Origin of the sequence: Chryseobacterium proteolyticum (genome assembly GCF_046591535.1) — a bacterium.
GTDB classification, from domain to species: Bacteria; Bacteroidota; Bacteroidia; order Flavobacteriales; family Weeksellaceae; genus Chryseobacterium; species Chryseobacterium proteolyticum.
Map to the genome: position 1 here is coordinate 460,212 of NZ_JBJLWK010000001.1, position 115,343 is coordinate 575,554.

Sequence of the window (115,343 nt, forward strand, 5' to 3'; positions counted from 1 at the left end):
TTTTATTAGATTATATTAAAGAGTTTTATACATTAAATGATACCCGCCCCTTTATTATACCTTATACCAGACAGCAATTGGCATCGTTGACGGGGTTAACTATTGAATCGGTCATAAGGACAGTTAAAAGGATGGAGAGCCGTAATCTGCTTTCAATCGTAAATGGGAAGATTTTCTATTAAATCTTTTTCAAGCCATAAAAAAAGAGTCTTTCTTTTTTGAAAGACTCCACAGATTATTTTTTTCTATCATTAGGTATTTTACCCGTTAATAATGGATTTTTCCTCTTTCTATTTTCAGGATATTTTCCGTTTCCATTTTTTTTATGGTTCTTATCACCGTTTCTACCGTCAGACCGGTAAGGTTTGCAATCTGTTGACGGGTAAACGGAACCTGGACAGTATCAGATACCTCTCTTAAATTATAATCTTTAATATAATCCAGAACTGTTTTAATCTTTGTAGCAGGCTCAATGCCTGATAAATTAAAAAGCATTAAATATTTGTAATACAACCTTTCAGACAAACATTGTAATAAATTCTGCATTACGTTAGCATCCTGGCTTACAAGATTATTAAAATCATTTTTGCCAAGACATAACAGAATGCAATTTGTCTTTGTAATTGCGTTCATTGGATAAGGTCTGTCTGTAAATAACAGGGATTCACCAATACTTTGTCCGTCATTTAAAATGTTCTGAATAAATTCTTTTCCGTTTGAGTGGTAATTAAATAACTCCACTGTACCAGTACATATCTGATAATAATATTTAGGTTGACTGCCTTCTTCAAATATTATTTCATCTGGTTGAAATTCCTTGTAAACCGCACCATGTGCCAGCAATAAATCTTCACGTATTATCATAATTGTAAGCTTTTAGGTTATAAGAATAATTTTTATAAAGATTGATGAAAAATTCTCAGCAAATTCCAAACCAGTTTTTACCTCCGTGTGGTATGTAGACGTCATTTTCTATGTTTTTTCAATAAAAAAAAGCTTCCCATATCGGGAAGCTCAACGACTGTAAAAACGATGAAAAATTATAAGTATAAATTTAAGTGTACTCTTATAATACATTTATGATTGCAGTCATAAAGACTGCGGATGATAGAAAAAAGTTAAAAATAGACCTTGGAAAAAATGAATTGTAATCCTGGTACAGCTATTTATTCCCGATCTTATTAAATTTTGTATTTATTATTCAGTTCATTACAGAAGTTTATAAATAAAATTTTAGAAAATATTTGTATATGCGCTATAAATACTTACTTTTGTACCGCTTCAGAAAATGAAGTTCACAAAAATGGGGAATTAGCTCATCTGGCTAGAGCGTTAGACTGGCAGTCTAAAGGTGACGGGTTCGATCCCCGTATTCTCCACAAACAATGAGCAATCCTTTTATATAAAGGGATTTTTTATTTCAATAATAAGCCTGATACACAAAAGCAAAATTATTTTTTATAAACTCATAAATAGCTCATTGCTTAAGTTTTTACGTATACATTGAGTATGTTTTCCATTAAATTATTTTACCGTTTTAGCAAATAGATTATTTATTGTAACTGATAATAAAGTCATCATAAAGAAATTGTTAAAAGCACGGATAAAGTTTTACAATTGTTATTTTATATTTAAAATTAGCTTTATTTTATTTATTTGTGTTGTATATTTCTTTATTTTTATTATATTCACAATTCATAAAATAAAACTACTATGAAAAATCTAAAAAAAAGTTTCAAGAGCGAAACTAAAGCAAGTTAACGGAGGGGGCCCTGATAAACCAGATACCGGAATCGGAACAGATCCAACAGGTCCAGCATGCGGAGGATCACATTGTCCAACTGCAGAATATCAATGTTGTTATCACCCAACTGGTAATTATTGTGTTACTACCCACTGTGACGATTAAGAAATACTTCCCTCAAATGAGGGATTTTTTGTTTCCTTTTTTACTGTTGCTGAATATATTTCAATAGCTTTTTAGGTTGCTGCTTTTGTCACATCCTGACGTGATGTATACTTAATATATAAATAAACCCCTTTACGTAAAGGGGAGCTAGAAAAAATAAATAAAGGAATGGTTTACATTACACAAACCCCATATTTAAAATCTCACCTTTTCTTTTCAAAACCATAAAATAGAGGAGAAGATCATCGTCAGAAAAATGCTTTTCAAACCTGATCATTTCCATGTCAGGTTTCAAAGCCTCGGTTTGTTCAAACTTTTCAATCGAATACGAGTCAGTATCTACCTTTAAAGTAACAATGGTAACTTCATCAGCTTCACTTTTTTTATGAATGTGAAGATTGTTCTCCCAAAGGTCAAATGAGACAGAAATATGGTCTGAAATAACCGGGATCTGTCCAAACTGAAAATCCTTGAGCAGTTTTTTTTCCCTCTTCCAAAGGCAATCCATGTTTCACATTACGGTTTCCTCTTACTGAAATCTGATCAAGATCCTTAATTCTCGTCATTGTTTTCGCGAAACTTTGATAGAGTAGCGGGTCTCCAGCAGCTTTAACGTAATGGTCCAGGGCCTGGCGTATTATTTTCCCCACTTTGGAGCAATGTCCGAATTCGGAACTGTTTTGTCTTACTTTTTCGTAGGAAGCGCTTTTTTTGAAAGCACTTTTATTAAACCCACTTTTCTTCCGGACGACATTTTTTCCGTTCAAAGTGTAAAAAACAAGGTCACCAACTGATCCTGTTATTTTAATTATGCTTTCATATGTGGCCATTTTCTCAAAATTAAACCCAAATATAATGATAATTAAATAAATACAAAATTTTAACATATATTTATAATATAGTTGTAGTATAGATTTTATATAATTAAAATATAAAATGTATATTTGTAGATAATTACGTACCTCGGTAAAAATCAAGCAGATATGACAACAGGATTATTTATTGGAAAAATGAGAATAAAGCAGATTGCTGCTTTGCTGATTGTAACCTCTACTGTGATTTCATGCGGAAGCAGTAAAAGTGTTTCTTCAAAAAAGAGTAACACAAAAACAGTGGCAAGATCTGAAAACCTCAGACGTCTGGATTCAAATTTCAATGGGAAAGTGTCTGGCTCAATCAATAGTATTCTGAAAGATGCTGAAAAGTACATTGGAACTCCGTATAAATTTGGAGGCAGTACTTCTTCAGGATTCGATTGTTCCGGTTTTACGGTAAAAGTATTTGAAGAAAACGACCAGAAATTACCTCGAAGATCTTCTGATCAGGCAGATACGGGAAAGAAAATTGACATCAGTGAAGTGAAACCCGGGGATTTGCTGTTTTTTGCAACTGCAGGTGGAAGCAGAGTATCGCATGTTGGCATTGTTCATGATATCGGAAACGATGGCGAAATCCGATTTATCCATGCTTCAACCTCAAAAGGGGTGATGATTTCTTCTTTAAATGAAAAGTATTGGAATAAAGCGTATCTGCATGCCCGAAGGGTTTTGTAATGAGTAGATATTCTGTATTATCTTTCTGTTATCATTTCAGTTTTTATACGATGGCAGATTGATTTAAATCATTTTGCATTCACTAAGTTTCAAAAGGTTTTGCTGAACTTTTTTGTATCTTTGGCCGGTATAATTATTCAAATTAATTTAAATTAGAAACATGTCGTTACAACAAACTATTGAGAACATCTGGGATAATAGGGACTTATTACAAAATGAAGATAGCCAGAAGGCGATAAGAGAAGTTATTTCTTTATTGGATTCCGGGGAACTTCGTGTTGCTGAACCTACGGAAAACGGGTGGCAGGTAAATGAATGGGTGAAGAAAGCTGTAGTAATGTATTTCCCGATTCAGAAAATGGAAACCATTGAAGTGGGACCATTTGAATTCCATGACAAAATTCCTTTGAAGAGAAATTATGCTGAAAAAGGAGTACGTGTTGTACCTCATGCTATTGCAAGAGAAGGAGCTTTTGTTGCTTCAGGAGTAATTATGATGCCTTCTTATGTAAATATCGGGGCTTATGTAGATTCAGGAACGATGGTGGATACCTGGGCAACTGTTGGAAGCTGTGCACAGATCGGTAAAAATGTTCACCTTAGCGGTGGTGTTGGCATCGGTGGTGTTTTAGAGCCATTACAGGCTGCACCTGTAATTATTGAAGACGATTGTTTCATTGGTTCAAGATGTATCGTGGTGGAAGGAGTACATGTGGAAAAAGAAGCGGTATTGGGAGCGAATGTAGTATTAACTGCTTCAACAAAGATCATCGACGTTACAGGAGATCAACCGATTGAGATCAAAGGAAGAGTACCTGCCCGTTCAGTGGTAATTCCTGGAAGCTACACCAAACAATATCCGGCAGGGGAATATCAGGTTCCTTGTGCTTTGATTATTGGTACAAGAAAAGAATCTACAGACAAGAAGACTTCTCTTAATGATGCATTAAGGGAAAATAATGTAGCTGTATAAGCGCTTATCCATCTAATACTGCACAATTTTGAAAGATAAAGTTTTAAAATTTATACTAAACCCTAAATATATATTTGGGGTTTATCTTATTATATCGGTAGTTACTGCAATTTCCAAATATCTGAGAGGAGATTATGCTATCAACAACTATCTGATTTTTAAAAATGTATTTTTTAATACCATTCATCAGAAAAATTTATTTATCCATTATCCTGACCTCTATTTTGATTTGAATCATTATGGAGTTTTTTTTTAGCTTACTGATTGCTCCGTTTGCCGTTATGCCGGATTGGCTGGGAATTTCACTCTGGAATCTGATTAATACTTTTGTATTTGTATTTGCCATTTATAAGCTTCCGTTTTCGGATTCCAAAAAGGCGATATTCGGATTGCTGTGCCTCCAGGAGTATATTACCGCTGCATTAAGTCTGCAGTTTAATGTAGCTCTTACAGGGCTTTTGATATTATCTGCAGTATACATCTATGAAAGAAAAGAAGTACGTTCGGCTACAGCGATTCTCATTGGTGTTTTTGTGAAAATATATGGTATTGTAGGATTGAGCCAGTTTTTCTTCATCAAAAATAAGATGAAGTTTATTATTTCGGGGATTGTAATTGCCGCATTGTTTTTTGTCATTCCTATGATCTATTCTACTCCTCAGTTTGTCATACAGAGCTATGCAGATTGGTTTCATTCTATTATAGAGAAGAATAATGAAAACCAGGTATTGGGAAATATGCAGGATATTTCATTAATGGGTTTTGTAAGAAGAGTTCTTGGGGATGCCTCCATTTCCAATCTTATATTTTTAGCTTTTGGCTTACCATTATTTGCTTTGCCATATGTGCGAATAAAACAATATAAAAATTATGCTTTTCAGCTAATGATTCTGGCTTCTACATTATTGTTTTTGGTGCTATTCAGCTCAAGTTCAGAATCACCTACGTATATCATTGCTGTTGTAGGAGTGATGATCTGGTTTTTTCTTCAGAAAGAAAGAACACCATTTATCATTGGATTGTTGATTTTTGTGATCATTTTTACTTGTTTTTCAACTTCAGATCTTTTTCCTAAATCAGTCAAAAATGATTATATCATCAAATATTCATTAAAAGCGGTACCTTGCATTGTTGTTTGGCTAAGAGTTGTATATGAACTTTTAACCAAAGATTTTGAAAAAAATTATAGCCTGAACTGATCCGATGAAAAAAATTTCTATTGTAATACCTGCCTATAACGAAGAAGGAAACGTAGCTATGATCCATCAGAAGATCAAAGAGGTTTTTTCCGGGTTAAAGGCTTATGATTTCGAAATTATATTTGTAAATGACGGAAGCAGGGATAATACACAGCAAAAACTTGAGGAACTGTCCGAGCTGTATGATGAAGTGAAATTTATTGAATTCTCAAGGAATTTCGGGCATCAGCCGGCAGTAAAAGCAGGGATGGATCAGGCTTACGGAAATGCTGTGATTTCTATGGACGGAGATCTTCAACACCCTCCGGAGCTGATTCCTGATATGATCAGAAAATGGGAAGAAGGCTATGATGTTGTATTAACGGTAAGGACCTATCCGAAAGAAATTTCTTTCTTTAAAAGGAAAACCTCCGATTTTTTCTATAAGCTGTTATCTAATCTTTCTGATGTAAACCTTACTAAAGGGGGAGGATCTGATTTCAGACTTTTGGATGCCAGTGCTGTGGAAGTAATGAGGCAATTCAATGAAGATGATTTATTTTTAAGAGGACTGACAAGCTGGATGGGCTTTAAACAAACAGCCCTTAATTTCACGGCTAATGAGAGGTTGGCTGGTAAAAGTAGTTATAATCTCAAGAAGATGATAACTTTTGCTTTCACGGGAATAACGGCTTTCAGCGTAAAACCTCTTTATATTGCGGCTTATTTGGGATTCCTGTTTTCTGCAATATCAGTGATCGGCTATGGAATCTATGTGATTCATTCTTTTGTGTCTCATACAGAAATTTCAGGTTGGGCATCTTTGATTATGACGATCGTATTTTTTGGTGGCTTACAGCTTATCATCCTTGGAATTATCGGGATGTATCTGGGCAAAATTTTTAAACAGGTTAAAGAAAGGCCTAATTACATTATTAAAAATAAAAAATTATAAATGGTTTTATTAAGTTTTGACATCGAGGAATTTGATATGCCATTAGAGTATAAAGGAGAAATTCCTTTTGATAGGCAGATCTCTATTTCTCAGAAAGGATTGGAAAGAATACTTGACCTTTTGAAAAAACATCAGGTAAAAGCGACTTTTTTTTCAACTGTTGTCTTTGCAGAAAACAGTAAACATTTAATCGAAAGATTGTTAAGCGAAGGACATGAACTGGCTTCCCATACATGGTTTCATTCTGAATTTGAGGAAAAGCATTTAAAAGAATCCCGGGAGAAACTTGAAGAGTTATTTTCAGCAAAAGTTACCGGCCTGCGGATGCCAAGGATGATGCCTGTTAATGAAATGGCAGTGGAAAAAGCGGGTTATTCTTATAATTCTTCGATTAATCCAACCTTTTTACCGGGAAGATATAATAACCTGAAAGTATCCAGGACTTACTTCAAAGAGGGAAATGTTACCCAGATTCCGGCTTCTGTTTCTCCAAATTTCAGAATTCCTTTATTCTGGCTGAGTTTCCATAATTTCCCCCTTTCCATCTATAAAAAAATAGCTTCAGATAGCCTGAAGAAAGATAAGTACCTTAATATATACTTTCACCCATGGGAGTTTGCTGAAATTAAGGATGTAGCCTTTAAACTTCCCGGCTTTACGGTGAAAAATTCCGGAATTGATATGGTCGAAAGGTTTGATGAATTCATAGGATGGCTGAAAAATAAGAAGTATAGCTTTGGAACATTTCAGGAATTTCAAAAAAAGATAGAATCATGAAGATTGCTTTTGACGCTAAACGTTTTTTCCATAATACTTCCGGGCTGGGTAATTATTCCAGGGATCTTGTAAGAATTCTTTCAGAATATTTTCCTGATAATCAGTACCTGTTACTCAATAAAAATAAATCAGACAGGGGGGCAGATATACTTCAAAACCCTAATGTTCAGTTTGTTGAAACCTCCAAAGGAAGTATGTCCCGTCAGTTCAAAATGGGAAAGGATACCCAGAAAAGCGGAGCCGATATTTTTCATGGTCTATCCGGGGAATTGCCTTTAAAATGGGACAAAAAACCAATAAAGAAGGTTGTAACGATTCATGATCTTATTTTCGTAAGATATCCTCAGTATTACTCATTTTTTGACCGCAAGATTCATTTATGGAAATTTAAAAAGGCGGCGCAAAGTGCAGACAAAATTATTGCTATTTCAGAACAGACCAAAAACGATATTATCCAATATCTGAAGGTACCTGAAAATAAAATTAAAGTTATTTATCAGGGTTGTCACAAGGCTTTTAAAGAACAGCAGCCCGAAGATTTGATTAAAGCTACAAAAGAAAAATTTAAACTTCCGGAAAGATTTATTTTAAATGTAGGGACTATTGAGGAGCGTAAAAATCTTTTAAATGTTTTAAAGGCTATCAATGGAACCGGAATTCCTTTGGTTGTTATAGGACGGAAAACCGGATATTATAAGAAACTGGAAACCTTCATCAGGAAGAATAAATTAGAAAATCAGGTTCACTTTTTAGAAGGAGTTTCTATGGATGAACTGGCCGTTATCTATAAGTTTGCTGATATTTTTATTTATCCCAGTTTATTTGAAGGATTTGGAATCCCTGTTATCGAAGCGCTTTTTTCAAAAACCGTTGCCATAACAAGTAATATAAGCAGTCTGCCGGAAGCGGGAGGAAAGAACTCCGTTTATATTAATCCGGAAAATCATTTGGATATTCAATCCAAAATACAATTTTTATGGGATAATCAGGCGGAAAGAAAACGTCGTGCTGATCTGGGTTTTGAGTTTGTTCAGAAGTTTAATGACGAACCTATTGCACAGGAACTGATGAATTTATATCATGAAATTTTGTAAAAAAATTTTGTTATTTAAAAATAAGTCCTACATTTGTACCACAATTTTCAAACATGAAACCGAATTTTTTAACACTACATCATTATCATCATCATCTCTGCTAAGACGGAATTGATTGATAGTAGCCTGTATTAAAATCAAAAAATAATTAAAAACCGTCTGAGTAACAGACGGTTTTTTTGTTTTAAATTCTTCCCGGAAACTTTTCAAAAATACTTTTCATTTACTCAGACCCAATATGTGCAACAATGAGTAAATTAAAAATTGCCATCCAGAAGAGCGGCAGACTTTATGAAGATTCTTTACAGCTTTTAAAAGATTGTGGAATTTTCGTTAACAACGGAAAAGACCAGCTAAAGGTTTCTGTAGACAATTTTCCATTTGAAATCATGTATCTCAGAAACTCTGATATCCCTCAATACCTTGAAGATGGTGTGGTGGATATCGCTATTGTAGGCGAAAACCTGCTGGTAGAAAAAGAAAAGCAAATTGAAATTGTTCAGAAGCTCGGATTTTCAAAATGCAGGGTTTCTCTAGCAGTTCCCAAAGATGTAGAAACCGATGAACTGAATTATTTTCAGGGAAAGAAAATTGCTACATCATATCCTAACACCCTTAAAAAATTTCTGGCAGAAAATGCTGTATCAGCAGATATTCACGTTATTTCAGGCTCTGTTGAAATTGCTCCCAATATAGGATTGGCAGACGGGATCTGTGATATTGTAAGTTCGGGAAGCACTTTATTTAAAAACGGATTAAGGGAGACCATCACCTTATTGAAATCTGAAGCAGTACTTGCTAAAAACCTTCAGTTGAATGAGGAAAAAGAAAACATTCTGAATCGGTTTTTATTCAGGGTCAAGGCTGTGCTCAAAGCAAAAAATTCCAAATATATTCTTATGAATGTACCTGATGATAAGATCAAAGATATTTCCAGAGTACTTCCGGTTCTTAAAAGTCCTACCGTACTTCCCCTGGCTGAAAAAGGGTGGAGCAGTATTCACTCCGTTATTGACGAAGAAAGGTTCTGGGACGTCATTGATGAACTCAAGGACAACGGAGCACAAGATATTCTTATAATCCCAATCGATAAAATGGTAATTTAATTATGTTTATACACAGATATCCTAAAAAAGAAACATGGAAGGAGCTGGTTAAGCGTCCGGCCCGGAAAAAAGAAGAAATCTCAGAAATTATTTCAGAAGTATTCACGAAGATAGAAGAGGAAGGTGATAAAGCATTGCTTGAATTTACGAAGAAATATGATTCTGCTGATATTGAAGAAATAGAAGTTTCCCAAGTCGAGATTGAACAGGCGGAATCTTTGGTCAGCCCAGCGTTAAAAAAGGCAATTCAGGAGGCGAGCGAAAACATTACAAAATTTCATGCTCTGCAACAACCGGAAACGAAAAAAATAGAGACTACAAAAGGAGTGATTTGCTGGCGGGAAAATCGTGCGGTTGATAAAGTAGGGATCTATATTCCCGGAGGAACTGCACCTTTATTTTCAACAGTTCTGATGCTGGCTATTCCTGCCCGTTTAGCAGGATGTAAAGAAATTATTCTGTGCACGCCTCCGGATAAAAATGGAAATATTAATCCTGCCATTCTTTATAGCGCAATGATTTGTGGTGTGACCAGAATATTTAAAGCAGGAGGAGCACAGGCTATTGCGGCAATGGCTATCGGAACGGAAAGCATACCTAACGTATATAAAATATTCGGGCCCGGAAATCAGTTTGTGGTGGCAGCAAAAGAATATGCACAAAACTATGGGGTAGCCATTGATATGCCTGCAGGGCCAAGTGAAGTTCTGGTTATTGCAGATCAGCAGGCAGTGCCTGCTTTCTGTGCGGCTGATCTTCTTTCCCAGGCAGAACACGGAAGTGACAGTCAGGTTGTTTTTATTTCTACAGATTTTGGAATATTTACTGAAACGATCAAAGAAATAGATAACCAGATCAAAAAACTTCCCAGGAATCAATTTGCAGAAGAGTCTTTAAACAACAGTTATTTTATTTTACTGAATACGGTAGAAGAAGCAATAGAATTCAGCAATTTATATGGTCCGGAACACCTTATTCTGGCAATAGAAAATTTTGAGGGATCTATTTCTTCAATTCAAAATGCCGGGTCCGTGTTTTTAGGAAACTATTCCTGTGAAAGCGCCGGAGATTATGCCAGTGGAACCAATCACACACTTCCTACCAACGGATTTGCACGCAATTACAGCGGTGTTTCATTGGACAGTTTTGTGAAGAAAATCACTTTTCAGGAGCTTTCAGCAAAAGGCTTGCAGAATTTGGGAAAAACAATAGAAATAATGGCAGAGGCAGAAGGATTATTTGCCCACAAGAATGCCGTTTCAATACGATTAAAAAATAAAAAATAGATGAAACAATTAACGGTCAGTCAGTTTGTACGGAAGAATATTTTAGAGCTACAACCTTATATCAGTTTCAGGGATCATAATGAATTTGAATCACCGGTTCTAATGGATGCCAATGAAAGTCCTTTTGGAGAGTTTAACCGGTATCCGGATTCTACCCAGAAGAAGCTTAAAAATAAAATTGCAGATCTCAAGGAACTATCTCCAGAGCAGATCGCAATCGGAAACGGAAGTGATGAGCTTATAGACCTGATCATAAGGATTTTCTGTGAGCCCAAAAAAGACGCTATCATGATGATGAATCCATCTTTTGCGATGTATGCATTTTATGCTACGATCAACGAAAACAAGGTGATCAAAATGGATCTTGACGAAAACTTCGAGATTATCAAGGAAAACTTTCTCAAGATATCCATGGAAAACCGGCCTAAGATATTTTTCCTTTGTTCGCCTAATAATCCTACGGGGAACAGTGTCGATGATATTGAATTCTACTTACAGAATTTTGATGGAATTGTAGTAGTCGATGAAGCCTACATTGAATTTTCAGATAAAAAATCCAGCCTGGAATTGCTGATGAAATATCCAAACCTTATCGTTCTTCAGACTTTTTCAAAGGCCTGGGGAAAAGCGGGAGCAAGAGTTGGGATCGGCTATGCTTCTAAAGAAATCATTAATCTCATCAACACAGTTAAGGCTCCTTATAACGTTAATTCTTTAAGCCAGGATTTGATTTTAAAAAGCATCGATCAGATAGATTTGTTTCAGCAGAATGTTGAAAATATATTAATTGAAAGAGCCTGGTTAGACAATGAGCTCAAAAAGCTTCAATGCGTGACCAAAATTTTCCCTACTGATGCCAATTTTTTCCTGGTTGAATTTACCAATGCAGACCAGGTTCATCAAAAGTTACTGGCCAATGAAATACTTACCAATAAAAGGGCTCCGGCCATTCCCGATTGCGTACGCATCAATATCGGAACAAGAGAAGAAAATATGAAATTAATTGCTGTTTTAAATAGAGTGTAATTATGAAAAAAGTACTGTTTATAGACCGTGACGGGACACTCATTATTGAGCCACCTACAGATTTTCAGGTTGATTCTTTGGAGAAACTGGAGTTTTATCCGGGTGTTTTTCAAAACCTTTCCAAAATAGCCAGGGAACTGGATTATGAATTGGTAATAGTAACCAATCAGGATGGATTGGGAACTGAAAGCTTCCCTTACGAAAACTTTATTAAGCCTCAGGAAAAAATGTTGAATGCTTTTAAAAATGAAGGAATAATTTTCAATGATATATTAATTGATAAAAGTTTTGAACGTGAAAATCTTCCTACCCGAAAGCCAGGAATCGGGATGCTTGGTCAATACATCTATGGAAATTATGATCTTGAAAACTCATACGTTATCGGAGATCGATTGACAGATATTCAGTTGGCCAAAAATTTAGGATCAAAAGCAATTTTTATCAGTGAAACGGCTGATGATAATGCTGCTTTGACAACCAAAGACTGGTCGGAAATTTATCAGTTTTTAAAAGATATGCCAAGAAAAGCAAAAGTTGCAAGGAAGACTAATGAAACAGAAATAGAAATTGAAGTTAACCTCGATGGGAAAGGCAATTCCAGTATTTCAACAGGACTGCACTTTTTTGATCATATGCTTGAGCAAATTTCAAAGCATGGAAATTTAGATCTAAGTATTCAGGTGAAGGGAGATCTGCAGGTAGATGAACACCATACGATAGAAGATACGGCCATCGTTCTGGGGCAGGCTGTTCTCAAAGCATTAGGGACTAAGAAAGGGATTGAAAGATATGGCTTTCTACTTCCGATGGACGACTGTCTGGCCCAGGTGGCTCTGGATTTTGGAGGGAGACCATGGCTGGTTTGGGATGCTGATTTTAGAAGAGAAAAAATAGGAGATGTTCCTACTGAATTGTTTTTCCACTTTTTTAAATCATTTTCCGATGCATCTCAATCCAACCTGAATATTAAAGCGGAAGGAAGCAATGAACACCACAAGATCGAGTCTGTTTTTAAGGCTTTTGCCAAAGCTTTAAAGATGGCTGTAAATCAGACCGATCAGAATTTTAATTTACCTTCAACTAAAGGAAGCTTATAAGATGATTGCAATTATTAAATATAATGGCGGAAATGTACAATCAGTTCAGAATGCCTTGGGTAGGTTAAACGTGGAATCAGTGGTCAGTGATGATTTTACTATTATTCAACAGGCTGATAAAGTGATTTTCCCTGGCGTAGGAGAAGCATCTTCAACAATGGAACTTTTAAAGGAAAAAGGACTTGATACGTTCATCCCCGGGTTAAAACAGCCGGTATTGGGAATATGTTTGGGAATGCAGCTGATGTGTAAGGATAATGAAGAAGGAAATACTACAGGAATGGGAATTTTTGATATCAATGTCAAAAAATTTCCGGCGAATGATATCGTTCCTCACATGGGATGGAATACGGTAAACGATTTGGAGAGTCCTCTTTTTTCAGGTATTGAAAAAACAAATGACCTGTACTTCGTGCACAGCTACTATTGTGAGCTTTCTGAGTATACGACTTCTGTTTGTGATTATATACTTCCATTCAGTGCGTCATTACAAAAAGACAATTTCTTTGCTACCCAGTTTCACCCTGAAAAGTCCGGGAAAGTGGGGGCAAGATTACTTCAAAACTTTTTAAATCTGTAATTATGAAGATCATTCCTGCTATTGATATTATTGACGGAAAATGTGTACGTCTTTCTAAAGGAGATTACAACACAAAGAAAATATATAACGAAAGCCCCCTTGAGGTGGCAAAAGAGTTTGAAGATTCCGGTATTCAGTATCTCCACCTGGTAGATCTGGACGGAGCTAAATCCAGGCATATTGTAAATCAGAAAATATTGGAATCAATTGCTCGCGAGACTTCCTTGCAAATTGATTTTGGAGGAGGATTAAAAACACCGGAAGATATTGAGATGGCTCTTAATGCTGGTGCAAGTCAGGTGACTATCGGGAGCATTGCAGTTCAGGATCCGAAACTCTGTTACGCTTTGGTCAGCAAATACGGTCCTGGAAAAATTATTCTTGGAGCTGATTGTGAAAACAGAAAAATAAAAACTTCTGGATGGCTTGAAGAAAGTCAAATTGATGTACTCTCTTTTATCCTTCAATATAAAGAAAAAGGAATTAGGCAGGTAATCTGCACGGATATTTCTAAAGACGGAATGCTGGAGGGACCGTCAATCGATCTGTATCAGGATATTTTAGGGAATGTTCCTGTTAATCTGATTGCCAGTGGAGGAATTTCAGGTATCGAGGATGTATATAGGATGAAAGAAATAGGCTGTTCCGGAACGATCATCGGAAAAGCTATTTACGAGGGGAAAATTGAATTAAAAGAACTTCAGAACTTTATTGAAAATGCTTAAAAAAAGAATTATTCCATGTCTTGATATTAAAGATGGGACAACCGTGAAAGGAATTAATTTTGAAGGACTCCGAAATGCAGGAGATCCAATCAGCCTGGCTAAAAAATATGAAATTGACGGTGCGGACGAACTGGTCTTTCTCGATATCACAGCTACTATTGAAGAAAGAAAAACCTTTGTAGAACTTGTCCGGGATATCGCAAAAGAATTAAGCATTCCTTTTACAGTTGGCGGAGGAATCAATTCTATTGAAGATGTAAGAAAACTTCTTGAAGCGGGAGCAGATAAGATCAGTATCAATTCTTCTGCTGTCAAGAAACCACAGCTTATCACAGATCTAGCCAATGAATTCGGAAGTCAGTGTATTGTGGTTGCCATTGACACAAAATTGGTGAATAATGAAGATTGGGTACACATTAAAGGAGGAAGAGAAGCAACAGAGCTGAAAACTCTGGATTGGGCTAAAAAAGCTGAAGTTTTAGGTGCCGGTGAAATTCTTCTGACATCAATGGATGGTGACGGAACTAAAAGGGGATTTGATATCAGGATAACCAAAGCGGTGTCTGAAATTGTCAATATCCCCGTAATTGCTTCAGGAGGGGCAGGAACAATAGGAGATTTTACAGAAGTATTTCAGGAAACGAAAGCTACCGGTGGTTTGGCTGCGAGCATTTTCCATTTTGGAGAAATTCATATTCAGGATGTAAAAAAAGAATTATTATATAAAAAAATACAGGTAAGAAATGATCAACTTTAATAAAACAAACGGGCTGGTTCCGGTTATTATACAAGATGCACGGACTTTACAGGTTTTAATGCTCGGCTATATGAATGAAGAAGCATGGAACAAAACCAGGGCGGAAGGAATTGTTACCTTTTTCAGCCGGTCAAAAAACAGATTATGGACAAAAGGAGAGGAGTCAGGGAATTTTTTAATGGTAAAAAGTATCGATATTGATTGCGATCAGGATACTGTTTTGATAAAAGCTACTCCTAAAAATGTGGTTTGTCATACCGGAAGCTTTAGCTGTTTTGGTGAAAAAGATTCCAAGGGATTTTTATATGAGCTGGAGGAAAAAATAGGACAAAGAATTGATGATAAAACAGAGGGATCTTATACCTACTCACTATATCAGAGAGGTATCAACAAGATTGCCCAGAAAGTAGGTGAGGAGGCCATAGAGCTGGTAATCGAAGCAAAGGACGATAATGAAAAATTGTTTAAGGATGAAGCTGCGGACCTGATGTATCACTTTTTAATTCTGTTGAAAGCCAAAAACTTTTCCCTGAAAGACATTGAACGCGTTTTGTTGGAAAGGAATGGAAAATGAAAACATTTGGCACATTATATTAGATCTGTGTTAGCTAGTAAACATGACATTTATCTTTTAATGTGTAAAAAATAAAATTACTTAATTGAATTTTTGGATTTTTTACATTAAAATAAGTTTTTATAGGTCAATCGTTTTTCATTTTATCTGACTGGGTTGAATCTGTCTAATTTAGTAAAATATTAAAAGCATTACTTTTGCCTTTTAATTATTCTAAATAAGAACACGTAGATGAAAAAAAATATTTTTTGTTTGGGAAGCATAATCGCAGCTTCCTTAATACATGCACAAAAAAAAGATTCACTTGATCAAAGGAGACTTGAAGAAGTTATTATCACAGCATCAAGGTCCCCCGAAATTGTAAAAAAGACGGCTTCTACAGTACATATTATCCATAAAAAAGAAATTGAAGAGCAGTCTCTGATATCTCCAGATCTCAGTAATATATTAGCATATAAAGTTCCGGGACTTGCTTTTGGTAATAATCTCGTAGGAAATAGAGGTCAAACCCTAAGGGGTAGAAATGTACTGATCATGATCGATGGTATTCCTCAATCAAGTCCGTTACGAAATAATGACAGGGAAATCAGAAGTATTGATCCGTCAGTACTTGAACGTATTGAAGTTGTTAAAGGAGCAACATCCATTTATGGAAATGGTGCAGAGGGCGGTATCATCAATTATATCACTCAGAAAAATACTAAGAGCAAACCATTTTCAGGAAAAACAGTTTTGGGCTTTACCAGTCATGATTTATTCAATAGTAATATGTTCAAATCGGACGGTGGCGCTGGCTACAGGGTTTCCCAGAGTTTTTTTGGAAACTTAGGAAAGTGGGATTACCTGATTAATGGTACAATTACTCAGAATGGAGTGAAAATAGACGGTGATGATTTGGTTCAAAATCCAAGATATGGATTAGGAGAAACCAGTGTAGGAAACATATTCGGAAAAGCAGGATATAATATAGATGATGATAATAGAGTGGAGTTAATGTATAATTATTATTCCAGTTTACAGGATTCTAAATATATTCTTGATATCGGAAAGTATGGAGAAAGACCTTCTACAGGAAAATTAGGAAACAGAGAAGGGGTGAAAGAGGGAACAAGATATAATCATAACGGATATTTAAAATATATCAATAAAAATATTTTCCATCAGACTTCCCTCAATACAACGATTTATTTTCAGGACTTTTATACAATCTATGATTATCGTAACCCACCAAGATGGAAAACAGGGGGACAATCGGCTATTTTGGAAAAGAAATATGGATTCAGAGTAGATTTTAATACTGAATTTAAAAAAGGAAATGAGCTGATGGGTTCTTTAACCTATGGTCTTGATTTACTCAATGAGAAAACAAGCCAGCCTTTGGTAGATGGACGAATATGGGTTCCTGAAATGAATATGCTGGCGGCTGCTCCTTTTGTACAAGGTAAATTGTTTATCACCAAAGACTTAACTGTTAAAGCTGGATTGCGATGGGATAAGATGTCTGTAAAAGTTCCGGATTATACTACATTGCCTTCTGGAAATGCCTCTGAATTTAATGTGCAGGGAGGCCGGTTAAATTATTCCAATATATCATATAATGTAGGAGTAAGTTATGTTGCAATTGACTTTTTCCAGCCTTTTACCTCTTACTCAAGAGGATTTAATATTTATGATTTAGGACGAGTGCTGAGAGATGCTAAAACTAATGTTTTAAATGAAATCAATACGGATCCTGTTGTTATTGATAATTACGAGATTGGATTTAACAGTAAAATTGGCCGGGCTGTTGATTTCTCAGCGAGTTATTTTTATAATTATTCAAAATTGGGGGCAGACTTGGTCTCTGTAAACGGATTTTGGACTCCTTTGAGGGCGCCACAATACATTAGTGGAGTAGAGCTGGCAATGAACGTATATCCGACCAGAGGATTAAGTATAGGAGCTAATTATACTTACCAGGAAGGAAAAGTAGACGTGAAAAATGATAATAGCTATGATAAATATTTGAGCGGATTGAGGATCGCTCCAGCCAGACTTAATTCTTATATCAAATGGAATAATAAATCCCAGAAGCTTCAATTGGGAGTTTATCATATGTACTCCTTTAAAAGAGAACAATTTGAACCGGTATCCGGAAAATATCAGGAAGGAGAAGGTCCTGTAAAGGAATTTAACCTTTTTAATTTTCAAGGGAGTTACCAATTTAATAATGTAATTACGGTAGGATTAGGAGTAGAAAATGTCTTGAATAAAACCTACTATACTCCAACTTCAATGTACACTGCACGAGATGCAGAGTATGTAAGAGGAAACGGAAGGTATTATACCTTGTCTCTGAATTTTAATTACTAGACTAATTTTAGCTATATGAATAATGAAATCCTATCTGCTTTTAGATAGGGTTTTGTGTTTTAAAGAATAATCCTCTTTGTCCTATGTAATCTTTTGCATTCTGAGCGCCATAGCAGTATTAGGCATAAAAAAACTTAAAAAGCAGATGATATTTTCAAAACATTTTTCATAATTTACATTTTATTTTCAAAACAACCTTAAAGAGTATGTCATAAACAGAATTTGTACAAATACCCAGTAATATTTATGAAAAAAAATGATTTTATTATTTTCATCTTATTCTGTCTGATACTTTTGCCTACAGGGGTTTCAGCTCAAAAACAATTAATACTCACTTCTCCTAATAATAAACTGAAAACCTTCATCAACATAGGTAAAACAGTAGAGTATTCCGTATTACACAATGGAGATGTAATGCTCGACAAATCTGCTATCTCCATGACACTTGATGATGGATCTTTCTATGGGAAAAATGGAAAACTTTTAAGATCGTCGGAAAAAAAAAGTTAATCAGGCTTTCAATGTGCGGATATATAAACGCCAGCAAATTAAAGACTATTATAATGAATTGATAATAGAGTTTAAAGATTATCATATTATTTTTAGAGCTTATGATGAAGGGATTGCTTACAGATTTGTGTCTTTAGCTAAAAAGCCATTTAAAATAATGGCCGAACAAGCTGAATTTAATTTCCCTGCAGATCAAAAAGCTTTTATCAACTATACCAATAAACCGGAAACAGCTCCTTTGGAAAAACAATTTTTCAACTCGTTTGAACAACCTTATTTTCATTATCCTTTATCCGGATGGAATAAGAAAAGACTCGCTATCAATCCTTTACTTGTAGAAGGGGTAAAGGGTAAAAAGCTTTGTATTGCCGAATCTGACCTGATCAATTACCCGGGAATGTTCTTATATCCGGGAGATAAATCCAATAGTTTAAAAGGCGTATTTGCACCTTACCCGAAAGAAGTTCAGCAAGGGGGACATAATAATTTGCAGATGCTTATAAAATCTCGTGAAAACTTTGTTGCCCAATTCGATAAAGGGACAGACTTTCCTTGGCGAATCATTATTATTTCCGAGAAAGACTCAGATTTGACAGATAGTGATATCGTCTATAAATTGGCAACTCCTTCTCAGGGAGATTATTCATGGGTGAAACCAGGAAAAGTAGCCTGGGATTGGTGGAATGATTGGAATTTGTACAATGTAAATTTTAAGACCGGGGTTAATAATGAAACCTACCAATATTATATCGATTTTGCTGCTCAATATGGAATAGAATATGTGATTCTTGATGAAGGCTGGGCAGTGAATAAGAAAGCAGACCTCTTTCAGGTAGTCCCTGAAATCAATCTGCCGGAATTGATTGCTTATGCAAATTCCAAAAAAGTAGGGCTTATTCTTTGGGCAGGGTATTATGCTTTTGATCGTGATATGGAAGCTGTTTGCAAACATTATAGTGAAATGGGAATCAAAGGTTTTAAAGTAGACTTTATGGATCGGGATGATCAGATCATTGTTGACTTTCACCGGCGAGGGGCAGCAATGGCTTCAAAATATAAGTTGTTGATAGATTATCATGGGACATATAAACCTACAGGGCTACAACGAACCTATCCTAATGTTATTAATTTTGAAGGGGTAAACGGATTGGAGCAAATGAAATGGGCAGATCATCTTGACCAGGTGACCTATGATGTAACCATTCCATTTATCCGACAGATAGCAGGTCCAATGGATTATACTCAGGGAGCAATGCGTAATGCAACCAAAGATAATTTCAAAAGTGTTGATAGTGAAGCTATGAGCCAGGGAACACGATGCCGTCAGCTGGCAGAATATATAGTCTTTGAGTCTCCGTTAAATATGCTTTGTGATAGCCCGTCAAATTATATGGCAGAAACGGAATGTACAGAATTTATTGCTAAGGTTCCTACCATTTGGGATCAAACCATAGCTTTAGATGGTGAGGTCGCAAAATATGTAGCAATAGCCCGTAAAAAAGGAGATGATTGGTATGTGGGTGCTTTAACCAACTGGGATGCACGTACTGTAGAATTAGATTTATCATTCCTAGGAAAAGGCAATTTCAAAGGTGAAGTATTTAAAGATGGAATCAACGCGAATCGTGTTGCTAAAGATTACAAAAAGGAAGTCATTGACATTCCAGCCAATAGAAAATTGACCGTATCAATGGCGTCAGGAGGAGGTTACGTAATAAAGATCACAAAAAAATAAAGAATTATAAAAACCAAAAGCTTTCTATTTTTAGAAAGCTTTTGTATTAAGATATATAGTATAAGTGATTATTCAATCATAATTTTTCTAACTACTGTATGCTCATCGGCTTTAAGATTTCCTAAATAAACCCCTTTTGGCAAATTAGAAACATTAATTCTTGTCTGGTTTTCTTGCTTAAGTAAAGACCGACCTAGCAGATCGGTGATTTCAAAACTGAAGTTGCTAACGGAAGATGGTAATTCCAGACTCAGAATATCTTTTGCCGGATTGGGATAAATTTTAACGGATTCAAGCTTATCTGCGGCGGTTTCTTTGGTATTCAAAACTAAAGATGCCGTAGTGGATGCTACTGCAAAATGCTGAAGTGCCCCCACCGTTGCTTTTCCTACATTGAAAATATATACAGGGTCTGTATTCGCAAAGGTATCATTCACAGTATGCGGATAACTGCTTCTTTTATACTCAAAGTATCCTGTAATTACTTCTCCTTTCTGTTCAAAAGGGATATAGTCCGTATCTTCTGCCGGATCAATCCCTGTAAGTAGTGGAGAATATAGAGTAGTACAGGTCACCAGCTGTTGTGTAACCGCACTTGATGCCACATTATTGCTGCTTACTCCTCCCTGATCCTCATCACAGTATATTCTGTTATTTACATTCCCCATTTTTCCACCTACCTGGTCAAGATTGAATACCAGTTTTATATCCAGCTTTCGAACACCGTTTTGATAAGCTACATTGTTTACATAATGGGAACTTCCTCTTAATCCCTGTTCTTCTCCGGAAAAATGAATAAACTTGATAGAATATTCTGTCGGAACATTTCTAAGGATCCTGGCAGCTTCCAGTATAATTGAAGTACCACTACCGTTATCATTGGTTCCCGGACCTACGATGCTATCAAAGTGCCCACAAATAATAACATATTTATTAGGATATACTGTTCCTGTTTTGGTGATGATCAGGTTTTTAGAGCTTGTGCTTCCAAAGGTAAAAGGATCCTCAACAATCTGGCTTGCTGTGTAGCCATACGATAAATATTTGTTTTTGATCCACGTAAGCGCATTGGCATTATTGGTAGAACCTGTTGTTTTTACACCAAGATTTTGGAACTGCTGCAGATTGGTTGTAATATTGGTTTGTGTAACCTGGTTTGCCCTGTCCTGATAAACTTGAATGAAGCTTTGAGATTGTAATTGCTGGCCTAATAAAGCGCAAAAAAGAAGAGTAATTATATTTTTCATTGTTAGGTGATTTTTGTAAAAGTAATCATAAAATCACAATGAAAGAATAAAAATATTATGTAATAAATAAAAAATGCTCTTATTGTTGATAATAAAAGCATTTTTGTAATTGAGAGATATTTGATGATTTATTTTTCTATAACAATTTTTCTTGTTGTAGTCTGACCTTTGGCTTTTATAATGACTAGATAAGCTCCTTCCTGCAAACCGGAAATATCGATTTTTCTTTGATTTTCTTTTTTGATCAGAATATGTCCTAAAAGATCTGTCAGCTCAAAGTTGAATTCTTTAATGGTATCAGGTAAGTCAATAGTTATAATATCTTTTGCCGGGTTAGGATATATCTTTACTGATTCTATTGATGCCTGAGCTTTTGTTTCTTCTGTGTTTAGAACCATTGCTGCGGTTGTAGATGCAACGGCAAAATGTTGGAGCGCACCAACAGCAGCTTTACCTACATTGAATACATATACAGGATCTATATTGGCAAAGGTATCATTTACCGTATGCTCATTATTGCTCCTGATATTCTCATAAAAACCTGTGATAATATCTCCGTTTTCTTCAAAAGGAATATAGTCTGAAGCATATGCGGTAGCCATCACTGTCTGAAGAGGAGAGTACAGACTTGTACAGGTTGCCAACTGCTGGGTGAAAGAGCTCGATGTTGCATTATTGGCGGAGCTTCCGTTAACTCCCTTTTCACATTTTATCTTATTGTTGTTATTTCCTAATTTACCTCCCACCTGATCAATATTGAAGACCAGTCTTATATTAAGTTTGCGAACTCCGTTTTGAAAAACTACATTGTCTGCATAGTGGTAGCTCCCGTAAAGTCCCTGTTCCTCTCCTGAAAAATGAATGAATTTTATTGAATACTGGGTAGGGACATCTTTTAAAATTCTTGCGGCCTCTAATAAAATTGAAGTTCCGCTTCCGTTATCACTTACGCCGGGTCCCGTTACCGTATCATAATGCGCGCAAATAATTACATACGTATTGGGATATGTTGTCCCTGTTTTCGTAATGATCAGATTCTTTGAACTCGTACTTCCAAATGTAAAAGGATCTTCAACGATTTGACTGGCTGTATAGCCATAAGAGAGGTACTTATTTTTTATCCACGTGAGAGTATTCGCATTGTTCGTAGAACCTGTAGTTTTGACACCAAGGTTTTCAAATTGCTGTAAATTCGTTGTAATATTGGTTTGAGTAACCTGATTGGCCCTGTTCTGATAGGCCTGAATAAATGTTTGAGATGATAGTTGCTGACTTAGCAGGCAAAAAATTAGAAAAGTAATTATATTTTTCATTAGTTGGTGATTTTTGCAAAAGTAATAATAAAATCACAATGAAAGAATATTAATTTTGTAGTATAAATAAAAAATGCTTTTATAACGTGTAATAAAAGCATTTTTAAATTATTTTTTTAGCGGCGAGCTATTTGCTGATTACTACTTTCCGTACAGCAGTATGATCTGCAGTTTTTATTATAGCTAAATAGGCACCGTTTGTCAGAGAAGAAACCTGGATCGTTTTCTTGTTATTCTGTTTAATTAAAGTGTGGCCCAGCAGATCTGTTAATTCGAAAATAAAATCATTAATCGTATTTGGCAGATCAATTGTCAGTACATCTTTTGCCGGGTTAGGATAGATCTTTACAGATTCTAATGATTTCTGTCCTTCTGTTTCGCTTGTTCCCAAATTCAGAGTTGTTGCTACAGCAAAATGTTGAAGAGCACCAACCGCTGCCATACCTACGTTGTAGACATACACAGGATCTATATTGGCAAAGGTATCATTTACCGTATGTTCATTATTGCTTTTGATATTCTCATAAAAACCTGTAATGATATCTCCGTTTTGTTCAAAAGGAATATAGTCTGAGGAATATGCGTTAGTAATTACAGTCTGAAGAGGGGAGTAAAGACTTGTACAAGTGGCCAGCTGTTGGGTAAACGCACTTGAAGTTGCATTATTGGCAGAGCTTCCGTTAACGCCTTTCTCACACTTTATCGTATTATTGTTATTGCCAAGTTTACCACCTACCTGATCTATATTAAATACCAGTCTTATATTCATCTGACGGATATTATTCTGAAAAACCACATTGTCTGCATAATGATAGCTTCCTTCCAGTCCCTGTTCTTCTCCTGAAAAATGAATGAATTTAATAGAATATTCTGTTGGAATATCTTTTAAGATTCTTGCAGCTTCCAATATAATAGACGTTCCGCTTCCATTGTCGCTAACTCCGGAACCGGTTATGGTATCATAATGTCCGCAGATAATTACATAGGTATCAGGATAAACAGTTCCTGTTTTGGTAATAATTAAATTCTTAGAACTGGTACTTCCAAAGGTAAAAGGATCCTCAACCATCTGACTTGCACTATATCCGTAAGACGTATATTTATTTTTGATCCAGTTTAAAGTATTGGTATTATTTACAGAACCTGTTGTTTTTACACCCAGGTTTTCAAACTCGTGTAAATTAGCTGTAATATTGGTTTGTGAAACCTGAGTTGCTCTGCTTTGGTAGGCCTGAATAAAGCTTTGTGCCTTTGCGCTATAAATAGCAATGGAAAAAAGAAGTAGAGTAGTTATTTTTTTCACTTGATAAAAGAATTACAGAATTATTATATTTTTAATGAAACAAATGTATATAATAAAAAAATCCTGAGCAAAAAACTCAGGATTTAATATTGATAACAAAAAATTTTACATTATTTTACTTGATCTACAACTGCTTTGAAAGCTTCAGGGTGATTCATTGCTAAATCTGCTAAAACTTTTCTGTTAAGCTCAATGTTGTTCTTTTTAAGAGCTCCCATAAATTGAGAGTAAGACATTCCGTGCTCTCTTGTTCCAGCGTTGATACGCGTGATCCAAAGTGATCTGAAATTTCTCTTTTTCTCTTTTCTTCCACGGTAAGCATATTGCATTGCTTTTTCTACCGCGTTTTTAGCTACAGTCCAAACGTTCTTTCTTCTACCGAAAAAACCTTTAGCTTGTTTCATGATTTTTTTTTCTGCGAGCTCTTGAAGCTACTGCATTTACTGATCTTGGCATAATTTAAATTGTTTTTTTTGAAAAGGGCGGTAAACTTTTTCATTACACTTATCTGCTCCGTTTCAGGGTTAAAAATTCTGAATTGTTTTAATTCCTATAAACCGAATATAGATTTATAAAAACTACTTAATTGCTAATTGACGTTGAACGCTTTTCTCATCCACTTTAGCTACGTAAGAAGTAGTAGTAAGATTTCTCTTCTGCTTAGTTTCTTTTTTAGTTAAGATGTGGCTTTTGTAAGCATTTTTTCTTTTGATCTTACCAGTTCCGGTAAGAGCAAAACGTTTCTTAGCACCTGATTTCGTTTTTAATTTTGGCATTGTCTTGCTTTTTTATTATTTTGTTATCAATATCTGATTTACTTTCTTCCCAAAGACACTTAGGAATAATAGTGTGCAAAGATACAAAAAATATCAATTCGAATTTTCAAAATTGTGATTTTATAGTATTTTCAAAAAACCACTTCTATAAAAAGTGGTTACAAATCATTAAATTACTCACTAGATATCCTTATGAGTTATTTCTCTTCTTTCCTGATTATTTCCACCCAGAATAACTTTAACTCTAAAACCACTACCGATTAAATATCCGGTTCTTGAATAAAGCTGAAGCTTAATATGTGGGTTGGAAACGTTCCCTGCAACTGCGCTGTCTGAATTCCAAAGAGGAGTATCGTTATTGTAAATAACAAGATTCCCATCATTTTGTGCAATAAGTTTTGGGGTACCTCCGCTTCTTACCGTATTAGATGCCCATAGTACTCTGTAGCTGCTAGGTGTTTCAGCATATAGGACAAGATTACTATCTCCTTGCATTACCAGACGGTAAGTAACACCCTGATTTTCTAAACTAATTGATTCGCCGGCATTTAATACCTGAGGATGATTGGTTGTTTCCGAAATAAATGTTAATGTGGTAAGACCACCACCAGGAATAGATTTATTTGCATTCGCAGTTGTTTGTACCTTTCCATTTTCTACAATTACATTGTCAAGAGTATCGTCCTGACCACAAGATGCTAAAAGCATTGAAAGACTTACAAAAGTCAATAATTTTATCTTCATATATTATTTTTTTTGAGCCGCAAAAATAATAAAAAATTAAATTAACTCACAATGATAAGACTTAATATATTTTAATTTTCTCTTTACTAATCGTATTTTCAGGAAGATAAATTTATAACAAAAAAAAGACCGATTGGTGAATCAGTCCTTTTAGTTTTTATTTCAATTAAGGTTTTATGATTGGAAAAAAGCAAGAAGATCTCTGTTAATAGTTTCAGCTTCAGTCGTTGGCATACCGTGAGGGAATCCCGGATAAGTGATCAACTTTCCATTTTTAACTAATTTTGCGGCTACCACATCTGTAGTTTCATAAGGTACAATCTGATCATCTTCCCCATGAAGCACCAATACCGGAACATCTGTACTTTTAAGATCTTCTGTAAAATCAGTTTCCGAAAAAGCTTTGATACAGTCATAATGTGCTTTAATTGATCCCATCATTCCCTGTCTCCACCAGTTTCTCTGGATACCTTCGGAAATGTTAGCTCCTTCTCTGTTATAGCCGTAAAAAGGGAAGGTAATATCGATATAGAATTGCTGTCTGTGGTGTGCCGTATTGTTACGGATATCATCAAAAACAGAAATCGGGACACCGTTCGGGTTATTTTCATTTTGAACCATAATCGGGGTAACAGCGCTTATTAAAACAGCTTTGGCAACCCTTCCTTTTCCATACTGTGCTACATATCTGATCACTTCACCGCCTCCTGTGGAATGTCCTACGTGGATCACATCTTTCAGGTCTAGTGCCGTTACAATCTCATCAACATCTGATGCATACGTGTCCATATCATGTCCCTCCGCAGTCTGGGCGGATCTTCCATGCCCTCTTCTGTCGTGAGCAATGACTCTGTATCCTTTTTCCAAAAAGAAAAGCATTTGAGCATCCCAGTCGTCACTTGATAATGGCCATCCGTGATGAAAAAATACAGGTTGTCCTTTTCCCCAGTCTTTGTAATAAATTTCAGTTCCGTCTTTTAGTTGAATTGTACTCATTGTTTTTAATTTTATGATTAGTAATTTAATTTTTTAATATCTATGATATTTTAATCTTATTTCTAATTCAAAATTAAATTTATTAATAAACACAACTCTTAACATAGTATATTTTATTGGAATTGAATAAAAAAAAACCTCAAATTTCTTTGAGGTTTATATTGGAAATTAAATTCAGAATTTAATTGATTATTTAGCTGCTTTTTTAGGACTCATCATCATAATCATCCTTTTACCTTCCAATTTAGGAAGCTGGTCTACTTTACCTACATGCTCAAGTTCCTGTGCAAGTTTTAAAAGTAAAATTTCTCCCTGATCTTTAAAGATAATTGAACGTCCTTTGAAAAATACATAGGTTTTAAGTTTCGAACCTTCTTCCAGGAATTTCTCAGCGTGCTTTTTCTTGAATTCATAATCATGGTCATCTGTCTGAGGCCCGAAACGGATCTCTTTTACAACCACTTTTATTTGTTTTGCCTTAAGTTCCTTTTGTTTTTTCTTTTGCTCGTATAAAAACTTCTTATAGTCTAATACTCTTGCAATAAAAGGTTCTGCTTTGTCTGAAATCACAACCAGGTCTAATTCCTGATCCTTGGCTATCTGCAAAGCCTTATCTAATGGGTAAACTCCAGGTTCCACATTGTCACCTACCAAACGAACTTCTCTGGCTCTGATTTTACCATTAATTTGATGCAAATCCTCCTGTACCGGACGACGCATTGGGCCTCTGTTGTTAAATCTTTGTGCTATTGTCTTAAATTTTATTGGTTAACTTTCTATTGACAGCTTTCTTATATAGCTGCTTCTTTTTTAAAATAATTGACGAAATCTTCCATCTTCATTACGCCAAGATCTCCTTCTCCACGTCTTCTTACTGAAACGGTTCCGTCTTTTTCTTCATTTTCACCGATCACAATCATGAAAGGGATTTTCTTTAATTCTGCATCACGGATTTTCTTTCCGGTCTTCTCATTTCTGTCATCAATCAGACCGCTAATATCGTGATTTTCCAAAAATTGTGAAACTTTTTTTTGCATAATCTACATATTTTTCACTAATCGGTAGAATTATATACTGATCAGGGCTCAACCATAAAGGAAAATCTCCTGCTGTATTTTCTAATAAAATAGCGATAAATCTTTCCATAGAACCAAACGGCGCTCTATGAATCATTACCGGTCTGTGCTTTTCGTTATCATTTCCGATGTAGTGAAGATCAAACCTTTCCGGCAGGTTATAGTCTACCTGAATGGTTCCTAACTGCCATTTTCTTCCTAACGCATCCTTAACCATGAAGTCCAGTTTAGGGCCATAGAAGGCAGCTTCACCATATTCAATAACGGTTTTCAATCCTTTTTTCTCTGCTGCATTGATGATAGCATTTTCAGCTTTCTCCCAATTCTCATCAGAACCGATATATTTTTCCTTGTTTTCAGGATCTCTTAAAGAAACCTGTGTAACAAAATCCTCAAATCCTAAAGATTTAAAAACATAAAGTGTTAAATCTATTACTTTCTCAAATTCTTCCGAAAGCTGATCCGGAGTACAGAATAAGTGGGCATCATCCTGAGTAAATCCACGTACTCTTGTCAAGCCGTGAAGCTCTCCACTTTGCTCATATCTGTAAACAGTACCGAACTCTGCATATCTTTTTGGAAGATCCCTGTAGCTCCATTGTGAAGTTTTGTAGATTTCACAGTGGTGAGGACAGTTCATAGGCTTCAGCAAAAATTCTTCACCCTCATTCGGTGTTTTAATAGGCTGGAAACTGTCTGCCCCATATTTATCCCAGTGTCCTGAAGTCACATACAGCTCTTTTGAACCAATATGCGGGGACATCACGAATTCATAGCCTCCTTTTTTCTGAGCCTCACTAAGGAAGTTTTCTAATTTTCTTCTTAATGCAGTACCTTTTGGAAGCCATAGCGGAAGTCCGGCACCCACTTTTTCAGAGAATGCGAAAATCCCTAATTCTTTTCCAAGTTTTCTGTGATCCCTTCTTTTTGCTTCTTCCAATCTTTCCAGATATTCTGTAAGCTCTTTCTGTTTTGGGAAAGAAATACCGTAAACCCTTGTCAATTGGGGGTTCTTTTCATCACCTCTCCAGTATGCTCCTGCTGCATTTAATATTTTTACGGCCTTTACAATTCCTGTATTGGGAATATGACCTCCACGGCATAAATCCGTGAAATTATCATGAGTTACAAAAGTAATTTCTCCGTCATTAAGATTGGAGATCAGTTCTACTTTATAAGGATTATCTGCATAAGTTTTTAATGCCTCTTCTTTGGAAACAGGATAGAGGGAGAATGTAGAACCTTTCTTAGCATTCTCTAAAACTTTCTTTTCAATCTTTTCAAAATCCTTTTCAGATAAACTTTCGTCTCCAAAATCTACGTCATAATAAAATCCATTTTCTATGGCTGGGCCGATAGTAAGCTTAGCATCAGGATAAAATTCAAGGATGGCCTGCGCCAGAAGGTGGGCAGAAGAATGCCAGAAAGCTTTCTTTCCAAGATCATCATTCCATGTCAATAGCTGTACCGTAGAATCCGTCGTTATAGGTGTGGTAATCTCTACTTGTTTGCCGTTTACGACTGCGGAAATGGTATTTCTAGCCAATCCTTCGCTTATAGATTTTGCCACATCTAAAGGAGTTACTTCTCCCTCGAATTCTTTGACGCTATTGTCTGGAAGTGTAATTTTTATCATTGTTTACTATGAAATTTTAAGATGCAAAAATACGCATTTTTTATTTAAAATAGTATATTAACGTATATTTGAATAAATAAATAATTCAAAATAATGAAAAACCTATTAACGGTATTTACTGTTTTATTTTTCACATTCTCTTTTTCACAAAAAAAAGCCCCAAAATTTCAGGTTTCCTACAGCAAAAATATAGATACTTATTTTTTAGCTGAGATCCTTTCAGCTGAGCATAGGAAGATCAATAAAGATTTTGAATTATTCAAGATTAAAGAGTGCTCAACCTACCAGCCTATTGTAAAAAGAGCATTGGAAAAATATGGGCATCTGAAAAATTCTAAAATCGCTCATCTTACTGCACAGATTAATGATACGCTACTCAGTAAATATGGCATTGGAAATGACGCAATCATGAAACCGCTTTTATCACATAAAGAATTTCCATTAAAAGGCTGGAATGATGACTATTTATTTGAAAAAAATACGCTGACCAAAGTACAAAATGATGAAATAACATTCCTTATTAAAAACTACATCTCGGAATTGCAGCAATTTTATATACAGGAAAAAATTGGGGATTTCTTTTCAGAGAATAAAACATTCTATGACGGTGGAATTAAAGAATATTACCAACAGATTCCCGCGAATTTTGTTTCAGCAATGGAACATTACTATGGAGAAAGATTTGGCAGCTATACTGTTTTCATTTCACCAATGATGATGTGGCCAATAGAAGATAATGAAGGTCGTGGCATTGGTACTGATATACAACATTCGGGAGGAAAGAAAAGTATTTATGAAGTTGCAAGCCCTTTTATGAGAGTGGCAAAAGAAGGGGAATTTGGATATAACAACCAGTTTCAGGCGAGGTTTTTAACTATTCATGAGTTTGGTCATGCATTTGTAAATAAGGAAGTCTATCAGAATAAGGATAAGCTCAATATGTTTAAGGATTTGTTTGAAAAATCAAACTTAAAAGAAATCATGACAAAAACAGGTGGCGTTGCCGATTATCAGACTTGCGTGGTAGAACATCTGGTAAGGTTGGGGGAAATTGAAACAGCCATTATACAGAATGATCTTGAACGTGCTAAAAAACTAGAGGCCTATCATCTGAGAAATCATTTTATTTTTCTCCCTCAGTTAGAAAGAAAGATAAAGGAATACAATGCTAACAGAAAAAAATATAAGAAATTCGGAGATTTTGTTCCGGAACTCTTAAAAGTATTTGAAAATAGTGATATTAAGTGGATTAATAAAGAACTCGACATAAATAAAGATAAAATATAATGAATGAAATGAATTTTGATTTACACTGTGATTTATTGTATTATCTGTTAAGAAAAAATTCAAAACCAGATGACAGGGAGTTGGGGTGTTCATTGCCCTATTTAAGAGACGGAAATGTAAAATTACAGGTAATGGCCATTTACACGGCTACAGCTAAGAACAGCACGGCCGAAGGAATCAGGCAAAGTGAGGTATTCGCTGATTTATTGAATACTGATGATTTCTTCCTGCTTGATCCTTCAAATTATGAAGCAGACGAAAATAAGGATCGGGCAGGAGTACTTGCTTCCATAGAAAATGCATCCTCATTTTGTGAAGAGGATTCTGACCTCGAAACAGGTTTTAAAAACCTGGAAGCCATTATTAATAACACGCAGAAAGTCCTTTATATAGGACTTACGCATCATACTGAAAACCGATTTGGGGGCGGAAATAATTCAGGGACAGGATTAAAAGAAGACGGAAAAGTAGTTCTGGACTATATTTCGGACCGAAAAATTGCCATTGATCTTTCCCATACAAGCGATCAGCTGGCCTATGATATTCTTAATTATATCGATCAGAGAAACTATCATATTCCTATCCTGGCAAGCCATTCCAATTACCGCACTATCTATGATAAAAAGAGGAATCTTCCTGATGAACTGGCAAAAGAAGTGATTAGGAGAAAAGGTCTTATCGGACTTAACTTTATCAGGAATTGTGTTGATGAAACTGATCCTTACAAGCTATATGAACATCTTCAATATGGACTTGATCTTGGTGGAGAAAATTCAATTGCTTTTGGTGCAGATTTTTACTACTGCAAAAACTATCCGGATCCGTCAAAGCTTCCCATATTCTTTCAGGAGTTCGAGAATGCTACCGCCTATGAAGCAATCAATAAAAAGATTTCCGAAAATTATTCCGTTGAGCTAATGGAAAAAATAAGCCATAAAAATGCTCTGGATTTTATAAAAAAGCTTTAAAATAAACACCAGATGGTGGCTTTAAAAGTCGGTTACCATCTGGTGTTATTTATTATTTCAGTCTTTTATACTTCACTTTTTTCTTTATAATTTCAATTACATCCACATGCTGAACTTTTGACTGTATCCAGCCATGGATATCTATATAAAAGAGTGAACGTCTGTAATATTCATTGTTTTCATATTGATCCAGTTTCCGGTCAAATGCTTCAAATGCTTTTTGTCTTTCATCCAAAACAAGGTTATTGAGATTTTTAAAAAAATCGATGCTTTCAAAATGAAATTCTTCCGGCTTTTTCATCTTTAAAGCGAACTTTAAAGTAGCTTTAATAAACTCATCGTAATCTTCGTCATTTCCGGATTCATGCTTGGACATAAGGATCAGAATCCTCGTATGAAATAAAAGATCTTCCTGTACGTTGCCTTTTGACTCGATGATCTTCATAGAGTAGCGCATCGATTCATTATACTTCTTGCTTCCAAAAAACATAGCTGCCATCTTAAGATACAGAATCATAAAATGGTGCTCATCAATTTTATCCCGGAGCTTTTCCATCTTCATTTCTATTTCTGGAATAAGCTTCGTTCCACTGAAAAACTCTCCTTTTACGAAATGGATATTCATTAAAGTATTGGAGTAGGTAAGGAATGTAAGAGCCTGTAAATTCTCATTTTGGGCAAATCCAGGTGAAGAAACCGTTTTAGTGAAATTTTCAAATTGTTTTTCTAAAATATCGATATTACCATAAAGGAAAAGGATCTTCAGTAAATAAGTATTGCCTTTGATATACCACACCGGATGACTAAAAATCATTTCGGGTTTCTGATGAAACAGCTCTACCCATTGATAAGCATATTTCAGCGTGTATTTGTAATCCTGCAATAGCTGATTTTTCCAGACATGCGCTTTATAATACCAAAGTTTTTCAGTAAAATTTAAACTGGAAGGTTTTATATTTTTAATCTGAGAGTTGAAGATTTCCAGTACCTCTTGCCTGTCCGCATCGTTTTTCACATACCCATGGGTGAGCATTTCACTGTATAACTTCAATGAAAGATTGGAAAGTTCAGTTGTGTATTGGTTTTGTTTGCTTATTTCTTTAGACTCTCTTATTAGTTCTTCGGCCCTTCCGTCTATACTTCGTGTAATAAATTGGGACTCAATTACCTTCTCAAGGTCAATAATCTCTGAAGCGATGCTTTTTTCATCTAGTTCCAGGGCAGATTGCTTCGTTTTATCCAATATTTTTAAAGCCTGCTTGTATAGTCCTTTCTGATACAGGATATTGGCAAAATCAAGTTGCTCCCGAAGCTGAATCCTGTAATTTTGATGGCTCGGGTTCATACGAAGGCTTACTAAGATTTGCTTATAGAGATGCGCTTTCAGGTTAGAAAGCTGCTGCTTGGTAGAAATTTTCTTCTCTATGATGACAGACTCGTTATACTCAGTCATTTTGTCAAGCTCAGAGAAAAGTAGTAGAAATTTAGCATCTACATTAATTCCTAAACGATTAACATAAAGCTTAAATTGCCGTTTCTCAGAAGTGGTTAATGATTTAATGAGTACAAATAAGAAGTCTTTCTGCAATTCTGCCATTGTAAAATTTAATAATTTAAATTATTGATTTTATTATACTTACGTTTAGTTTTTCATTATTTGAATATTGTAATTTTCATTAAAATTGAAAATGTAAAAAATATGCAAGCCTTAGTTTTGGATCAAAATTAAGTAAAAACTTCATTATGAATTCCGAAAAAATTGAAATTTTTGATACCACTTTGCGTGATGGGGAACAGGTTCCGGGATGTAAGTTAAACACAGAACAAAAATTAATTATCGCCGAAAGGCTTGATAAGCTAGGGATTGACGTAATAGAAGCCGGTTTTCCGGTATCAAGTCCGGGAGATTTTCATTCCGTTTCTGAAATTTCCAAGTTGGTACGAAATGCAAAAGTTTGCGGACTGACCAGGGCCAATAAAAAAGATATCGAAGTGGCTGCCGAGGCATTGCAATATGCAAAACGCCCCAGAATCCATACAGGAATAGGAACTTCAGACTCACATATTAAATATAAATTCAACTCTACCAGAGAAGACATTATTGAACGGGCAGTGGATGCTGTAAAATATGCTAAAAGCTTTGTGGAAGATGTTGAATTTTATGCAGAGGATGCAGGAAGAACCGATAATGAATACCTTGCCAGGGTTTGTGAAGCTGTAATAAAAGCCGGGGCAACCGTTTTAAACATTCCTGACACCACAGGATATTGCCTGCCGGAGGAATACGGACAGAAAATTAAATACCTAAAAGAAAATGTAAAAGGCATTGATAAAGCAATCCTTTCATGCCATTGCCATAATGATTTGGGATTGGCAACTGCTAATTCCATTGCAGGAGTAATGAACGGGGCAAGACAAATTGAATGTACGATCAACGGATTGGGAGAGAGAGCAGGAAATACGGCTTTGGAAGAAGTCGTCATGATTCTGAAGCAACATAAAGACCTTAGACTTCATACAGATGTTAATTCCAGAATGTTGAATACAATGAGTTCTTTGGTATCAGACCTTATGGGAATGCCTGTTCAGCCTAATAAAGCGATCATAGGAGCCAATGCGTTTGCCCACAGTTCGGGCATCCACCAGGATGGTGTGATCAAGAACAGGGAAACTTATGAGATCATGAATCCTGAAGATGTGGGAGTAACCGAATCTTCGATTATTCTTACAGCAAGAAGCGGACGTTCTGCTCTTGCATACCGTTTTAAGCATATCGGCTTTGATGTTACCAAAAATGAGCTGGACTTTTTGTATGGGGAGTTTTTAAAAATTGCAGATGCTAAAAAAGAAGTGGATAATGATGATCTTAGCCTGATGATGAATGCATTAACGAGAAAAATCAGTTAGGCATTTCACATCATTTCTCAATAAAATCAAACAAAAAAATGAACAATAATAAGAAAACACTTTTTGATAAGGTCTGGGATGCTCATGTGGTGGAAACAATTCCTGACGGACCGCAAATTATTTATATAGATAAACATCTTATTCATGAAGTGACAAGCCCTCAGGCTTTTGCAGAACTGGAATCCAGAAATCTTGAAATATTCAGGCCTGATCAGATTGTAGCTACAGCGGATCACAATGTACCGACTTTAAATCAGGAGCAGCCTATCCGCGATGAGTCTTCAAGAAACCAGGTACAACAACTTACTGAAAACTGTACCAAAAATAATATCGAACTATATGGTCTTGGGCATCCCTATCAGGGAATTGTCCACATTATTGCACCGGAACTGGGGATCACGCAGCCGGGAATGAGCATTGTATGCGGAGATAGTCATACTTCTACACACGGAGCTTTCGGAACAATAGCTTTTGGTATCGGAACCAGCCAGGTAGCACAGGTTTTTGCGAGCCAGTGTTTATTGCTCAATAAACCAAAATCGATGAGGATTACGGTTAATGGAAAGCTTAAAAAAGATGTTCAGCCTAAGGATGTTATCCTGTATATTATTTCTAAAGTAGGGACTAATGGGGGAACCGGGTATTTCTGTGAATATGCGGGGTCGGTTTTTGAGGAAATGTCGATGGAAGGAAGAATGACGGTATGCAATATGAGTATTGAAATGGGAGCCAGAGGAGGAATGATTGCTCCTGATGAAACGACTTTTGCCTACGTAAAAGGAAAACCTTTTGCACCAAAGGGAGAGGAGTGGGAAGAAAAGCTTGCCTATTGGAAGAGCCTGAAAACGGACGAAGATGCCATATTTGATGCTGAATTTAGTTTCGATGCATCAGAAATAAAACCTATGATTACCTACGGAACAAACCCGGGAATGGGTATCTCTTTGGATGAGATTATTCCTGTTCCACAAAATGAATCCGAGGAAAAGGCGTTGCAATACATGGGATTAAAAGCCGGTCAGTCTCCTTCTGATATTAAGGTAAATTATGTATTTATTGGAAGCTGTACGAATGCAAGGATTGAAGATTTTCGTTCTGCAGCGCAATATATTAAGGGGAAGAATAAATCTCAAAATGTTAAAGCGCTTATTGTTCCTGGATCCCAGCTAGTCGTAAAGCAGATCTATGAAGAAGGCCTTGATAAAATATTCAATGATGCCGGTTTTCAGATCAGGCAGCCCGGATGTTCAGCCTGTCTGGCCATGAATGATGATAAGATTCCTGAAGGTGAATATTGCGTTTCGACCTCCAACAGAAATTTTGAAGGCAGACAGGGACAGGGAGCCAGAACTATTCTGGCAAGTCCGTTGACTGCTGCTAAAGTCGCCATAGAAGGCAGAATAAGCGTTTTTGAAAATTTAAATTAATAATAAGACATACAAATAGAGGATGTTAAAAATAGCTGCTTTTGTTTGAACTGATTTCTCATACATTTTAAATAAAGCAGCTTTTAACCAAAACATATTGTAATCTAGTAAACTAAAGCAATGCAAAAGCTAACTATAATAAAATCAAGTGCAATTCCTTTGCCTGTAGAGAATATAGATACTGATCAGATCATTCCGGCAAGGTTTCTGAAGAGTATAGACAAAAAAGGGTTTGGAGATAATCTGTTCAGAGATTGGAGATATGATGTTCATACCAATGAGCCAAATGCTGATTTCATTTTAAATAAACCCCAGTACCGCGGTGAGATTTTAGTAGCCGGTAATAACTTTGGTTGTGGGAGTAGCCGTGAGCACGCTGCCTGGTCTTTAACCGATTATGGGTTTAAAGTGATTGTATCCAGTTATTTTGCGGATATTTTCAAAGGAAATGCTTTGAATAACGGTTTGTTGCCTGTAAAGGTTTCTGATGTATTCTTACAGGAAATCTTAACGGACATTACAGAAAATCCTGAAAAGGAAATTACCATAGACGTTGAACAGCAAACTATAAGTTTTAATGGTAAAACGGAATATTTTGAATTGGATTCTTATAAGAAAATATGTTTGCTTAACGGATATGACGACATTGATTTTCTGATCAGTAAAAAAGAAGCCATAAAGGAATTTGAATTAAAAACACAAAAAGTATATGAGCAATAATTATTTCAAAATAGCAGTACTTCCAGGAGACGGAATTGGTCCTGAGGTGGTCAGTGAGAGTGTGAAAATCCTTAAAGTAATTGGTGAAGTGTTCCAGTACAATTTCCAGTTTACCTATGGATTGATGGGAGCGGAAGCAATTTTTCAGACAGGAGATCCGTTGCCTGAACAAACACTGGACATTTGTAAAGAATCAGATGCCGTGCTTTTTGGAGCGATAGGCGACCCTGCTTTTGATAATAATCCCGACGCAAAAGTAAGGCCTGAACAGGGATTGCTGAAGCTTCGTAAGGAATTAGGGCTTTTTGCCAATATCAGGCCGTTAAAAACCTATTCTTCATTGATTGAGAAAAGTCCTTTGAAAAGAGAAATCATTGAAGGAGCGGATATTCAGATTTTTAGGGAATTGGTGAGTGGGATCTATTTTGGTGAAAAATTTACCGATGAAGAAGGATCTTATGCCTATGATGTTTGTAAATACAGCAGGGAAGATATTATACCTATTGTCCATATGGCATTTCAGGAAGCCCAAAAACGTAAAAAGAAATTAACGCTTATTGATAAAGCTAATGTTCTGGACACTTCAAGATTGTGGAGAAAGATCTGTAAGGAAATCGCCCAGGAATATCCTGAAGTTCAGTTGGATTTTATGTTTGTAGATAATGCTGCGATGCAGCTGATCCTTAATCCTAAACAATTTGATGTTATCGTAACGGAGAATATGTTTGGAGACATCATTTCTGATGAAGCGAGTGTAATCGGCGGTTCCATAGGACTTCTGCCTTCCGCATCTATAGGAAATGAAAATGCACTATTTGAGCCTATTCACGGGTCTTATCCGCAGGCAAAAGGCAAAGGTATTGCTAATCCTGTAGCCTCAATATTGAGTACGGCAATGATGTTGGATCACCTGAAATTGAATCAGGCAGCAGATAAATTGAGAGAATCGGTAGAACATGCCATTGAAAACAAATATGTAACCGTAGATCTTAATGCGAAGCAATCTTATTCTACAAGCGAAGTAGGGGACTTCATTGCGGACTATATCAGATTTTCCGAAAAATCATATTACAATTTTGAGAATATCAAGATCGGAAAATCCACTATTGTATAGTGATAACTAAGAGTTTGATTTTATTTTTTTTTATATTGAAAAGGTCTGCTTCAGAAGAAGCAGACCTTTCATTATTTTACCGACGGGTATTATCTGTTTTTCCGGACTTATTCTTCGAAGATTTTTCAATATCCTCTTTATCGATATCCGGTGGATTGGTTTTCTTAGATGATGCAGGAATATCCGGGAAATCCTGGTTTTGTTTTTTCGATTCTGCAGCATTGGCAGATTCCTTCTTTTTAGCATTATCTTTTGAATTCATAGCTTAGATTTTAAAGTTCTAAAATACCGAGTTGACCTGTTTTGTCTTCAATGGTATAATTCAAAGCCTTTGCCAAAACAAAAATATTATTAAGATTTTCCATCAATTGCTTACGCCCTTCATTTCGTAGCTTATTTTCATCAATAGCTTTAATAGCTGTTTCTTTTGCTTTGTTGGTTACATTTTTAATGTCTTTTTCAGAAATCCTGTTAAAGAAAGAATCGTCAAGCGACTGTATTTCCACACTTGGAGTAATTCGGATATCGGCATTAGGCAGCTGAGTAATAACCAGTTTTTTATTGATCGAATCCACCTCTATCTTCATTTTATTAAGATCGTAGGAAACCTGGGCATTGGTCTTGGTATAGGTGATTATACTGTTACTGGATACTTCGTTTCCGAATACTTCATAACCCATTTTGGTTTTCTGCATGCTGGAAATATTCTGTTCCAAAACCACCATTTTATTCATTTTGGAAATCTGGTTCGTCAGAATATAATAATCCGATTTTTCCGTTTTGCCTCCAAAATTAAAACAGGACTTAAGACCGAAAAACAGGAAAAGCATCACAAGAATTCCTGCTACAAAAGATAGTATAAGCTTATTATTTTTCAATATTTACTTTTTAAATATTTCTTTAAGTACCGATTTGTCATCTTTTTTCAGAATTTCTACCAGATCCCTTTCTACATAACCGGTTTTGGGCATTTCAATAATTCTTCCGATTTCTTTTTCATATTTTTCAACAATAATAGTCGGAACTTTCTGGATATTATAAATACCTTCTTCTCCTGATGGAGATTCCTTTTTGCGATTGACTGCAATAATGGTCAGCCTGTTATCCGGAAAATTTACTTCTTCCAGAATTCTCATCAGTCTCGGAAAGTCCCTGTGGCTATCCTCACACCAGGTTCCCATGAAAACGATAATGTGATAAGAACTTATTTTAGCTTTTTTCAAGTCTGCAATGGCCTTCTGATCTAAAGCATATTCATCATGCTCTTTCACATACCAATCTGCATAAGGTGCCTTTAAAAACTGTTCTTTTAACTGGTTACCCAAAAGCATTTTGCCATCATTCTGGGTTTCTACCTCACGGTTTACAACCACTTTCTGAGCACTTAGCTGCTGGGTAGCCAGGAACAATCCTGAAATTGCAACAGTATTTGTAATAAATTTTTTCATATTTTATTTCTCGATGATCGTTTTCAAATCAGCAGGAGAATAGTATTTGTTTTTCAGAACTTTGTGATCGGTTTTTCTGTAAACGTTGAATTTTTCTCCTGATTTTTCATAAAAAGATTCTACTTCTTTTTCTTTATAGAATTCAACAGTTTCATTTGCCTGCTCCTCGTTGTCACATGCTTTTGACATATTGGAACGCTGAACTTCGTTGAAAAGCTCTACAAATTTGTTGCCAAGACCAAATTCTAAAACAGCACCACTCAAAACATATTGTAAATCACATAAAGCATCTGCAATTTCAACGATGTCATTGTCTGCGATTGCTTGTTTTAATTCGTTTAATTCTTCCTGTAACAGTTCAACTCTAAGATTACATCTTTCAGGAGAAGGAATTTGTGGTGTTTCTAAAATAGGGGCTTTAAAAGTAGTATGGAATTCTGCTACTTGGTTCAGACTATCAATTTTATCCATGAATTTTTTTATTTAAAGCAAAGATAGAAAACGATTTGCTAATGGTAAAATGTACAACGCAAAATGTACCTAAAAACGGTAGAATATAGACTACTTCTCCGTAATCTACTTCATGATCCTCTGGCGGATTTTGCAGGTAATCATGTTCATTAATAACCATGCGAAATTATCAAAATGATGATTAAAACAGATTACTCCATTTTTTCAAATTTCCAGACCCCTGAAATATGTAAGACCGTTGCTCCCGGTTGTTTTTCACCATAACTGAAAACACAGATATAAGAGGAGTGGCAGGATGGACAATCCGTACCAAAGTATAAGGTAGGTAAATTAGAAACCGTTAATTCTCCAAAATGCAACATGCTGGGGAGGGTGGGTGCAACAATACCATTATCTGTTAATTCGTTTTTCGAAAGAACTTTGTCACCCTGATAAATCTGAAGGATCGGGAACCCAGATTGATAAGGGATAATTTCGAGTTTATTTTCATAACCGCAGTCACAACAGGTAAATGTTGTGACTGCAGATGGGATAATTTCACCATTGGTAAAAACTGCTTTTGCTACGAGAGCTTTTCTGCCAATTCTTATTTTTTTTTGATATTGAATACATCAGGACCTGTCTTTTATTGAATCACTGTACCTACTAAATTGTTGTAATGACCGCTTGGACTTTTTTTTTATGGTTATTTTCACATATCCTTCCTCCGCCAGCTTATTCCAGGTTTTCTGATAGCCGGTTGCCGGATCTATAGGGATTTTCCACATCGTTTGTTTTCCGCCACCTACTTGATTAAACCAAGGAATTACATCAGCTGTTTGGGAAGTGAAAGGTAATGAATTATTCAGAACATCGATCTCATAATAAAAATCATAGGTGTTTTCAGGTTGATTTAATGCTCTTTGAGAGAAAGTATACACATACCCGTTTATAATAGGACTTGTAAAACTGCCTCCTAACGTAGGAATTCCGCTTCCATTATAATTAATCGCTCCGCTGTATCGGTCAAACTTTTGCCCGGCCTGAAAGGGAACATTATCAACTATATTGTATCCCCCATTGGCAGGGGGCCAGCCTCCATTTAGATTATTGGCTTTAAAAAGAGCTTCCAGTTCACTCCATTTTCCCTGTTTATATAATTCGAAAGCCTGATTCCGGATATCCTGGTTAACCAATCCCGCGGTGTCATAAGTTAAGGCAAATTCATCAGCGTTCTTATAAAATACGTGGGTAACTCCGTTTGTGTTATCAATTTCATCATCCCTGTCCGAACTACAAGCAGTCGAGAAAAAGATAACGGATAAAAAAAGTAAATACTTCAGTAAATGTTTCATAATAATTAGTTTTTTATTTATAATTAAGTTAGTGTCAGGAGGCATATCTTTTTCATTAATATTCATCTAGTGAATATTGGCGGTCATCTTCGGAATAAATTTATTGGTTCACTTTGGATGTAAAATAAGGCGCTTATTAAGACTTTATCCAAAGTAATGGAATGCAAAGTGATATGAATCAGGCAATGCTTACTAATAGCATCTTCGATCCGAATACCCGATGGCAGGCGGTACAATGATTCGATAAATTTAAATTAAAAAACTATAACAAAAGAATAAATTATTTTAAAAATTAATAATTAATGAATTATTTACTTTTTTAGTTTTTAATTTTAGAATTTATTACTTTTCTATAAGATGAATTGAATAAAAAAAAGGCCGCTCTAAAAAGAGTAGCCTTAAGATCATTGTTATCAAGATAATTATTCTTTAATAAACCTTTTTGTTGTTTCTCCAGTCTGAAGTAAATAAACTCCCTTAATAAGGCCACTTACATTAATGGCTCCTCTTTCAAGTTTTCCTGAATTAATTAGTTTCCCGCCCATATCAAAAATTTTATATTCTTCTGAAGTAGCGTTTGAAACATTTAAGATATTTTTTACCGGGTTAGGGAAGAGCTTCACCTCGGTGATCAGGTCTTTAGTGATGTCTTTTTGTTTGGCTGAAGATGCAGTTACCTTTATATTGGCATTGTTCACATCAAAGAAAATGTGATTGCTTCCTTTTACCATAATTCTTCCTGTTGTTGTTGCAACATTAGGAATTGTTACTGCCTGGGTACCGTCATTTGGAGTTCCCGCCAGCAAAGTAGTCCAGGTAGTTCCACTATTGGTTGACCATAATATATCCACATTAGCCGCATTTACATTATTTCCTGTAGTTCCTGCAACGTCCCATGTTATGGTTTGAGAGCTTCCCCCGGCATAAGTTACGGCAGAATTTTGGGAACTCACCTTAAATGGACCAGCTGTAGAGTTTACTGTAATTATAGCATCATCGGAATTATTTCCTGATCCACCGGCTCTGTTATCACGAACTGTAAATCTGAAATTCAGTTTTCTTGCCACATTAGATAATGCTTCTACTGTGATTTCCGATCCTGAGGTAGTTGTAGCACCTGCAAGGATAGAAGCCATTCTTGGGAAATACCTGGTAGGAGAGGCAGTTGGTGTCCATGATCTGAATGTAGGACCAGCGGTTTTTGTAGCACTGGCTGCAGAACTGGATCCTGTTTGTGAAGAAGTTCCCTTATCCATTTGCTCCCAGATATAAGTTAATGTATCTCCGTCAGCATCCGTACCGGTTCCTGTCAACATAAAGGGTGTGCCTTTAGGAATAGTGTAATCAAGACCTGCATTGGCTGTTGGGATGGAATTTCCTGTAGCTGTATTTACAGAGCAGGTTGCGGCTTTAATATTGTCCGTAATCTGCTGAATGCTTAAAGCATGGAATAAAGCGTCCGAATGAGCTTGCACATCATAACTTGTAATCCCTGCATAGCCCATAATGGTAGATCCGGATCCCGGTTCTACAGGTTGCAATCCGGTTTGGGTCTGATAAGACCATGTATGATTACCTCCAAACTGATGTCCCATCTCATGAGCTACATAATCTATATCAAAACTATCTCCTGAAGGAACTCCGTCTGCCGGTGAGGTGTATCCGCTTCCCTTGTAATTCTCAGGTGAACCATCAGAATCTAAAGTCTTATCATTGCTACAAATACAGCCTATACAACCTGCATTACCACCACCACCATCTTTTCCGAATAAATGTCCTATATCAAAATTGGCATCACCAATTGTTGAATTTAAGGTTTGCATAAGTTCATAATTCCAATTATCAAGCTGTGATGAAGGGGAATAAGGATCGGTGGATGAATTGGTGTAAATGACATCATCATTATTTGAGATAAGGACCATTCTGGCAGCAAAATCTTTTTCAAACACTCCGTTTACACGGGTCATTGTGTTATTCATAGCAGCCAGGGCGTTTGCTTTAGTTCCTCCAAAATAAGACGTATACTCACCGGTGCAGGAAAGGGCTAATCTAAAGGTTCTTAACTTTGAATCATCAGCATTCGGTCTTGCAACAACGGTTGTTTTATCAATCCCTTTCTGTGCAACATCAATCACTTTACATTCAAATTTATTAAGTGCATCCTTTTTATCAGACTTCCTATAAATTACATACGTAGAAAGATCCTTCGTGTAAGGCTCAATAAAAACAGCAGAGCGGTCACCGTAAATTTCCATAGAAGAAAGCCCCAAAGGAGAAATACTGAAATACACAGTCGAACTTTTATCTTCTGCTCCCTGTCCAACATACGATTTAATATCCGGATATTTTGCAGCTAAAAGAGGATCAAAGTTTGAGTTTTCCCTTACTTTAAAATTTTCCATTTTTCCTTCTGAATTAGGAAAAGAAATAATAATTTCTGATGGTTCTCCCGCAGACAATCTTTTTGGAGCTTTTGAAAGGACGCTTTTGAGTGCATCAAGATTTAGTGAGTACACTTTTGGATCAGTAATGCCGGTTTTGTTCTCAAAAACCTGCGATGCTGTCTTTGGTGAAGTTTGAGACCAGAGACGATCGGTCTGCGCGAAAGAGATGCCCGAAATTAAAAGCACCCCAATCATGGATAACTGTTTTTTCATATAAAATATTGTTTAATTGTGGAATACCAAAGCTAACGAAAATAATATTACGAAAAACGTACTTAATTCATATTTTTACTAGGTATTAATTATTATTTTCATTTACGAATTGAATAATAGTTAATTTTTTAATAAAAAATGAATAAAATAAATTAAAACAAAATAAATGATTAATTTTTTTCTAAATCAGCAAATAAAAAAACTACCTCTGGTGAGGTAGCTTTTTCATTTAATCCTGATTTAATATTATTAATCTTTAATGAATCTCCTTGAAATTTCACCAATTTGTATCATATAAGCTCCTTTTACGAGATTATTTACATTAACAGATCCTCTTTCGAGTTTTCCTGAATTGATTAATTTTCCTGTCATATCGAAGATTTTATATTCTTCAGATGTTGTATTGGAAACATTAAGGATATTTTTTACCGGATTAGGATAAAGTTTGATATCTGTAAGCATATTATTGCCACCTAATATGTCTCCTTTAGATGTTGATCCGATATTTACTGTGTAATCCTCAACTTGTCCATACGTATAAGTTCCGCAAGATGATGATGGGATAGAGCTGTACTGCATCATTACTCTCATTCTTGTAGAGCCAAGTGCAGCAGAAGACGGAATCGTTATACTTCCCGTTACCGGTGTTGTAGTAGATCCTGATTTGGTCCATACCAATTCGCCGCTATCTGTAAAGACTCCGTTTTGATTGTAGTCAATATATACTGCGTACGCTTCACTGTATACGGTTGAAGTCCATACCGGAGTAATAGAAATTGTATAGGCAGTTCCTCTTGTAACATTAGTGGAAACAGATGTGAAATTCTCGTATCCTGCAGTTCCTGTAGAAGTGTTGTTGATTGTTCCAAACTTCACATTTCCTATTCTTTCGTCAGCAGTATTGTTTGCACTTGCTGAACAATAAGTTACCGTGCTTCCTGCAAGAGTTGTTACACTTACGGAATTACTGGCTACTGAAGTGTTTCCTGCGGCGTCTTTTGCTTTAACGGTAAAGCTGTAAGTGGTAGATGGACTTAAGCTTGTTACTGTATAAGAAGTAGAAGCAGTAGATCCTATTAATGAAGCACCCTGATATACATCATATCCGGTAACCCCTACATTATCCGTAGCTCCGCTCCATGATAAATTGGTTGTGGTTGCAGTAGTACCGGAAGCAGCAAGAGTAGGTGCTGTAGGCGCTACAGTATCAGTTCCTCCTGAACCTGCATTTACCGTGATGTTAGCGTTATTTACATCAAAGAATACATGATTGGAACCTTTTACCATAATTCTCCCTGTTGTCGTAGAGGCATTAGGTATGGTAACAGCCTGGCTTCCATCATTAGGTGTTCCGGCTAATAATGTAGTCCAGGTATTTCCACTGTCAGTTGACCAAAGAATATCTACATTAGCAGCATTTACATTATTTCCTGTAGTTCCTGCTACATCCCATGTTACAGTTTGGGAAGTTCCTCCTGTATATGTCGTTGCTGAATTTTGGGAAGAAACTACAAATGGTCCTGCTGTAGAATTTACCGTAATCACTGCATCATCAGAATTGTTTCCTGAACCTCCGGCTCTGTTATCACGAACTGTAAATCTGAAGTTCAGTGTTCTTGCTACATTAGATAAAGCTTCTACAGTAATTTCTGAACCTGCGGTTGTGGTAGCACCGGCAAGGATAGAAGCCATCCTTGGAAAATATCTTGTTGGAGAAGTTGTTGGAGTCCATGATCTGAAAGTAGGTCCGGATGCTTTTGTTGCGCTGGCTGCAGAGCTTGCTCCTGTCTGTGACGAAGAAGCATTGTCCATTTGTTCCCATACATAAGTTAATGAATCTCCGTCTGCATCCGTACCGGTTCCTGTTAACATAAATGGTGTGCCTTTAGGAATAGTGTAATCAGATCCTGCATTAGCGGTTGGAATTGCATTTCCTGTTGCTGTACTTACAGGACATGTTTTAGCTTTAATATTATTAGTGATCTGCTGGATGCTTATTGCATGGAAAAATGCATCAGAATGGGGTTGTACATCCTGAGAGGTAATTCCTGCATATCCCATGATGGTAGATCCTGAACCAGGTTCCATATTAGCTCCGGTTCCTTCATTGCTCATAGAGAATGTATGGTTTCCTCCGAACTGATGCCCCATCTCATGCGCTACATAATCAATATCAAAATTATCTCCTGAAGGAATTGCATCCGCAGGGGAGGTGTAACCACTTCCTTTCGAGCCGTTTGTACAAACACATCCGATACATCCGGCATTTCCACCACCTCCGGTAGCCCCGAAAAGATGTCCGATGTCGTAATTAGCCTCGCCAATCACAGAAGTTAGGGTATTTTGAAGTTGCGAATTCCAGTTATTCATGCTGCTTGAAGGAGAGTAAGGATCCGTAGAAGCATTAGTGTAAATTACAGCATCATTGTTAGAAATTAAAACCATTCTTGCTGCGAAATCTTTTTCAAAAACACCATTTACGCGGGTCATTGTATTGTTCATTGCAGCTAAAGCATTGGCTTTTGTTCCCCCAAAATAAGTAGTGTATTCTCCCGTGCAGGAAAGTGCTAATCTGAAAGTTCTCAGCTTGGCATCATCAGCGTTAGGTCTTGCAGCGAGACTGGTATTATCAATCCCTTTTTGGGCAACATCAATAACAGTACATTCAAATTTGTTAAGATTGTCTTTTTTGTCTGATTTTTTATAAACCACATACGTTGAAAGATCTTTGGTGTAAGGCTCGATGAACACAGCCGATTTATCACCATAAATTTCCATCGAGGATAATCCTAAGGGCGAAATACTGAAATAAACTGTGGAATTAGAATCTCCAAGACCCTCACCAACGTAAGATTTGATGTCCGGATACCGGGCTGCCAGTTGTGGATCAAAATTTGAATTTTCCTTTACTTTAAAGTTTTCCATTTTCCCGTCGGAATTAGGAAAAGAAATAATGACTTGTGATTTTTCGCCGGCAGCCAGTCTTTTGGGAGCTCTTGAAAGCGCGTTTTTCAAACCATCTATGTCCAGTGTATAGACTTTTGGATTATTGATGTTCGTTTTATTCTCGAAAACATTTGCAGATGTTTTCTGTGAACTTTGAGACCAGAGACGATCGGTCTGAGCGAAAGAAATGCCCGTCATAAAAAGCACTCCAATCAGAGTTAATTGTTTTTTCATAAAATATTTGTTTGATTGTGGAATGTCAAAGCTAATAAAAAATTCACAACAGAAAACAAAATTTTTTAAGAAAATTTTTGATTATATTTTAAATATATTAAGCATTATGTTAAGAATAATAAAATTCATATTGTATCAAAAAAAGAAAATAGCATACGTAAAATACGCATGCTATTCATTTATTGATAAGTTAACTCTACATTACAATCTATCATCAGCCGTAGGGCCATACAATCCGGGTACTTTATTTCCCGTTGATCTCAGATAAACAACCAGTTCTCCTCTGTGATGATATAAATGATTAAATAAAAAGCCTCTGATTACCTGAACTCTTGGAGTAGGAGCGAAAAGAATTTTTCCATTCATTTCCATTTTCCATTCATTAAAATATGTACTTTCATCAGAGCCCTCTATTACTTGTTGGGCTCTACTGACATTATTTTCAAACTTTGCTACAATATTTTGAATTGTGGAAATATCCCCTTTATCATATTGGTAGATTCCCATATCGAAAGTATTCTGATTGAAAGTATATTCATACCAGTTGTAAATCTCTGCAATATGTGAAGCCAGTTGGCCCGTGGTCCAGCTTTTATCGGAAGGCTTCCAGTCCAGAACACTGTCGGGAATTGCATTTAAAATTTTCCGGGTATTCTCTGCTTCATAGAGAAACTCACCTAAAAGAGCCTGTTTAATCATGATAGTAGAAAATAAATTATTGTGTAATATCTCTTCCGATTACCAATCTCTGGATTTCTGAAGTTCCTTCACCAATGGTACAAAGTTTAGAATCTCTGTAATATTTTTCTGCAGGAAAATCTTTAGTATATCCATAACCTCCAAAGATCTGAACTGCATTATTTGCAATTCTCACACAAGCTTCAGAAGCAAATAACTTCGCCATTGCTCCTTCTTTGGTCATTTTTTGTTTTGCATTCTTTAATGTACAAGCCCTGTGAATAAGAAGTTCAGCAGCGTCAATTTCAGTTGCCATATCAGCAAGCATGAAATTAATAGCCTGAAAGCTTGCGATAGATTTTCCGAACTGATGTCTTTCCTTAGCATACTTTAATGCTGCTTTATATGCACCTCTTGCTGTCCCAAGACTTAATGCTGCAATAGATATTCTTCCACCATCCAGGATTTTCATAGCTTGCTTGAAGCCTTCTCCAACTTCTCCTAAACGATTAGAATCTGGTACACGTACATTATCAAAAATTAATTCAGCCGTTTCAGAAGCACGCATTCCCAGTTTGTTCTCTTTCTTTCCTGAAGTGAAACCTGGCATTCCCTTTTCCAAAACAAAAGCAGTTGAATTATTCTTTGCTCCTTTTTCTCCCGTTCTTGTCATTACGACTGCAATATCTCCGGAAATAGCATGAGTAATGAAGTTTTTAGCTCCATTGATTACCCATTCATCACCATCCTTCACAGCTGTTGTAGACATTCCTCCCGAATCAGAACCTGTATTGTGTTCTGTTAATCCCCATGCTCCAAGTACTTTTCCTGTTGCAAGCTGAGGCAACCATCTATGTCTTTGCTCTTCATTTCCAAATTCGTAAATATGGTTCGTACACAATGAGTTGTGTGCGGCTAAAGATAGTCCGATAGAAGGGTCTACCTGAGAAATTTCGTCAAGAATGGTAACATATTCGTGATAGTCTAACCCGGAACCTCCATATTGCTCAGGAACAACAATTCCCATAAAACCCATTTCTCCTAATTGATGAAATAGATCTTTTGGAAAAGTCTGGCTCTCGTCCCATTCCATAATATGGGGTCTGATGTTTTTTTCAGCAAATTCTTTTGCTGTTTCTGCTATCATTTTGATGTTGTCAACAATCTCGGTATTCATTATATAAGTAAATAGTTAGTTCTCAAAGATACTTAAATTGTAGAAATACGAAAATAAATTATCCACTGCGTAATATTATGTCTACAATAAATTAACTATCAGTTTTTTACATAATATAATTTAATAATTTTTTAATAAAAATCGTGTAAAGAGATATTGATTATTTATCTACTTTACAATACCAAATTTTAGAATATGAAAAAACTTTTACGATCTATTATCTTATTTTCCTCTTTTGTTTCAGCACAAATTCCGGCCGGATATTATGACGGAACTACGGGACTTACCGGATTTGCATTGAAGTCCAGATTGCATGACATTATTTCGACTAAGAACATAAGCTGGCATTATGGTGATCTCACCAATTATTATAATCAGACGGATCTTGATATTTATTATGATCATGATGCAAGCAACACGACGATATTATTGGATATGTACTCTGAAATTCCGACAGGACCGGATGCTTACGAATATACGACCGCTAATCTTATAGGAAGTTCGTCGGCCGAAGGACTCGGATGGAACAGAGAGCATATGATGCCTCAAAGTACATTTTACAGTAACTATCCCATGTATTCGGATTTGTTTTATGTAGTACCAACAGATGCAAGGATCAATCAGTTGAGAAGTAATTATCCGTATGGAATTTCTACTACAACACCTTCTAATGTATTTTACACCTTTACCAATTCTTCCAAAATCGGAAGAAGTGCCATTCCCAATTATGTTTATACAGGACGTGTTTACGAACCGATAGATGAGTTCAAAGGAGATGTTGCCAGGAGCTTATTGTATTTTGCAGTGAGGTATGAAGGAAAATTAGGAACTTTTAAATTCAACAATAATGCAAATCCGGCTTCGGATACCAATCCTCTGGATGGTACGGAAGAAAAAGCATTTGATGATGCGTATATAGCTATGCTTCTCCAGTGGCATGCCCAGGATCCTGTTTCCCAAAGAGAAATTGACAGAAATAATTCTGTTTACATGATACAAAAGAACAGAAATCCATTTATTGATCATCCGCAATGGGTAAATGATATCTGGGGACAGGTTCCTGACACGGTTTCTCCTCAATCACCAACGAATCTAACTGTGAGTCAGACAAGCGCCTACTTTACAACATTGAGCTGGATGCCAAGTACAAGTTCAGATGTTATCGGATATAAGATTTATCAGAATGGGTCGCTGGTGGCATCAACAAGAAATACCTCGATAAGCATCGATCATCTTTCTCCTTCTACCAACTACAATTATACGGTTAAAGCCTATGATAACGGATATCTTTTTTCACCAGACAGTAATATTGTTTCAGTAACCACTCTTGCTTCCGATGTATATTCCAAAGACCTTTTTGTTTCTAAATATTTAGAAGGAACATCCAATAATAAAGCTATTGAGATTACCAACAGAACGGGGCATGCGGTGAATTTAAGCAATTACAGGCTTACTATTCAGTTTCCTAGTGGTACCAATTATTATTTTCCCGCTCCATATGAGCTGGAGGGGACCGTACAGAATAATGAAACTTTTATGATTTTAAATCCTAACGCCAGTTTTTCATGCTTTGGCAATGAAAGCGCTAAATTTGTTACTGCAGCCCCGCAAATGACATTTTCAGGAAGTCAGTATATTGAGCTGAGTTATAAATCTGCAACTGTTGATGCTATTGGTATCAAGTCCCAATCCAATTCATCTCAATTGACTGACGTTTCTCTTTACAGAAAAGCTAATGTTACTCAGCCCATAACCTCTTTTAATATAAATGAATGGGATGTACATCCTGCTGATCATTGCGAAGATACGGGAACATTATTTTTACAGGATATTCAGTATGCTGGACAGGAAGAACTTAAAATATATCCTAATCCTGTCAGTGAAAATATATTTGTAACCGGAAAAACAGAAGGCATAGAAACGGCACAGATCATCGACTGGTCCGGAAGGGTATTGGTTACTGAAAAAACACCTTTCCTAAATAAAAATAATATTTCCGTACAGAATTTGCAATCCGGTCATTATCTTTTAAAACTGGATAACAAAGTATTTAAACTTACGAAGAAATAACTTTATAAAATTCAGAAAATAGATTTTTTTACTTTAAAAAGTAATGAAATTATAGTTTTGGAAATTAATTTTTAAAGCGCTCATATCCCGTTGAATCTACTGTTTTACAGGATATTGATATAAGCAGATTCACTAATAATTAATATCTATAAGTGTTTCTGCTTATATCTTTTATTTATAAGTAATTATGCTTATATTTGCAAAATGATAGCGGTCATCACCGGTGATATTATAAATTCGCAACATGCAGACACAGAAGTTTGGATTACCAAACTAAAGAATCTCCTGGAGAATTGGGGGAGCTCACCCCTCACATGGGAAATTTACAGAGGAGATGAATTTCAGTTTAAGTGTACTATCGATGAAGTTTTCTGGCGTTTTCTAGCCATAAAATCTATTATAAAAAGTCAGGAAAATTTAGATGTAAGGATAGCCATCGGTATTGGTGAGGAAAACTTTTCATCCGAAAAGATTACCGAATCCAATGGAACGGCCTACGTTAATTCCGGAAGATTACTGAATGGATTAAAGAGTGATGGTGATACTGTTGCTATTAAAACATCGAACGAAACGGTAGACAGGGACCTCAATATTCTTTTAAAGTGGGCTTCAAAAGATTTTGATAACTGGACAATGGCTACCGCAGAAATTATTCATGAAATGATTATGAATAAAGATATCACCCAGGAAGATCTAGCCAGGAAGTTTGCCATATCGCAATCTTCGGTAAGCCAGAGGCTAAAACGGGCGAACTATGACCTTATCGTAGAGACAAATCAATATTTTAGAAAGAAAATTTCAGAACTGTAACATGATTTTCACTAAACTCATATTGGCACATTTACTCGGAGATTTTATTCTTCAGCCAAATTCATGGGTTGCTGATAAAGAAAATCGTAAACTTAAAAGTAGGTATCTCTACCTGCATGTTCTCATACATACCGCTTTAACTTTTATTTTCCTCTGGAACCTTCAACTTTGGTGGGTGGCAGCTTTGGTAGGTATTTCTCATTTTATCATTGATGCCGCTAAGCTTATCTTTCAAAACATTAAAACAAAGAAAAGATGGTTTTTTATTGATCAGGTTCTTCATATTCTGGTCATTCTAGGTGTTTCATTTTATTTTAAAGAATTTGATGTAACGATATTTGAAAATCAGGAATTTCTGAAAATAGTAATGGCTGTTTTATTTTTAACGACGCCTTCATCTATTATCATTAAAATATTACTGTCTTCATGGACTCCGGTTGCTGAAGCTCAGAATAATATACAAACCGAATCTTTAACGAGTGCAGGTAAATATATAGGAATCCTGGAACGTTTGCTGGTATTTATTTTTATTCTGGTAAACCACTGGGAAGGGGTAGGTTTCATGGTTGCTGCCAAATCTGTATTCAGATTCAGTGACCTTGCACAGGCAAAACAACGAAAGTTGACTGAATATGTATTGGTAGGAACGCTTTTAAGTTTTGGAATGGCTGTTTTAACGGGAATTTTAATAAAATAATTATAAATCTAACTATAAAGACAATTTAGAAAATGGAAAAGAAAGAAATGTTGTACGAAGGTAAGGCTAAACAAGTGTTTGCTACCGATAATCCTGATCAAGTAGTAGTGCGTTTCAAAGATGATGCTACGGCTTTCAATGCTCAGAAAAGAGGACAGGTTGATCTTAAAGGCGAAATGAACAACGCGATCACCACTTTAATTTTTGAGTATTTAAATGAAAAAGGGATTAAAACTCATTTCATTAAACAATTGAACGAAAGAGAACAATTGGTAAAAAAAGTATCCATTATTCCTTTGGAAATGGTTGTAAGAAACTATTCTGCCGGAAGTATGGCTCAGAGATTAGGAGTAGAGGAAGGTATAAAGTCTCCGGTAACTATTTTTGATATCTGCTATAAAAAAGACGAATTGGGAGATCCTTTGATCAATGATCACCACGCTGTTTTCTTAGGTGCAGCTACGTATGAAGAGCTTGACGAAATGTACGAGCTGACTTCTGATATCAACGAAATCCTTATCGATCTGTTTGATAAAATGAATATCATCCTGGTTGACTTCAAGATCGAATTAGGGAAAACATCAGATGGTGAAATTATCCTGGCAGATGAAATCTCTCCTGATACATGCAGATTATGGGATAAAGACACCATGAAAAAATTAGATAAAGACAGATTCAGAAGAGACTTAGGTGAAGTAACTGAAGCGTATGTCGAAATCTATAACAGACTGAAAGCTTTACTTAATAAATAAGTAATACGGAAGATTTATAATCAGACTTGAGATTGTATTTAACATAATATTGAATTTCACATCTAATTGTAGAATCTATCAAAATAAAATCTAGATTAGAAAAAATAGAAATGAAAAGTTTAGACATTCATAAAAGTGAATATTTAAAACAGTTTAAAAACCAGACTTACGGTAGAAACCTTTTCAGAACAAAAGAAGAGGAAAGACTTGATGCTCCGAATGAGGAGTGCGGTATTTTCGGATTGTATTCTGACAATGATCTGGATACGTTTTCCCTTTCTCAGTTCGGACTTTTTGCTTTACAGCACAGAGGACAAGAGGCCTGTGGTATTTCCGTTCTTAAAAACGGGAAGATCAATAACCTGAAAGACGAGGGGTTGGTTTTAGACGTTTATAAAGATATTCAGGATCCTGAAGCTTTTATGGGGAATTCTGCAATAGGGCATACACGTTATACTACGGCAGGAGACAAAAAGAAGTACAATTTCCAGCCATTTTTTGCGAAAAATGAATATGACCAGATTATACTTTCGATTGCACATAACGGTAATTTAACGAACGCAAAAGAACTGAAAGCCGAACTGGAGGCAGAAGGTGTTGTTTTCAGAGCAACTTCAGATTCTGAGGTTATCTTAAGATTAATCCAGAAAAACCTTGATCTGGGATTAAGAGGAGCGATCAAAGCAACAATGGAAAAGATCGAAGGAGCTTATTCCGTGGTAGGAATGACGAGAAATAAGTTTTTTGCATTCAGGGATTTCAACGGGATCAGACCGTTGGTTTTAGGAGCTATTGATGAAAAATCATATGTGGTGGCTTCTGAATCCGTAGCATTGGACGCAGTGGGAGCACAGTATGTTCGTGATATTTTACCTGGAGAGATCATCTACACCAACGAAAATGAGACCGGATTACAGTCTTATATGGTGAATGAAAAAGGAAAACAAAGAATCTGTTCTTTCGAATATATTTACTTTGCAAGACCTGACTCTACATTAGAAAACATTAATGTGTATGAGATCAGAGAAAAGTCGGGTGAAAAAATCTGGGAACAAGCTCCTGTGGATGCAGATATCGTTATCGGAGTTCCGGATTCAGGAGTACCTGCAGCGATTGGCTTTTCAAAAGCATCAGGGATCCCTTTCCGCCCGGTTTTAATTAAAAACCGATATATCGGAAGAAGTTTTATTGTTCCGACTCAGGAAATGAGAGAAAGGATCGTTAACCTGAAGCTGAATCCTATTATATCTGAAATTAAAGGCAAGAGAGTAGTTATTATTGACGACTCTATTGTAAGGGGAACTACTTCTAAAAGACTGGTTAAGATTTTAAAGGATGCCGGAGTAAAGGAAATCCATTTCAGAAGTGTTTCTCCTCCGATCATTGCACCTTGTTATCTTGGGATTGATACTCCATCAAAAGATGATTTGATTTCAGCCAATATGACGACTGAAGAGCTAAGAAACTACCTTGGAGTAGATTCTTTAGAGTTCCTCAGTACAGAAAACCTTAAAGAAATCTTAGGATCTTCCAATCACTGCTTTGGATGTTTTACAGAACAATATCCTGTAGCAAAAGGGGAGGAAGTAGAGCTATTTAATTAATTGTCTCAACAATCAATACATAAAAAGACCTGATAACATAATATCAGGTCTTTTTCGTTTTTATTGTCGAAAAAAATAATTGATATAAATGTAGCAAAAGCTTAATACTATTATCGTACAGGATATGCCGGTATGCTTTAATTTTGCGTAATTAAGATCAGGATTATGAAAAGTACATTTATCACAGGTATTTTATTTCTGTTTATTCAGCTATATTCAGCTCAGTCTTTTGATAACCAGGCGCATCGGGGCGGAAAATCCTTATATCCGGAAAACACCATCCCTGCAATGAAAAATGCTTTAAAGATGGGGGTTACGACACTTGAAATGGATCTTGCCATCACAAAAGACAAGCAGGTGATTCTTTCTCACGATGCATTTCTTTCACCTGAACTGGTAACAAAGCCTGACGGAACATTTATTCCCCGGGATTCAGGATTTTATTACAAAATTTATGAAATGCCTTATGCAAAGATCAAAACTTTTGATGTAGGGATGAAAACACTAGCCAATTATCCTGACCAAAAGAAAATGAGGGTACAAAAACCGCTCTTTTCAGATGTTATAGATGCCTGTGAGAGTTATGCCCGGGAACTTAAAAGGCCTTTGCCGTTTTATAATATAGAGACTAAAACGCGACCTTTTTCGGACGATATTTTCCATCCTGAACCTAAGGAATTTGTCGATCTGATGATGAAGATCATTGTAGGAAAAAATATCCAGGACCGGGTTATTATTCAATCCTTCGATCCAAGAACCTTAGAGCTTATCCATGCACAATATCCTAAAATAATGACTGCCTTACTGGTAGAGAAGGTGGATGATAAAAAGCTTGCCCAGCAGCGGAATTATTTTAAAAATATCCCTGTCGAAAAATTCAGAATGTATCCCGATCATCTTAATGGAGTATCGGGTGATATGAAATTCTTAAGTTTTACTCCTACAATTTACAGTCCGGATCAATCTCTTGTCACACCCGGATTGGTGCAGGAATGTCACAAACTCGGAATGAAAGTCATACCATGGACAGTAAACTCGAAAGAAAGACTGCAGGAATTAAAAGCAATGGGAATAGATGGTGTGATCAGCGATGACCCGCGAATTTTCGAATAGATTTGCCTTACTCATACAATAGAAATGGCTGGAAGTTATTCTTCCAGCCATTTTATAATGCAGAAAACTACATTCTATGGTTAAAAAATTGGTTGTTGTTATTAAAACTTATAATTCAAACCTAGTTGGAATACTCTGTTGTTGTTTTCAGCAGCAGGTCTGCTTTTATCAATCTTAGTCAAGCTATTTACATATCTTGCGTTGATTCCCAGATTACGTGTGAAATAGTATCCTAAACCTAGACCTAGACCAAAGTTGAATTTATTGATGTCATCTTTGTTGATCGTTTCAGAAACTGAATTTTTCTGAGTGGTAGCGATACCGTTTGTAGTGCTTGTAACAGTATTTTCACCTTTGTTTTTTCCATCGATGAAATAACTGAATTCAGGACCTGCTTCTACATAAAAGTTATCCGCTGGCTTAAACTGAACCATTACCGGTACTGAAACATAATTCAATGTTGTTTTGTAATCACGTTGAGTTTTTACAGTAGTAGCTCCCGTAGTAACTTCAGTAGAAGAAAGAACACTTCTTGCTCCTAATTGGTTATACAATGCTTCAGGCTGTATACTGAATTGCTTTGAAAGAGGAATATTTACAAAAACACCGGCATTAAATCCTATTTTCTGATTGTTTGCACTTAATTGTTGCTGACTGAATTGAGCGGAGTTAGCTCCACCTTTAATACCAAATCTGATTGGTTCTTTTTCTTTGTTAACAGTAGTAATAGTAGCTGTTGTTTGTGTTTCCTGAGCAAATACTAATGAACCGGCAACTATTGCTAGTCCTAGAAATAACTTATTCATAATTTTATTTTTTAAATTGTACTATTTCTTGTTATCCGAATTATTCATTCAGATGGGGTGTATTTTGCAAAAGGCTTGCCATAATTATAATTTTATGATTTGCAGAAAGATAAGCTGCGAGCCGCTTCTTTAAAAGAATAAGTGATAATCCACATACGTGGGATTTTTTTAGTTAAAACAATCTAATTTGTTTAATTTTTAAGTTAAAATTGCTTGAAAAAAAATGCAAACTTTTTTTCATTTTTTTTTATTCAACACCCTTTATTCATCGTTAATTATGACCATTTTCACCCAACTTTCCAGATGAATTGAAGCTTACAAAAATGGCAGGTGACCATTTTGATCAGACTTTTATAATTTTTTATGATCATAATTTGTTGATCAATGGATGCATTGCAATGATTATTCAATGTGAAAACAGAACATTACAGGAGATCCGGATATAAAAAAACGGTTAAATTTATTAAATCTAACCGCTTATCTTGTTATTAAGTATATTATTACTTATTAAATTTATAAGTAAGACCGATCTGGAATACGTTATTTTTTCCATCTGCCTGTACGTTATTAACTTCTTTAGCAATATCTATAACACCCGCAACATATCTTGCATTCACACCGATATTCTTCGTAAAGAAATATCCTGCACCAAGACCTACACCAAAATCAAAACCTTTCACAAAATCCTTTCCATCTCTAGAATAGGAATTGTATTTAAATTTTGAATTGATCAGGAAACTAAACTGAGGTCCTGCTTCAAGATAAAACTGCGGAGTTGCATTATACTGGAACATCACAGGAACAGAGATATAATCTAAATTTACTTTAACATCATTATTTCCATCAGCTTTTGCGCCTAATCCATTGTATAAGATTTCGGGTTGTACACTAAAGCTAGGAGCTACAGGGACATTCATTAAAACCCCACCATAGAATCCCGCTTTTGATTTTGAATCACCACCTGAAATTGTAGAAATATTAAGACCTGCTTTTACTCCAAATGTTTGAGCAAACGTTAATGAACCAGCAACGATTGCCAAACCTAATAATAATTTTTTCATGATTATATTTAATTTTAATTTGTACTGTTTTGCTGCAAAATTCTTGCCAAATTATGTTAAAATAACAAAAATGGTTAGATTTAACCATTAAATCTAACCATTTTATTGAAATCAAAATTTGTTATCTGAATGTGTTTTATGCTTATTTGAATTTGTAAGCTAAACCAACCTGGAATACGTTGTTTCTCATCGCATCACCATTGTTGTTTTTGTAGATATCTGTTAATCCGGCAGTATATCTAGCTGTAATTCCTAGGTTTGGTGTGAAATAATATCCTGCACCAATACCGATTCCAAAGTTGAATGTGTTGAAAGCATCTTTGTCAAGACTTCTCGTTCTTGTGCTTGTATTATCATTCGTAGAACTTTTGAATTTATCTTTAGCACTTACTAAAAATCCGAATTCAGGACCTGCTTCCAAGAAGAATTCAGGAGTTGCATTATACTGGAACATTACCGGTACAGCTATATAACCTAAATTTCTTGAAGATTCATCCTTAAAATTATTACCTAATACTGTATATTCTCTGGTTACTTTTGAACCCAAGTCATTATACAATACCTCCGGTTGAATGCTGAATGAGCTCGCTACCGGGATGTTTGCAAAAACCCCTGCATTGAATCCGATTTTAGATTTTGAATCACTAAGGTCAGCTCCTTTTGAAAGAGATGAAACGTTCATACCACCTTTAACACCAAATGTAACCGGGTTAGAAGATGAAGTAGAAGTTGTCTGAGCGAATGCTAATGAACTTGCAGTTACTGCTAATCCTAAAATTAACTTTTTCATAACTTAATTTTTTTAATATTTTACTATTCTTAATTTTAAATTTTACTACTTGTCAACTTTCGTTTGACGCAGAGTATCTTTCAAATTAGATGCCAAAACATAAAACATGACAAAAGTCAGGTTCACAAATACTATTGAAAACTACTATAAAATGCTTCAAATCATATCATTACGATGGGTAAACAAACATTTGTTTAACATTCCTTAAAAACAGTTTAAATTCTAAATTAGGCTTATTTCGAGGAAAATAATACTCAAATGACTTGAACGTAATTGATATATATTACTCCTTTTTTGAAATAAATGGAATTTATTTTAAAATCAAGGCCGGATGAAAATTCCTTTATGAAAAACCATAAGGCCTTTAATGAATAGTAATTTAAATCATTCTTTTAATATATTTTTAATCGTCTGTAATACAATACAGTATATAAGTTGTAATTTTGATTATAAAACTTAAGGATCAGGGTTTATATTGAACCTTAAATGAAAAATAAACTAATCTGGGAATGAAACAAAACAAGCAGTTGAAATTTATACTTCCTATTCTGGGATTGGTTATTCTACTGCTGTTGACTATGGTGGCTGGTAAAACTTTTTATCCATTAAACGTATGGGTAATGATCTGCCTGGGTATTTTAATCATTGCATTAAGTTTAAAATTAATCTATAATCTATTTCTATCCAAAGCAGATCAATCTTTATCATCCAGGCAATACGTCGATGAACCTGGACAAAAGATCTTCTATATTTCAACTTTCCGGACAAGTTTGCTAAGTATGTCAATGATATTTTTGTCCGCAATTTTCATTTATCTTTTCACTCAGCTATTCCCTGAAATTATTGAAGAAATTTATATGGAACCTTCGGTAATCGTAATTGTTCTGATGCTCTTATATGTTATTTTATTTATGGGATCTATTTATTGTTTTTTGACAGGAATTAAGCTTTTTATCAGACGAAGGAAAATCGTACAGTTAATTATCAATGATGACAGCATCGAATTTCTCCCTGTTTACGACTTTGGAACTGCAACCCGAAACATAAGTGTGCTATCTATATTTTTTAAGAAAAAAATGCGTAAAGCTTATTTTACAGATCAGATTTCTGTTGAAAAGGTTAATAACACCTGGAACGGAGACAAAATAAAAATTTATATTGAAGGGATCGGTTTTTACTTACCCTTTCTATATGATGATGTGGAGGACCTGGAAAAGGTATTTCAAATGATCAGACATCGGCTGATAAAGCATATTCAATTCAATACTTATGATACACTGTAGAGGTGATCTGATCATTAAAAAATCCTGATCAAACAATCAGGATTCTTAATTTTATCTGAAAAGTAAACAGGGATGTTATGCATCATTCAGTTTTCTGTAAAAATGCAGTGATTTTTCAATATTTTCCTGGCTGCATTCATGGTCAAAAACACACGATCCTATTCCGGAAAGCAAAGAGAAATTAATCTTCTTTTCCGTATTCTTTTTGTCGTTTAATAATAGAGATATCAGATTTTCATCGCTAAAATCACTGATATCCAGGTATGGATAATACCTTTTGATATGGTCAATGATCATTTCCGAATCTTCTTTTGAAATTAACTTTTCAAGGTGAGAAAGATGTGCTTCACAGATCATTCCGGCAGCTACTGCTTCTCCATGTAAAACCGGATTTCCCTGTTCAAGACAAGAACTTTCGATAGCATGACCGATAGTATGTCCGAAATTTAAAGTTTTTCTGACATTTTTTTCATGAAAATCCTGATCTACAACATCCTGTTTGATCGCCATCGAGGTCTGAATGTGTGGTAGTACTGATTCTACATCCAGCTTTTGTATTTTGATCAGATTCTCCCAATGTAAACGGTCTGCAATTAACCCGTGCTTCAGCATTTCAGCAAAACCACTTCGTAATTCTTTGAAGGGAAGTGTTTCTAAGAACTTAGGATATACAAAAATCTGTTCAGGAAAGGTAAAGGTACCTACCATATTTTTGTAGTGCATCAGGTCAATACCTGTTTTTCCTCCAATAGAGGCATCACACATCGATAATAGAGTAGTAGGAACATTAATGAACTGGATCCCTCTTTTATAGGTTGAGGCAACAAATCCGCCCATATCGGTAATAACACCACCACCGAGGTTTATAACCAGAGCTTTTCTATCTGCCTGCATTTCCGTTAAAATCTCCCAAAGCTGATTGGCAGTCTGAATATTCTTCATTTCTTCACCCGCTTCTATCTCCAGGATTTCAAAAGCAAGATCCGTTTCCATATTGCCCAAAAGTACCGGAAGGCAATATTCATGTGTATTTTCATCAACCAATATGAAAATTTTGCTGAAAGATTTTCCATGCAAAAAATCATTAAGCTGGGAAAACTGATCGTTTAATAGTGTTATCATTTCTGGAATAATATAAATTTAATTGTAGAACAATATTGCAAAGTTATGATTCTTAATTTTTAACTCGTAACTAAATTACTATCTTTGCAAAAATATTTAGAATGAGCAGAGATAATAATAAATCAGGGAAACCACAAAGACCAAGAATTTCAACCAGAAAAAATTCTGATGATTCTCGTGCTTCTAAATCTGGAAATTCTTCAAGATCAGGTTCTTTCAAGAAATCTTTTCCTAAAGCAGGAGAGAGGAATTTTGACCACAAAAGCAGCAGTTCGAAGTTTAAGAGGAGTGAGGAAAGTTTTGAAGGACGTGCTGAAGAAGGTAAATCAAAACCTGAGAGAACACCTTATATTACCAATCAAAGTGAAGGACGAGAAAAAAAGACCTATGGGAAGCCAGGTCCTAAAAGAGGAGGGAAAAGCTTTGATGCAAGAGATAAATATGAGAGAGGTAGCTTAAAATATGGTAGAAGACCTTCATCGGGCAATGACAGAGATGAAGATAAGGCAAGATCTTTTGTACAGAAAAGAAGATTGAGCAAGATCGAAAAAGATGTCCATAAAGATACGATCCGTCTTAACAAATATATAGCCAATTCAGGAATATGCAGCAGAAGGGAAGCAGATGAACTGATCACACAGGGTCTTGTAGAAGTAAACGGAAAAGTGGTTACTGAAATGGGCTATCAGGTTCAGAAAAGTGATAAAGTAGTTTTTGATGGACAAAATATTACTCCTGAAAAACCTGTTTATGTCCTTCTGAATAAACCGAAAGGATATATTTCCACTACAAAAGATGATAAAGCGAGAAAAACGGTAATGGATCTTGTTGCAAATGCGTCTCCTTATCGTGTGTTCCCGGTTGGAAGACTGGACCGTTCCACAACAGGCGTTATTCTTTTAACGAATGACGGACATATGACCAAAAAACTGACACACCCGTCTTTTGATGCTAAAAAGATCTATCATGTAACACTGGACAAAAAACTGACACATGAAGATATGAAACTTATTGCTGAAGGTATCCGTCTGGATGAAGGCGTTGCTACGGTGGATCAGATTTCGTTTATTGAAGGAAAGCCTAAAAATGAGGTAGGAATTGAGATCCATATCGGATGGAACCGTGTTATAAGAAGGATATTCCAGAGATTAGGGTATGAAGTGGAAGCTTTAGACAGGGTGATGTTTGCAGGTTTAACAAAGAAAAATATCAAAAGAGGTCATTGGAGAATTCTTACGGAATTAGAAGTTAACAATTTAAAAATGCTTTAGAAATTAATTTTTAATTGATCAAAAAGGTTTTTAAACTGAAAAATATAGGCGTGGTAAAAGAATAACCACGCTTTTTTATTTAATACCATTCAGTAAAAACTATTTGTGTCATTTATACTGATTTCATTCCGGTGTAATCGATACACAAAAAGCACAGTAATTAACTGTGCTTTTTATTTTTATGATAATAAAAGACTATCCTAAAACAGTAACTCCCTTCTGGATCATTTCGTAAATGGCGTCTCTACCGTTATCCGGTTTTACATTAACCGCGCGTGTTCCGTTAAAATGAAGGCAGGTAACATATCCATTTGCTACAGCATCTGTACAGGTGAACTTTACACAATAGTCCATTGCCAGACCGACGATTTCCAATAACTGAATGTCATGGTATTTTAAGAAGTCATCCAATCCGGTCTTCATAAAATGATTATTGTCCTGAAAACCGCTATAAGCATCAATTTCGGTATTCTTTCCTTTTTGAATAATATGTGTTACTTTATCCCTGTTAAGATCTTTATGAAAATCTGCTCCGAAAGTTCCCTGGATGCAATGATCCGGCCACATAAATTGCGGAACACCACCTAAAATAATACTTTCTCCTACTTTTTTTCCATTGTTGCTGGCAAAACTTTTATGGTCTGCGGGATGCCAATCCTGGGTTAAAACAATCTGGTCATATTCGTTTTCCTCCATTAAAAGATTGATATAAGGAATAATTTCATTAGCTCCCGGAACCGCTAAAGCTCCACCTTCACAAAAATCATTCTGAACATCTACTATTATTAGTGCTTTTTTCATATTTAAATCTCGAATTTTTGATAAATTTACAAAAACTAATACTCAAAAAATTGTCCAAACACGAATTATCGGACAAAACGACACTTTATGAAAGAATTCACCATTGTCAATGGATGAGTTCATCACAGAAAATGGTCCTTGATTATAGATTAAATTTTTAAATAATTAATTTCCATCCCAACAGACTCATTCACCTGTAAAATTAATAATCTGGTTCGGGTGTAAACCAAATATCAATAGTTTATCTTTGCAGCAAATATGTATTTATGTCATTTGAGTCTTTGGGATTATCACATAATATTATTCAATCTGTCAAAAAGCTAGGCTATTTAAAGCCATTTCCAATTCAGGAGCAAGCTATTCCTGTTATTTTACAAGGAAAGGATTTGATGGGAATTGCACAAACCGGTTCGGGAAAGACGGCTTGTTTTGTGATGCCTATTTTAGAAAAATTACAGAATGCAGAAGTTAAGAAAGACCGTAATATTCAGGTCTTAATATTGGTTCCTACGCGTGAGCTGGCAATCCAGATTGATGAAGTTTTCAGAGCCTTTACCGGAAACCTGAAACGTGATATCCGTACGATGGCAGTATATGGTGGAGTTTCTATCAACCCTCAGATGAAAGGAATGTTCGGAGTAGAAGTCCTTATTGCGACCCCAGGACGTTTATTGGACCTGATAGAACATAAAGCTTTGAGCATTTCAGAAATAAAGCACCTGGTGATTGATGAGGCAGATAAAATGTTTCAGCTTGGATTTGGTGACGAAATGAATAAGCTTTTTGCTTTAATGCCGGCTATGAAACAAACGACTATGTTTTCAGCAACTGTAGATGATAAAGTTTCTGAAATAAAAGAACGTTTATCCCATAATCCCGTTATTATTGAAATAAAAAAGGAAGCAGTTGAAATTGATAATATTGAGCAACTGGCTTATCATGTTTCTCCTGAACACAAAGGGCCTTTCCTGCGTTATTTAATCAAAGAGAAAAAGGTTGAAAAAGCTTTGGTATTTGTATCTTCAACAAAGTCAGCAGATAATCTGGTTGAAAAGCTTAAAAAGAATAAAATTAAAGCAGTAGCCATTCACAGTCAGAAGTCACAGGGTGCCCGACGAAATAATCTGGAAGAGTTCAAGGTAAACGGTGCTCAGATTTTGGTTGCTACGGACTTACTGGGACGAGGCATTCATATTGAGTCTTTGCCTTGTGTGATCAATTATGAGCTACCACGTTCACCCTTGGATTATATTCACCGTATCGGAAGGACGGGACGAGCCAATGAAAAAGGTACCGCCATTTCAATCCTCACGGATGATGAGTTGCAACATTTCAGGGTTATTCAAAAGAAAATGGGTAAAAAAGTGACATTACAAAGGACGGAAGGAATTGATCTTCACGGTTATTAGAAACAATAAAAACGCTTCAATTTTTTTTAAGAATTGAGGCGTTTTATTTTATCCCGTTAATCCCTATTTTTTTGTTGGCTGATAGCTTTTCTTGTAGTAATTTTAGAAAAAATTCCGGAAGGGCAAAAACCTTTCTGTTATTTATTGAAAGGATGAAGAACATATTAACCACGATAATTAAAAATGAGCAATTTAGAATTAAAAAAATATCCGATCGGACCATTTGAAAAGCCGGAAAGCATCGATGATATCCAATTGGATGAATATATAAAAGTGATCAAACACTTTCCTGCCAAACTAAAAAATCTGATTGAAAACTTTTCGGATGATCAATTGGATACCCCATATCGGGAAGGTGGATGGACGGTAAGACAGCTTGTCAATCATATTGCAGACAGCCATATTAATAGTTTCATTCGTTTTAAATTGGCTTTAACGGAAAATAATCCAACCATAAAACCTTATGAAGAGGCAAAATGGGCTGAACTCCAGGACAGCAGAAGTTCTCCTGTGAAACCGGCAATGAGAATGATCAAAGGAACTCACGAAAGATGGTATATCCTCCTTAAAACACTCACGAATAAACAATTCGAAAGAACATTTCATCATCCTGAAAACCATCAGGATTATGACCTTAGAAGCTATCTGGCATTTTATAGCTGGCATTGCAATCATCATTTTACTCATATTGAAAATCTGAAGAAGGAGAGAGGTTGGTAAAAAAGAGTCTGCATAACCGAATCTATTTTGATGAGATCCTCAACAGGATTTCTATGCTTACTGAAAATTCTCCAGGAAAATGGGGTAAGATGAATGTTGCTCAAATGTTAAAACATTGTGACCTTATTCTTGGCATTGCATTGGGAAAAACCTGGCTTTCCACTATCAATCCCCTTTTTGAGACAATAGGAGTGCTCACTAAAATAGAAATGCAGGTCTTTAATAACGGAATTCCCCGAAATATGCCTACTTTTAGAAAACTTATCGTTAATTTTGAATGTGATTTTACTGAGGCCAGAAAAGGACTCTTAGAAACAATGAATGAATACTGGGAATGTTATACCCAAGATAACCTGCCGGAAAAGCATGTTCTATTTGGAAAAATGAAAGAGAAAGACTGGGGTTTTCTGGAGTATAAACATCTCGATCATCACCTAAAACAATTTAATGTATGAGTTTTTTTGATAAAATATTTGGCGGAAAAGAAGAAAAACCGGAACAGAAATCTTTCTGGAAAAAAAATAGAATCCGAGAAAGATCTCGCAGAAGCTATAGAAAGATCATACCATAACAAGGTTGCCATATTCAAACATTCTACCAGTTGTTTTATCAGTAAGACGGTGCTCAGGAATTTTGAATCGGAAATTAAGGATGCCGGTACCAATGCAGATTTATATTTTCTTGATTTGCTGGCATACAGACCTATTTCCAATAAGATAGCAGAAGATCTTGATGTAACCCATCAAAGTCCTCAACTGATTGTAGTAGAAAACGGAAAAGCCGTAAATAATGCTTCGCATCAGAATATATCAATAACCCAAATCGCACAATGAAGAATATTAATAACTACCTAGCTCAGGTTTTAAATGTTCCCACAGAACAGGTTAATGGCTGTAGCTTGCACTATGAAGTAAAAAAAGTTCAAAAGAACCAGTTCCTTCTGCAATACGGCGAAATTTGCCGCTATGTATTTTTTGTAGAAAAAGGGCTTTTAAAGATGTATTCTATCGATAAGAACGGAAAAGAACACATCATACAATTTGCCCCTGAAAGCTGGCTGATTTCTGACCGCACCAGTATTTACTTTAACGAACAATCGGTGTATTATATAGAGGCTGTGGAGGATTCCGAAGTTTTATTTCTTCATCCGGACTTTTTTAACAAACTGGTCTCCCAGTTTCCGGACAGTGCAGAAAGACGGGATATTCTTTTACAAAAGCACGTCAGAAGTCTTCAGGACAGGATCAGCTCATTATTAGGCGAGACTGCGGAAGAAAGATACCTTAAATTCATTAAAATGTACCCGGATTTATTATTACGGGTACCACAATGGATGATCGCATCTTATTTAGGAATTACCCCAGAAAGCCTGAGCCGTGTAAGAAAGGAATTAGCAAGGAAAAACTTTGTTGTTGATTAAGATTCCCTCTCAATCATTTTAGCCATTTTTCCTACCTCTATTAACTTTTGTTGGGTTTCTTCTGACCAGGGAAGCCCAATACACATTCTCATACAATTTTCAAACTGATCCTGGAGACTGAACATTCTTCCCGGTGCAATGCTTATACTTTGCTTAATGGCAAGGTCGTATAATTTCCGGGTCTGTATTTTTTTATCGAATTCCACCCAGAGGGAAAGCCCTCCCTGTGGCCTGCTTGTTTTGGTTCCTTCCGGAAAATGCTGCGCAATGGTCTGGACATAATTCTGATAATTAGCCTGCAGGGTTTTCCGTAGTTCCTGAAGGTGTTTTTCGTATTTCCCGGTTTTTAAGAAATTAGCAACGGCTTCATTTACAATAGAAATAGAAGAGGTGGAATGAAGAAGTTTGAGTTTGAGGATTTTGTCTTTGTACTTTCCGGGAGCAATCCATCCTACACGATAACCCGGGGCAAGCGTTTTTGAGATAGAGCTGCAATACAAAACATTTCCTTCTGTATCAAAGGACTTACAGCATTTTGGACGGTGTGTTCCGAAATAAATATCCCCGTACACATCATCTTCAATAAGCGGAATGTTATTTTCGGCAAGAAGTTTTACGACTTCTTTTTTATTTTCATCAGACATACAGCTTCCTAAAGGAGTATTGAAATTAGGGATCAATAAGCAGATGTCAATTTTAGGAATAGCTTTTTTCAGGGATTCGATTTCAATTCCATGGGCAGGATGGGTAGGCAATTCCAATACTTTAAGTCCAAAGCCGGTAGCCAGTTGTAAGATGCCCGGATAACATGGGCTTTCTATAGCTATTGTATCTCCCGGTTTTCCTAAAGCCATCAGACAAAATGACAAAGCATTCATTCCACCGTTGGTCGTCACAAGGTCATTTTCGCTAAAGTTTCCGCCCCAGGATAAAGATCTTTGGGCGATCATTCTTCTTAATTTTAAATTCCCTTGGAGTTCTTCATACTCTGCGCCTCCATATTCAAGCTCCCGTGTGGCATGGATGATTTCCTTTTTAAGTTTTGCATGCGGTAATAATTCTCCGGATGGAATTGCTATGGAAAAAAGGGTAAGATTTTTCTTTCCCATATTTTCATACACTTTACTGATGAGTTCATCGGGTTCGTTATTATTGGCAATCAGTGATGGCCTGCTGACTTCAGGAAGCGGAAGTTTTACCGAAAGTAACTGACTTACAAAATATCCGGACTGTGGTTTGGGTTCAATGAGCGACATGGATTCCAGTTCCAGGAATACACGCTTTGCCGTGTTCATGCTAATCTGATGCTCAAGGCATAATTTTCTTACCGACGGAAGCTTATCACCAGGCTTCAAAACGCCGCTTGTAATCTGTGAAACAAAACCATTGGTGATCTCTGTGTACAAAAAATTTTTACTCATATCTTAAACTGTGCTCATGCAAATATACAAAACTGAGACTGTGTTTATTTATTTTTCCTCTCTAATTTTGATTTATAATAATATAAAATGATAACGAATAAAATTTCAAAAGATCAGGCTCTTAGCGGATGGATCAACGGATTTATCGGAGTATTGCTATTCAGCGGTTCGCTGCCGGCCACAAAATTAGCCGTAATGGATATGAACCCAATTTTCGTAACGATCGCGCGGGCAACCATTGCCGGTGTATTGGCTTTATCTGTCATTCTGATATATAAAGAAAAACGTCCGGTAAAGGAACAGATATTCCCATTAGCTCTGGTCTCATTGGGATGTGTTATTGGTTTCCCTTTGTTGTCTTCTCTGGCCCTTCAATATATCACATCTGCACATTCTATCGTGTTTTTAGGAATGCTTCCTCTTGCAACGGCTATATTCGGGGTACTGAGAGGTGGTGAGCGACCGCATCCTGTATTTTGGTTTTTTTCTATTGCCGGCAGCCTTTTGGTTATAGGTTATGCTGTTTCGCAGGGGATATCGGCTTCTCCTGTTGGCGATATCCTGATGCTTGCCGCTGTTGTTTTATGTGGGCTTGGTTATGCAGAAGGTGCTAAGTTGTCAAAAACACTAGGAGGGTGGCAGGTGATATCCTGGGCGCTGATACTGGCTTTACCCCTTATGATCCCTTTATTTTTCATCTATTTTCCCAACCATATTGAAACCGTAAGCGGACAGGGATGGTTTGGCCTAGCTTATATTTCATTATTCAGTATGTTTATCGGGTTTATTTTTTGGTATAAAGGACTTGCGCAGGGAGGAATTTCGAGTGTAGGGCAATTACAGCTTTTACAACCATTTTTTGGACTTGCATTGGCCGCCTATCTGCTTCATGAACCTGTAAGTATAGGAATGCTGGGAGTGACAATTGGTGTGATTTTATGTGTTGCCGGGACCAAAAAATTTGCAAAATAAAAGGTTTAAAATATTATAACAAGAAAAGATTGCTGTAAGGCAGTCTTTTTTGTTGTATATAAATCACTCTGGTAAGGCTTTATGGTATTATAAATTAAACTTTCACACAAAAAACCTTATGATTGAAGTCATAAATTTATGAATGTTTTATCTGTAGATTTGAAATATAATTATTAAATAATCGTTCATATATAAATATGATTAATTTTTATTTAAAATTATATTATATACACCACACACCACAAAATAAAAATATTATGAAATTGATCTTATCATTAAGCATCATGGGTTTACTTATCCTGAGCTGCAAAAAAGAAAAGGAAAATCAGATGAATAACGGCGTTGACACGGTAACTACAGTTCCGGGGGATACGATGGGAGCTGTTCCTCCAGCCTCTGACACGATGACTACATCATTGCCTTCCAGAGACAGTACTGCCCAATCCGGCACAACCACTATGCCTGCACAGGATTCTACCACAAATAAAAAGAGATAATTCTTCAAACTAACGTAAAAATTCTTTCAAGTAAATGGGTATTCGTGATATCTCACGAATGCCTTTTGTTGATAGATTTACGTAAAATGTTTTCATATAATAATTTGTATTTCAATCAGTTAATTAAATCATAATTAACATAAAAAATAATCAATAGGTGCAATTATTGCACTTGTAAAAGCATTGGTCCATTAAAATATTTTACTAGGGTGTTTTTGTGAACTTTGTTTTATATAATAATACCAAAAACTAAATATTATGGTAATCAACGAAAACATCTTATATTCCATAGGAGCTGAGATAAGGCACTATAGTCCTTCAGAATTAATTTTTAGTGAGGGAGATTTTCCGCACTATTATTATCAGATTGTAGAGGGTGAAGTAAAATTGAATAATTATAATGAAGATGGTAAGGAATTTATCTAGAACATCTTATCAGAAGGACAATGCTGTGGCGAGTCTATCCTCTTCATAGATAAGCCTTATCCTATGAATGCCGAGGCATTGACGGAATGTAATATCCTGAGAGTTTCTAAAAATGTTTTTTTTTCAATTGTTGGAAGAATCTCCTGAGCTCTATCTCGAAATCAGCAGCTTTTTATCACAAAGGCTTTATTATAAATATGTAATGATGCAGAATATATCTTCCCTTAATCCTATAACACGCCTAAAAGGTTTGATGGATTACCTGAAGAGCTTTCATAATGACAAGAGCCCTTATTCATTTTCTATTCCTTTAACCCGACAGCAGATGGCTAATCTTACAGGCTTGTGTGTAGAAACAGTCATACGATCTTTTAAAAAAAATGGAAAAAGAATGCACCGTGCAGATTGAAAACAGAAAAATTTTGTATTAAGGTTTAGTTTTAGTATTTTTCTGGGTACAAATGGAAACAGAATGAAAACAATAAGCTGCATGAATATTGACCAAAAACTTTTATATTCTTTTGGTGCAGAAGATAAAATATATAAAAGAGGAGAATTGATTTTCAGAGAAGGTGACCATGCGCTTTATTATTTTCAGATTGTTGATGGAAAAGTAAAGCTTAATAATTATAACGAAGAAGGAAAAGAATTTATCCAGAATATATTAGGTAAAAACCAGAGTTTTGGAGATCCTCTACTTTTTCTGGATAAATTATATCCAACAAATGCAACGGCGTTAACATCTACACAAATTATAAGGATATCAAAAGAAAGCTTCCTGAAGTTACTGGAAAAAAATCCTGATCTTTCTCTAACAATGAACGCCTGCCTTTCTCAGAGGCTGTACTATAAAATACTGATGACCCAGTATATGGCATATCAGAATCCTGTATTTAGATTGAAAGGGCTCATGGAGTACCTGAAGAGCTATTCGGAGAATGACTGCCAGTTTGAATTTCCCATAGAGCTGACGAGACAGCAGATTGCCAACCTTACCGGGTTGCGTGTAGAGACTGTTATCAGAACGTTAAAGAAAATGGAAAAAGAAAATTCTATTAAAATCGAAAATAGACGAATTTTATATTAGTAACATGATTCAAGTCATAAGAATAGGTATTTTAATCTCCTATCTTTGATATACTAATTTACAACTAAGGAATGTAATTCCTTTTCCAGAGTAAAATAATTACTCCTTTTTTTGCTGTACAATTTATTTAAAACATCAAATCATTAATTGTTGTTCAATACTAGTCACGTTCAATAATTAATAACATCACGCAATATTAATTACAAAAATTTAAAGTTATGAACACCAGAAATTCAAACAATCGAAGTTCAAGAGGTAATTCATCCAATGAGTCAAGATCAACACTTGAAGAAGTGTATCAATTAGGTTATGACCATGGTTATAACGACGCATCCGAAGAAGAGGATTATGATGATGATTTCTCAGATTATGAGGATTATTATGATAATGAATATGATGACGACGATGAGGAGTATGATGATGAAGATTACGACGATGAAGATGAAGATTATGAAGATGACGATTATGAGGATTATGATGATGAAGATGACGACGACGATGACAATGGCAGTGGCAACAGAGGTCGTGGTAGGTCAGGAAATGGAAATCAGCAAAGAGACAGTCAGGGCCGATTTACATCAGGAAGAGGAAGAGGAGGTAGCTCTGGTTCCCGTAGCAACTCTAATTCCGGATCACGTTCCGGAGGAAGAGGGAGTTCATCAGGAAATGGAACTTCAAGAAGAGGTTTTGCATCTATGAGTAAAGCTGAGCGTACAAGAATTGCCCGTATGGGTGGTGAAGCTTCGCATGGAGGTGGAAGGTCTTCTTCGGGTTCCAGATCTGGAAATTCCGGTTCCAATAGCAGATCATCAAGCAATAGTAGTTCCAGAGGTTCAGGTTCTAGATCAAATAGTGGTAATTCCTCTGGCCGTGGGACAAATTCCGGAAACGGAAGTTCAAGAAGAGGTTTTGCTGCCATGAGCAAAGCTGAACGTACAAGAATCGCCCGTATGGGCGGTCAGGCATCTCATGGAGGTGGAAGATCATCGGGTTCGGGATCAGGTTCCGGAAGATCAGGATTCGGAGGCAGACGTAATTCATAATTTATATTATTAATCAGATTGTCCCTTCCCTGATAGAAGGGGCAATCTTTACTATTAAACACCACACATTATGGCAACGAAAACATCAGAAACCAATACAGCTACAACAACTCCTGAAAAGAAAATAACAGTAGGAAACGCTTCTGTTAATGAAAAGGAGATGAAAGATTCTTCCCTCCATCAATTTTTCGTAAGTGCATTAAAAGATATTTATTTTGCTGAAAATGCAATTATTGATGCTCTCGAAAAAATGCAGGAAGCCGCTACGACAGAGGAGCTGAAAGATGCTTTTGAAGATCATCAGTTACAGACTAAAAAACATGTAAGCCGCCTCGAAAAGGTTTTTAAATTAATTGATGAAAAACCTGAAAAGAAAGAATGCGAAGCTATAAAAGGAATCATTAAGGAAGGAGAAGAGATTATAAAATCCACGAAAGACGGATCGATGACCCGTGATGCAGCTTTAATTATTGCAGCGCAGAAAGTAGAACATTATGAAATAGCAACCTATGGTGGCCTTGCCCAGCTCGCTATAACAATGGGACATGATAAGGCAGCGGATCTTCTGGAGAAAACTCTCGAAGAAGAAGAGGATACAGATTATACCTTAACGGAGATCGCTGAGACCTACATCAATTTTGATGCTGAGCAGGAAGATTAAACATTTACCTATATAAGCCAGATGGATGCTTCTATTGATCTGGCTTATTTAATACCTTATAGCAAAATGAATTACCAGGCGATAATCAAATCAATACAATGTGATCAGTTTAAAGAGGTTACCAATAAAGGGAAATGGCTGGAAGACAGTGCCACTGTATATGCCAAGGAAATCGGACAGAATATTTTTCTTGTTTTTATTACGGTGAAGAATATTGAAACCGAAAGCATCAGAGCCATGATAGGCCATTTTGACGACTTTAACAGTATTGGATCAAAGGAACCGAAACAGCTCATGTTTTATCTTTCCATAAAGAACAAAGAAGATCTGCATTATTTTGACAAGTATCTGAAAGTCCCAGAAATTTAAAATTCACGGTTATGATATTTGAAAATGAAACATTAAAACATTCGGGCCTCTATGATAAAAATAATATCCTTGAGAATGAATCTTTATTTCCCGGTATCATTAATACCTATGGGGTAAGTGCATTTGTTATGAAATCTTTGGAAAAAATAAAACATAATGCCAGCTGTGGACAATTGAAAACAACACTGGATAATTATACAACAGAATGTATTGCTTCCATCACCCGATACCAAAATGAAAGTTCAATAACCCATCCCAATATTCATGAAACAACAGGGAATATGAATTTTACATTATATGCTAAAACAGCTTATTATAAGGTCTTAAAAGAAGAAGAATATCTTCAGAAACTTATCAATAGTCTGGACAGAGAAATAAATCACATAGAATAACAGCTCTTCGGAGTAACACCAATCAACAATTACACTATTATGAAAAAAGATGCACAAAATAATCAAAAGATTGAACAACTGGAATCATTAAGTACCTCTAACGACAAGGAAATGTTAACGACGAACCAGGGGCTTAAAATTAATGATAACCAGAATTCGCTAAAGGCAGGAGAAAGGGGACCCACTTTACTGGAAGATTTTATTCTCAGGGAGAAGATCACCCATTTCGATCATGAGCGTATACCCGAAAGAATAGTTCATGCGAGAGGTTCAGGAGCTCATGGCGTTTTTAAATTAACAAAAAGTCTTTCCCAATACACGAAAGCTAGATTCCTCAGTGAGATAGGTAAAGAAACTCCAGTTTTTGTCAGGTTTTCAACGGTTGCAGGTAGCCGGGGAAGCACAGACCTGGCAAGGGATGTAAGAGGATTGCTGTAAAATTCTACACAGATGAAGGAAATTATGATCTGGTGGGGAATAATATGCCTGTATTTTTTATTCAGGATGCTATAAAGTTTCCTGATCTTATCCATGCCGTAAAACCGGAACCCGACAACGAAATTCCGCAAGCTGCTTCAGCACACGATACTTTCTGGGATTTTATTTCTTTAATGCCGGAAAGCATGCACATGATCATGTGGCTGATGAGCGACAGAGCCATCCCAAGAAGTTTCAGAATGATGGAGGGATTCGGTGTCCATTCTTTTAAACTGATTAATGAGGAAGGGAAATCCCATTTCGTGAAATTTCACTTTAAGCCAAGGCTGGGAGTACATTCTGTTGCATGGGATGAAGCCTTGAAAATTTCAGGTGCAGATCCGGATTTTCACAGGAGAGATCTTTGGGAGGCCATCGAATCGGGAAGTTTTCCTGAATGGGATCTGGGGGTACAGTTAGTGCCTGAAGAAGATGAGCATCGTTTTGATTTTGATCTTTTAGATCCTTCCAAAATTATTCCTGAGGAAATTGTTCCCGTAGAGATTGTAGGAACTTTAACCTTAAACAGAAATCCTGATAATTTTTTCGCTGAAACAGAACAGGTCGCTTTCCATCCCGGACATCTTGTTCCCGGAATAGACTTCAGTAATGATCCTCTGCTTCAGGGTAGGTTGTTTTCATATACAGATACCCAGTTATCCAGGTTAGGTTCACCCAATTTCCATGAAATTCCTATTAACAGATCTGTAAATACCGTACACAATAATCAGCGTGACGGCCATATGAGACAACAGATCGTTAAAGGAAAAGTAAGTTACGAACCCAATTCTATAGGAGGTGGATGTCCTTTCCAGGCTATGATGAAGGAAGGCGGATTTGTTTCTCATCAGGAGCCTGTCTCAGGAGCTAAAATAAGATCCAGAAGTAAGAGTTTCGTTGATCATTATTCCCAGGCAAAGCTGTTCTATAACAGTCAATCTGATCCGGAACAGCGCCATTTGCAAAATGCTCTTATTTTTGAACTTTCTAAAGTAACCATTCCTGCAATCAGGGAAAGGTTAGTGGGTCAACTAGCATTCATAGATGAAAAGCTGGCATCCATTGTAGCAAATAAATTAGGGGTAAAAGTTAAAAAACCTGAGCAGCCCAATCAAAGTATACCGGCAGATGCGGATCCGAAAGAATTGCAAAGCGAGGAAAGGGAACCTGAAATTTCGAAATCAGAGGCCTTAAGCATGGAAAATACGGTTAAAGATACTATTAAAAGCAGGATCATTGGATTTATAATGGGAAACGGAACAGATGCTAAATCAACAACCCGGCTGAAAAACCTTCTTGAAAAGAATGGTGCTCAGGTACAGATCATAGGTCCGAGCGTAGCACCCGTGACAGCTGATGATGGTACTTCTTTTATTCCCAAGCATTCTCTCACCAGTACAAAGAGTGTATGTTTTGATGCGTTATTGCTTTGTCCGGGAGAACTGTCTGAAAAAGAGCTTTTGAGCCCTGAAAACAAACATGCAGTCCTCAACTTTATAAACGAAGCGTATCAACACTGTAAAGCTCTTTATTTTGGAGCTGGAACGGATAACCTTTATGCTAATTCTAATGTAGCTCATAAAAAGCACGAAGACCCTGCGATTATAAAAGCATCGGATCAGAATTCAGAAGACCGGTTTATCGACGCTATTGCCCGTCATAGGGTGTGGCATCTGGAAACGGAAAGGAATTCTTAGAAATTCATACTACACACCAACAACACCATCACACCAAAATATTACATTATGAAAGCTGCAGTTTTTCAAGCACCAGGTAAAATTACCTGCGACACAGTAGACGATCCCGTTATTCAGGATTCAAATGATATCATTTTAAAAGTAACCTCTACAGCCATTTGCGGAAGTGATCTTCATATGTATTCAGGGGGATTACCACAAGTTCGTCCTATGGTCATGGGACATGAATTTATGGGAATTGTAGAGGAACTGGGTAAAGGCATCACCCATCTGAACATTGGAGACCGGGTGGTTGTTCCATTCCCCGTTGCCTGTGGAGGCTGCTTTTTTTGTCAGCACGATCTGCCGGGTGCTTGTGAAAACAGTAATCCGGAACATTATGGACCAGAAGGCGGAATCCTTACCGAAAAAGGAGGAGGCTTATTCGGGTATACGGATCTTTATGGCGGTTATGATGGTGGGCAGGCACAATATGTAAGGGTTCCCTATGCTCATTTCGGACCCAGAAAAGTAGCCGATAACCTTACCGATGAACAGGTTTTATTTCTTACCGATATTTTCCCGACAGGCTATACCGGCGTTATGTGGGGCGAATTAAAAGGTGGAGAAACAGTAGCGGTCTTTGGGGCCGGACCCGTTGGTTCCATGTCGGTAAAAAGCGCCATTCTTCATAATGCCAAAAAGGTCATTGTAATTGATACTTTACAGTACAGGCTGGATCAGATCAAAAGGCTGACGGGCTGTGAAACCATTTTATGGGAAGATGCCAAAAATACCATTGAACAGATCAGGGACATGACGGACGGGCGGGGAGCCGATCTTTGCATTGATGCTGTTGGTTTCGAACCTGAAAGAGATTTGCTGGACAGGGCAAAAGCCGTCCTGAATTTTGAAAAGGGATCAATCAAGGTATTGGAGGCCTGTATGAGTGCGGTAAGACGTGGAGGAACCGTATCTATTCTGGGGGTCTATCCTGTGAATTACGATAATTTTAAACTCGGACAGATCTTTGATAAAGGAATCACTTTAAAAGCAGGACAGGCTCCTGTACATCCCATTATAGACAAACTGATGAAACATGTAGAACATGGGGAAGTAAAACTCGATGATATTATCACCCATCGTCTCGGGCTGGATGAAGTGGCCAAAGGCTATGAAATCTTCGACAAAAAAGAAGATGGCTGTGTGAAAGTCGTCCTGGACCCATGGAAAGTATGAAACACGACATGGTACACCAATTAATCACTTAAAAATTTACGATTATGAAATTTCAAGAAAATTTGCTTCAATATATAAGCCAGTCCTTACTTAAAACAGGAGAAACAATTGCTGTAGCAGAAAGTGTAACATCAGGCTTATTACAGCTTGCATTTTCACAAATGCCAAACGCTTCTCTATTCTATAACGGTGGTATCACCGCCTACACTTTACCACAGAAAGTTATATTTCTGGATGTGGATCAGAAAGAAGCCGAAGAATGTGATTGCGTATCTGAGAATATTGCCAAAACCATGGCCCTGAGTGTCGCAAGATTATTTGATACAGACTGGTCCATTGCAACTACAGGTTATTGTACACCGGTGAGAAGTTCATCCTATAAAATATTTTCATATTTCGCATTTTCATACAAAGGAGAAATTGTTCTGAGTAAAAAGCTTGAACTTCATCCTAAAACTCAGGCATTGGATGCACAGTTATATTATACCGAATTTATTCTAGGATGCTTTAAAAGTGAGCTTAACCAGGTTTTAATATTAAAATAAACTTATGGAACGTAAAAATCAATATGCACTCATTACAGGGGCTACAAGTGGAATAGGCTATGAGCTTGCCAAAATTTTTGCCAAAAACGGATATGACCTGGTTATTGTTTCCAGAAATCATGATCAGCTCAAAATTAAAGCAGAAGAATTTAAAAGCTACGGAGTGAATGTGATCCCTATCTCCAAAAATCTTTTCCTGCAGGATGAAGCTTATTCTTTGTACTCTGAACTCAAAGCCAACGCCATTAGTCCGGAAATTTTGGTTAATGATGCAGGCCAGGGAGTTTATGGTAAATTTCAGGATACTGATATACACAGGGAAATAGACATCATCAACCTCAATATCACATCGGTGGTGATCCTGACTAAACTATTTTTAAAGGATCGCATATCCAAAGGAAGTGGAAAAATACTTAACCTGGCGTCCATTGCAAGCAAATCTCCCGGGCCCTGGCATTCCGTTTACCACGGTACTAAGGCATTTATATTATCATGGTCTGAAGCTATCCGTGAAGAACTGAAGGATACCGGAATTACTGTAACAGCCCTTTTACCGGGACCGACAGATACGGATTTCTTTAATAAAGCAGATATGAACAGGAGCAAGATCATGGAAGATAAAGAAAATTTTTCCTCTCCGGCAGATGTTGCTATGGATGGATTCAATGCTCTGATGAAAGGAGATGATAAGATCATTTCAGGGACAAGAAATAAGTTAAACGTTGCGATGCTTAATGTATCGACGGACAGCATGGCTGCTCAGAGAATGGGTGCCATGCAGGAGCCGGTTTCAGAAAAACACTAAAGATCATGGGAGAATTAAGATTAAACAACAAATCGGTTCTTATCACAGGAGCTGACAGTGGCATTGGAAAAGCGGTCGCCTTGTTGTTTGCAAGGCAGGGAGCTAATATTGCCATCATTTACCATGCTGATGATGAGGATGCAGAAAAAACACAGAATGACATTATGATGATCGGCAGAAGATCAATCCTTTTTAGGGGAGATATCAATGACTATGAATTTTGTGAAAAGACGGCAGCGAAGGTTGCTGAAGAATTCGGAGGCATAGACATCCTCTTGAATAACGCAGGAGTTCAGTTTCCTGCAGAGGATATCGAACAATTGGAGGAAGAAAATATCAGAAAAACATTTGATTCCAACATCATCGGAATGATCCTCCTTACAAAAGTAGTTTTCCCTTATCTGAAAGAAGGGGGAAGTGTTATTAATACAACTTCTGCGGTGGCTTATCAGGGACACGAAGAACTGGTAGACTATTCTGCTACAAAAGGGGCAATTGTATCTTTTACCCGTTCCCTGGCATTACAGTCGAAATCCAAAGGAATCAGGATCAATGCTGTTGCACCGGGACCTGTAGCAACACCTCTTACCAAGGAAACTTTTGGTGAAGAAGAGGAGGATCCCAGCAAACCTCCGTTTGAGAGAAATGCAACTCCCGAAGAGGTTGCCTACAGTTTTTTATTCCTTGCCAGTACAGAATCTGCGCAGATTACGGGGCAGGTTTTACATCCTAACGGAGGACTTATTGTGAATGGATAAATGATATGAATGGAGTTATTATGCAATTTTTCCATTGGTATTATGAAGGAAACCTCTGGAAAGAGTTTTTAGAAAAAGCAGATGATCTAAAAGAAATTGGGATAACTGCCGTATGGTTTCCTCCTGCGACAAAAGGCGGGCTAGGTAAAGAGGGAAGAGGCTATGATGTATATGATTTATATGATTTAGGGGAATTTGATCAGAAGGGGACAGTAGCCACACGATATGGAACAAAAGAAGAATACCTTACCGCAATTCAAAAAGCGCATGATATTGGAATGTCGGTGTATGCGGATATCGTTCTTAACCACAGGATAGGAGGGGATGAAAAAGAAGATATCATCGTACATGAAGTAAACGGAGAAAACAGAAATAAAATGGTAGGAGATTCTTTTTCAGCATCGGCTTTCACGAAATTTACTTTTCCCGGGAGAAATGGAAAATACTCGGATTTCATATGGGATTTTCACTGTTTTAGTGGTATAGATACTATTGTTAAGGACAACAATGAAAAGCAGGGAGTTTTTAAAATCCACAATACGTCGGGGCAGGAATGGAATGACTCTGTCAGTCATCAGTTTGGAAATTACGATTATCTGATGGGTGCTGATGTGGAATACCGGAATCCGGAGGTTGTTACAGAAATGAAAAGATGGATTAAATGGTATGTGGATACGACTAAAGTAGACGGACTTCGTCTTGATGCGTTAAAACATATTTCCTATGATTTTTTAAAAGAATGGATTATCTACATAAAAACGGAGCTTAAGCCTGATATTTTTATTATGGGGGAATTGTGGAAAGATGAGGTAGTAAAAATCAACGACTTTTCTGAATTCATGGAAGACCTTTTATGTTATTTTGATGTTCCGTTGCATTACCATTTTTATAATGCCTCCAATGAAGAGGAGAAATATGATCTGAGAAATATTCTGGATGGCACTCTTTTAAGTCAGAACCCCAGATGCTCAGTTTCATTTGTAGAAAATCATGATACCCAAAAACTTCAGGCGTTGGAATCTGTCGTTAAAGATTGGTTTAAACCGATTGCCTATACATTGATCCTTATGAACGAAAATGCTTATCCATGTATTTTCTATCCGGACCTATACGGTGCTGAATATACTGACTTGTCAGAGGGTAAAGAAATTAAAGTTTCTATGCCTAAAGTTCATCTTTTGCCACTGCTTCTAAAAGCCCGGCAGGAATTTGCCCATGGTGAGCAGATCAACTATTTTGATGATCCGAACTGCATTGCATGGATGAGAAAAGGCGATGAAAAACACAAAGGATGTATCATCATCATTTCTAACAACGGTGAGAGGGCCAAAGAAATTAATCTGGGGAAAGAAAATGCTAATTCCGAATATTTCGATTTTCTTCAACAGAGAAAAGATAAAATAAAATCAGATGAGAACGGAAGGGCCGTTTTTAAAGTAAATGCCCGCTCTGTAAGCATCTGGATTCAAAAATAATATAAACCACCAAATACTTGTATTATGAAAACAACAGCAACGATCCTTTTAGGTATTTTTTGTCTCTTTTCTACGGTTTCATGCAGATGCAATCTTGAAGAAGATGAGCCAAAGGCAAAATATAAAAGTCCGGATGTCGAAAATGACACCATCACTCTTAAAAAGTAGGGTGCATTAATAAGTAATGGAAACAAATCTGATATTTTGGAATAACAACTTAAAACATCTATTATGTTTAGAGACGGCGTACGAAAAAGTATATGGCAGGAAGAAATCAGGAAATTCCCATCCAAAATCCATACTGACCCATTGTATGATGTAGCCATAGTAGGTGGCGGTATTACTGGTATTTCAACAGCAATGCGCCTGCGAAAGGCCGGCAAAAAGTGCATTATCCTGGAAGCCTCCAATATTGGCTTTGGAACAACAGGAGGCACCACTGCTCACCTGAATAATTTCTTTGATACCACCTATGCTGAAGCTATTAAAGATTTTGGATTAGATAATGCTATACTCTTAAAAAATGTAGGAATAGAAGCACTTCATATTATTAAAAACAATATCCATGAGTTTGATATTGATTGCGATTTTGAGATGAAAACCGGCTATCTTTTTGCTCTGGATGAAAAGCAGGAGAAGAAACTCGCTGATATTATAGAAGGCTCTTCAAAAGTAGGACATCGTATTGATTCTATTAACGATATTCCATTTCCCATCCCGTTTAAAGCAGCGGCAATTATTCCTGATCAGGCGCAATTTCATCCGGTTAAATATATAAAAAAACTTACCGAAGCTTTTATCGCCGCCGGTGGTGCGTTTATCGAAAAGTGCCTTTGTGAAAGCCATGAGGAGTTTGACGATATGGTGAGATTGCATACATCGAAAGGCATAATCAACGCCACACATGTAATTTATGCCACTCACATTCCTCCAGGGATTAACCAGCTTCATTTTATGAATGCACCTTATAGAAGTTATGCCATTGCATTTACCTTAAAAGGTGATTCATACCCGAAAGATCTTGGTTATGATCTGGTAGATCCGTATCATTATTACAGGATTCAGGAAATTGATGGAAAAAACCTTCTAATTGCAGGAGGGGAAGACCATAAAACAGGACATTCTGATGATACAGGAGTATGTTTTTCGAGGCTTGAAAATTATGTGCGTCAGTATTTTGACGTGGGGACAGCTCAATACAGTTGGTCCAGTCAGTATTACGAGCCGGTAGATGGCTTACCCTATATCGGAGTATTGCCGGGAAGTAAAGGTCGTATTTATACAGCAACGGGGTTTCGGGGAAATGGGATGATCTTCGGAACCATTACCTCACAGATCTTAAGCGATTTAATTGTAAAAGGATCTAATAAATATGAGCAGCTTTTTTCTCCCGGAAGGATCAAACCGATCGCTGGATTTTCAACTTTTGTACAGGAGCAGGCAACTGTAGTGTTTGATTTTATTAAAGACAAATTACTCACTGAAAAAATAACTTCACTTTCGGAGATTAAAGACGGTGAAGCCAAGGTGATCCGATACGAAGGAGAGTCTTATGCGCTGTACAAAGAGAAAGGAGGGAGTTTACATATGGTAAAGAGTACCTGTCCGCATGCAAAATGTGAAGTAAGATGGAATAGTGCAGAGATCACTTGGGACTGCCCGTGTCACGGATCCCGTTTTAATGTTAATGGTAAGCTTCTTACGGGCCCTGCCGTGAAGGATTTGCAAAGAATAGAATCTTAATTTTAAAACTTACGGTCATGTCAAAAAATAATTTCTTTTACCGGAATAGTCTGAGTATTGTTTTAATTTCTTTAATGCTCATTTGTCTTTTGGGGCAGTTTTTAACTGGCTGGAATACTCAGAATAAAGAATTACTGGAGGAAGGAAATGCTACTCTCAGCCTGAGTGAATATGTATACAGCGGTCATTTCATTCAGGCGACTTTTGAAAACTGGGAAAGTGAGTTCCTCCAGATGATGATCTATGTTTTACTGACGATTTCCCTTAGACAAAAGGGCTCCAGCGAATCCAAATCCCTAGAAGAAAAAGAAGATGTAGACAAAGAACCTGTCCCACATCCAAAAGCACCCTGGCCTGTGAAGAAAGGAGGTATTTGGCTAAAGATGTATAAGCATTCTCTATCCATAGCCTTTGCCATTTTATTTCTTTTAAGCTTCGCACTGCATTTTTACGGTAGTCTCAAAGAGTACAATACGGAGCAGATCTCCAAGGAAAAACCAGTAATTACAGCATTTAATTATATAACAGAATCCCGTTTCTGGTTTGAATCATTTCAGAATTGGCAAAGTGAATTTCTAGCTGTTTTTTCTCTTGTTATTCTATCCATCTGGCTTAGGGAGAAAGGGTCACCAGAATCTAAACCCGTTGACATGGCTCATGACGAAAATCCCTGATTAATCTTAATGCAGCAAGGAAAGTAGAAATGTTTCATCCTTTGAACATCCTCCCAACGGAAATGGACTCAAATTTTAGAAGAACTAAAGTAAGTTAAATGAAAAGTTTTTAAATAGGCATTTTAAAAATCAATAACCATCGAAGCTTTCCTAAACGGGAGAGCTTTGTTGATGTAGTCCGGACAATAGTTCCCCGATAACCTTAATACTTTGCTCCAGCTGTTCCTCTGAAAGAGAACCGTAACTGAGTCTGAATCCATTGATATGTTGATCAAAACCATAATGCTTGGGATGAATTATTTTAATTTTATGATCTAATAACAAATCAGTTACTATATCCCAGTTCAATTCTGCTTTAGGTACAATCCAGAAAGCAAGTCCTCCATCTGGTAAATTAAAATCCGCACAACCCGCCATATGTTGTTTTAAAAGCCGGTATACAAAATCTCTCTTATTCCTGTAATGAATAGTAGCTCTTTTAATATGCTTTCGTACCGCTCCTTCCTTGATCAGCTCCAAAACAGCCTGTTCCATAATCACATCGCCTTGTACATCAATGATCTTCCTCAATTCTCCGATCTTTTCAAGCAATAAAGTGTCCTTGGTTACTAAATAACCAATTCTTAAAGCCGGAGCAACAACTTTACTCATAGTCCCGATATATACATAATTGTCTAGCTCTGCAAAACTTGAAAGGGGAAGGATGGGCCGGTAACCAAAATGAAATTCATTATCGTAATCATCTTCAATTATCGTAATGCTATATTCATTGGAAAGCTCTACTAATTTTAGCCTTCTAGCGAGACTTAAAGTAACGGTTGTAGGATACTGTCTGTGAGGTGTTAAATATATCGCTTTTATCTTTTTGTTCTTTTTCAGAATTTGAATAAGATCTTCCACGATTATACCTTCTTGATCTACGGATACGGGCAAAAGTTGGGCTCCTGTATGCTCAATTGCTTTCCAGGCAGGCTTATATCCTGGATTTTCGACCACTACATAATCTCCGGGATTTAGGAGACTTTTTGCAGTAAGAAACATGGCCATCTGGCTTCCCCGGGTTATGGAAATCTCATGTTCAGTGGTATCCATTCCTCTTTGGTGATTAAGCATCCGGGAAATTGCTCTCCGGAATTCAATGTCGCCGTGAACATCTGTATATCCCATCATCTGCCATCTGGCTTTCCTGTCGAATATCTGACGGTAAGCTCTGGCCAATTCAGTAATAGGAGCTATTTTACTGTCTGGATGCCCATCATCAAAGTCAATGATAAAAGGATCTGCATAAGGGATATGATCATTTATACGGGCTTTGGTATCAACGGGATAAAGTTCAAATGAAGAAGGTAATCTGTCAGAAACAAAAATACCTTTACGCTCTTTAGAGATTGCCCAGTCCTCATTAATTAAAACCTGGTAAGCCTCAACGACTGTATTTCTGTTCACTTCAAGCATTGAGGCCAGAATACGACTGCCCGGAAGTACATCTCCGGCTTTTAATCTTCCGGAACGGATATCTGCTATGATGGTATCTGCAATCTGAAGATATATTGCTTTTGAGCTTTTTTTTATCGATTTTAAATTCTAATTTCCAAGGACGCAACATCTGGACTACCTGTTTTTATAAAAACTGAATCAGTTAACTGGTCCAAATATAAAATAATTTTGTCATGCAATAATGCAAAAAACATTAAATATTTTACATCATGGACAATGAAAAATTCAGTTCAAAAGATTTTCATAAAACTTTTGCAAGACCAGAATTCCAAAAACCCAGTCATCTCATTCATAAAAATGTAGAAAGAGCTGGTGAGCATAATCAGTTTTCAACAGAAAGAAAACATCCTGTTTTCTTTGTGGATCTGCCCAGTAAAAATGTAAGCATGACCATTGGAGGATTATTACCCGGGCAGCAAACCAACAGGCACCGTCATACTTATGAAACCGTTCTGTATGTTATAGAGGGAAAAGGGTGGACGGAAATAGAAGGCGAAAAAGTGGAATGGCAGGCCGGAGATGCTGTATATATTCCATCGTGGGGATGGCACAAGCATCAAAACCTCAGTGATACCGAACCTGCAAAATACATTGCCTGTGAAAATGCTCCGCAATTACAAAACCTGGGAGTAGCATTGAGAGAGGAAGAAGGAAGAGATTTGTAAAATCAAATTACCATTTAAAAGAAGAAATACATGAAAAATGTTCCATTTAAAGGGATCATTGCCTATCCTATAACCCCATTTGATACAAATGAAAAAGTAGATCTCCCTCTTTTCGAAAAGTTAGTCGAAAGACTTGTTGTTTCCGGAAGTAACGGTATTGCACCTTTGGGAAGTACCGGTGTATTGCCGTATTTATCGGATGAAGAAAAAGAGGCCGTTACTGAAGCAACACTAAAGCAGGTAAAGGGAAGGATCCCGACACTGGTGGGTGTTTCTAATTTAACCACTGAAAAAACAATATATCATGCACAATTTGCTGAAAAGGCGGGAGCTGATGCTGTAATGATCATTCCAATGAGTTACTGGAAATTAACAGATGACGAAATCGTTGCTCATTATGATAAAGTAGCCGGTAAAATATCAATACCCATTATGGCGTATAATAATCCGGCAACCGGTGGAGTAGATATGTCCCCGGCCTTACTGAAAAGGTTGTTGGAAATTCCCAATGTCACTATGATTAAAGAAAGCACAGGTGATATCCAAAGAATGCATTACCTGCGAAAAGAGCTTGGAGAGGATGTCGCTTTTTATAACGGATCGAACCCGTTGGCGCTTGCTGCATTTGCGGCTGGTGCAAGAGGATGGTGTACCGCAGCTCCTAATTTAATTCCTGAACTGAATATAGATTTGTACAAGGCCATTGAAAATAACGAATTACGGGAGGCTCAGGATATTTTTTATAAACAGGTGGAATTACTCAGGTTTATTGTTTCCAAAGGACTTCCGAGAGCGATTAAAGCTGGTTTAAATATCCTGGGTGAAGATGGAGGCTGCTTAAGAAGCCCTCTAAAACCCTTGCAGGAAAATGAAATAAAAGAGTTAAAAAATATTATTAATAACCTTAAAAATTAATCAAATGAAAAAATCCGTTTTTTATCATGCGGGATGTCCTGTATGTGTCAGTGCAGAGCACGATATCATTAACCTGATCGGTCAAGACCATATAGAAGTTGTACATCTTGGAGAGGAAAGGGACAGAATTGATGCTGCAGAAAAAGCTGGTGTAAAGTCTGTACCTGCTTTAATTACTCCTAACGGGAATGTACTTCATATTAATTTCGGAGCATCGCTGGAAGATGTGAAAAAATAAAATGAAAACAGGTCAAAACCTGTATTAATAGAGAAGGAAAATACTAAAAAAGCAGACCGAGAAATCGGTCTGCTTTTTTATGATCAAATGCTGGCGTTGCCTTCCACACCATCAGCATTATTGGTCTTGATTCCTGTAACGGCAGAAGCAACAAAGCTTAACAAACTTACCAGTTTTCCAGCCTTAGTGTCCCAATAATAGGTTTCTTTCGGTTCCACTCGGATAATCGTCACATTAGGATCATCTTTACCATCGAACCAGGCCTTTGCCATTGCAGACCATTTTTCCTCAATTGTAGCTCTATCCTTGTATACAGATGCTTCACCGTATACAGAAAGATACTGGGAATCATCATTATTCATAAAGAATAGTTGAACTCTTCGATCTTCTTTGATCTCAAAATTTTTATTGCTGGTTTCACTGCTTATAAACCATAAATTCCCGCTGTCATCCGTTTCCTGCAAAGTCATGGGACGGGAATTAACAGGAACAGTTTCCAGTTCTGTACAAAACATACAAATTCTTGCTTTCGTCGAAAGTTCCTGAATCTTTTTGATTGCCTCCAAATGGACAAGATCTTTTGTTGACATAATATTATATTTTAAGTGATTGGTTAAGAAAATTGAATAAAATGATAATTCATTTCAGGTATTACACTTCAAAAATCTAACCATAAATGCCAATACGAAATATTTAGTCTATTAAAAACTTGTATTTGTGGTATATTTTTTCCCCTTCTTCTAAAATAAATTTTCCTCTGGTCTTGGATAATACAAAGAAAATGAAAGGACTTTTGATAAGCAGAAATAATATTTTGTTACTTTTATACATTCAATAAACAGTTAAAACGATACATTTTCTGAAATACAACAAACCTGATGGAGAACTATGCAGTCATTTTAGTAATTATGGCCCTGATGATCGGGGTGTCCGGTTTAGCGGGTAAATTTAAGGTTCCCGTCCCCATGCTGCTTTTAATTGCCGGGGTGATGATCGGGTTTGTTCCTGCTATGCCAGAGGTTGAGATCAATCCGGAGATCATTATGTTGCTTTTCTTACCTCCTTTATTGTATGATGCAGCATTTAATATCTCATTTCAGCAGTTTAAAACCAATCTCAATACAATAGGTACCCTGGCTATAGGACTTGTTTTTATGACTACTGCAGGTATTGCTGTGCTGGCTTATTATCTAATTCCCGGAATGACGTGGCCATTGGCTTTTGTCTTAGGCGCTATTCTATCTGCAACCGACGCTGTGGCAGCTTTAGGCGTAACAAAAGGATTAGGTCTCTCCCATAAAACAATGACTATACTTGAAGGAGAAAGTTTAATCAATGATGCCTCTGCGTTGGTAGCATATCGTTTTGCCGTAGCTGCCGTAACGGGAGTAGCTTTTGTAACCTGGAAAGCGTCCATTGAATTTTTATGTGTACTGGGAGGTGGATTTCTTATTGGCTGGATTATTTTTATAGCATTAAGATTCGCTATTGCCTTCTTCCGTAAAGATGCCATGGTTGTAAACAGTCTGATCCTTTTGATGCCGTTTGTAACTTATCTTATTGCTGAACATTTCAAAGTTTCCGGGGTAATTGCTGTTGTTATGTTAGGTTTGGGAATGTCTAAACTGAGCAGGATTAAATTTCCTGATCATGTAAAGGAACAATCCCGTAATTTCTGGGATATCATTATTTTTTTACTCAATGGATTGATCTTTTTATTGATTGGACTGGAATTCCCTGTTATTTTGAAGAAAATGCCTCAAATCCAGGTATGGACCTATGCGGGTTATGCTGCTATTATTGTGATTGTAACCTTACTGATCAGAATGGCCAGGGTATATCTGCAGCAATTTAACCTTCAAAAGGCATTTCAGGGTAAAAGAAAAATCAGCGAAGAAGCTTTGTTCGACTCCAAAACGAGCTTTATTCTTAGCTGGTCGGGAATGCGCGGAATTGTTTCTTTAGCCATTGCATTAGGTCTTCCAACAACGATTAATGGAGGAGAACCGTTTCCGATGCGTAATGAAATTATCTTTTTATCTGTCGTTGTGGTTTTGATCTCCTTATTAGGACAAGGTTTAACGTTACCGTGGATCGTTAAAAAGTTTAAATTATAAATGGTATAAGCATATTCAAATAAAGGCTTTAATTGCTTGTTTTCATCACTCAAACTCTTGCAACACACTATGTAGATTGGATACCCCGTTTCCGGGATGGCATATTTTATTAGTTATTTTTACCTAATTTTGGATCATGCAGGTTTCTCCTTCCAGTCAATTATCCGGTTTTATCAAACATTACATCTTTTTAAAAAACACTGAAAAAGATCATAAAGACTTGCGTTTATTTGCTGACGGGAATACAGGGCTTATCCTATCACCCGATATGAATATGTCCGATGGTTCAATGCAAAGCCTGCCCTCATCTTTTTTTTTATGGTCAGCCAACTGTCTACAAAGATCTTTATACAAAAGGGGAGTTTTCTTTATTGGCAGTCGTTTTTCAGCCCTATTTTTTCAATCTTCTTTTTGGTGTGCCTGCTAAAGAAACTAAAAATGAAATCATTTCTGCAACTGATATTTTAAAAAATCAGCTGCTTCCATTCCAGGAAAGTCTTTATAAAAAAGATGATCCGCAATTGATAATCAATGCTTTGGATCTCTTCTTTTTAAAACTGATTTCCAAAAAAAAATATGTCTGAGCTTTGGCTGATAAAAGCCCAGCAATATCTTTTACAAAATAAAGGAACGGTATCTTTAAAAAAGCTCGAACGCTTTACGGGATATTCCGAAAGGCATATCGAAAGGACATTTGAAAACCATATTGGGATATCTCCTAAGAGGTACAATACCATCATACGGCTTCATCACTTTTTGAGTCTTATGAAGAATACCACTGAAAACACCACCATGACAAGTCTTTCTTATGAAGCAGGGTATACTGATCAGTCACATCTGATCAAAGATTTTAAAAACATCATTGGCCTGACTCCCGGACAATATCTTACAACGAAGAATAAATTAGCTGTTAATTTTATAGAGCTTCATTGAACCCAATTTAAAGCACAATAAATAAAAAACAGTAACAATTCATTTTCTACTCGCTGGATATAATGAACGTGTTTTTTTTTAACTATTAATTTTATTTTAAGATAAAAACGCCACAGAGAAAATGGCGGATTTTTACAATTCCGGAATACTTCAAGCTTATAGCTTTGCTGAAAAAAAAATATGACCAATCTAAAAATTTCAAGCGCGCAATTCGAAAACAAAAGTGGAGATAAAGAATACAATCTTTCAGTCATAGAAAAGCTAAGCGAGAAAGCTGCCCATAAAGGTTCACACGTTATTGCCTTTCACGAATGTTCAATCACAGGATATACATTTGCCCGAAAACTAAACAGGGAACAAATGCTCGATATTGCCGAATTCATTCCGAAAGGCAAAAGTATACAGAAACTAAAGGAAATCGCTGGGAAATTTAACATTACCATATTAGCCGGTCTTTTTGAAAAAGATGAGCATGATAACCTGTTCAAGGCCTACGTTTGTGTCGATAAGAACGGATTGGTAGCGAAATACAGGAAACTGCATCCTTTCATCAATCCCCATCTTAGTCCGGGACAGGAATACTGTATTTTTAATATTCATGGATGGAAATGCGGAATTTTGATCTGCTATGATAATAATATTATTGAAAACGTCCGGGCTACCAGACTTTTAGGAGCAGATATTATTTTTATGCCTCATGTTACCATGTGTACACCCTCCTCAAGACCGGGAGCCGGTTTTGTAGATGCTCAACTGTGGAAAAACCGGGAAGCCGATCCCACTTCATTACGCCTTGAGTTTGATGGAATGAAAGGACGCGACTGGCTTATGAAATGGCTGCCCGCACGAGCTTATGACAATGGTATTTATGTTATTTTCTCCAATCCCATAGGAATGGATGATGACCAGCTGAAAAATGGCTGCTCCATGATCATTGATCCTTTTGGAGATGTTCTGGCAGAATGTCGCTCATTTGAAGATAGCTTTGCAACTGCTTTGATTACTTCTGAAAAACTCTTCCAGTCAGGAGGACACCGGTATATTAAAGCGAGACGGCCAGATCTGTACCGGGATATCATTGGACGTGAGCATCAGCCTGAACAGAAAGTAATCTGGTTACATCCTGAAAATGATTAAAATCTACGAATTTGCACAGTTGTATTATTGCCGGAATATGCGGGACTCACTGAATAAGAATTATGATTTCCTTAAATATTGCTGATCAATGGATAAAATTAGCAAAGGAATAGTAAATTTGTCATACGAATCCATTTTATGAAAGAAAATCCCGGACAAGCTTCAGTAGAGCCATTAATTGATTATTTTAACCAACGCATTCCTTTAAATGCGGAGGAACGCCTACTTGTAACTGAACTTTTCAAGCCCAGATTATACAGGAAAAAGCAATATGTTCTTCAGGCAGGAGATCATTGTACTCATTTTAATTTTGTGGTCCGGGGATGCCTCAGGATGTATAAGGTAGACGAAAAAGGCCATACTCATATTATCCAATTTGCTGCAGAAAACTGGTGGATCAATGATATTGGAAGTTTTCATAAGAAACAGCCTTCAGAACTTAATATTGATGCCTTGGAGGATACCATGCTTTTGCAGATCACCCGGGAGGATTTAGTTACTTTGTATACAAATGCTCCCAAATTTGACAGAATCTTCAGGGTTTTGCTGGAAAACAGTTTTATCACATTACAAAACAGATTGTTGCAAAGCATAAGTTCTACAGCAGAAGAACGGTATCTTTTCTTTATGCACACGTATTCCCATTTGTCTAATCGTCTGTCACAAACACAGATTGCATCTTTTTTAGGGATTACACCTGAATTTCTCAGCAGACTCAGAAACAGACTGGTAAAATCAAAATCTTAAACCAGATCAATCGTATTTCTTGATGCAGTTCATTGGAAACAGACCATTTTTCGATGGATATTTGTCTTATCAATTTAAAAAGAAATCATCATGACAACATCATCAAAAGTAGCCGTAATCGGCTTGGGAAATATCGGTCAGGCAGTAGCAGGAAATCTTTCAAAGTCCAATACCTCATTTATTGCTGCAGATCGTAATTTAGAAAAAGCAAAGGAACTTTCTGAAAAATGGAATGCTGAACCAAGTGATATTCCAGGTGCTGTAAAAAATGCAGATATTCTAGTCCTTGCTATTCCTTTTGGGACCATCAGTGGATTTATGAAAGACTATTCCGCAGATCTGGAGGGTAAAATCATCGTTGATCCGTCCAATCCGATTGCTCCAGCAGAAAGTGGAGGATTCAAGAAAGTTATCGGAGAAAATGAATCAGCAGGAGAAATCAATGCATCTTATCTTCCTCATGGTGCAAAATTAGTTAAAGCACTGGGAACCTTAGGTGCCGAAACGTTGTCCAACGCAGCATATCAATCTCCAGAAAAAGCAGTCTTATTCTATGCTACAGACGATACCAGTATCGATCCTCAGGTAGAAAAGCTAATTCATGATACCGGCTATAATGCATTAAGAGTAGGAGGGATCGATCAATCGATCAGGATAGAAGTATTTGGCGACCTTCATGAATTCGGTGCTTTGGGAAAACTGGTTACCTTATCTGAGGCAAAGCAGAAAGTATAAAAATTTTAAAATATTAAATCGAAAAGATCTTTTTGGACCTTTTCGATTTTTTTTAATCCGGTTTCAAGGTCTTCTCCAAGTCACTCCACGCTCCACCATTATAAACTTTTAGAAATCCCCTTTCTTTTAAAATACTTTCAGCTTTTGCACTTCTGAGCCCATGCGAGCATACGGTGATATACGTTTTATTGGGATCTAATTCGATATACCTTTCCCTTATTGTTCCTAAAGAAATATTGACGGAACCATTAATATGGCCGGTTTCATATTCTTTCTCCGTCCGTACATCCAGGATAACGGCTCCGTTTTTAATAAGTTGGGGCAAACCATTGTCCAGAGTCTGGTATCTGTAGACCCGGTAGATGACATAAATCCCAAGCAAAATTCCCCAGAAAATAAGAAGGTTCTTCATAGCTTGCTTAGTATTTTTTTATCAATATAAAAGGTTCCGAAAGGAATAAAGCAAGCTATTAAGACTTTCCATGTTGTCTCTTTAAATTTCCAGTGTTGCTCAACTCCCACACTCAGGGTATTAAAAAGGAAAAGCAGAAACAGAGAACCGTGAATCGGTCCCATGATTTTTACTAGAGAAGGATTTTCCATTCCATACTTCATAGGAACAGCAATGCACACGAGGGTTAATAACGAGATCCCTTCAAGAATAGCAAGGATCCGCAGGCGTCCGATTTTGGTTTTAAGTAAATCTGTCATAATTATCTGAAATAAGGTCTGTTTGCAAGAGGGGAGAAAGGCCACGGGATCGCGATAAGAATGATAAGCAATCCGACGCCAAACCATAAGAATATAGTCCTAAACTTATCCTTGTCGGTTTCTTTACGTTTTGCCAGGGCAGAGCCAATCGTAATCATAACAATAGAAATCAGCATTAGGGAAATGTGGATCAGTCCAAAAAATAACAGGTCACCGGTATCTTTAGCTACCTTGAAATTCTTCCAGAAGTAGGAGACAATAGGACTTTTGGAGTATAGTATAATTCCCAGAACAAGCTGGATATGGGCAATCGTTGCTGTCCAGTGTCTCACGGAATCATCAGTTTTAGAGAATTTGCTGTTTGAACGGTATCCTTTATAAGCTCTGAATATTGCATATATAAGGCTTATTAAAACCAACCACCGGAAGATGGAATGCAGAAAAGTAAGCGTCTGGTACATGTGTAGTTTTTAATACGCAGACAAAGATATAATAAAAACATACTAATTAGTATGTTTTTAAGTAAAAAAATTATTGAAAGCCTTGTAAATAAACCTTAAGTTGCTTTAAATAAGCAAGATAAACTGATTTGTTGTTTTCTAATTTTCCTAAATTACGGATTCCCCAATAGCCAGACATTACATAGACTGCAATTCCTTTAGCATCTGCTTTTTCACTAACCGTTCCATTTTCTTTGCCTTTCTCAATTGCCTGGATCATTGCTTCCTCCCATTGGCCCGACAAACTGTTCAGTGCTTTTGTGAATTCTATATTCCATGGAGCCATTTCTTGTGTGAAATTCGAAGCAGGGCAACCGTATTCTACTTTTAAAAATTCATTATCCATCAGAAGGGAATACATCAATTGATATACAGTATCCAATGGATCATCCGTATTTTTAAAGGGAGCAATAAAAGTATCCTGAAAGGTAGTTTTCATCAATTCATTGATGATGGCCAGCCCCATTTCATCTTTTGTTTTGAAATGATAATAGAAAGCTCCCTTTGTAACCTGGGTGGTTGCTATGATCTCGTCTACGCTTGTTGTCTGATATCCATTGGAATAAATCAGTTCAAATGCTTTCTGGAGAATGTTTAGTCGGGTGGCTTCAGATTTTTTCATTAGATACTAACCGGTATTTTTCTACAAATAAACAATATTTTTTCATCATTACAAATTCGGATCCGGTTAAATTCAACCTCTAAACTATTATAATTATAATAAATAACTACTATTTAACTAATTTTCATAATACAGAATTTCATCGGAACTTTGTCCTGTTAAAAGAACAACCAAAAACATAATACAATGAATCATCAGAATGAAATAGCTGTTTCTGACAAAACAGTCACCCAAAAGATAAAAAAAAGGCCTTCCTGCTGCGCTATGGGCATTAACGATCAGTGCATTTGGAATCGGAACTACAGAATTCGTTATCGTAGGTCTTTTACCAACAGTAGCAGGAGATTTAGGTATTTCCATTCCTTCAGCAGGCTTATTGGTAAGCTTGTATGCTATAGGAGTAGCCATAGGAGCTCCCGTTTTGACAGCTTTAACAGGTAAGGTACCCCGTAAAACGCTTTTGATCTCCATTATGATCCTATTCGTTATCGGAAATGGATTAGCTTCAATAGCCCCTGGATTTATTACATTAATTTTAGCCAGAATTTTAACAGGATTTGCTCACGGAGTCTACTTTTCTATCGGATCTACGATCGCAGCATCTTTAGTTCCTGAGGAAAAAAGAGCTACGGCAATATCGATTATGTTTGCAGGCCTCACTTTAGCCATTGTTACCGGTGTTCCACTTGGAACGTTTATCGGACAGCATTTTGGCTGGCGGGCAACTTTTATCGGAGTCGCTATTTTAGGAATTATCGGGTTATTGGCCAGTATGATTCTTGTGCCTGCCCATTTACAAAATGGAAAAACAGCTTCTTTACAACAACAGTTAAAAGTACTTACCAATAAACGTTTAATTTTTGCCTTTTTAATGACAGCTATGGGATATGGCGGAACCTTTGTCGTTTTCACTTATCTATCACCAATTCTGCAGGAAATTACAGGGCTGAAAGAATCTGTTGTAACGTTGATCTTACTGATTTATGGAATTGCTATTGCTCTGGGAAACCTTATCGGAGGAAGGTTAGCTAACAAAAATCCCCTGAAAGCATTATTATGGATGTTTATAGCACAAGGTCTGGTTTTATTTCTTTTTTACTTTACGGTTCACAGTCCGGTTTTAAGTATTATAACCTTATTCTTCCTCGGAGCATTATCTTTTGCCAGTGTTCCCGGATTACAGCTTTTAGTGGTTCAGATTGCAGAAAAGGAACTTCCGGGAACACAGGATGTGGCGTCAGGCATTAATATTGCCGCCTTTAATATCGGAATTGCGATAGGATCCTATTCAGGTGGGCTTATTGTAACATCATCTTTAGGAATTGGAAGTACACCATGGATCGGAGCTTTATTCCTTGTGATTACAGTAATGATTACATTATACAGCATTCGCCTTGGAAAAAAAACTGCTGAAATAATTGGTGGAAAAACGATTAACTGTTTATCCGTATAAAAAGACTCAACCCTTTTGGGATGAGTCTTTACACGCAACACCAAATCTAACTATGTTTTGAACAGTGTGAGAAAAAACCATCTGCACAGATTTTTTATATGCTTTTTAATAAATACATTTGCATCCGTTATTTCTAAAAATTATTACTCATGATAGCAATTAATTCTGAGCATACATATCCGTTAGAAGGCACCCTCTTTGTTTTCGCACTGGAATCTGAAGCCGCAGATCTTTTTAATGATACCCATAAACTGATCACCGGAATAGGAAAGGTGAATGCTGCCTCAGCACTCACCAGGGAAATCCATTCCAGAAAACCGAAGCTAATTGTTAATCTGGGTTCCGCAGGGAGCAAAACATTCGGTAAAGGAGAAATTGTTTGTTGCACAAAATTTATCCAGCGCGATATGGACGTAAGAGGTCTTGGGTTTAAAAAATATGAGACTCCGTTATCGGGAATTCCACCTGTCCTCGAATACGGATTGAAAATGGATGGAGTACAACAGGGGATATGCGGAAGTGGTGACAGCTTTGAAACGGATCATATAGAAACAGATTATAATGTAGTGGATATGGAAGCTTATCCTCTGGCATTGATTGCGATGAAGGAGGAAATTCCTTTTCTAAGTTTGAAATATATTTCGGATGATGCTGGCAGTGATGCTGCTGACGACTGGTCGGTACAGGTACATCTTGCTGCCGAGGCATTCAGGAAGTTGTTGTTTTAAATAACAGAAATTGCCTGTCAGAAAGGATTAATTTTAATTTAAAGTATTTTTTTTATTTATAAAATTATTTAATTTTGCAATATAGTAAATCAATTTACCACCAGTTCTTATGATCTGGTGTTTCTTATTTAAAACAGTTTTTGAAAACTGATATAGGAATATATTAATTTAGAAAGCGAATGAAATCAAAAAATAGCGCATCGATCCATATTCCAATGGGGGAAATGGATGTTTATATTGTATCGGACGGATATTTTGGAATAGGCAATCCACAACCTATTTTAGCTCCTGAAATTGAAGAAGAGAATGTACAGGATGCTTTAAAATCTTTACACTTACCCGGATCTGAATACGAGATGCCTATTACCACCCTTTTTATCAAGAGAGGAGACCGTCATATCCTTGTGGATACCGGCGAAGGGTATCATGATCCCGTAAACGCTGGCTGGCTTCAAAATAGCTTATCGGAAGCAGGATTCTCGCCGGAAGACGTTACGGACATCCTGATCACGCACGCACACAGGGACCATATCGGAGGAATCCTTTTTGAAGATGGCGGAAGAAGATATCCTAATGCAAAATATCACATACCGGCTCCGGAATATAACTTCTGGAACAGCGAAGCAAAAGATTTCTCCAAAAGCAAAATGACTGTTTATCCAACAGGAAAAATACAAACCGATATCCTTGGAGCGATTAAAAATGAGCTTACTATTTTTGAGCCCGGCGATGTATTATTCTCATGCATCAAAACAGAACTGGCACCCGGCCATACACCCGGGCATAGTATATTGCATATATTTTCCGGTGACCAATCTATCACACACCTCGTAGATGTTGTTCATTCTTCTTTGCTCATTGCTCATCCGGAGTGGGGCACCCAATGGGATGTTAATTTTGAAGAAGGAGTTGCTACCAGAAAACGGATTTTAGAAAGTTGTTCTGCCAACAATACTTTAGTGACCACCTGCCATCTTCCGTGGCCGGGGATAGGATATATCGGGAAAACCGAAAAAGGCTGGCAATGGATTCCGAAAGCACAATCAGATCCCTATTCAATAAGGATCTGAAGTATTTTTGGATAATACAATTAATTAAAACTCCAGAAGCTGGTATGGCAGAGGTCCAGAAACTCATCGGTGATTATCCGGTCATCTGCAGAATAAAACAGGAATTCCGTACAACCATGCACTTTAGCATCAATCAGCTGACCCGACAATGTGGTTTCATTTCTCCATTCGAGGGTAGCATTCAAGGAAACGGATATTTTTCCTTCGTGATCTGAAACAGCTCCTGAAATATTCTGAATTTCTATGGGATTATTTAAATGGGTATATAAATACTTCTTTACAATAGGCTCTAAAAAGCGAAGGGTCATCTCTTTGACGATTCCTACACCCGAAAAATTTCCTGATTTGATCCTTTCATACGAGACAAAATCATTTAAAGCATCGAGAACATCTGCTTTGTCCTGAAGCTTTACAATGTAGTAATCTTCAATTCTGTGAGCGGTCCATAGATTGCCGGTAACAATTTGTGAATTCATGATAGTTAGTTTTGCTTAAAATTAATAGAAAATTTTTCGGTTCACAATTTTTAATTCATTTTCTTTTTCCATATTTTTTATAACACGAATTACAGTTTCTACACGAAGCCCTGTTAAAGAAGCCAATTGTTGCCTGGTTAAAGAGATTTGAAAAGAATACGGGGTCTTATTTTCGTCATAGCTTTTAAGATAATCCATTAAGAGTTTTAATTTGGAAGCGGGATTTTGAACGGAAAGATTATACAACATAACATATTTGTAATACATCCGTTCTGCCATACACTGGTAAATATTGTTGGAAACTTCAGGATTTTCTTTCATTAAAATTAAAAAATCCGATTTAGAGAGTTTGAGGACTGTGGAGGGGGTAAGGGATTCCGCGTTCATGGGATAGGGCTTATCGACAAACAAAATGGATTCTCCAAAGCTATTCCCATCCGAAAAAATATTCTGAATGAATTCTTTTCCGTCTTCCGTATAATTATTGAGTTTTATTTTTCCTTTAATAATTTGGTAGTAATGTAGTGCAAGTTCTCCTTCCCGGAATATCGTGTCGCCTGATTTATAATTTTTAACTTCTGCTCCATAGGAAAGCAATAGATCTTCATTTATCATGGTAATATCAGCTTATAAGGTTAAAAATTAAATATGCTGGTAAGGTAGCCGCTACCTTTGTTTAGTAAAGAGAGACTAATTTTCGGTAATTTCCTAAAAATAACGTACCACATCAGTACCACGTATTTTATTTGTCGGTATGTGGAAACATGCTGCTATAACAAAATAGAAAAACATTGATCATGATCATAAAAAGTAATGAGTGAAGCGGTGTACATTTGAATTCTCATTTAAAAAATGCGGAATCTGGAAAAAACACTAAAAATAAATCTGACCGGCACTATAGAGAGACTCGCGTGGTATCTATGTGGTATTTTAATTTAACAAAAATTTAATCATTTTTTCTTTCTTTGTCTTTGTTAAAGCAAACTTTATTTTTAAAGGTATGAAGGAATTGTAAAAAATAGTTCAGTCTAAAAAATTAATGGTGTTCCTATTGTTTTCAATAACAATCAGAAGATTCTAAATGTATTAAAAATAATAGTGAGAAAGCGTATTAAACTCTGTAGCAGTGTAATAAAATGATAACGTTGCAGAAACTAGTAGAGATGAGAAAAATATTATGAAAAACGAAAAACCTGGATTTAATTTAGAAGATTTAAACGAAAAATTTTTTGCTCAAGACGAAATTATAGCATTAGCCAAAGAAAATTCTCCACGTCTATTGAATAAATTCAGATTAGTTTATCCCAATTTCTTTGAAAAAATATCCCTTATACAACCCGATTTAAAAAATTCGGAATTGATTTTTTGTGTTTATCTAAAACTGAATTTATCAACAAAAGAGATTGCAACCTATACTTTTGTAACGCCAAAAGCCATCCAGAACAGGAAAAACAGAATCAGAAAAAAGCTGTTCATTCCCTCTGAAACAGACATTTACAAGTGGTTTAATGATTTATAGGAGGATTTAGAACTGTATAGAAGTTTTATCAAGATCGTGATACAGTAATATATTCCAATGTTTTTCTTCGGCTTGCTTTTGCCAGTCTTGTCGTAATTCCATAGCTTTTCTGCCATCAAAATCGCTTTTATAAGCGAGATGATAGTGCAGATAGGATTCCTGTGGCAAATCGTCAGCACCATAAAAGGCCGTTTGCCCATCCTCAGTTATCCAGAAAACCTGCATAAAAGGAGTATGTCCTCCAACCACTTGGTAAGAAATTTCACTGGTAATGCTGCCTTTATCATCAGTCATCCAGACGATGTTTGGTAATTGAACAAGCTTATCCAAGGTCTCAAAATCAAACGATGGATTTCCTGTATTTTCACGTGCATATTCCAATTCACGCTTCTGGATATATAGGTCAGCATTGGGGAAAGTAGCCTCAAAGCCGGTTTCTAGGTGCCGGATTGCTCCTTCGATATGATCTTTATGTAAATGGGAGAGCAGGACTTTGGTAATCTGATGACGGCTGATATTTTCTTTCTCCAGAATGTCTAAAATAACCATTTTTCCTGTTTGATTTTTCCAGCCCAATCCGGTATCAAGCAGAATATAATCATTTTTAGTAATGATCAGAAAAGGTTGTACAGCCATTTTTATTCCTTGGGCAAGATCAATTTTCCCCGTGGTTAAAAGACTGAAGTCTTTGGTTGGGCTGGCTACAAAATTACCTTCTTTTAGTGGAATGATTTTCATGTTGCAAATTTCCTGAATATTTGTAAATATTGAAAACTTTATTTTCAATACAAACTATCGGTAAAACCAATGTTATTATCAAAAATGTCAATTTTTATTAACTCTGTATCCATCCCTTTTTATAATCTATTTGTAATTTTGCAATTAGTAATAAGCAACAGTAAATATGAGCTCGATAATACTCAATAAAGCATTTCCGGAAGACCTGGATATCCTGCAGATCCTCGGAAAAGAAACTTTTTCGGAAACCTTTGCAGCAAGCAATTCCAAAGAAGAAATGGATCTTTATCTTGAAAAAAGTTTTAATAAAGAAAAACTGACTGATGAATTGAATAATCCCGAATCTTATTTTTTTATTGCATGGGAAGAAGATAACCCGATCGGATATCTGAAACTGAATTCTGGAACTGCACAGACTGAGTTACAGGACCATTCGTCACTTGAAATTGAAAGAATCTATGTAAAGAGCAGCCATCACGGTAAAAAAGTGGGTCAGCTTCTTTATGAAAAAGCATTAAACACTGCCCAAGAGCTAAATAAGGCTTATATCTGGCTTGGCGTATGGGAAGAAAACCATAGGGCTGTTAGTTTTTATAAAAAGAACGGTTTTGAGGAATTTGACAAACATATTTTCCGTTTAGGCAATGAAGAACAGACAGATCTTATGATGAAGAAAACATTGAATAAATAATTTTAAATTTCATAGATCTCGGCATCGGTAAAAACAAAGAATTTTCCTCCTTTAGGAAGATTCTTCGTATCTAATCCGGTAAATTCACTGTAAGCCGGAAGAAGCAACTGTCCGGATGTTTTTACAAAACATGGAAGACGGATGTTTTTAACCGGAGAACTGATGACAAATCCCGGATGGATATGCCCTGTAATCTGGAACTTCGGATTCGAATTGTCGAAATCATGAATAAACAGGATATCTCCTAATTCAAGCACATCAGCTTTAAAATCAAGACATAATTTTTCATCCAGCACTTTGGAAATCCGGTCATGATTTCCTTCCACGAGATAGAATTTCAGATCCGGGTATTGATTTTTCCATGCACAGAATTCATCCACGTCAGAATTATTTCCGGCATGAAGCAGATCGCCTACCATGATAAATTTTTCAGGCTGAAAATAAGCAATCAGCACAGAAAGACGCTCCAGATCACTTTTCATTACATGGTTCGCCAAAGCAATTCCATTTTTTCTGAAATGAGCTGTTTTCCCAATGTGAAGATCGGATAAAATCAGTGCTTTCTCTTTTTTCCAAAATACAGCGCGCTGATTGGTTAAGGTGAAGATTTCAGATTGAATGGTTACGTTTTTTGTGGCGATGTTCATTTATTTGTTAGAGGTTAGAGGTTAGAGGTTAGAGGTTAGAGGTTAGAGGTTAGAGGCAAAGTTAAAGATTATTGAGTATTCCGGTCTTTTCTCTTTTCTCTTTTCTCTTTTTTCTTTGCGCTATTTACTCTCTTTTTCTATTTTCTTCCCTTAGTCGCCTGTTGTATCAGCTTTTGTATCCTCGTATCTAACCCTTCACTTGAAAGCGTCTGACGAAGACTGTCAACTTTAATAGGAAAGCTTAAAGGGGTAAAAGTATTGGAATATTTTAAAACAATCTTTGATTTTTCTATTCTCTTAAAAGCTTCCACGAGCCTTTGCTCCTGAAGCTGCATGTTGAAGACTTCCGTATAGGCCTGACGAACAAGGAAGTGATTGGGATCATAGTCTTCGAGTACTTTAAAAATAAGGCCTGCTGAGCTTTGCAAAGCTTTGTTCGATCTTTGTTGTCCCGGAAAATTCTGAATCACCATTCCGGAGATCACGGCAATATCCCTGAATTTTCGCCGGGCCATTTCAGCCGAATTAATACTCGATATTACATCAACCATAAGATTATCCCGGGTCAGGATCTTTTGCAGATTATCTTCATGTATCGGAATCTCCTTATCACTGAACAATTCAAATCCGTAATCGTTCATGGCCATTGAAAATGAAATGGGAGCCAGTTTTGAAATCCTGAAAGCGATCAGGGCTGCCATTACTTCGTGCACTAAACGTCCCTCGAAAGGGTACATAAACAAATGGTAACCTTCTCTGTTTTTAATAAGTTCTACCAGAAACTCATCTTCTCTCGGTATATGGGACCTTTTTTCCTGATTAACCAATAATGGATGTAAAAATTTCAGCTCTTTTTCCGAAGATGAAGGATTCAATGCACCGGAAAGTTTTTCCCTTAAGAAATGCCCTAGATTTGAACTTAAAGGTAACCTTCCTCCAAGATAGCTCGGAGCCAGAGCTTTTCCCTTTGCCAACCGTACATAAACGGTCATATCCTTCACCATTGCTACCTCAAGAACTCTTCCAGCCAAAATGAACTTCTCTTCTTTTTTAAGCTTTGAAATAAAATATTCCTCAACCATTCCGATATAGCCTCCGGAAATAAATTTCACTTTCAGCATGGCATCACTTACAATCGCTCCCATGTTCATTCTGTGCAGCATAGCTATTTTGCGGGAAGTAACTTTAAACAAACCATCTTCCATAATAACTACCTTATGAAACTCCTCATAACTTTTCAGAGCACTGCCGCCAATGGTAAGAAAATCTATTATAGCCTGCCATTCTTCATCCCTTATTTCCTGGAAAGTATAAATGTTTTTAATTCTCTGATAGGTTTCGTCAGGGTAGAAACCATCACCTACAGCTAAAGTCATCAGGAACTGAACCAATACGTCAAAACACAAAACCTGAGGTTCCCTGGGCTCTATAACTTTCTGTTTGACGGCTTCCTTCAATGCTGCCACCTCGATCAGCTCCAGGGAATGGGTAGGAACACAATATATTTTTGAAGTTTCAAAAGGGGAGTGTCCGCTTCTTCCTGCCCGTTGCAGAAATCTTGCGACTCCTTTTGCTGATCCTATCTGGATCACTGTATCAACAGGTTTAAAGTCGATACCTAAATCTAAAGATGAAGTAGAAACAACAGCCTTTAATTTGCCGTTACTTAAGTTTTCTTCAATCCAGATCCTTAAATGAGCATCTATGGAACTATGGTGAATGGCAATTTGCCCGGCAAAATCAGGATATGCATTTAAAAGCAGCTGATACCACATTTCGCTCTGGCTCCGGGTATTCGTAAAAACAATGGTAGATTTGGATTCCAGAATGATGGGAACAATTTTATCTGCCAGTTTAGCCCCGAGATGCCCAGCCCACGGTAAAATTTCAACTTCATCCGGAAAAACAGGAATGATATCGATCTTTTTATGTTGTTTGGCCGTGATCTTCACTTTTTTTTACATCATACGGTATCAGAACATCCATTGCTTCTTCAAGATTGCCTATTGTGGCGGTAATTCCCCAGATCTTTAGTGTTGGAGCGTATTTTCTGACCTGCGAAATTCCCAGTTCCACCATCACACCTCTTTTGGATCCCAGCAGCTCATGCCATTCATCTACAGCGATACAATGAAGATTCTGGAAAAACCTGACATGATTTTTCTGTCCCAGAAGCAGGTGTAAACTTTCCGGTGTTACGACAAGGATTTCAGGCATATTTTTTACCTGCTGCTGTCTGGTTTTAGGATCAGTGTCACCATTTCTGACACCTACTGTCCAATCCAACCCGATTTCATTGATAGCTTCTTCCATGGCTTTAGCAATATCTTTGGAAAGGGATCGGAGAGGAGTGATCCAGATCATTTTAAGTCCTTTTTTAAATTTCTCAGGATGATTAAGAAAATCTGTAATTAACGCCAAAAACACGGAATAGGTCTTACCAAATCCCGTAGGCGCAATAACCATTCCGCTGTATCCGTTTCCAAATTTCCACCAGGTATCCGTTTGGAATTTAAATGGGGTATTGCCTTTTTCAGCCATCCATTGCTGGATAACCTTAAATCCGTTGGTATGTTCAAAAGCACTCAAACTATTGTATCAGTTTTTTTTATTTCTTCGAGATCATCAATTTCATCGACCGTTTTGTCTTTCCGCCATCTTACGATTCTCGGAAAACGTAGAGCCACCCCGCTTTTATGCCTGCTGCTGAAACCTATTCCTTCAAAAGCAATTTCAAAAACAAGTTCCGCCTTTACAGTCCGGACAGGACCGAATTTTTCAATCGCATTCTTATTAACAAACCTGCTTACTTCCATGATCTCCTTATCCGTCAATCCTGAATAAGCCTTAGCAATTGTTACCAGTGAATCTCCATTTTTAACTGCAAAACTGTAGTCGGTATAGTAAGCACTTCGTCGGCCACTTCCTTTTTGAGCATAGATCAGCACTGCGTCAATGGTCATGGGATTGATCTTCCATTTCCACCAATCTCCTTTTTTCCGTCCTGAATGATACGGAGAGTTCTTTTGTTTAAGCATTAAACCCTCACTATTAATATCCCTTGAGCTTTCCCTGATCTGATCCAGTTCCTCCCATTTTTCAAAATCAACGATTGCTGACAGCTTTAATTTTTCGGGATTTTCATTCAGGAATAATTCTTCGAGCATTGCTCTTCTGGCTGAGATAGGTTTTTCGCGCAGATCATTTCCTTCAAGCTCAATAAGATCATAGGCAAATACTTCGATAGGAACATCAGTAAGCATTTTTTTGGTGACATTTTTACGGTTTAACCTTTTCTGTAATTCATTAAAGTTTAAAACTTTATCATCCCTTACCGCAAGTATTTCTCCATCTATGACAAAATTCCCCTGCACGGCCTTTACAGACTCTGCAATTTCAGGAAACTGTTCTGTTACCAACTCTTCACCCCGGGACCAGATGAATACTTCATCATTTCTCCTGATGATCTGCCCGCGGATTCCATCCCACTTGTATTCGACGAGCCATTCATCCGGATCTCCCAATTCCGAAAGCTCTTTCTCCAAAGGATAGGCAAGACAAAATGGATAAGGACGTGAATTATCTGTATTTACTTTTTCGGCGGAGATCAGTTCCTGGAAAGAAACTTCACCGGGATTCCATTTCCCCATCATACTGTGCATTAGTGCACTGGCTTCCTGTCCGGAATACTTTGTAAGCGCATTAATCAGTGTTTTATCCGATACGCCGATCCTGAAGCTTCCGCCCAGTAATTTATTGAATATTAATCGTTCCGTATAATCCAGCCCATTCCACGATTGTAAGACAAACTCTTTTTTCTCAGCTTCTGTCTTTTCTTTTAAGTTCACAATATCATTCATCCACTGTGAAAGACTTCGTTCTATTTTTTCGGTAGGTTGCGGAAGAATCAGAGAAAGTGTTTCTCCAAGATCCCCGACAGAAGAGTAGCTTTCCTGAAAAAGCCAGAAAGGCAGCTTTGTAATCTCCAAAGCCCATTCTTTCATATAGTTTGTATTGACATTCCTTTTGGGTCTTTTGCCTGTAAATAAGGCAATAAACCATACTTTATCTTCATCAGGAGCACGCTCAAGATAATCAATGATCGCATCAATTTTGGCATTGGTTTTATTGGTGCTTTCCAAAGCGTTGATCAGTTCTGCAAAATGTCTCATGATTCGGGGTTTTCAATGATTTCTTTTTCAGCCTCTTCTTCATCGTCGCCAAATTGGGTGGCTACCACATCCGCCTTAATTCCTATTTCATTTAAGTATTTTGAAAAAACTTCAGTCTGGCCATGGGTTACATGTACTATTTCAGCTTCGGTAGCTTTTACAGCTTGTAACAATCCACCCCAATCCGCATGGTCACTCATTGCAAACCCTGCATCAGCACTCCGCCATCTTCTGGCCCCGCGAACCTGCATCCAGCCGGAGCAAATTGCCGTAGCGGCATCCGGTATTTTGCGGATAATATTGGTATCCAGTAAAGCAGGCGGAACAATGACAATTTCACCCTGCAGGTGTTTTATGCTTTCTCTGAAATCCGGGATTTCATACTCAGGCAGGACGATTCCGGCACTTTCAAACGCTTCGTTAAGCTTTCCGATAGAGTAGTGGACATGTATCTTACCCAGGCCCTCTACAGCTTTCATGATACGCTGAGCTTTTCCAAGAGAATATCCTACAAAAACTGAAGTCTTGGAATTTTCCTTATTTCTCAACACCCAGTTCTGAAGCTTTTTATTAAGATCTTCAATATCCAGCCAATTATAGATGGGAAGTCCGAAGGTACTTTCAGTAACAAATTCATTACACCTTACCAATTCAAAGGGTGTACTTAATCCATCATCCTGAACCTTATAATCTCCGGAAATCACACTTACATATCCTTTATATTCTAACCGGACCTGGGCAGAACCGATTATATGTCCGGCAGGATGAAGGGAAACTTTTACTCCATTGATCGTGGTAACTTCTCCATATCCTACACTCTGACATTCGATATCGGGACCAATTCTCTGGTATAAAATAGGTTTTGTAAAATCATGGCAAAAATACTTCTTCATTCCCCAACGGGCATGATCAGCATGGCCATGCGTTATAACCGCAAGATCTACAGGACGCCACGGATCTATGTAAAACTGACCCTGGGGGCAGTATATTCCTTTTTTTGTGAATGTAATTAGTTTCAAATGAGGTATATTTTGTTATCGATAAAAGATATAATGCTTTTATAGCGATTTGGTTTAATTTATCATTCAAAAAGCTGACCAATTATCATTAAATCATGAAAAATAATCATTTTTCAGCGTGAACTTCCCAGCAATAAAACATTGGACTTTTCACCAATAAACAAAGACTGTATAAATCTGAAATTTGTCTTATGACTAACCCATAAAAAGTACAAAATGAGTAAGACGATTTTAATTACAGGAGCAGCAAGCGGATTTGGAAAAATAGCCGCTTTCGATTTAGCAAGAAAAGGACACCATGTAATTGCTACAACACAGGTATACCCCCAGATGAGCGACATGATCCGTGAAGCCAAAGAGCAAGGGGTAGAAATGACTGTTGATAAACTGGATGTTACCAATTCAAGAGATATCGCTTATATCTTAAAAAAATATGATATTGATATTTTAATAAGCAACGCCGGTATTATGGAAGGCGGACCTATTGCTGAACAGCCTTTGGATCTTATCCGTTCAATGTTTGAGGTGAATGTATTCGGGGCTTTGGAACTCGCTCAGGGATTCATTAAAAAATTCGTTCAAAAGAAAAGCGGAAAAATAGTATTTACCTCTTCTATGGGTGGTTTGTGGACGGTTCCGTACGTGGCAGCATACTGCGCATCAAAACATGCTCTGGAAGCTATAGCTGAGGGCTTAAAGACAGAACTGGCTCCTTTTAACATCAAAATTGCGACATGCAATCCGGGAGTATTCGGAACCGGTTTTAACGACAGGGGAGTGGATTCCATAAGACATTGGTATGATCCTAAAGAAAACTTCACTCCGGAATCTGCTTTTGCAGGAGCTGAAGAATCGTTAGCCCATCAACTGGATCCTCAATCTATGGCAGATGTTATTGTAAATGTTACGTTGGATGACCATAGCAACTTCAGAAATTTACATCCAAAGGAAACCGAGGATTTTGTAAAACAATTACAAACAGAAGCCTGGAGCGCAAAGAGCTAAAAACACATTTACTTATAGAATGCATGAATATTATTGTTCATGCATTCATTCTCCCATTTAAATTTAAACGACATGAATATTACTTATCACGAAGCAACAAAAGCGTTAAACGAATCAATTAAAAAAGCAGAAACACTTGGTATTCCCGTAAGCATCGCCGTTGTAGATACCGGAGGACATCTGGTTTCTTTTGCCCGCTTAGATAGTGTATACGGAGTGATAGATTTTGCTATAAAAAAAGCAAGAACGGCCGTTATGTTCGGAGTAGACACGGAGGTAATGGGAACCATCATTGCTGGCACAGACATTCACGGATATGGCATGCTGAATTCAAACGGCGGTCTCCTTACAATTGCAGGCGGCGTAGTCATCAGGAATGAAAAAGGGAATATAATAGGTGCTATCGCGTCTTCGGGAGGTACTGTGGAGCAGGATAGAGAAATAGCACTTGAAGGAGCCTCTTCTATTTTTTAAATTTTGCATATTTGTATAATGGCTGAACAATCTGAAATATTATTTAATCAACTGGTGTATTCCTGTGCATTTGAAAAACACAGGGGACATGAGGAATTTATTCCTGATCATTTCCTTGGTTTTCAGCTGTCTGGTGAAACCCACGCTTTCCATGATCAGGGGAAAACCGTTATAAAGGAAAATACAGTGGTTCTGGTGAGAAAAAACCAGCTGATCAGGACCATAAAGTATCCTGCCAAAAGTGCAAAATACCAATTTATTTCTATAACACTGGATAAAGAAACTTTACGGCAATATGCCGCTGAAAATAAAGTAGTAACGGACGAAGTATTCCATAATAACAAGAAAATATTCTTTGAATCGGATGCATTCTTTTCGAACTATTTTATTTCGCTAACTCCTTACATCGATAAAACAAAAACAATTAGCTCCAATCTTGCTTCCTTAAAAGTGAAAGAAGCTATTGAGCTTATTTTACAGAGTAATCCTGATTTTAAAAATCTGCTTTTTGATTTTTCCGATCCCCATAAAACGGACCTGAAGGAATTTATGAATAAGAATTTCATCTTTAATCTTTCTATAGATGCCTTTGCAAAGCTTACAGGGCGTAGTCTTTCAGGCTTCAAGCGTGATTTTCAGAAGACATTCAATATGCCTCCTAAAAAATGGCTTAAGGAAAAAAGGTTGCAGGAAGCGTATTATCTTATCAAACATAAAAATAAAAAACCGGCTGACATCTATCTGGATCTTGGATTTGAAAACCTGTCCCATTTCTATTATTCATTTAAAGAAAAATATGGTCTTACTACTTCTGAAATTTCACCACAATCAGTATCCTGATGTATTAATTATGATGAATTATATTCAGCAACTTCATTATTGGGCAAAAGGGGATCTGCTTCAGGCTAAAATCATGTTGGCCTGGGCCTTTATTTTTTGTATACCGCTCATCTGCTATTGTTTTAAAATCAATAAAATCTTTTATAAAGGTCTCATTATTCCATTAATTTTACTGGTCATCATGCTTTTAGGGTATGGCAGCTATTTATTGATCACAAAAGACAAAGAGGTTCGCAAAATAGAACAGCAATATTTAGAAAATCAAAAGAGAATTATTAGTAAAGAGCATTCCAAAGGAAAAGCCAACAGTAAAAGTTATGTCGTTTTTAAAACAATCTGGAGTTCATTGCTGCTGGTTTCCATTATAATCTACCTTCTGGCAAGCGGTATGTATATAAAAGGTTTTTCAGCAGGGTGTATTATTCTGTTTTTAACTTTATCGATTACAGATACCTTATTTCATGCCAGGCTGAATGTTTATCTTTCTTTTTTACAAGAACTTAGCAAGTAAAAGGTAAACATAGAAACAATCTTTTATGAAAAAAACTTTCTGAATTCCAATGGGGATTGGGCTGTCTTCTGTTTAAAAAGTTTACTGAAAGATTGCGGATGCTCAAAACCCAATTCATAGGCAATTTCGCTAACGGACAGACTGGTTGTGCTTAGCCGTTCCTTTGCATAGTCGATGAGCCTGTTCTGAATATGGTTCTGCGTGCTTTGCTGAGTGTGAATACGCAACAGACTTCCCAGATAATTAGGAGAAATATTCATTTCTTCAGCAATAGCTTTCACTGTAGGCAAACCATTGCTAATGATCCGTTCATGATCAAAGAATTTAGAAATTGTTTGTTCAAAACGTTCTATGACTTCATGATTGGATTTTTTCCTGGTCAGGAACTGTCTTTCATAAAAACGCTCGGAATATATGAGAAGCAGTTCTATCTGTGCAATGATCAGGTCCTGGGTAAATTTATCGATATTAGAACGGTATTCTCTTTCTATATTCAGCAGAATTTCTACAATAGCTTTTTCCTCTTTGTCTGAAAGAAATAAAGCTTCATTCACTGCATACTGGAAAAAATCATAAGATTTGATCTTTTTGGCAAGCGACGTATTCCACAGAAAATCGGGATGGATCAGAAGTATCCAGCCTGTAGGTTCCACTTTAGCATTCTGATTGATCTCCACCTTTAAAAACTGTAAAGGAGAAACAAATGATAAAACCCCGGAATCAAAATCATACTCCTGCTGTCCGTAGTTAAATTTAGCATTAACATTCCGCTTTAAACCAATAGAATAAAAATTCTGAATCCATTTCATTTCATCATCCTTCACAGGGTAAGAAACCCTGCTATAATCAATCAGACTGATCAGCGGATGTTCAGGTCCTTCAAGATTACAAAAATGATGAAACTCGGAAATCGAATTAAAGCGAAATGTCTTTTCCATATCTTATACTATGATGCTAAATTAGTGAATCAATTTTCTTTGTACAAAATCATACCTCCATGATATAATATCCCTTCTTTAAACTCTCCGTCAGCTGTAAATCCTGTGTCATCTTTATAATCAATATGATTACCGGAAACGATATAACTTCCCTGATAAGCACTTTCTCTTGAGCCACGTGCTTCATCATACCGGTTGCCCGGCAGCAATTCATGACGGACGTACCCATCCTCTGTTACCCACATTCCGATGTATTCTTTTGTTTCTTCGATGGTCTTATTCATTTTTATTATGAAAGTTCTGTGTATGCGGTAGACAATGTGTAATTTTTCCACTGTTCCGCATCTTGGTTAATCATATTTATTTTATTTTTAAGTATATCATAGGCATCATTTCCCAGCAATAAATGCACTGGTGGCTGAGCCTCCTTACTTATGGCAATAAGCACTTCAGCAGCCTTCTCCGGATCGTTGGCCTGGTTTCCATTAATTGTATCAAGGTGTAATTGCTCAGATTCACGGGCTGCTTCGTATGCTTTAATGGTATTTTTAGGTGTCCTTACAGAACCTTTAGCAAGAAAATCTGTGCGGAAATAGCCCGGATAAACTACTGTAGCTTTTACGCCGAAAGCTTTAGCTTCTTCAGCAAGCGCTTCAGTGAATCCTGCAACAGCAAATTTAGTAGAACAATAAATTCCCCAACCCGGAAAACTTCCAAATAAACCTCCTACAGAAGCAATGTTAAATATATTTCCGGAACCCTGATTCCGTAAATAAGGCATAACATTTCTGATTACATTTAAGGAGCCAAATACGTTCACATCAAAATTTTCTCTGGCTTCTTCGTCCGATAATTCTTCCAGAGTACCTATCTGGCCATATCCTGCATTATTGACAATAACATCCAATTGTCCGAAATGTGCAATGCTTTTTTCCACAGCCTCTTTTACGCTGGAATCATCTTGTAAATTAACTTCCAATGGTAAAAATGCATCAGAGGCATCACCTATTTCTTTAACCAAAGATTCGGCATTCCGGCTTGTCGCTACAACGCGGTATCCTTCACTTAATAATTTTCTTACCAGACTAAGCCCCAAACCTTTTGAAGCGCCTGTAACAAACCATACTTTTTTTGTTTCCATTTTTTTAATTTTTTGATCTTAATTGATGATACAAAGATCATAAGGAAATCAAAATTTAAGATAACCCGATCAACTAAAAATGTAATCAAATCGTGAATGGTAATTTTTATTGATTTAGATTCTCCGTTTCGTTCTGAAATCGAAGATGATACGTAGCTGATAACGACTGAGTATGGTTTTTCAAGGATTGTCCTTTCCAATAATTTGAGAAATATCTTATTATTTCTAATTGGATTTAACAGAAAAGATCAATATTTAAACAATTGAAAAACTATGTTTTTGCATCGATGTATTTATTTTTATTCTCATTAATTGTATCCAGAATAATAACAAAAGGTTCTGAGAACGATTGTTGTGGCAAATAAAGATTAACCTGTTTTTTGGCTATTTCTTTAACAGTGATGGGAACATCAGGTTTTTCTAAGAATGAAGCTTTACTAATTGTTATGCCTTCCAGAGTTTGAATTTTTAGAATTCCTGAAATGGGAATATTAAAAACAACAGCATACAGTTTTCCGGTTGTTTCATTTTGTGTAAAATATCCCCAGTCCTGTCGTGGCCAGCCTTTTGCATGTCCGGCATTGTATATGGCAGCACTGTTTATTTTCATCCAGTTTCCAATATGTTCAGCTATTTGTTGTTCTTCTATTCGTATCGTTCCGTCTGGTTTTGGTCCGAAATTCAAAAGAAAATTTCCGCCTAATGAAGTGGTTTGCACCAACATTTCAATAAGCTCAAGGGGCGTTTTAGTATAGCTTATATCCCATTTTTTATGATATCCCCATTGATTTTCGGGAATGGTCATACAAGCCTCCCAATCGCGGTGAATAACCTGAGTATCTGTAGGAGAGGGTAGTCTTCGTTCGTATCCTGATTCATAATCCCCCATCATCTTTCCATTGGAATCAAAATGACGTGCTCCATAGTCATCAGCCCTTAATCGACTGTTTACTACAACCCCCGGACGAATGGATTTGAGCATTTGTTCTACCTGTAATGTCCACCATCCATTTTTCTTTATGGATTGATCCCAGGTTCCATCAAACCAAAATCCTTTTACACTCGGATAATTCTCTGCAAGTTCTTTGAGCTGGTTTTGTGCAAAAGTAAGATACCTCGAAAATGCGATACTATCTTCTTTGGTTTTAATATCGTATCTCCAGTCAGGATGGTGCCAGTCTAAGACGGAATAATAGAAATTAACGTCAATCCCTTCTGAATTGTAGGCATCCACTAATGCTTTGATAATATCTTTTTTATACGGAGTGTTTCCAATATTAAACTTGGTATATTGGGTTGGCCATAAACAAAAGCCTTCATGATGTTTTGTGGTAATAGTCATATATTTAACACCCATTTTCTTTGCCATCTTTGCCCAGGTTTTCGGGTCAAATTTTACGGGATTAAATTGATATTGTAGTGAATCCCAGGTCGAATTAGGAATATGGGCACTTGATTTCAGGAACTCTGCAGCATAGGTATATGTTTTACCTTTCCATTCTCCTCCGGGAATAGCATACAGACCCCAATGAATAAATTGCCCAAAACGATTGCTCCGCCATTTTTGCATAGCTGCATCTGTCCGTTTGCCTTCATATTGTGCTCCGTACTTAAGCAACTTCTTTTCATGATTTTGTCCTATTAATGAAAGAGATCCTATTAAAAAAAAGATCAATAGATATTGTTTAGGTAATTGCATCTCATTAGTTTTTTAAGATTATACGAATGAATAAGAGTCCATTGCTATTTCAAATTCCAATATACCTCGTCGGTATATGTTTTGCCTCCTTTTTTTACCTGAACATTGATTTTGTTTCTACCTTTTTTTAAAGAAACATTTTTGAATAGAAAATGGACAGCTGTCGTACCCGTTTCAGGATCTGATATTTTTCGTCCATTAATCTTTAAAGCGGGAACTCCAATATTAGAATATACAGTAATAGTTGTAGTGGCTTCTGTACGTTCGACCAGTCTTCTATCCGAAATATACAACACAGGCTGTGTACTCCAGTTGGCTTTATACCAATAAAAAACATCTTTTTTTGTTTTCCGGTCAAAGGTGACCAATCCTTTCATATTCCTGGCAGGAATACCTCCGCGGCTCCAAAGAGGTACTGCAAAATCAAACATATTCCACAAATAGCTGCCGACCAGGTAAGAGGATCTGGATATTGCTCCCCATTGTATTTCATGCATTCGTGTTTCCCGTTGTTCAGGAAAGAACGTTCCATTTACAGGATTAAATTCCAACGGTAGTGTTTCAGCTTGCTGGAAGATATTGCCATCAGCACCATACTCAGATAAAATTATTTTATTAGAAGGGTAGTCTTGCTCAAGTTTCTTCATCCATTTTTCCAGATCAGTGGTTGCTCCTTCATACCATCCATAGTAACGATTCATTCCTTGTAAATCTCCTTCTCCATTTTCCGGTCGTTCCATGGTTCCATATCCATTTACACTTACCGTATACCGTCCCGGATCTTCTGTTTTTGACAGATCGTGCAATGCTGCGGTTACCTGGCTTACATAGCCTCCGGCATTTTTTTCATAAACTTCGTTATGCATTCCCCAAACATAGATAGAAGGATGATTGAAGTTTTGCCGGATAAGCTCTTTCATCTGCTGCAAAGCATTGTCTTTTTCCTGTCCAGTCGTTGTATTGACAAATGGAATTTCTGCCCAGATCAAAAAACCAATACTATCACTTTTTGCATATACATATTCAGATTGTTGGTAATGTGCCAATCGAATTGAATTGGCTCCTATATCACGGATGTCTTCGAGATCTTCGGCATGCTGTTTATTACTCAATGCGCTCCCGAAACCCCAACGATCCTGATGTCTTGTCACTCCGTGAATCTTTATTTTTTTATTATTCAAGGAGAAGCCATTTTCTTTACTGATCTCAATGTGACGGATACCAAGAGGCTGAGAAACTTCATCTATTATATTCCCCTGCTTTTTAACCTGTACGGTTACTTTATAGAGATAGGGATCTTCCAAACCATTCCATAAATGTGGCTTTTGAATCTGTATATTCTGACAATAACGTTGTAAACCCTGTGCAGTTACTGTTACAGGAAGTTCAGCTGATTGAATAACTTGTCCCTCCCGGTTCTGAATATTAGCTAATAAAGCAGCTTGTTGTGGCTGCCTGGTCTTATTGTTCAGCTCTGTACAAACAGATACATCCGCCTGGTTTTCAGAAACATTTTTTTGATAAATATAAATCCCCGGTCCTGCATAATTATCGACACTTATATTCAGAGGATCAGTAATAATTAACGAAACCGGACGGTAGATGCCACCATATATTCCGAACAGCTGGTGATTAACAGGGATCACATCCGGTCTAGCTTCATTATTAGCCACTACCTGTAAGGTATTGATTTCATCCCATCGAAGCCATGATGAAATATCAAAAGAAAATGCACTATAGGCTCCTTTATGCTCTCCAACCATTTTATTATTAATCAGAACTTTTGCCACATTGCCCACTCCCTCAAAACGGATGAATACCCGTTTACCTTTCCACGCCGGATCTGCTTTGAACTGTTTTTCGTAAACAGCATTACCCTGGTAAAAATCTTTGCCCAACTGCATATCTTCTCTATTCCAGGTATGAGGAATCGTGACCTGAGACCAAACCGTATCCGAAACCTTTTTAACTTTCTGAATGTCAGTTTTATGAAATTTCCAATCGGTATTCCATGAAATAACCTGGCGACCTTGTGAAAAAAGGGGCACAGTTTTTAAAATCATTAAACCTATAAGAATGCCTAACATGATTTTTCTGATCATAAAGTGTACTTTTACTATTGGTAGCTCTGTTGTATTTTTTTTTTGCAAATTTTCTAAAATGTCTTTCTACACTATACATCGTTTTCAATTTTTTAATCGTGCGTATATATTTTCTGATATGCAATTCCATTTATTTTATTTTCTGTCCATTTATAAGATATCTACCATGACTGTATCTTTTGTTTTTTCTTTTTTATCGGGACTCGAGGCATAAATTTTCCTGCGATGCTTATTATTGAGATGTTCGATGATCAGATTACAGGCTTTATCTACGGTAATAGTACGATCATTTAACTGAAGCTTTCCGGGTTGATAAAAAACCGCTTGCAAGATTTGGGTAGATTTTTCAAATACTGCTTGTATCTCATTGTCATTTTTTAAAATAAAAATATCTTGTTGCCCTGCTATCCTTCGAGCCTTTCTATATCTGATCTGAGGGTAGATGATGTATTCATAGTCTGCTTGGTTAGGATGTACACCATGATCTATCCACAATTTAAAAACTTTTTTGCTTTGAGCCACCATATCATCCGGATCTTTACTCCCACAAGCAATGCTATTCCATGAGCCGGATTGTATTGCATTAGAAAGGAAGATCTTTTTCTTTTTAGGAAAAATATAAGCGGTATTGTTATGATACAAACCGGAACCTTCCAGTTGTATTTTCT

115 protein-coding genes, 1 tRNA gene and 7 pseudogenes (2 of these 123 cut by a window edge) are annotated in these 115,343 nt (G+C 36.7%); 74 read left to right on the forward strand and 49 right to left on the reverse strand.

The window, feature by feature from the left end; translation table 11 throughout:
• Positions 1–182 carry the final stretch of a Crp/Fnr family transcriptional regulator gene (locus ACJ5H0_RS01995; protein WP_273647901.1) on the forward strand. 415 nt of this gene lie to the left of the window's left edge, so the window shows 182 of its 597 coding nt (coding positions 416–597); its start codon lies beyond the left edge, outside the window; the stop codon is at positions 180–182.
• Between the two features lie 85 nt (positions 183–267).
• Here ACJ5H0_RS01995 and ACJ5H0_RS02000 read toward each other — a convergent pair whose 3' ends face one another.
• A complete protein-coding gene (locus ACJ5H0_RS02000; protein ID WP_411246929.1) occupies positions 268–864 on the reverse strand; it encodes a Crp/Fnr family transcriptional regulator in 597 nt (198 codons plus the stop codon).
• 441 nt (positions 865–1,305) lie between these two features.
• Between ACJ5H0_RS02000 and ACJ5H0_RS02005 the strand changes: the two genes are divergently transcribed.
• Positions 1,306–1,379, forward strand: a tRNA-Ala gene (locus ACJ5H0_RS02005).
• Between the two features lie 708 nt (positions 1,380–2,087).
• Here ACJ5H0_RS02005 and ACJ5H0_RS02010 read toward each other — a convergent pair.
• Both ACJ5H0_RS02010 and ACJ5H0_RS02015 read right to left on the reverse strand, forming a co-directional pair.
• Entirely contained in the window at positions 2,088–2,417 is a 330-nt protein-coding gene (locus tag ACJ5H0_RS02010; protein ID WP_411246930.1) for a hypothetical protein, read from the reverse strand.
• Entirely contained in the window at positions 2,323–2,739 is a 417-nt protein-coding gene (locus tag ACJ5H0_RS02015) for a hypothetical protein (protein ID WP_411246931.1), read from the reverse strand. The genes ACJ5H0_RS02010 and ACJ5H0_RS02015 overlap by 95 nt, the downstream gene beginning before the upstream one ends.
• A gap of 153 nt (positions 2,740–2,892) precedes the next feature.
• On the opposite strand from ACJ5H0_RS02015, the gene ACJ5H0_RS02020 reads away from it, so the two are divergent.
• From ACJ5H0_RS02020 to ACJ5H0_RS02100, 17 genes and pseudogenes are all read left to right on the forward strand, one after another.
• On the forward strand, positions 2,893–3,462 hold the full coding sequence (locus ACJ5H0_RS02020) for a C40 family peptidase (protein ID WP_228457032.1): 570 nt from the start codon (positions 2,893–2,895) through the stop codon (positions 3,460–3,462).
• Between the two features lie 160 nt (positions 3,463–3,622).
• The gene (locus tag ACJ5H0_RS02025) at positions 3,623–4,435 is read left to right on the forward strand and encodes a 2,3,4,5-tetrahydropyridine-2,6-dicarboxylate N-succinyltransferase (RefSeq protein WP_172283025.1); all 813 of its coding nucleotides are present in this window, start codon (positions 3,623–3,625) and stop codon (positions 4,433–4,435) included.
• Positions 4,436–4,463: 28 nt separating this feature from the next.
• Positions 4,464–5,634, forward strand: a pseudogene (locus ACJ5H0_RS02030) (glycosyltransferase family 87 protein).
• A 4-nt stretch (positions 5,635–5,638) separates the two neighbouring features.
• On the forward strand, positions 5,639–6,568 hold the full coding sequence (locus ACJ5H0_RS02035) for a glycosyltransferase family 2 protein (protein WP_172283022.1): 930 nt from the start codon (positions 5,639–5,641) through the stop codon (positions 6,566–6,568).
• Positions 6,569–7,345, forward strand: a complete 777-nt coding sequence (locus ACJ5H0_RS02040; protein WP_411246932.1) for a polysaccharide deacetylase family protein — start codon at positions 6,569–6,571, stop codon at positions 7,343–7,345.
• Entirely contained in the window at positions 7,342–8,439 is a 1,098-nt protein-coding gene (locus tag ACJ5H0_RS02045) for a glycosyltransferase family 4 protein (RefSeq protein ID WP_411246933.1), read from the forward strand. The genes ACJ5H0_RS02040 and ACJ5H0_RS02045 overlap by 4 nt, the downstream gene beginning before the upstream one ends.
• Before the next feature lie 248 nt (positions 8,440–8,687).
• A complete protein-coding gene (gene hisG, locus ACJ5H0_RS02050) occupies positions 8,688–9,545 on the forward strand; it encodes an ATP phosphoribosyltransferase (RefSeq protein ID WP_172283016.1) in 858 nt (285 codons plus the stop codon).
• A 2-nt stretch (positions 9,546–9,547) separates the two neighbouring features.
• Positions 9,548–10,831, forward strand: coding sequence for a histidinol dehydrogenase (gene hisD / locus ACJ5H0_RS02055; protein WP_411246934.1), 1,284 nt, complete (start codon positions 9,548–9,550; stop codon positions 10,829–10,831).
• Positions 10,832–11,857: a histidinol-phosphate transaminase gene (hisC, locus tag ACJ5H0_RS02060; RefSeq protein WP_411246935.1), complete on the forward strand. Its 1,026-nt coding sequence runs from the start codon at positions 10,832–10,834 to the stop codon at positions 11,855–11,857.
• A gap of 2 nt (positions 11,858–11,859) precedes the next feature.
• Positions 11,860–12,954, forward strand: coding sequence for a bifunctional histidinol-phosphatase/imidazoleglycerol-phosphate dehydratase HisB (hisB, locus tag ACJ5H0_RS02065; RefSeq protein ID WP_411246936.1), 1,095 nt, complete (start codon positions 11,860–11,862; stop codon positions 12,952–12,954).
• Position 12,955: 1 nt separating this feature from the next.
• Positions 12,956–13,534 carry an imidazole glycerol phosphate synthase subunit HisH gene (gene hisH, locus ACJ5H0_RS02070; protein WP_411246937.1) on the forward strand — a complete coding sequence of 193 codons (579 nt, stop codon included), beginning with the start codon at positions 12,956–12,958 and terminating at the stop codon, positions 13,532–13,534.
• Between the two features lie 2 nt (positions 13,535–13,536).
• A complete protein-coding gene (gene hisA, locus ACJ5H0_RS02075; protein ID WP_411246938.1) occupies positions 13,537–14,259 on the forward strand; it encodes a 1-(5-phosphoribosyl)-5-[(5-phosphoribosylamino)methylideneamino]imidazole-4-carboxamide isomerase in 723 nt (240 codons plus the stop codon).
• Positions 14,252–15,016, forward strand: coding sequence for an imidazole glycerol phosphate synthase subunit HisF (hisF, locus tag ACJ5H0_RS02080; RefSeq protein WP_411246939.1), 765 nt, complete (start codon positions 14,252–14,254; stop codon positions 15,014–15,016). The genes hisA and hisF overlap by 8 nt, the downstream gene beginning before the upstream one ends.
• Positions 15,003–15,590 carry a bifunctional phosphoribosyl-AMP cyclohydrolase/phosphoribosyl-ATP diphosphatase HisIE gene (gene hisIE, locus ACJ5H0_RS02085; protein ID WP_411246940.1) on the forward strand — a complete coding sequence of 196 codons (588 nt, stop codon included), beginning with the start codon at positions 15,003–15,005 and terminating at the stop codon, positions 15,588–15,590. The genes hisF and hisIE overlap by 14 nt, the downstream gene beginning before the upstream one ends.
• 252 nt (positions 15,591–15,842) lie before the next feature.
• Complete coding sequence (locus ACJ5H0_RS02090; protein ID WP_411246941.1) at positions 15,843–17,942, forward strand: TonB-dependent receptor; 2,100 nt, start codon at positions 15,843–15,845, stop codon at positions 17,940–17,942.
• Between the two features lie 246 nt (positions 17,943–18,188).
• Positions 18,189–18,452 carry a hypothetical protein gene (locus ACJ5H0_RS02095; protein WP_411246942.1) on the forward strand — a complete coding sequence of 88 codons (264 nt, stop codon included), beginning with the start codon at positions 18,189–18,191 and terminating at the stop codon, positions 18,450–18,452.
• 13 nt (positions 18,453–18,465) lie between these two features.
• Complete coding sequence (locus tag ACJ5H0_RS02100) at positions 18,466–20,187, forward strand: glycoside hydrolase family 97 protein (RefSeq protein ID WP_411246943.1); 1,722 nt, start codon at positions 18,466–18,468, stop codon at positions 20,185–20,187.
• 68 nt (positions 20,188–20,255) lie between these two features.
• On the opposite strand, the gene ACJ5H0_RS02105 is transcribed toward ACJ5H0_RS02100, so the two are convergent.
• From ACJ5H0_RS02105 to thrS, 9 genes and pseudogenes are all read right to left on the reverse strand, one after another.
• Positions 20,256–21,434, reverse strand: coding sequence for a M28 family peptidase (locus ACJ5H0_RS02105; protein WP_411246944.1), 1,179 nt, complete (start codon positions 21,432–21,434; stop codon positions 20,256–20,258).
• A 128-nt stretch (positions 21,435–21,562) separates the two neighbouring features.
• Entirely contained in the window at positions 21,563–22,747 is a 1,185-nt protein-coding gene (locus ACJ5H0_RS02110) for a M28 family peptidase (protein ID WP_411246945.1), read from the reverse strand.
• 127 nt (positions 22,748–22,874) lie between these two features.
• Positions 22,875–24,050: a M28 family peptidase gene (locus ACJ5H0_RS02115; protein WP_411246946.1), complete on the reverse strand. Its 1,176-nt coding sequence runs from the start codon at positions 24,048–24,050 to the stop codon at positions 22,875–22,877.
• 110 nt (positions 24,051–24,160) lie between these two features.
• Positions 24,161–24,506 (reverse strand): annotated as a pseudogene (gene rplT / locus ACJ5H0_RS02120) (50S ribosomal protein L20).
• Positions 24,507–24,628: 122 nt separating this feature from the next.
• On the reverse strand, positions 24,629–24,826 hold the full coding sequence (rpmI, locus tag ACJ5H0_RS02125; RefSeq protein WP_034676300.1) for a 50S ribosomal protein L35: 198 nt from the start codon (positions 24,824–24,826) through the stop codon (positions 24,629–24,631).
• Between the two features lie 180 nt (positions 24,827–25,006).
• Complete coding sequence (locus ACJ5H0_RS02130) at positions 25,007–25,570, reverse strand: hypothetical protein (protein ID WP_172282991.1); 564 nt, start codon at positions 25,568–25,570, stop codon at positions 25,007–25,009.
• Between the two features lie 174 nt (positions 25,571–25,744).
• Positions 25,745–26,566 (reverse strand): alpha/beta fold hydrolase, encoded by an 822-nt coding sequence (locus tag ACJ5H0_RS02135; protein ID WP_411246947.1) that lies wholly within the window; start codon positions 26,564–26,566, stop codon positions 25,745–25,747.
• 189 nt (positions 26,567–26,755) lie between these two features.
• On the reverse strand, positions 26,756–27,286 hold the full coding sequence (gene infC, locus ACJ5H0_RS02140; protein ID WP_172282988.1) for a translation initiation factor IF-3: 531 nt from the start codon (positions 27,284–27,286) through the stop codon (positions 26,756–26,758).
• 71 nt (positions 27,287–27,357) lie between these two features.
• Positions 27,358–29,278: pseudogene (gene thrS / locus ACJ5H0_RS02145) on the reverse strand (threonine--tRNA ligase).
• A gap of 93 nt (positions 29,279–29,371) precedes the next feature.
• Between thrS and ACJ5H0_RS02150 the strand changes: the two are divergent.
• Together ACJ5H0_RS02150 and ACJ5H0_RS02155 are read left to right on the forward strand one after the other, a co-directional pair.
• Entirely contained in the window at positions 29,372–30,565 is a 1,194-nt protein-coding gene (locus tag ACJ5H0_RS02150; RefSeq protein ID WP_411246948.1) for a DUF4932 domain-containing protein, read from the forward strand.
• Between the two features lie 8 nt (positions 30,566–30,573).
• Positions 30,574–31,533, forward strand: a complete 960-nt coding sequence (locus tag ACJ5H0_RS02155; protein WP_411246949.1) for a dipeptidase — start codon at positions 30,574–30,576, stop codon at positions 31,531–31,533.
• 52 nt (positions 31,534–31,585) lie between these two features.
• Here the strand turns inward: ACJ5H0_RS02155 and ACJ5H0_RS02160 are convergent, their stop codons facing one another.
• Positions 31,586–33,130, reverse strand: coding sequence for a hypothetical protein (locus tag ACJ5H0_RS02160; protein ID WP_306612181.1), 1,545 nt, complete (start codon positions 33,128–33,130; stop codon positions 31,586–31,588).
• A 146-nt stretch (positions 33,131–33,276) separates the two neighbouring features.
• On the opposite strand from ACJ5H0_RS02160, the gene ACJ5H0_RS02165 reads away from it, so the two are divergent.
• The 4 genes from ACJ5H0_RS02165 to leuB all read left to right on the forward strand — a co-directional run bounded on the left by ACJ5H0_RS02165 (position 33,277) and on the right by leuB (position 37,701).
• Complete coding sequence (locus ACJ5H0_RS02165) at positions 33,277–34,440, forward strand: 2-isopropylmalate synthase (RefSeq protein WP_273647925.1); 1,164 nt, start codon at positions 33,277–33,279, stop codon at positions 34,438–34,440.
• Positions 34,441–34,478: 38 nt separating this feature from the next.
• Positions 34,479–35,867 (forward strand): 3-isopropylmalate dehydratase large subunit, encoded by a 1,389-nt coding sequence (gene leuC, locus ACJ5H0_RS02170; protein WP_411246950.1) that lies wholly within the window; start codon positions 34,479–34,481, stop codon positions 35,865–35,867.
• 120 nt (positions 35,868–35,987) lie between these two features.
• Complete coding sequence (gene leuD / locus ACJ5H0_RS02175) at positions 35,988–36,587, forward strand: 3-isopropylmalate dehydratase small subunit (protein WP_411246951.1); 600 nt, start codon at positions 35,988–35,990, stop codon at positions 36,585–36,587.
• Positions 36,577–37,701: a 3-isopropylmalate dehydrogenase gene (leuB, locus tag ACJ5H0_RS02180; RefSeq protein ID WP_411246952.1), complete on the forward strand. Its 1,125-nt coding sequence runs from the start codon at positions 36,577–36,579 to the stop codon at positions 37,699–37,701. Before leuD ends, leuB begins: the two co-directional genes overlap by 11 nt.
• A 76-nt stretch (positions 37,702–37,777) precedes the next feature.
• On the opposite strand, the gene ACJ5H0_RS02185 is transcribed toward leuB, so the two are convergent.
• From ACJ5H0_RS02185 to ACJ5H0_RS02230, 10 genes are all read right to left on the reverse strand, one after another.
• Complete coding sequence (locus ACJ5H0_RS02185; RefSeq protein WP_172282973.1) at positions 37,778–37,963, reverse strand: hypothetical protein; 186 nt, start codon at positions 37,961–37,963, stop codon at positions 37,778–37,780.
• A 10-nt stretch (positions 37,964–37,973) separates the two neighbouring features.
• On the reverse strand, positions 37,974–38,579 hold the full coding sequence (locus ACJ5H0_RS02190; RefSeq protein ID WP_172282971.1) for a DUF4230 domain-containing protein: 606 nt from the start codon (positions 38,577–38,579) through the stop codon (positions 37,974–37,976).
• A gap of 3 nt (positions 38,580–38,582) precedes the next feature.
• The gene (locus tag ACJ5H0_RS02195; protein ID WP_172282970.1) at positions 38,583–39,149 is read right to left on the reverse strand and encodes a thioredoxin domain-containing protein; all 567 of its coding nucleotides are present in this window, start codon (positions 39,147–39,149) and stop codon (positions 38,583–38,585) included.
• A 3-nt stretch (positions 39,150–39,152) separates the two neighbouring features.
• Positions 39,153–39,620, reverse strand: coding sequence for a pyrophosphohydrolase domain-containing protein (locus tag ACJ5H0_RS02200; protein ID WP_172282968.1), 468 nt, complete (start codon positions 39,618–39,620; stop codon positions 39,153–39,155).
• 191 nt (positions 39,621–39,811) lie between these two features.
• Positions 39,812–39,982 carry a hypothetical protein gene (locus tag ACJ5H0_RS02205; RefSeq protein ID WP_411246953.1) on the reverse strand — a complete coding sequence of 57 codons (171 nt, stop codon included), beginning with the start codon at positions 39,980–39,982 and terminating at the stop codon, positions 39,812–39,814.
• Between the two features lie 249 nt (positions 39,983–40,231).
• Entirely contained in the window at positions 40,232–40,954 is a 723-nt protein-coding gene (locus ACJ5H0_RS02210) for a hypothetical protein (RefSeq protein ID WP_411246954.1), read from the reverse strand.
• Between the two features lie 422 nt (positions 40,955–41,376).
• A complete protein-coding gene (locus ACJ5H0_RS02215) occupies positions 41,377–43,611 on the reverse strand; it encodes a reprolysin-like metallopeptidase (protein WP_411246955.1) in 2,235 nt (744 codons plus the stop codon).
• 249 nt (positions 43,612–43,860) lie between these two features.
• Entirely contained in the window at positions 43,861–46,791 is a 2,931-nt protein-coding gene (locus tag ACJ5H0_RS02220; protein WP_411246956.1) for a reprolysin-like metallopeptidase, read from the reverse strand.
• Positions 46,792–46,992: 201 nt separating this feature from the next.
• Entirely contained in the window at positions 46,993–47,490 is a 498-nt protein-coding gene (locus ACJ5H0_RS02225; protein ID WP_411246957.1) for a DinB family protein, read from the reverse strand.
• A 16-nt stretch (positions 47,491–47,506) separates the two neighbouring features.
• Complete coding sequence (locus ACJ5H0_RS02230) at positions 47,507–48,646, reverse strand: acyl-CoA dehydrogenase family protein (RefSeq protein ID WP_411246958.1); 1,140 nt, start codon at positions 48,644–48,646, stop codon at positions 47,507–47,509.
• 195 nt (positions 48,647–48,841) lie between these two features.
• Between ACJ5H0_RS02230 and ACJ5H0_RS02235 the strand changes: the two genes are divergently transcribed.
• The 6 genes from ACJ5H0_RS02235 to ACJ5H0_RS02260 all read left to right on the forward strand — a co-directional run bounded on the left by ACJ5H0_RS02235 (position 48,842) and on the right by ACJ5H0_RS02260 (position 55,692).
• On the forward strand, positions 48,842–50,716 hold the full coding sequence (locus ACJ5H0_RS02235; RefSeq protein WP_411246959.1) for an endonuclease: 1,875 nt from the start codon (positions 48,842–48,844) through the stop codon (positions 50,714–50,716).
• Between the two features lie 204 nt (positions 50,717–50,920).
• On the forward strand, positions 50,921–51,526 hold the full coding sequence (locus tag ACJ5H0_RS02240) for a SatD family protein (protein WP_172282953.1): 606 nt from the start codon (positions 50,921–50,923) through the stop codon (positions 51,524–51,526).
• Position 51,527: 1 nt separating this feature from the next.
• Positions 51,528–52,223: a DUF3307 domain-containing protein gene (locus ACJ5H0_RS02245; RefSeq protein ID WP_172282951.1), complete on the forward strand. Its 696-nt coding sequence runs from the start codon at positions 51,528–51,530 to the stop codon at positions 52,221–52,223.
• 32 nt (positions 52,224–52,255) lie between these two features.
• Positions 52,256–52,975 (forward strand): phosphoribosylaminoimidazolesuccinocarboxamide synthase, encoded by a 720-nt coding sequence (gene purC / locus ACJ5H0_RS02250; protein ID WP_172282949.1) that lies wholly within the window; start codon positions 52,256–52,258, stop codon positions 52,973–52,975.
• A 110-nt stretch (positions 52,976–53,085) separates the two neighbouring features.
• The gene (gene purF / locus ACJ5H0_RS02255; RefSeq protein ID WP_172282947.1) at positions 53,086–54,579 is read left to right on the forward strand and encodes an amidophosphoribosyltransferase; all 1,494 of its coding nucleotides are present in this window, start codon (positions 53,086–53,088) and stop codon (positions 54,577–54,579) included.
• Between the two features lie 165 nt (positions 54,580–54,744).
• Positions 54,745–55,692 (forward strand): glycerophosphodiester phosphodiesterase family protein, encoded by a 948-nt coding sequence (locus ACJ5H0_RS02260; protein ID WP_411246960.1) that lies wholly within the window; start codon positions 54,745–54,747, stop codon positions 55,690–55,692.
• A gap of 101 nt (positions 55,693–55,793) precedes the next feature.
• Here the strand turns inward: ACJ5H0_RS02260 and ACJ5H0_RS02265 are convergent, their stop codons facing one another.
• From ACJ5H0_RS02265 to ACJ5H0_RS02275, 3 genes are all read right to left on the reverse strand, one after another.
• Positions 55,794–56,498, reverse strand: coding sequence for a porin family protein (locus ACJ5H0_RS02265; RefSeq protein WP_172282943.1), 705 nt, complete (start codon positions 56,496–56,498; stop codon positions 55,794–55,796).
• Positions 56,499–56,998: 500 nt separating this feature from the next.
• Positions 56,999–57,559, reverse strand: a complete 561-nt coding sequence (locus ACJ5H0_RS02270; RefSeq protein ID WP_411246961.1) for a porin family protein — start codon at positions 57,557–57,559, stop codon at positions 56,999–57,001.
• Between the two features lie 142 nt (positions 57,560–57,701).
• Positions 57,702–58,349 carry a porin family protein gene (locus tag ACJ5H0_RS02275; RefSeq protein WP_172282940.1) on the reverse strand — a complete coding sequence of 216 codons (648 nt, stop codon included), beginning with the start codon at positions 58,347–58,349 and terminating at the stop codon, positions 57,702–57,704.
• Positions 58,350–58,858: 509 nt separating this feature from the next.
• Here ACJ5H0_RS02275 and ACJ5H0_RS02280 point away from each other — a divergent pair.
• Positions 58,859–59,632: a hypothetical protein gene (locus tag ACJ5H0_RS02280; RefSeq protein ID WP_411246962.1), complete on the forward strand. Its 774-nt coding sequence runs from the start codon at positions 58,859–58,861 to the stop codon at positions 59,630–59,632.
• A gap of 75 nt (positions 59,633–59,707) precedes the next feature.
• On the opposite strand, the gene aroB is transcribed toward ACJ5H0_RS02280, so the two are convergent.
• Positions 59,708–60,754, reverse strand: coding sequence for a 3-dehydroquinate synthase (aroB, locus tag ACJ5H0_RS02285; protein ID WP_411246963.1), 1,047 nt, complete (start codon positions 60,752–60,754; stop codon positions 59,708–59,710).
• 101 nt (positions 60,755–60,855) lie between these two features.
• Between aroB and ACJ5H0_RS02290 the strand changes: the two genes are divergently transcribed.
• A complete protein-coding gene (locus ACJ5H0_RS02290) occupies positions 60,856–62,025 on the forward strand; it encodes a pseudouridine synthase (protein WP_194304269.1) in 1,170 nt (389 codons plus the stop codon).
• A 195-nt stretch (positions 62,026–62,220) separates the two neighbouring features.
• Here ACJ5H0_RS02290 and pncA read toward each other — a convergent pair whose 3' ends face one another.
• On the reverse strand, positions 62,221–62,826 hold the full coding sequence (pncA, locus tag ACJ5H0_RS02295; RefSeq protein ID WP_172282934.1) for a bifunctional nicotinamidase/pyrazinamidase: 606 nt from the start codon (positions 62,824–62,826) through the stop codon (positions 62,221–62,223).
• 266 nt (positions 62,827–63,092) lie between these two features.
• On the opposite strand from pncA, the gene ACJ5H0_RS02300 reads away from it, so the two are divergent.
• The 5 genes from ACJ5H0_RS02300 (at position 63,093) to ACJ5H0_RS02320 (ending at position 66,375) form a co-directional block, all read left to right on the forward strand.
• Positions 63,093–64,235 (forward strand): DEAD/DEAH box helicase, encoded by a 1,143-nt coding sequence (locus ACJ5H0_RS02300; protein WP_411246964.1) that lies wholly within the window; start codon positions 63,093–63,095, stop codon positions 64,233–64,235.
• Between the two features lie 183 nt (positions 64,236–64,418).
• Positions 64,419–64,955 carry a YfiT family bacillithiol transferase gene (locus tag ACJ5H0_RS02305; protein WP_172282930.1) on the forward strand — a complete coding sequence of 179 codons (537 nt, stop codon included), beginning with the start codon at positions 64,419–64,421 and terminating at the stop codon, positions 64,953–64,955.
• Positions 64,949–65,410, forward strand: a complete 462-nt coding sequence (locus ACJ5H0_RS02310) for a DUF1569 domain-containing protein (RefSeq protein WP_345988595.1) — start codon at positions 64,949–64,951, stop codon at positions 65,408–65,410. The genes ACJ5H0_RS02305 and ACJ5H0_RS02310 overlap by 7 nt, the downstream gene beginning before the upstream one ends.
• Positions 65,411–65,428: 18 nt before the next feature.
• Positions 65,429–65,788, forward strand: coding sequence for a bacillithiol system redox-active protein YtxJ (ytxJ, locus tag ACJ5H0_RS02315; protein ID WP_411246965.1), 360 nt, complete (start codon positions 65,429–65,431; stop codon positions 65,786–65,788).
• Complete coding sequence (locus tag ACJ5H0_RS02320) at positions 65,785–66,375, forward strand: Crp/Fnr family transcriptional regulator (RefSeq protein WP_172282926.1); 591 nt, start codon at positions 65,785–65,787, stop codon at positions 66,373–66,375. Before ytxJ ends, ACJ5H0_RS02320 begins: the two co-directional genes overlap by 4 nt.
• On the opposite strand, the gene ACJ5H0_RS02325 is transcribed toward ACJ5H0_RS02320, so the two are convergent.
• On the reverse strand, positions 66,372–67,796 hold the full coding sequence (locus ACJ5H0_RS02325; protein ID WP_172282924.1) for an aminotransferase-like domain-containing protein: 1,425 nt from the start codon (positions 67,794–67,796) through the stop codon (positions 66,372–66,374). The genes ACJ5H0_RS02320 and ACJ5H0_RS02325 overlap by 4 nt on opposite strands.
• Positions 67,797–67,883: 87 nt before the next feature.
• Between ACJ5H0_RS02325 and ACJ5H0_RS02330 the strand changes: the two genes are divergently transcribed.
• The 18 genes and pseudogenes from ACJ5H0_RS02330 to ACJ5H0_RS02415 all read left to right on the forward strand — a co-directional run bounded on the left by ACJ5H0_RS02330 (position 67,884) and on the right by ACJ5H0_RS02415 (position 82,635).
• Positions 67,884–68,768 carry a DMT family transporter gene (locus tag ACJ5H0_RS02330; protein ID WP_172282921.1) on the forward strand — a complete coding sequence of 295 codons (885 nt, stop codon included), beginning with the start codon at positions 67,884–67,886 and terminating at the stop codon, positions 68,766–68,768.
• A 257-nt stretch (positions 68,769–69,025) separates the two neighbouring features.
• Positions 69,026–69,265 carry a hypothetical protein gene (locus tag ACJ5H0_RS02335; protein ID WP_273647943.1) on the forward strand — a complete coding sequence of 80 codons (240 nt, stop codon included), beginning with the start codon at positions 69,026–69,028 and terminating at the stop codon, positions 69,263–69,265.
• A 258-nt stretch (positions 69,266–69,523) separates the two neighbouring features.
• A pseudogene (locus ACJ5H0_RS02340) lies at positions 69,524–69,838 on the forward strand (Crp/Fnr family transcriptional regulator).
• Positions 69,804–70,100, forward strand: a complete 297-nt coding sequence (locus ACJ5H0_RS02345; RefSeq protein ID WP_411248079.1) for a cyclic nucleotide-binding domain-containing protein — start codon at positions 69,804–69,806, stop codon at positions 70,098–70,100. Before ACJ5H0_RS02340 ends, ACJ5H0_RS02345 begins: the two are co-directional and overlap by 35 nt.
• A 63-nt stretch (positions 70,101–70,163) precedes the next feature.
• Positions 70,164–70,778 (forward strand): Crp/Fnr family transcriptional regulator, encoded by a 615-nt coding sequence (locus ACJ5H0_RS02350; protein WP_411246966.1) that lies wholly within the window; start codon positions 70,164–70,166, stop codon positions 70,776–70,778.
• A 218-nt stretch (positions 70,779–70,996) separates the two neighbouring features.
• Entirely contained in the window at positions 70,997–71,821 is an 825-nt protein-coding gene (locus ACJ5H0_RS02355; protein WP_306612231.1) for a KGG domain-containing protein, read from the forward strand.
• A gap of 70 nt (positions 71,822–71,891) precedes the next feature.
• Positions 71,892–72,482, forward strand: a complete 591-nt coding sequence (locus ACJ5H0_RS02360; protein WP_172282913.1) for a ferritin-like domain-containing protein — start codon at positions 71,892–71,894, stop codon at positions 72,480–72,482.
• A 21-nt stretch (positions 72,483–72,503) separates the two neighbouring features.
• On the forward strand, positions 72,504–72,851 hold the full coding sequence (locus tag ACJ5H0_RS02365; RefSeq protein WP_273647947.1) for a hypothetical protein: 348 nt from the start codon (positions 72,504–72,506) through the stop codon (positions 72,849–72,851).
• Positions 72,852–72,862: 11 nt separating this feature from the next.
• Positions 72,863–73,243 (forward strand): hypothetical protein, encoded by a 381-nt coding sequence (locus ACJ5H0_RS02370; protein WP_273647948.1) that lies wholly within the window; start codon positions 72,863–72,865, stop codon positions 73,241–73,243.
• 39 nt (positions 73,244–73,282) lie between these two features.
• A pseudogene (locus ACJ5H0_RS02375) lies at positions 73,283–75,417 on the forward strand (catalase).
• 48 nt (positions 75,418–75,465) lie between these two features.
• Complete coding sequence (locus ACJ5H0_RS02380; protein WP_411246967.1) at positions 75,466–76,635, forward strand: zinc-dependent alcohol dehydrogenase; 1,170 nt, start codon at positions 75,466–75,468, stop codon at positions 76,633–76,635.
• Between the two features lie 44 nt (positions 76,636–76,679).
• Positions 76,680–77,180 (forward strand): CinA family protein, encoded by a 501-nt coding sequence (locus tag ACJ5H0_RS02385; protein WP_273647951.1) that lies wholly within the window; start codon positions 76,680–76,682, stop codon positions 77,178–77,180.
• A 4-nt stretch (positions 77,181–77,184) separates the two neighbouring features.
• Positions 77,185–77,985, forward strand: coding sequence for an SDR family NAD(P)-dependent oxidoreductase (locus ACJ5H0_RS02390; protein ID WP_411246968.1), 801 nt, complete (start codon positions 77,185–77,187; stop codon positions 77,983–77,985).
• A gap of 5 nt (positions 77,986–77,990) precedes the next feature.
• The gene (locus ACJ5H0_RS02395; RefSeq protein ID WP_411246969.1) at positions 77,991–78,743 is read left to right on the forward strand and encodes an SDR family oxidoreductase; all 753 of its coding nucleotides are present in this window, start codon (positions 77,991–77,993) and stop codon (positions 78,741–78,743) included.
• 5 nt (positions 78,744–78,748) lie between these two features.
• On the forward strand, positions 78,749–80,218 hold the full coding sequence (locus tag ACJ5H0_RS02400; protein WP_411246970.1) for an alpha-amylase: 1,470 nt from the start codon (positions 78,749–78,751) through the stop codon (positions 80,216–80,218).
• Positions 80,219–80,242: 24 nt separating this feature from the next.
• Entirely contained in the window at positions 80,243–80,386 is a 144-nt protein-coding gene (locus ACJ5H0_RS02405) for a hypothetical protein (RefSeq protein WP_306612248.1), read from the forward strand.
• A 63-nt stretch (positions 80,387–80,449) separates the two neighbouring features.
• The gene (locus tag ACJ5H0_RS02410; RefSeq protein ID WP_411246971.1) at positions 80,450–81,961 is read left to right on the forward strand and encodes an FAD-dependent oxidoreductase; all 1,512 of its coding nucleotides are present in this window, start codon (positions 80,450–80,452) and stop codon (positions 81,959–81,961) included.
• Between the two features lie 17 nt (positions 81,962–81,978).
• Complete coding sequence (locus tag ACJ5H0_RS02415) at positions 81,979–82,635, forward strand: DUF6766 family protein (RefSeq protein WP_411246972.1); 657 nt, start codon at positions 81,979–81,981, stop codon at positions 82,633–82,635.
• A 150-nt stretch (positions 82,636–82,785) separates the two neighbouring features.
• Here the strand turns inward: ACJ5H0_RS02415 and pdxR are convergent.
• Positions 82,786–84,241, reverse strand: a pseudogene (pdxR, locus tag ACJ5H0_RS02420) (MocR-like pyridoxine biosynthesis transcription factor PdxR).
• Positions 84,242–84,341: 100 nt separating this feature from the next.
• Here pdxR and ACJ5H0_RS02425 point away from each other — a divergent pair.
• From ACJ5H0_RS02425 to ACJ5H0_RS02435, 3 genes are read left to right on the forward strand one after another with little or no spacing between them, the layout of a single operon-like run.
• Positions 84,342–84,797, forward strand: a complete 456-nt coding sequence (locus ACJ5H0_RS02425; protein WP_273647963.1) for a cupin domain-containing protein — start codon at positions 84,342–84,344, stop codon at positions 84,795–84,797.
• A 30-nt stretch (positions 84,798–84,827) separates the two neighbouring features.
• The gene (locus tag ACJ5H0_RS02430) at positions 84,828–85,712 is read left to right on the forward strand and encodes a dihydrodipicolinate synthase family protein (RefSeq protein ID WP_411246973.1); all 885 of its coding nucleotides are present in this window, start codon (positions 84,828–84,830) and stop codon (positions 85,710–85,712) included.
• A gap of 4 nt (positions 85,713–85,716) precedes the next feature.
• A complete protein-coding gene (locus tag ACJ5H0_RS02435; protein ID WP_306612258.1) occupies positions 85,717–85,950 on the forward strand; it encodes a thioredoxin domain-containing protein in 234 nt (77 codons plus the stop codon).
• Positions 85,951–86,033: 83 nt separating this feature from the next.
• Here ACJ5H0_RS02435 and ACJ5H0_RS02440 read toward each other — a convergent pair whose 3' ends face one another.
• Positions 86,034–86,540 carry a pyridoxamine 5'-phosphate oxidase family protein gene (locus tag ACJ5H0_RS02440; protein WP_411246974.1) on the reverse strand — a complete coding sequence of 169 codons (507 nt, stop codon included), beginning with the start codon at positions 86,538–86,540 and terminating at the stop codon, positions 86,034–86,036.
• A gap of 288 nt (positions 86,541–86,828) precedes the next feature.
• Between ACJ5H0_RS02440 and ACJ5H0_RS02445 the strand changes: the two genes are divergently transcribed.
• The 6 genes and pseudogenes from ACJ5H0_RS02445 to ACJ5H0_RS02470 all read left to right on the forward strand — a co-directional run bounded on the left by ACJ5H0_RS02445 (position 86,829) and on the right by ACJ5H0_RS02470 (position 91,619).
• Positions 86,829–88,067 carry a Na+/H+ antiporter gene (locus tag ACJ5H0_RS02445; RefSeq protein WP_172282861.1) on the forward strand — a complete coding sequence of 413 codons (1,239 nt, stop codon included), beginning with the start codon at positions 86,829–86,831 and terminating at the stop codon, positions 88,065–88,067.
• A 136-nt stretch (positions 88,068–88,203) separates the two neighbouring features.
• A pseudogene (locus tag ACJ5H0_RS02450) lies at positions 88,204–88,651 on the forward strand (DUF6597 domain-containing transcriptional factor).
• Positions 88,644–89,000, forward strand: a complete 357-nt coding sequence (locus ACJ5H0_RS02455; RefSeq protein ID WP_411246975.1) for a helix-turn-helix domain-containing protein — start codon at positions 88,644–88,646, stop codon at positions 88,998–89,000. Before ACJ5H0_RS02450 ends, ACJ5H0_RS02455 begins: the two are co-directional and overlap by 8 nt.
• A 180-nt stretch (positions 89,001–89,180) precedes the next feature.
• Positions 89,181–90,137, forward strand: a complete 957-nt coding sequence (locus ACJ5H0_RS02460) for a nitrilase family protein (RefSeq protein ID WP_411246976.1) — start codon at positions 89,181–89,183, stop codon at positions 90,135–90,137.
• 138 nt (positions 90,138–90,275) lie between these two features.
• Positions 90,276–90,884, forward strand: coding sequence for a Crp/Fnr family transcriptional regulator (locus ACJ5H0_RS02465; protein ID WP_273647968.1), 609 nt, complete (start codon positions 90,276–90,278; stop codon positions 90,882–90,884).
• A 90-nt stretch (positions 90,885–90,974) separates the two neighbouring features.
• Complete coding sequence (locus tag ACJ5H0_RS02470) at positions 90,975–91,619, forward strand: NADPH-dependent F420 reductase (protein ID WP_411246977.1); 645 nt, start codon at positions 90,975–90,977, stop codon at positions 91,617–91,619.
• Between the two features lie 52 nt (positions 91,620–91,671).
• Here the strand turns inward: ACJ5H0_RS02470 and ACJ5H0_RS02475 are convergent, their stop codons facing one another.
• The 4 genes from ACJ5H0_RS02475 to ACJ5H0_RS02490 form a co-directional block, all read right to left on the reverse strand.
• A complete protein-coding gene (locus ACJ5H0_RS02475; RefSeq protein WP_411246978.1) occupies positions 91,672–92,031 on the reverse strand; it encodes a rhodanese-like domain-containing protein in 360 nt (119 codons plus the stop codon).
• The gene (locus ACJ5H0_RS02480) at positions 92,028–92,330 is read right to left on the reverse strand and encodes a DUF3817 domain-containing protein (RefSeq protein ID WP_411246979.1); all 303 of its coding nucleotides are present in this window, start codon (positions 92,328–92,330) and stop codon (positions 92,028–92,030) included. The genes ACJ5H0_RS02475 and ACJ5H0_RS02480 overlap by 4 nt, the downstream gene beginning before the upstream one ends.
• Before the next feature lie 2 nt (positions 92,331–92,332).
• Entirely contained in the window at positions 92,333–92,791 is a 459-nt protein-coding gene (locus ACJ5H0_RS02485) for a hypothetical protein (RefSeq protein ID WP_273647971.1), read from the reverse strand.
• Between the two features lie 70 nt (positions 92,792–92,861).
• Positions 92,862–93,452 (reverse strand): TetR/AcrR family transcriptional regulator, encoded by a 591-nt coding sequence (locus ACJ5H0_RS02490; protein WP_411246980.1) that lies wholly within the window; start codon positions 93,450–93,452, stop codon positions 92,862–92,864.
• A gap of 313 nt (positions 93,453–93,765) precedes the next feature.
• Between ACJ5H0_RS02490 and ACJ5H0_RS02495 the strand changes: the two genes are divergently transcribed.
• The 3 genes from ACJ5H0_RS02495 (at position 93,766) to ACJ5H0_RS02505 (ending at position 96,703) form a co-directional block, all read left to right on the forward strand.
• On the forward strand, positions 93,766–94,905 hold the full coding sequence (locus tag ACJ5H0_RS02495; RefSeq protein ID WP_458796237.1) for an MFS transporter: 1,140 nt from the start codon (positions 93,766–93,768) through the stop codon (positions 94,903–94,905).
• Positions 94,906–95,054: 149 nt separating this feature from the next.
• The gene (locus tag ACJ5H0_RS02500) at positions 95,055–95,633 is read left to right on the forward strand and encodes a 5'-methylthioadenosine/S-adenosylhomocysteine nucleosidase family protein (protein ID WP_273647974.1); all 579 of its coding nucleotides are present in this window, start codon (positions 95,055–95,057) and stop codon (positions 95,631–95,633) included.
• A gap of 179 nt (positions 95,634–95,812) precedes the next feature.
• Positions 95,813–96,703: an MBL fold metallo-hydrolase gene (locus ACJ5H0_RS02505; RefSeq protein WP_411246981.1), complete on the forward strand. Its 891-nt coding sequence runs from the start codon at positions 95,813–95,815 to the stop codon at positions 96,701–96,703.
• Between the two features lie 20 nt (positions 96,704–96,723).
• On the opposite strand, the gene ACJ5H0_RS02510 is transcribed toward ACJ5H0_RS02505, so the two are convergent.
• Positions 96,724–97,179 carry a PCC domain-containing protein gene (locus tag ACJ5H0_RS02510; protein WP_172282837.1) on the reverse strand — a complete coding sequence of 152 codons (456 nt, stop codon included), beginning with the start codon at positions 97,177–97,179 and terminating at the stop codon, positions 96,724–96,726.
• 21 nt (positions 97,180–97,200) lie between these two features.
• Positions 97,201–97,794: a Crp/Fnr family transcriptional regulator gene (locus ACJ5H0_RS02515; RefSeq protein ID WP_411246982.1), complete on the reverse strand. Its 594-nt coding sequence runs from the start codon at positions 97,792–97,794 to the stop codon at positions 97,201–97,203.
• Between the two features lie 562 nt (positions 97,795–98,356).
• Between ACJ5H0_RS02515 and ACJ5H0_RS02520 the strand changes: the two genes are divergently transcribed.
• Positions 98,357–98,698, forward strand: a complete 342-nt coding sequence (locus ACJ5H0_RS02520; RefSeq protein WP_172282833.1) for a helix-turn-helix transcriptional regulator — start codon at positions 98,357–98,359, stop codon at positions 98,696–98,698.
• 6 nt (positions 98,699–98,704) lie between these two features.
• Here the strand turns inward: ACJ5H0_RS02520 and ACJ5H0_RS02525 are convergent, their stop codons facing one another.
• The gene (locus ACJ5H0_RS02525) at positions 98,705–99,436 is read right to left on the reverse strand and encodes an MBL fold metallo-hydrolase (RefSeq protein WP_411246983.1); all 732 of its coding nucleotides are present in this window, start codon (positions 99,434–99,436) and stop codon (positions 98,705–98,707) included.
• A 166-nt stretch (positions 99,437–99,602) separates the two neighbouring features.
• Here ACJ5H0_RS02525 and ACJ5H0_RS02530 point away from each other — a divergent pair, with 166 nt between their 5' ends.
• On the forward strand, positions 99,603–100,127 hold the full coding sequence (locus ACJ5H0_RS02530) for a GNAT family N-acetyltransferase (RefSeq protein WP_411246984.1): 525 nt from the start codon (positions 99,603–99,605) through the stop codon (positions 100,125–100,127).
• 2 nt (positions 100,128–100,129) lie between these two features.
• Here ACJ5H0_RS02530 and pdeM read toward each other — a convergent pair whose 3' ends face one another.
• From pdeM to ACJ5H0_RS02555, 5 genes are all read right to left on the reverse strand, one after another.
• Positions 100,130–100,774 (reverse strand): ligase-associated DNA damage response endonuclease PdeM, encoded by a 645-nt coding sequence (gene pdeM / locus ACJ5H0_RS02535; RefSeq protein WP_172282827.1) that lies wholly within the window; start codon positions 100,772–100,774, stop codon positions 100,130–100,132.
• Between the two features lie 137 nt (positions 100,775–100,911).
• Positions 100,912–102,726: a helicase-related protein gene (locus ACJ5H0_RS02540; RefSeq protein WP_411246985.1), complete on the reverse strand. Its 1,815-nt coding sequence runs from the start codon at positions 102,724–102,726 to the stop codon at positions 100,912–100,914.
• Complete coding sequence (locus ACJ5H0_RS02545) at positions 102,701–103,363, reverse strand: DEAD/DEAH box helicase (protein ID WP_411246986.1); 663 nt, start codon at positions 103,361–103,363, stop codon at positions 102,701–102,703. Before ACJ5H0_RS02545 ends, ACJ5H0_RS02540 begins: the two co-directional genes overlap by 26 nt.
• The gene (locus ACJ5H0_RS02550) at positions 103,360–104,946 is read right to left on the reverse strand and encodes an ATP-dependent DNA ligase (protein ID WP_411246987.1); all 1,587 of its coding nucleotides are present in this window, start codon (positions 104,944–104,946) and stop codon (positions 103,360–103,362) included. Before ACJ5H0_RS02550 ends, ACJ5H0_RS02545 begins: the two co-directional genes overlap by 4 nt.
• Positions 104,943–105,965, reverse strand: a complete 1,023-nt coding sequence (locus tag ACJ5H0_RS02555) for a ligase-associated DNA damage response exonuclease (RefSeq protein ID WP_345988514.1) — start codon at positions 105,963–105,965, stop codon at positions 104,943–104,945. The genes ACJ5H0_RS02550 and ACJ5H0_RS02555 overlap by 4 nt, the downstream gene beginning before the upstream one ends.
• 216 nt (positions 105,966–106,181) lie before the next feature.
• Between ACJ5H0_RS02555 and ACJ5H0_RS02560 the strand changes: the two genes are divergently transcribed.
• The 4 genes from ACJ5H0_RS02560 (at position 106,182) to ACJ5H0_RS02575 (ending at position 108,795) form a co-directional block, all read left to right on the forward strand.
• On the forward strand, positions 106,182–106,970 hold the full coding sequence (locus tag ACJ5H0_RS02560) for an SDR family oxidoreductase (RefSeq protein ID WP_273647981.1): 789 nt from the start codon (positions 106,182–106,184) through the stop codon (positions 106,968–106,970).
• A gap of 72 nt (positions 106,971–107,042) precedes the next feature.
• Complete coding sequence (locus ACJ5H0_RS02565) at positions 107,043–107,444, forward strand: GlcG/HbpS family heme-binding protein (RefSeq protein ID WP_411246988.1); 402 nt, start codon at positions 107,043–107,045, stop codon at positions 107,442–107,444.
• Between the two features lie 18 nt (positions 107,445–107,462).
• Positions 107,463–108,284 carry a helix-turn-helix domain-containing protein gene (locus ACJ5H0_RS02570; protein WP_411246989.1) on the forward strand — a complete coding sequence of 274 codons (822 nt, stop codon included), beginning with the start codon at positions 107,463–107,465 and terminating at the stop codon, positions 108,282–108,284.
• Positions 108,241–108,795: a hypothetical protein gene (locus ACJ5H0_RS02575; RefSeq protein WP_411246990.1), complete on the forward strand. Its 555-nt coding sequence runs from the start codon at positions 108,241–108,243 to the stop codon at positions 108,793–108,795. Before ACJ5H0_RS02570 ends, ACJ5H0_RS02575 begins: the two co-directional genes overlap by 44 nt.
• A 23-nt stretch (positions 108,796–108,818) precedes the next feature.
• Here ACJ5H0_RS02575 and ACJ5H0_RS02580 read toward each other — a convergent pair whose 3' ends face one another.
• From ACJ5H0_RS02580 to ACJ5H0_RS02605, 6 genes are all read right to left on the reverse strand, one after another.
• Positions 108,819–109,733 carry a helix-turn-helix domain-containing protein gene (locus ACJ5H0_RS02580; RefSeq protein ID WP_411246991.1) on the reverse strand — a complete coding sequence of 305 codons (915 nt, stop codon included), beginning with the start codon at positions 109,731–109,733 and terminating at the stop codon, positions 108,819–108,821.
• A 29-nt stretch (positions 109,734–109,762) separates the two neighbouring features.
• Complete coding sequence (locus ACJ5H0_RS02585) at positions 109,763–110,017, reverse strand: Atu4866 domain-containing protein (RefSeq protein ID WP_411246992.1); 255 nt, start codon at positions 110,015–110,017, stop codon at positions 109,763–109,765.
• A 5-nt stretch (positions 110,018–110,022) separates the two neighbouring features.
• The gene (locus ACJ5H0_RS02590; RefSeq protein WP_172282811.1) at positions 110,023–110,874 is read right to left on the reverse strand and encodes an SDR family NAD(P)-dependent oxidoreductase; all 852 of its coding nucleotides are present in this window, start codon (positions 110,872–110,874) and stop codon (positions 110,023–110,025) included.
• A gap of 271 nt (positions 110,875–111,145) precedes the next feature.
• Entirely contained in the window at positions 111,146–112,573 is a 1,428-nt protein-coding gene (locus ACJ5H0_RS02595) for an alpha-L-fucosidase (RefSeq protein WP_411246993.1), read from the reverse strand.
• Positions 112,574–112,617: 44 nt separating this feature from the next.
• Positions 112,618–114,675 (reverse strand): glycoside hydrolase family 2 protein, encoded by a 2,058-nt coding sequence (locus ACJ5H0_RS02600; RefSeq protein ID WP_411246994.1) that lies wholly within the window; start codon positions 114,673–114,675, stop codon positions 112,618–112,620.
• A gap of 150 nt (positions 114,676–114,825) precedes the next feature.
• A protein-coding gene (locus tag ACJ5H0_RS02605) for a polysaccharide lyase family 8 super-sandwich domain-containing protein (RefSeq protein WP_411246995.1) crosses the window boundary here: on the reverse strand, positions 114,826–115,343 show its 3' portion. 1,549 nt of this gene lie beyond the right edge of the window; 518 of the gene's 2,067 nt are visible here — the last part of the coding sequence; its start codon lies beyond the right edge, outside the window; its stop codon occupies positions 114,826–114,828.

Coding starts and splice junctions, on each gene's coding strand:
- ACJ5H0_RS02520 (WP_172282833.1), top strand. CDS start 98,357: ATGAAAAACGAAAAACCTGGATTTAATTTAGAAGATTTAAACGAAAAA.
- ACJ5H0_RS02405 (WP_306612248.1), top strand. CDS start 80,243: ATGAAAACAACAGCAACGATCCTTTTAGGTATTTTTTGTCTCTTTTCT.
- ACJ5H0_RS02040 (WP_411246932.1), top strand. CDS start 6,569: ATGGTTTTATTAAGTTTTGACATCGAGGAATTTGATATGCCATTAGAG.
- hisH (WP_411246937.1), top strand. CDS start 12,956: ATGATTGCAATTATTAAATATAATGGCGGAAATGTACAATCAGTTCAG.
- ACJ5H0_RS02130 (WP_172282991.1), bottom strand. CDS start 25,570: ATGAAGATAAAATTATTGACTTTTGTAAGTCTTTCAATGCTTTTAGCA.
- ACJ5H0_RS02110 (WP_411246945.1), bottom strand. CDS start 22,747: ATGAAAAATATAATTACTTTTCTAATTTTTTGCCTGCTAAGTCAGCAA.
- ACJ5H0_RS02435 (WP_306612258.1), top strand. CDS start 85,717: ATGAAAAAATCCGTTTTTTATCATGCGGGATGTCCTGTATGTGTCAGT.
- pncA (WP_172282934.1), bottom strand. CDS start 62,826: ATGAAAAAAGCACTAATAATAGTAGATGTTCAGAATGATTTTTGTGAA.
- leuD (WP_411246951.1), top strand. CDS start 35,988: ATGCAAAAGCTAACTATAATAAAATCAAGTGCAATTCCTTTGCCTGTA.
- ACJ5H0_RS02290 (WP_194304269.1), top strand. CDS start 60,856: ATGAGCAGAGATAATAATAAATCAGGGAAACCACAAAGACCAAGAATT.
- ACJ5H0_RS02230 (WP_411246958.1), bottom strand. CDS start 48,646: ATGAATACCGAGATTGTTGACAACATCAAAATGATAGCAGAAACAGCA.
- ACJ5H0_RS02135 (WP_411246947.1), bottom strand. CDS start 26,566: ATGAGTACAATTCAACTAAAAGACGGAACTGAAATTTATTACAAAGAC.
- hisD (WP_411246934.1), top strand. CDS start 9,548: ATGTTTATACACAGATATCCTAAAAAAGAAACATGGAAGGAGCTGGTT.
- ACJ5H0_RS02220 (WP_411246956.1), bottom strand. CDS start 46,791: ATGAAAAAACAATTAACTCTGATTGGAGTGCTTTTTATGACGGGCATT.
- ACJ5H0_RS02415 (WP_411246972.1), top strand. CDS start 81,979: ATGTCAAAAAATAATTTCTTTTACCGGAATAGTCTGAGTATTGTTTTA.
- ACJ5H0_RS02225 (WP_411246957.1), bottom strand. CDS start 47,490: ATGATTAAACAGGCTCTTTTAGGTGAGTTTCTCTATGAAGCAGAGAAT.
- ACJ5H0_RS02000 (WP_411246929.1), bottom strand. CDS start 864: ATGATAATACGTGAAGATTTATTGCTGGCACATGGTGCGGTTTACAAG.
- ACJ5H0_RS02500 (WP_273647974.1), top strand. CDS start 95,055: ATGATAGCAATTAATTCTGAGCATACATATCCGTTAGAAGGCACCCTC.
- ACJ5H0_RS02370 (WP_273647948.1), top strand. CDS start 72,863: ATGATATTTGAAAATGAAACATTAAAACATTCGGGCCTCTATGATAAA.
- ACJ5H0_RS02355 (WP_306612231.1), top strand. CDS start 70,997: ATGAACACCAGAAATTCAAACAATCGAAGTTCAAGAGGTAATTCATCC.
- ACJ5H0_RS02260 (WP_411246960.1), top strand. CDS start 54,745: ATGAAAAGTACATTTATCACAGGTATTTTATTTCTGTTTATTCAGCTA.
- ACJ5H0_RS02455 (WP_411246975.1), top strand. CDS start 88,644: ATGTCTGAGCTTTGGCTGATAAAAGCCCAGCAATATCTTTTACAAAAT.
- hisB (WP_411246936.1), top strand. CDS start 11,860: ATGAAAAAAGTACTGTTTATAGACCGTGACGGGACACTCATTATTGAG.
- ACJ5H0_RS02580 (WP_411246991.1), bottom strand. CDS start 109,733: ATGGAAAAGACATTTCGCTTTAATTCGATTTCCGAGTTTCATCATTTT.
- ACJ5H0_RS02395 (WP_411246969.1), top strand. CDS start 77,991: ATGGGAGAATTAAGATTAAACAACAAATCGGTTCTTATCACAGGAGCT.
- ACJ5H0_RS02345 (WP_411248079.1), top strand. CDS start 69,804: ATGTTTTTTTTTCAATTGTTGGAAGAATCTCCTGAGCTCTATCTCGAA.
- ACJ5H0_RS02210 (WP_411246954.1), bottom strand. CDS start 40,954: ATGAAACATTTACTGAAGTATTTACTTTTTTTATCCGTTATCTTTTTC.
- ACJ5H0_RS02410 (WP_411246971.1), top strand. CDS start 80,450: ATGTTTAGAGACGGCGTACGAAAAAGTATATGGCAGGAAGAAATCAGG.
- ACJ5H0_RS02335 (WP_273647943.1), top strand. CDS start 69,026: ATGAAATTGATCTTATCATTAAGCATCATGGGTTTACTTATCCTGAGC.
- leuC (WP_411246950.1), top strand. CDS start 34,479: ATGAACAATAATAAGAAAACACTTTTTGATAAGGTCTGGGATGCTCAT.
- ACJ5H0_RS02575 (WP_411246990.1), top strand. CDS start 108,241: ATGGTCTTACTACTTCTGAAATTTCACCACAATCAGTATCCTGATGTA.
- ACJ5H0_RS02015 (WP_411246931.1), bottom strand. CDS start 2,739: ATGGCCACATATGAAAGCATAATTAAAATAACAGGATCAGTTGGTGAC.
- ACJ5H0_RS02245 (WP_172282951.1), top strand. CDS start 51,528: ATGATTTTCACTAAACTCATATTGGCACATTTACTCGGAGATTTTATT.
- ACJ5H0_RS02365 (WP_273647947.1), top strand. CDS start 72,504: ATGGATGCTTCTATTGATCTGGCTTATTTAATACCTTATAGCAAAATG.
- ACJ5H0_RS02200 (WP_172282968.1), bottom strand. CDS start 39,620: ATGGATAAAATTGATAGTCTGAACCAAGTAGCAGAATTCCATACTACT.
- ACJ5H0_RS02600 (WP_411246994.1), bottom strand. CDS start 114,675: ATGATCAGAAAAATCATGTTAGGCATTCTTATAGGTTTAATGATTTTA.
- ACJ5H0_RS02150 (WP_411246948.1), top strand. CDS start 29,372: ATGAAAAACCTATTAACGGTATTTACTGTTTTATTTTTCACATTCTCT.
- hisA (WP_411246938.1), top strand. CDS start 13,537: ATGAAGATCATTCCTGCTATTGATATTATTGACGGAAAATGTGTACGT.
- ACJ5H0_RS02385 (WP_273647951.1), top strand. CDS start 76,680: ATGAAATTTCAAGAAAATTTGCTTCAATATATAAGCCAGTCCTTACTT.
- ACJ5H0_RS02275 (WP_172282940.1), bottom strand. CDS start 58,349: ATGAAAAAGTTAATTTTAGGATTAGCAGTAACTGCAAGTTCATTAGCA.
- ACJ5H0_RS02035 (WP_172283022.1), top strand. CDS start 5,639: ATGAAAAAAATTTCTATTGTAATACCTGCCTATAACGAAGAAGGAAAC.
- ACJ5H0_RS02280 (WP_411246962.1), top strand. CDS start 58,859: ATGAAACAAAACAAGCAGTTGAAATTTATACTTCCTATTCTGGGATTG.
- ACJ5H0_RS02325 (WP_172282924.1), bottom strand. CDS start 67,796: ATGAGTAAAAATTTTTTGTACACAGAGATCACCAATGGTTTTGTTTCA.
- ACJ5H0_RS02585 (WP_411246992.1), bottom strand. CDS start 110,017: ATGAATAAGACCATCGAAGAAACAAAAGAATACATCGGAATGTGGGTA.
- ACJ5H0_RS02465 (WP_273647968.1), top strand. CDS start 90,276: ATGAAAGAAAATCCCGGACAAGCTTCAGTAGAGCCATTAATTGATTAT.
- ACJ5H0_RS02205 (WP_411246953.1), bottom strand. CDS start 39,982: ATGTTGCATTTTGGAGAATTAACGGTTTCTAATTTACCTACCTTATAC.
- ACJ5H0_RS02515 (WP_411246982.1), bottom strand. CDS start 97,794: ATGATAAATGAAGATCTATTGCTTTCCTATGGAGCAGAAGTTAAAAAT.
- ACJ5H0_RS02165 (WP_273647925.1), top strand. CDS start 33,277: ATGAATTCCGAAAAAATTGAAATTTTTGATACCACTTTGCGTGATGGG.
- ACJ5H0_RS02320 (WP_172282926.1), top strand. CDS start 65,785: ATGAAGAATATTAATAACTACCTAGCTCAGGTTTTAAATGTTCCCACA.
- ACJ5H0_RS02160 (WP_306612181.1), bottom strand. CDS start 33,130: ATGGCAGAATTGCAGAAAGACTTCTTATTTGTACTCATTAAATCATTA.
- ACJ5H0_RS02595 (WP_411246993.1), bottom strand. CDS start 112,573: ATGCAATTACCTAAACAATATCTATTGATCTTTTTTTTAATAGGATCT.
- ACJ5H0_RS02425 (WP_273647963.1), top strand. CDS start 84,342: ATGGACAATGAAAAATTCAGTTCAAAAGATTTTCATAAAACTTTTGCA.
- ACJ5H0_RS02440 (WP_411246974.1), bottom strand. CDS start 86,540: ATGTCAACAAAAGATCTTGTCCATTTGGAGGCAATCAAAAAGATTCAG.
- ACJ5H0_RS02350 (WP_411246966.1), top strand. CDS start 70,164: ATGAAAACAATAAGCTGCATGAATATTGACCAAAAACTTTTATATTCT.
- ACJ5H0_RS02330 (WP_172282921.1), top strand. CDS start 67,884: ATGATAACGAATAAAATTTCAAAAGATCAGGCTCTTAGCGGATGGATC.
- aroB (WP_411246963.1), bottom strand. CDS start 60,754: ATGATAACACTATTAAACGATCAGTTTTCCCAGCTTAATGATTTTTTG.
- purF (WP_172282947.1), top strand. CDS start 53,086: ATGAAAAGTTTAGACATTCATAAAAGTGAATATTTAAAACAGTTTAAA.
- ACJ5H0_RS02240 (WP_172282953.1), top strand. CDS start 50,921: ATGATAGCGGTCATCACCGGTGATATTATAAATTCGCAACATGCAGAC.
- ACJ5H0_RS02185 (WP_172282973.1), bottom strand. CDS start 37,963: ATGAATTCAAAAGATAATGCTAAAAAGAAGGAATCTGCCAATGCTGCA.
- ACJ5H0_RS02510 (WP_172282837.1), bottom strand. CDS start 97,179: ATGAATTCACAAATTGTTACCGGCAATCTATGGACCGCTCACAGAATT.
- rpmI (WP_034676300.1), bottom strand. CDS start 24,826: ATGCCAAAATTAAAAACGAAATCAGGTGCTAAGAAACGTTTTGCTCTT.
- ACJ5H0_RS02490 (WP_411246980.1), bottom strand. CDS start 93,452: ATGAAAAAATCTGAAGCCACCCGACTAAACATTCTCCAGAAAGCATTT.
- hisG (WP_172283016.1), top strand. CDS start 8,688: ATGAGTAAATTAAAAATTGCCATCCAGAAGAGCGGCAGACTTTATGAA.
- ACJ5H0_RS02095 (WP_411246942.1), top strand. CDS start 18,189: ATGAAAAAAAATGATTTTATTATTTTCATCTTATTCTGTCTGATACTT.
- ACJ5H0_RS02525 (WP_411246983.1), bottom strand. CDS start 99,436: ATGAAAATCATTCCACTAAAAGAAGGTAATTTTGTAGCCAGCCCAACC.
- ACJ5H0_RS02305 (WP_172282930.1), top strand. CDS start 64,419: ATGAGCAATTTAGAATTAAAAAAATATCCGATCGGACCATTTGAAAAG.
- ACJ5H0_RS02265 (WP_172282943.1), bottom strand. CDS start 56,498: ATGAATAAGTTATTTCTAGGACTAGCAATAGTTGCCGGTTCATTAGTA.
- ACJ5H0_RS02485 (WP_273647971.1), bottom strand. CDS start 92,791: ATGTACCAGACGCTTACTTTTCTGCATTCCATCTTCCGGTGGTTGGTT.
- ACJ5H0_RS02400 (WP_411246970.1), top strand. CDS start 78,749: ATGAATGGAGTTATTATGCAATTTTTCCATTGGTATTATGAAGGAAAC.
- ACJ5H0_RS02445 (WP_172282861.1), top strand. CDS start 86,829: ATGGAGAACTATGCAGTCATTTTAGTAATTATGGCCCTGATGATCGGG.
- ACJ5H0_RS02215 (WP_411246955.1), bottom strand. CDS start 43,611: ATGAAAAAACAGTTATCCATGATTGGGGTGCTTTTAATTTCGGGCATC.
- pdeM (WP_172282827.1), bottom strand. CDS start 100,774: ATGAACATCGCCACAAAAAACGTAACCATTCAATCTGAAATCTTCACC.
- ACJ5H0_RS02195 (WP_172282970.1), bottom strand. CDS start 39,149: ATGAAAAAATTTATTACAAATACTGTTGCAATTTCAGGATTGTTCCTG.
- ACJ5H0_RS02505 (WP_411246981.1), top strand. CDS start 95,813: ATGAAATCAAAAAATAGCGCATCGATCCATATTCCAATGGGGGAAATG.
- infC (WP_172282988.1), bottom strand. CDS start 27,286: ATGCGTCGTCCGGTACAGGAGGATTTGCATCAAATTAATGGTAAAATC.
- ACJ5H0_RS02020 (WP_228457032.1), top strand. CDS start 2,893: ATGACAACAGGATTATTTATTGGAAAAATGAGAATAAAGCAGATTGCT.
- ACJ5H0_RS02155 (WP_411246949.1), top strand. CDS start 30,574: ATGAATTTTGATTTACACTGTGATTTATTGTATTATCTGTTAAGAAAA.
- ACJ5H0_RS02590 (WP_172282811.1), bottom strand. CDS start 110,874: ATGGAAACAAAAAAAGTATGGTTTGTTACAGGCGCTTCAAAAGGTTTG.
- ACJ5H0_RS02360 (WP_172282913.1), top strand. CDS start 71,892: ATGGCAACGAAAACATCAGAAACCAATACAGCTACAACAACTCCTGAA.
- ACJ5H0_RS02010 (WP_411246930.1), bottom strand. CDS start 2,417: ATGGATTGCCTTTGGAAGAGGGAAAAAAAACTGCTCAAGGATTTTCAG.
- ACJ5H0_RS02380 (WP_411246967.1), top strand. CDS start 75,466: ATGAAAGCTGCAGTTTTTCAAGCACCAGGTAAAATTACCTGCGACACA.
- ACJ5H0_RS02460 (WP_411246976.1), top strand. CDS start 89,181: ATGACCAATCTAAAAATTTCAAGCGCGCAATTCGAAAACAAAAGTGGA.
- ACJ5H0_RS02560 (WP_273647981.1), top strand. CDS start 106,182: ATGAGTAAGACGATTTTAATTACAGGAGCAGCAAGCGGATTTGGAAAA.
- ACJ5H0_RS02235 (WP_411246959.1), top strand. CDS start 48,842: ATGAAAAAACTTTTACGATCTATTATCTTATTTTCCTCTTTTGTTTCA.
- hisC (WP_411246935.1), top strand. CDS start 10,832: ATGAAACAATTAACGGTCAGTCAGTTTGTACGGAAGAATATTTTAGAG.
- ACJ5H0_RS02105 (WP_411246944.1), bottom strand. CDS start 21,434: ATGAAAAATATAATTACTCTTCTTTTTTGCGCTTTATTAGGCCAGCAA.
- ACJ5H0_RS02470 (WP_411246977.1), top strand. CDS start 90,975: ATGACAACATCATCAAAAGTAGCCGTAATCGGCTTGGGAAATATCGGT.
- ACJ5H0_RS02565 (WP_411246988.1), top strand. CDS start 107,043: ATGAATATTACTTATCACGAAGCAACAAAAGCGTTAAACGAATCAATT.
- ACJ5H0_RS02270 (WP_411246961.1), bottom strand. CDS start 57,559: ATGAAAAAATTATTATTAGGTTTGGCAATCGTTGCTGGTTCATTAACG.
- ACJ5H0_RS02430 (WP_411246973.1), top strand. CDS start 84,828: ATGAAAAATGTTCCATTTAAAGGGATCATTGCCTATCCTATAACCCCA.
- ACJ5H0_RS02550 (WP_411246987.1), bottom strand. CDS start 104,946: ATGAGACATTTTGCAGAACTGATCAACGCTTTGGAAAGCACCAATAAA.
- hisIE (WP_411246940.1), top strand. CDS start 15,003: ATGATCAACTTTAATAAAACAAACGGGCTGGTTCCGGTTATTATACAA.
- ACJ5H0_RS02570 (WP_411246989.1), top strand. CDS start 107,463: ATGGCTGAACAATCTGAAATATTATTTAATCAACTGGTGTATTCCTGT.
- ACJ5H0_RS02480 (WP_411246979.1), bottom strand. CDS start 92,330: ATGACAGATTTACTTAAAACCAAAATCGGACGCCTGCGGATCCTTGCT.
- hisF (WP_411246939.1), top strand. CDS start 14,252: ATGCTTAAAAAAAGAATTATTCCATGTCTTGATATTAAAGATGGGACA.
- purC (WP_172282949.1), top strand. CDS start 52,256: ATGGAAAAGAAAGAAATGTTGTACGAAGGTAAGGCTAAACAAGTGTTT.
- ACJ5H0_RS02475 (WP_411246978.1), bottom strand. CDS start 92,031: ATGAAGAACCTTCTTATTTTCTGGGGAATTTTGCTTGGGATTTATGTC.
- leuB (WP_411246952.1), top strand. CDS start 36,577: ATGAGCAATAATTATTTCAAAATAGCAGTACTTCCAGGAGACGGAATT.
- ACJ5H0_RS02530 (WP_411246984.1), top strand. CDS start 99,603: ATGAGCTCGATAATACTCAATAAAGCATTTCCGGAAGACCTGGATATC.
- ACJ5H0_RS02390 (WP_411246968.1), top strand. CDS start 77,185: ATGGAACGTAAAAATCAATATGCACTCATTACAGGGGCTACAAGTGGA.
- ACJ5H0_RS02045 (WP_411246933.1), top strand. CDS start 7,342: ATGAAGATTGCTTTTGACGCTAAACGTTTTTTCCATAATACTTCCGGG.
- ACJ5H0_RS02025 (WP_172283025.1), top strand. CDS start 3,623: ATGTCGTTACAACAAACTATTGAGAACATCTGGGATAATAGGGACTTA.
- ACJ5H0_RS02300 (WP_411246964.1), top strand. CDS start 63,093: ATGTCATTTGAGTCTTTGGGATTATCACATAATATTATTCAATCTGTC.